Here is a 114,218-nt window from a genome sequence, read left to right as displayed (position 1 = left end):
TTGATCAATGACGGGCAGGATGGTCCTGGAGATCAGGTTCCAGTCGTCGTTCAGGCTGAAAGGCAGCACGGGTTGGATATTGGTCAGGCTGCGTTTGCCCTCGCCATTGGGGCCCAGTTTCTGGTCCCAGTTATATTGCACCGGCAAGCTGTACATGGCCGCAACCGGGTTCAGTGCCTTCTTGGCAAGCTCTGCCGAATCCTCTGCTTGGCCTTGGCCGGTATGCACTAACAAGGCAAGTGCGTAAAGCGGGTAGCCATTCTTTTTCAACACTGTATCCCCCGTCAGCTGAAAGCCAAGCCGCTATGACCGGCTCAGGCACTCGGCTAACCGCTGTGGTTCGGCATGTCGGGCTGCTTTGGCGGCAGCGGACCAATGAACATGCGCTTAAGGCGCTCGCGGCCAATAACGCGCGCCAGTTCAGCGATGACGCAATACATGAATATCAAGGTGATCAACAGGATCTGAACCGCCCAGAAGCGAGGCCAGTTAATGGATGACCACAACAGCGCGTTGGCATCCATCACGCCAGCCGCCTCTTTCCAATACTCGTACAGACGCTCCAGGTAATGGACGATCAGCGCGACCAAGGCATACATGCAGGTCTTCCAGGCGACGTTCCAGATCAGCGGCTTGTCGGGAAAGCGATTGATGAAAGGCAGCATATCCGCCACCAGCACAGACTTGCCCAATATCAGCGCGGCGATCAGCACCGACGCTGAAACAGGCAGCTCCACCCCTGACCCTTTGATCATCAGCGCACGAATTAGCGCAACGATGTGCAGGATCACGAAAAAAAACACGGTGGGAGGAAGCACTTTCAGGAATTCATGTTTGAGCTTGAGCATGACCGTTTTCATCGGGGCATCCTTGAAACTTCGAGTCCGTGCATCAAATGCCGATGCCCCTGCCGCAGCCACGGCAGGGGAACATTCGGGCTACTTTTTCAGGGCCTTGAATGAACTGACCATGTCCTTGGCCCAGCCATCGAGCACTGCACGTGCGTCCGTGGCCTGCATGACCTGCGAGGAGTTCTCCAATTCAGTACCTGCTCCTTTGCGTACCACCTGGGCCACTACCTCGTTGGAGTTTCCGTCAATGAATGCGGCCTCGGTGGCCACGCTGGTGTCTTGATCGCGGATCCCCGTCGCCGTGCTGATGCCGGCGGCCACCAACGCGATCGGGATAACTTCATACGGGCGCAGCCCCTTGGTTTTAGCGCTTACCCCCGTGATCGCCGGGCGCACCACCAGCACACCTGGCCCAGGGCTCGTCGCCAGCGGCAGCACGGTGGAAAACTGGTTTTTCAGCGCCTGATCGTAATATTGGGTTATGCCTTGCAAGGTTTGCTGCGGAATTTTCGCAGTGGGTTGCGGTTTGGGGTAAAACTGGCTGGGTTCGACATAGACACTGGTGAATTGGTTTGCATTGGTGCCGGGCTTGATCCAACGCATAACCTCCGCGCCCGAAGGTGATTTGTCCTCCTTGAGCTTGCTGTAATCCTTCAGAAATCCGGAGTATTCATCAGGCTCCACGTATTTGCTCGCACAGCCATGCAGTAACAGCGAGGTAAGACAAACGGTTGCAATAAGCGACCTACTTTTCATGCAACTTCTCCTTCCACGTTGAAGCGGTTTCCCCAGGACGAAAACCATCAGAATCGCCACGTTGCACCGCCGCCGATGATGTGCAAGGCGGCGTTATCGAAACTCCCTGACAACGTATCGCCGGAGCGCGCCTTGGTCTGCTCCACGTCCATATCGCCGAGCCAGACCAGCGTATAGGCCAGGTACAGGTCCAACCCTTCTTCTACCTGATAGTTCACCCCGGTCGCCAATCGCCACGTCTCGCCCATCGGGTTGTCCACCGTACGGTCCTTGTCATCGACAGCCGAGCTGTCATACCCCAACCCAACGCTCCAACGCAGCTGACGGGTCGCCTGGTACTGCGCGCCGACCGAGGCGTGCCAGGTATCCTTGTACTGGCGATCGACCGTGCGGCTAACCCCGGCGGCGTTGGCATCCACCTCTACGCCGATATCACCGAACTCGCTCCAGTCCTGCCAACCCAGGCTACCAAGCAGCGTCCACTGATCGTCCAGCTGGTGGGCCACGCTGAATGTCGCGGTCTGCGGCACGTTCATGTCCAACTCCAGCGTGTCCACCGCCAAGCGGCTGAGGGCAGCGTTGATCAGGGGGTTGTTGATGTCGCTGACATGCGGGCTGTCCTCGAACTCCAGCTTCACCTTGCTGGTGTAGGCCAGGCCAATACGCGTGCGGGGGTCGAGCTGGTAGAGCAGGCCCAGGTTCACACCAATGCCGAAGTCGGTGTCCTTGTATTCAAGCTGACCGTCGGGGCGCTCGACCAGCCCCAGCAGGCTGTTGTTGATGGCTATCTCGGTGCGGTAATAGCCCAGCATCATGCGGGGGCCGATGCCCACCGTGAGGTCATCGCTGAACTTGTAAGCAAAGGTGGGTTGGAACGACACGCCGATCACGGCCGCTTCCTGGGTAAAGTAGCGCCCGGCCCAGTCATCGTCGTAGTCCAGTGCCAGGCCAAAGTTACCGTACATGCCGAATCCGATGGCCGAGCGCTCATCGAGCTGGTGGCTGATGAACAAGCTGGCGCCCGGCAAGTATTGCAGGGCATTGCCGCCTTCGTTGCCGCCGAACTGGTTGTTGCTGTCGCGTGAGTAACGCAAGTCGCCGAGGATGACCTGTGCGTTGGCGCTGATCTGCGTGCCGGGCAGCAGCGCAATGCCTGCAGGGTTGCTCATCAACACGCTGGGATCGGTGGCGAGCGCCGCCGAGCCAGCGTTGGCCAAGCCGTTACTTTCCTGGCCGGCCTCATAGATGAAAATACCTCCGGCTGACACGTTGCTGGTGTGCAACGCCAACAGGATGATCGCCGGGGGCATCCACCATTTGGCGTCTGTACGATTCGAAGTGGTCATCGTTCCTTGCTCCACACTTTAAAAAGAGCAGGACACCGATTGCGCGGTGCCCTGCTTAACGCAGTCTGCGTCAAGGGAGCATTCAAGGCGTAACGATTGAGAACCAGAAGCCCGTGTCACTCATACCTTTTACGAAGACATTCATTTCCAGCTCCTTTTGACCAATGCCTGTATCGACTCGGGATAGTCTCCATGACGACTAGAGACAGAGTAGACCGGGGTTGAGTAATTTGCTTTTCAGCGGCGTCGATCTCTGCAGAAGCCATCACCATGGGCGTCCGACCTGGGTCCAGGCTGTGTGAAACAAAAGTAAGGAGGTCGACTAGTGAAAGAAGCTGGGTCAGCCTGTAAATTCAGCAGATTATGTGCAGATCTAACTCAGTCGGGCACCGGGCGCTGCCTGTGCTATCTGAGCCGCAGCAGTGGCCCGATAGCCGTATTCGTGCGCAAAAAACGGTTGGAATCATGTCCTGATCGCTTCAATCAGCCCAGCGACGCCGAAGATGCTCATCATCCGTTTGACATTGGAGGGAAGCACGTGAAGGCTTATCTCGGTGCTTACTCTCGGTAGGGTTTTGATCAGGAAGTGTGGGCTTCCCATCCACTATTTGAGCGTTCCGAAGGGATGCTCCACCGTCTGCCGGCGAACCTTCATCTTTCCTGGATCATGCTCCAGTCGGAACCGCACCGCGTCGACTACCGCTTCATACTCCCTGCTCTTTAACCGCCATTTTTTACCCGTGGTACACTGCTCCGTATGGAGCAATTTTGGCAGCCAGAGAATCAGTAGGAGTGCAGCAACATGCCGTCTTCCACCGAAGAGGCGGGTCAGTAGCCGATCCGCAGCCATCGGTATTTATCCGATGCAGCGCTGTAGATGAAGTCTTGCTTGCCGAACCGGCCTTCCGCTTTGCTGCTTGATGTCAGCGGCTTCGGTACAAAAGTGGTGATCCCTGCCTGCTCGCAAGCAAGGACTTCTAGAACTTTGTAATAGCCTCAATCGGCTACCACTTAAAGCGAATCAGCACCGACTTCTTCGCGTGCCTGGTTCGCCATATTGCTCCACTGCGTTCGGTCACTTCCAACATTTGGTGTCCTAATGGGCAACGATCAGATGGTGTTTGTCATCGACTGCCGTTTGTACGTTATAGCCAACTGTGCCACTACCTCGGCAGCTCATAGCCATTGAGCCCGCATCAGGATCGGTGAGAGAGATTTGCTGATCTGGGCTGGCGTTAAGCTGCGCTTCAATGTCCTTGAGCTTCGTCATCTGCTGTTTCAGCTTTTCGATTTTATCTTTCAACCGCTCCGTCTTGGCTTCGGCCACTGCCGGCCTACCCGATCCGCCGAACCATCACCGCAAGATAACGGTCAATGCTCTGCTCAACCTGCTGCATGCGCGCCTTGATCTTGCCCTAAGTAAAGTTACGGTCGCGGTAATCTACGGCTTTGAATTTGCTACCGTCGATGGCGTCCATTGGAAGAAAAAATTGAGGTTGCGGCAAAGCACTACGAACTGTCGACAGACGCTGCAAATGGCTTTACCGTTGTCTCGGCGAAAGTCGGCAATCGTTTTGAAGTCAGGCGCCAATCGCCCCGTTAGCCACATCAACTCGATATTACGCTTCGCCTCACGCTCAAGCCGCCGGCTGGACTGAATCCGATTGAGGTAGCCATAGATGTATATTTTTGCAGCGCTGCTGAATGGTAAGCCGGACTGCCTGTTGCCGTAAGATCAACACCCTCGAACCTAGATGACATTTTCAGCTCCTTATGAGCAGGTAGAAAAAATACACAGACGTTTTAACCCTTTATGAAAAATAGCTCTTAAAAATCCTAAAGCGTCGCTTCACTTTTAAAAAAAAGATAATAATTCTGTCCGATAATTCGCAGAGGCATCCAACATATAGTTTGTCTTAGACGTCCACATCGACATCGCACTCATCCATTCTTGACCCTCGCTCTCTTGGGTCACCAAGTCCCCAGCAGCATCACTCACTAACTGCAAAGCGTTGTTATCGGAGACGTCTTCTAAGACCTTGCCAACTAGATCATCCGCAAGACTAATAACGGCCAGGTCCTCTGGCAAATCGTCTGAAATGCGCTTGGAATATTCAAACAGTGCAGGCTCAGCCATTACATACAGCCAAGCTTGGTCATCACTTGAGCCCATACGACGAAGAATCCGCCCCAAAACCTGGCGATAGTGTAGCTCCGTCCGAATTCGACTGAGATAACAGCAAACTTGAAGACGAGGTATATCGGTCCCTTCGCTCACCATGCCTACGGCGACAATCCAAACCCCATGCCCTTGTCGAAACTTATTGATAGTTTGCTGGGCGTATCCAGTTTTAGTAGTTACGATACAACAGCTTTCCCCCATGCTTGAAAGTACTGCCGCAATTTCTTTAGCATGCTCAACATTCGAAGCTACAACTAGCCCTCCAGCCTGAGGGCAGCGCTCCCTAATAGAGCTAAGCCTCTCGATAGCTAACCCAAGAATATATCTCACCACCTGTGGGTCACGTAAAACGTCTTCAAAGCAGAAAGGAGAGCTCTCCAGTAGTTGAGCAATGCCGTTATAATGGGTGGTGTCCCCATGCTCACCACCACCTCTCGTAACCTTAAATATATGGTTATCTACTAAAGTTATCCTTGGTGCCCTACAGACCCTATCGATAACCGCTTGACTTAGACTGTAATGGTAATCTCGCGTTATCCTGCCTTCATCTGATGAATAGCGCGCTAACGCTATAGCCCTCTCATCAGAGCGCCAAGGCGTACCAGAAAGGGCCAGGGTCATTCTAGCATTATTTCTTATCTTTGAAACAATTGTATTGCCCCAACTATTTCCCGTCGCGCTATCAAAACCGGCACAGTGGTGAATCTCATCAAAGACTGCCAAGACCCTATACTGGTTGAACAAGCTCCAGAAGCTCTCGCCTTTGTATTCCATGCCTTGATATGTCGTGACATCGCCAACAGCACCAACATATCCATCCATACGCCTATTGATTACTTCGGTGAACGTTTTCCGGATTCCTTCAACTACCTGACAGGACGGAGCAAAGCAAAGCACAAGGTCAATCTCATCTAAATCGATTAACCTTCGAGCCAGCTCTGCAGCCATTATCGTTTTTCCGGCACCAGGAGTAGCTTGGCAGAAGAAATGCCGATAGTACTTATAGTGATTGATTGCTTTATCAATACATGCAACCTGCCAGCTCCGTAACTCAGCGCTCATCCGATCCCCAATTTTTTCAAAGTTTTTTCCATAGCTCGAAGATGACCAAGTAGACGAGAGCTTCGATCTCTTGCCTCAATATAGTCATTTTCCAGCTTAGGCTGGAGATGAGGCATATCGTCGAGCAACTGTTTATAACGCTCAGCCTCCCCCATTGAAGTTAGGAAGTCCAAGCGTGCCTCTTTTACCATTCCCTGTAAATTCTGGGTTGTTCGAGCGTCCGGTACATCGTCCCGACAAGTCTTAGACATGTCGTTATTTAGCTGGTTAGTAGCTGCAGTACTAAGGTAACCCTCTTCGACTAAGAGAAGGCTCACCGATGAAGGGAGATTTGCAAGGTGGTAGACTTGGTCACGACCTTTCTTCTCTGGATCACGAGTGATCCAGCCTACTCGCTGTAGACGAATCAGCTGCCTGAAGATGTAGCGGCGCAAGTCCGAAGCCAATTCCCTTGGGACGGCATAAGCACTAGCGTATGCATCCCGCAGGCTACGAGGGGTGAACCGCTCAAACTCGGCTTTTTGCAGAAGCTCGTGGATGCGCCTGTCAAGAGAGAAGGAAGGCGATTTCATACGGGCACCTGGCTAGCCTTACTACGACAATTGCGGATTATAATCCGTCGCAGAGCATGCCGCAAACGCTGATAGTCCGCCTCATGTACACCGAGGCGGATATGCAGACACTGGCAAGGGCTCTGGGACGGAATGTCCGGGAGCAGAGACTTTTGGCAGGAATTTCTCAGGATGCTTTAGCCTTTGCGTGCCAGATGGATCGAAGCTACATCGGTCGGATTGAGAGAGGTGAGGTGAATCTAACCATCGAGAAGCTTTATCGGATTGCTCATCAGCTAAATTGCCCTCCTCAGCAGCTTTTGCCGTCACTCATCCCCAGCAGCTAAGCTCCACCTGGAGCAGCCCATCAAGCGCATCATCTGCCACCTTCGCTTCGGCCTGGAGTTTTTTCATCTGCCGCGCTCGCGGCTTTACCCGTTGTACATTGCGCAGGACTGGCAGCCCGAGAACCAATAAACATGCATCAGCATCCCGTCTTTCCATGTTGAGTAACGCTTGGTCAGTAATTGCCCACAAGGCATCGATACTCATCCAATGTCGAGACGTACAGGAAATCCTGCTTGCCAAATCGATCTTCGGCTTTGCTGCTAGAGGTCAGTAGCTTCAGTACGAAGGGTGAGATTTCAGCTTGCTCACATGCAACGATTTCCGTGCCTGTGTAATAGCCCCGGTCGGCAACGACAGTCAGCGATTCAGCACCGATTTGGTCACGTGCTAGCTTGGCCATGTTGCTCAACTGGCCGCGATCATGACCGCCCTTCGTCACCTCATGCGCAATGCGATCTTTTCGAGTGGAAGCTGAACGATTATCCTCCCCTAGGCGGTGTCGCACCGAAAGCAATGCTGAGATTCGCACCAGACAAGGTGCTAGCCGCGACAGAGAAAAAAACCAAGGCGAGGCCATGCAGAAAAATGACCCAAACACAAACTCTGCACCAGGGTTCAGCACGGTCAAAAACCTCACGCACTTGATATATATGCAGTTATTGAATGCACTTCGCCACGGGCCTAGGCAACATTCGAAGCCTCCAATTCGTGAAGCAACTGCAAAATGAGGCCTCAAGGAATCTAAGATGAGCAGCCAGCTAGCAGCTCGGAGTCTCCCCAACCAACTGCCTGTTTTCTGTAATTGCTACTCAACAGTGTTAAGAGCGGTTGACGCTCTGTACGACGTACGAGGTTATCTGTTGGCGGAACTGGTGGTGCTGTGCCTGAAAAATCGAGCAAAAGTCCCGCTTTTCCGACGTGCCTACTACGAGCGCAATGTCCAAGAAGAAGCCATAAGGTACCTGGAACACTTTACGGCGCATCTGCTATTCGGTCCGAAGGGACGGTTCTCGCCACAAGAATACTGCTGGAGCCAACATTTAATGCTCGAAATACAGAGGCTTATTCGGAATGAAAATCACTACCCAGATAGCGACTGAAGTCGTAACCGACATACGCTGCGACGTCTGCGATGCCTCCACTCGACTGGAAAGCGAAAATCTACAATATGGGACGCTGCAGGCCCAGTGGAGCTACGGCGCGCTGCACGATGGCGAACGCTATGAGGTGCACCTCTGCGAAATGTGCTTCTTCGCGACCATCGCCTACCTCAAGCAAGAGCGGCGCACGGCCAATATGTTTGAGGAGGACCCGCGACAGCTGCAGAAAGATTTCGGGCTGGCTGCTCGAGATGATTTTTTCCTTGATGGCCGCTGACTCGCTCCCAAACTCAAATGGAGGCTCAGGGGCGAGTATCTGTCTACCTGCTTACTGATAAACCCCCAAAACAACCCGATCCAAATAGCTCACAACCAACCGGTATCCCCATAAATTTCCGAGCATCTCTAGCGGAATTTCGCCTGAGAGTTGACTACAAGGCTTTTCAAGCCAATTTTCTGCCAATCGTTGCGTGCCGAAGGTAGAAGTGGCGCGCTCAAGCGCCAGTGCGTATTGGAGGGCGACCGCACTCTGATATTCATTTAGGAGCACAACTCCTTTTTGCGCCTCCATACGGCGAAGCGTACGAATCGATTTCCCCATAATTCGCGTCAAGATCTGCCTCGAAGAATAAAGCGTAGACATTTCGAGCATCGCTTTCAGAGAACCTAATGCAAATCCTTTTTTTATGAGCAATACAAGTTCCAGCTGACTAAGCTCCTCAGTCTTAACGCCAGCCAGTACTACACTGAGCTGCCTACTAAGCATTTGTTTTAGCCTCCATTTAACTCGACAGCCATATATAGCCCCTCATGGCTCATAGGGAGCGAGCCACCGTTGCAGTTGCTCAAGCTTCCGAACGATCACGATCAATGGACGGAAGGGGAGCAGTAATCACCTCTTCAGTTAAGCCATTCTTGTATGCATTATATTGGAGCAGAGTCAAATACTCCAATAATAACGAATTTCTGCGCTGCAAATCTTTGACCTGGCTTTCGAGATTGTGGATACGCTGCGCCGCAAAAGCTAAGCTGGAGGGGGTTCTTAATTTGGGTCCTGCGACTTTTAGCTCAGCTTTCTTCGATGTGAATGCGCTTACTATCTCAGGATGATGATTAAGGGACTGCCTGGTTGGACGCTTGCCCACCAAACATTTAACTTCGTCACAAAGTTCGTCCCAAGTGAGACGAGCACGCTTCCAACCATGCAGCACATTTACAATTGCGGCCACATCAGAGGCCTTCAGGTGCTTCGCCATGGTTCAAGCCCTCAATACCCTCAGAGTCTAATCGATTAATCACCCGACTAAGCTGAGTAAAATCATTTCCTTTCAACCGAATGACCGCTCCATCCACCAATTTGGGATTACTCATAAGAGACACCAGTTCTTTCAACCTATCAATGGTCATTTCAGTATGCACAATCCAACGATCAGCACCATAATCATCCGGCTCTTGCTCATCTTTAGTTTTCTCTAGGACCAACTCTAACTGATCGAGCCGCCTTAAAATTCGCTCATAGTTCGAGGCAAGCCCCTTGATACAAACATGCTCAGTACAATTTATGCAATCTCTAAATTTACGACACGGCTCGATAGAAAAACTATGTGAGCAGAAACCATATTCGGTGACATGCATTGCTGCCATGGCTCTCAATGGAAAGTCGCTTTCATCTACCGGTACATATTGAGGCCTAACCTCCGCCTGTGGAAAAGCAGCACTTACAAGCCCCAGCTGCCGCACTCGTTCAATGACTTCTTCATCTGTAGTATGATCATAGTCCCTATTTGATTTGACGTTCAAGCGACCCGACCAGCGAGCCAGGTCAAAATCGCTAAGCCCGCCACGGATTGCCAACGTATTGAGTAGATGCCTGACAGCATGGCTTGACATCTTAAGCTTTTCGCCTTGGGCACCTTTATAACCATGTCGTTCAAAGATACTAGTGCCGTGGCGCTGAAAACTCCTCCCCCCCAAATCATCAGCTAACGTCTTCAACGCCGGCCGCGCCAAAACCACAGGGTTTGTCCACACTCTTGACGACAACTGATATTTAAGTAAAGTACAGATGCACTGACTAAACTTGACACCCTTAGCCTCATCAAACCACGGGAAGTTAATGTCATCTTGCTGCACAGTCCCCCATAGGTCATCCAACGTGTATGCTTCATTGGCACTCGAATACCCTCTAATGGTGAGAAATCCATTTGCTTGTTTGTTGCAATCTGAGACCATACCAAGTGCTTGCGCGGCCTGCACATTACTGAGCCAAAGATTACTCATCACTTTCGGACACGCGGAATGACGATAAAAACCTTGTGGTTGCCCCTCAAGATATTCCGCCAGTTTACGACCGGGCTCGCTTAGTTTCACCAATCGAGAAAAAGCCTCTTTAGCCAATGGAACCATTGAGGATGGTATCCATTTGATCATTGGCCCAGCCCCTTTACTTGCGTAAAACCTAAAACCATACTGCATATTGCCGCTGAGGTCCGCTTCTTCTACCTCTGCGTCTACAGTTAAGGCCAATATCTCGTTACCTCTAGATGGCGCACACAATAATAATGCCACTAGCGAAGTAGTAAAAATATCTCTAGGACTTGAAAGGTTGCTGCTAAAAATCTCACCTAACGCATTAAGTGCCTCTTTACGCGGCATTTTGCTCTCACGAGCACGATCCCCCTTTCGCCCCGTGGCCCTCATGTTTTTAGCCGAGGCACCATTGGGCGACTGCCAAGTTTTTAGGTCAATCGCCACAAAAAAATTATCAGTTAGAAAACTTGCTAACGTTGCCAATAATCTCGATGCGTTATAGGCGCTTTCTTTAGAAAAATTCGCCTTCAGCAACAAGGCTGCTTCATCCAAGACTGCTAAGGAAACCTTAGATACATCACCTGTTCCTGTGAGTGTACACAGCGCCGCCTCGACAGCTCGGAACATAATACCCAACTGGGAGAATGTAGGTCCTCTCCGTTCCAAAAACATGAACACCAAGTATGCTTTGGCAAAAGGCAAAAAACCCTCATCTAGTAGCTCCCCTTCTTGCAAATCAGGGCCTTTTGAGGAGTTTAATTTTTTCAAACGAATCCCAGGCCACGACCAGGATTCCCAATCGTCTACAACATGCTGGGCGTGAAGTTTCATTTTCTCAACGAATCGGTCTAAGTTTGCTCGACAATCACCTCTGGCAAGCTCAACCCCATACGCCTCGCTAAGCATTATTGGCCTCCACAAATAGCGGTGTGTATTGATATGAAATTTATCGAGCTAATGCTCCCGCGCATCTGATTTGCTTAATATTTATTTAAGGTCCGAACCAATGACCAGATCTTCATGATCTTTTGCATTCGCCTGCCTTGCTTTGCAGAGCTCGATCACTTCTGCCACGGCCAGCATGCATCGGTCAAGAGATGTAGCAATAGCTGCGTCCCCTGTTGCCTCCAGAATCCTGGTTCTTTCTGACAGTAAATAGTCATACACAGTTTGATGAGGACCATTTAGCCATGGCTGAAAATGTGCACATGTGTAACACGGCACTGGTACGCTTGCAGTACAATAACCATAATACCCACAAGTCCCCGAAGGTTTACCATCGTGCGTACGTATCGTCGCCGATTGATCATCACCTCTTAGCGCATTGCTTTTAGAATTAACTAAGACTCCCGCGAACGCTTTCGCGTATGACGCCAACATTGGGTCGAGTGCCGCACTAATCTTCGCCCCATATTCCGGTACATTCTCAGTGTAAACGGTGACACTCTGCACATCATTGTGATCGAGCAACTCCGCTATGATTAATGGTCCGTAACCTTCCCTGGCTGCCCGCGTAGCAACGGTATAACGAAACCTCCTAGGGCAGACAGTAAGAGGCTTGCCCGTTCGCTCCGACTGCACATTCAAGACGGCAACAGCATTCTTAACACGGGTTGTCATCGACGCCCCTCTTAGGTGCAAAACATCACTAAAAACAGCTTCGCGCAGCGTGTTAATATTCACTCCATCTTTTAAATTCACCCAATTAGGGAAGAGAGGAAAATTCTCTGAAAGCTCTTCAGGAACTGACTCTGAACACAGCGATTTTATTTTTTCAATAACGTGCTGCTTCTGCCTATTTAAAATATTCCACACGTCAGCAGGTATTGAACGGCGTTTACGATTTTTTCGAAACTCTTGTCCTCTCTGTTTTGCACGGGGCATCATCACGACATACACTGGCTCCCCGTTCTTGTCTATTTCTACAATCAAATCCAGACAACGCAGGTCTGTTATCTGAATGGGCCGACTACCTAGTGCTAAGGTGATCAGCGTTAGCGCAAAGGATTCCAGCTTCACCGCTCCAGACTCATAACCCTGGATGAGAACTTCGTATAACCCAGAGAGCTCGATATCACTAAACGGTCCTTTAATTGGGTCGCGCCGCCTTACCGCATCCCCTTTAGGATTACCCACGGACTTCATAGCTTTAAAATACCCAACAACGTCCTCCGAAACAAAACCGACACCTAGCTTCTTCCAACGAACAAACAAAGCCTTCAAGAAAGTCAAGTACCAAATACGCCCACTCAAAGCGGCACGGTAATCAATTAACAGGTCAACCGTAATCTCCTGACCTGCGGCAAATTCAACCAGATGAAAAAATCTCTCAAATATGTTCGTCGTATATGCCGGAGAATTATCTCTAGCATAATAGGACATCACGACCTTAAAAGAAGACAAAACATCATCACTCACAAGCCCGACAAACTTAGAGAAATCAACTCTGCAATTTCGATTCAATTGCCAGATCGTGGAATCAAGGTTAAATATGCAACCACTTTTGGTTATATAATGGTTGCTCTCAAACGAATCAGCCCTAGGTTTCATTTTTCCTCCGGACTTTATCGCGAAGCTTTTCCTGAAGCTCAATCCCAACCTGGTTGGCTTTCTTAGAAACAAACCGCTCGTTATAGTGTTTCGCACTACCGGAGCCCTTCCTCCACCCCATCAATTTGGAGCGAATGCTTTCTTGCTCTGCCTCGGATGGCGGTTTTGGCAAGGCATCCATATACTCCGAAAAATCCTGATTCCAGGTATGCCGTAGTCGATGCCCGTGGACTTGAGCTAGAGCCAAGGAGGACTGTTGTAACGTTCGCCAAACTTTCTGATACCCAGCGATAGACAAAGGCTGCCCCTGAGACGGCCCCGATTTATGGGTTATGAACAAGTAGGGACATTTGCGAGAATTCGGTATTTTTCGACGCTCACCAATGATGTATTTATGAAGGTCAGCGCCTAATCTGCTACTCATGGGCAAAGTACGAGCTAGAGTCTTGACTAACGGTTGACGAGATCGCGGATCATCGACCTGATCAGGACGCCGTGCAATTCGAACAAAATTTTCTCCGAAGTCCAAGTCATCTAAACGAATCCCTAACAGCTCACCCGCCCTTATCCCTAGCTCGCTCATCACGCGGATAATCAAATAGTTCCGGAACTGGACCTCTGGTTCAAATATATTCACGGGACTCTCAGGGGCAATTGCCGCATCGAGCGCTTGGACTTGAAATGATGACAAAGCCTTTTCTTTCTGCCCCGCTCGACCACTGATTCTAGGTCGTCGCGCACGGATATGCGACACCATGTCGGCCGCTGCTTCGGGGGATGGATTAGCGTAATCAAAATAACGCCCAATCAACCAATCACAATACTTAGCGATCGTTGATAATCGAGCATAGAGAGTCATTCGATCAACATCACACGCGCGCTTGGACTTAATAAGTCCATAATGCTTTATCGCACAAAAGTCGCGAAGCGCATCCAGTTCGTGCACAAGAAGAAAACGCTTTGACTTATAGCGATCATGCAAGTCTATCTGCCGCACCATCAGGAAACAGAAAAATAAACGCAGATGGGAGGCAGCCGAAAGTAAGGTAGCGTATGCCTTATCGGCGTTCCTGATTTGGGAAGTCAAAAAAAGATTGGTGTTGAAGTCCGGGAGATTCGATTCATCGTCCAGCAGCACGACGTATCTTTCTCCAGAGGTCATCATAAAACGCTGAGCGGTTAGCATGATCGGCGTCCCATTCTTTACTTTTCATTCAAGGTACACCATAGATGAAAGTAGTGATGGGAAACCGACCAAAGGTAGAAGAGGAATTACTCTATATCTATTAGGCTGTTAGATAATAAATTTTACATTTATGTCTCAGGTATGTTCTAGAAATCGTAACGCGCGCCAACCATCATGCTGCGCGACGGCCCGTAGAAGTTGAACGTGGACGTCGACCCCACCCGCGACAGGTAGTCCCGGTCGAACAGATTGTTGACGTTGAAGGTGGCCGTCAGCTTCGAGGTAACCGGGTACGACAGCATCGCGTCAACCGTGGCATAGCCGGGTGCATCGATACGCACGCCACCGTTCTCGGAATAGAAGCTGCTCATCGCGGATACACCGCCGCCAATGGCCAGGCCGGTCAGCGGGCCTTGGCTGATGGTGTACTTGCTCCACAGCGAAGCCTGGTTGCGCGGCATGATGAAGAAGGTGGTTTCGGCGTCACCCTTGAGGGTTTCGGTTTCCATCCAGGTGTAGCCGGCCAGCAACTCCCAGTTTGGCGTCAGCTTGCCGCTCACTTCCACTTCCGCGCCTTTGACGCGGGTCTTGCCGGAGGCAATCGAGAAATTGGTGTCTACACCATCCTCGTCATATTCGGTGGTGGCGCGGTTCTTGTCGGTCAGGCGGAATACCGAGAAACGGGTATTCAGGTCGCCGCCAAAGTAGCTGCTCTTGAGGCCGAATTCGTACTGCTCGCCTTCACGCGGCTTCAGCACCCGGCCGTTGCTGTCGGTGTCGGACTGCGGCTTGAACACCTGCGAGTAGCTGGCGTACAGCGCATGGTTCTCGGTCAGGTCGTAGACCAGGCCGCCATACGGCGTGAAGTGGCCGTCCACGCGCTTGCTGTCGTTGGTGCTGGCACCGCTGCTCAGGGTGGTGGTGTAGAAATCACCGCGGTACCAGCTGAAGCGGCCACCGGCGATCAGCGCCAGGCGCTCGATCGGGCGGAAGGTGACCTTGGAATACAAGCCATACTCCTCTTCCTGCATGCCGGTCTCGGTGCTGTAGTTGGGCGACGGTTTGGCGAACTGCTTGGGCGAGTAGGTGTTGACGTTGATGGCGCCCAGGTTGGTGGTGCCGTTGAGGTACTCGGTGTCGTAGTTCTTGTAGTCGGTGCCGACCACAAACTCGCTGACCTGGCCAAGGGTTTCGAACGGCTGGCTGTAGCTGGCGTCCAGCGAGTAGGTGTCCTGGGTGAAGTCGCGCGCGCTGGCGCGCTCGGAGTTGGCACCGGTGGTGGCATTGGTGGCGGTGAAGGCGTAGAGGTAATTGGTGTCGCGGTGTGAACCACGCGCCGCGATACGGCCATAGCCGCCGTTGTCGAAGCGGTGGGTCAGCTCGGCGACCAGGTCGGTGGTCTTGCCGTCGAAGTAGTTCCAGTCCGCCCCCAGGAAACGGGAACGGCTGAAGTCGGGCACATCACCGGACAACGTTGCCGGGTAGCCATTGTGCGGTGTGATGTTCTTCACTTCGTGCATCAGGCCGAACGACAGCGTGGTGGCGTCGTCCAGGTCGACGTCCAGCGCGCCGTAGTAGCTGTTACTGGTGTTGGCGTTGTAATCGACTTCGCCATTGGTGTCGTCACGGGACGCGACGAAACGCCCGCGCACGCGGCCGGCGTCATCCAGCGGCCCGCTCAGGTCGATTTCTTCGTGGTTGGTGTCCCAGGTGCCATAGCTGCCTTCGACGTGGCCCTGGAACTCGGCAGTCGGGCGCTTGCGCACCATGTTGACGATGCCACCCAGTTCACTGGTGCTGCTGAACAGCCCGGCCGGGCCGCGCATGATTTCGACACGGTCGAACGCCGCCAGCGACGGTACGGTACCGAAGATGCTGGCCATCGGCGCCGGCAGGCCGTCAATGTTGAATTCGCTGTACTCGTAGCCACGGGCGTAGATCGACGACCGGCCGCTGTCGTTGGTCAGGGTGCGCAGGCCGGCGGTGTACTTGGCCAGGTCATCCAGGTGTACGAACTGGCGGTCTTTGACGTAGTCCTGGGTGTATACGGTGATCGACTGGGGGATGTCCTTCAGCGCTGCTGGCGTCTTGGTGCCCACGGTCGCGGCATCGACGCTGTAGCCACCGGTGGCTTCCGAGGGCAGCATGTCGTACAGCCGGTTGCCTTCGATGGTCAATGCCGGCAGGTCGAGCGAGGTGTCCTCGGCTGCCGCCTGGGTCGCTACCGTTTCGGCCAGTGCCGACACCGAAAACGGCGCCAGCAACCCCAGCACCAGCCAGCCCCGAGCCCGTCGCGAGCTCCCCACACCTTTGAAACCGTTCATGACACACCCTTCGCCCAAATGATAGTAATTCGCAAACGAAACAAGTTGCTTTTTGCGAACGATACCGGAGGGAAAACGGGGGCGCAGCAGGATTAACCTTCTTAACACACCCAGGCGTTGCCCTCCCTTGCTGGCAATGGGATGATTCGTAACTGATACAGGTTCTCATTCAAGGCTCCCCGTGCCCACCTCACTTCTCCTCGCCGAAGACGACGCAAGCCTGCGTCAGGACCTGGAACGCCATTTCCTCAAACGCGGTTTCCGGGTACACGCCTGCGCCACGGGTACCCAGGCCTTGGACGCCATTCGGCAAACACCGTTCGAACTGGTGTTGCTGGACATCATGCTGCCGGGTATCGATGGCCTCAGCCTGCTCGACGAATTGCGCCGGCAGCAGGCGGTGCCGGTCATGCTGATGTCGGCGCTGGGCGCCGAGCAGGACCGCATCAGTGGCTTTACCCGTGGTGCCGACGACTACCTGCCCAAGCCCTTCAGCTTGGCGGAGCTGGACGCACGGGTCGATGCCTTGCTGCGGCGCGTGGCATTTGATCGCGGCACGGCGCTGCGTGCCGACGTCGGCGAAGTGATGCTGGACCACGACCGCCAGGACGTTATCCACAACGGCAATGCCGCTGGCCTCACCGCATCCGAATTCCGCTTGCTGGTGACGCTGCGGGCGCATCCCGGCGAAGCCTTGAGCAAACCCTTCCTGTACCAGACCGTGCTGCACCGGGCCTATACCCGCCTGGACCGGGGCCTGGACGTGCACGTGTGCAACCTGCGCCGCAAACTGGCCGACATCAGTGCCCAGCACCTGCAGATCCAGGCCGTGCGCGGGCAGGGGTATATCCTGGTCGACACGGAACAGCCCTGATGCGTCGCCACCCGTTGCTGTGGAAACTGGCCGTACTGCAGGTCAGCTTCTGCCTGTTGCTGATCTGGCTGATATGGACCTGGGGCCTGTCGGTGGAGCGCAGCACCTATTTTCTGTCCCCGGCCGACCAGGATTACCTGGCGCGCTATGCGCAACAAGCTGAAGACGCCTGGAACCAGGGCGGTGCGGTAGGCGCCGAGGCCTGGCGCAGGCAACTGGAACAGGCCGAGGACACCTGGGTGGCGGTGATCGGCCCACACCTGCAAAGCCTCGGCACCACGCCGCTGAGCGCCGAGGAGGCCAGCCACCTGACCTTCATGCGCAAACTGGACTGGCCCATGAGCCGGCGCCTGCAGGATGAGCTGCCCTACGTGAGCATCGAATTCCCGCAGCACCCCGAGCGCGGCCGCCTGGTGCTGCAACTGCCCGAACGCCTGCTGCCCACCGGCCTGACGCCATGGACCCATGTGATCACCCACGGCGTTGCACCTGCACTGCTCGCCCTGCTACTGGGCCTGGCGTTGTACCGGCATTTAGTCGTACCACTGAACCGCCTGCGCGACCGCGCCGACGCCCTGCGTGCCGATGACCTCGACAGCCCCGCCCTGCCCCTGCTGGCACGCCGTGACGAGCTGGGTGAACTGGCACAAGCCTTCGAGCACATGGCCGGGCGCCTGCGCCAGAGCCTGGAGCAACAGCGCCTGCTGCTGCGCACGCTGTCTCACGAACTGCGCACACCCCTGGCACGGTTGCGAATCGCCCATGACAGCGACTTGCCGCCGCTGCAGTTGCGCGAGCGCCTGGACCGCGAAGTCGCCGACATGCAGAAGCTGCTGGAAGACACGCTGGACCTGGCCTGGATGGACACCGAACAACCCAGCTTGCCGACCGAGCCGATACTGATGGTTTCCGTATGGGAGGCACTGTGCCAGGACGCCTGCTTCGAAAGTGGCTGGGACCGTGCACGCCTGCCGTGTTCACTCGGCACCGATTGCCTGGTACAGGCCCATCTGGACAGCCTGGCCCAGGCCCTGGAAAACCTGATGCGCAATGCCATTCGCCACTCGCCGGCCGAGGGCCGGGTCAGCCTGGAGGGCTGGCGTGAAGGCGACTGCTGGCACCTGCGCCTGAGCGACCAGGGCCCCGGCGTACCTGACGCCGACCTTGAACGCATCTTCAAGCCTTACCAGCGCCTGACCGACAGCGGCGCGGGCTTCGGCCTGGGCCTGGCCATCGCCCGCCGCGCCATCGAGCTGCAAGGCGGCCGCTTGTGGGCCAGCAATGGCCGCCCTGGGCTGTGCCTGCACCTGACCTTGCCGATGGCCAGGGACTGTTTAGAAAGTTAATGCGCTTTACGCTCAATCAGGACTGATTATCATCTGGGCGTTCCAGCCTTGCGTTCCTCGCAAAGCCCTGACGAGACGCCTGATGAGCAAGATGACCCTGACGCTGGCTTTGGCACTGGCCCTTGCAGCCCCCGTTGCCCTGGCACAGCCCGAGCGCAACCAGAAGATGGACACCTCGCTGCTGCAGCGTCAGGACCTGGCCTACCGCTTCACCCAGCTCGACCTGGACTCGGCGGATGGCCAGCGTCATTACCGTTTGTGGGTCGGTAAGCCGAACCGCCCGGCGCCAGCATCGGGGTACCCGGTACTGTGGATGCTCGACGGCAATGCTGCGCTCGGCGCGCTGAACAGCCAGCAACTGGCCAAACTGGCCGCCGGCCAGGCGCCCTTGCTGGTGGCCGTGGGGTACCAGACCGGGCAGCGTATCGAGCGGGCGGGGCGGACTTATGACTATACCCCGGCGTTGCCTGGGCAGGCCGAGCAGCGTGACCCGCTGACCGGCCTGCCCAGTGGTGGCGTGGATGCATTTCTGGATCTGCTGACCGAGCGCATGCGGCCGATGGTGGCCGGGCTGGCCCCCATCGACCTGCAGCGACAGACGCTGTGGGGCCACTCCTACGGCGGGCTGGCCGTGCTGCATGCGCTGTTCACCCGGCCCGGGGCGTTCAGTGACTATGCGGCGGCCAGCCCTTCGCTGTGGTGGCATGACGGGGCAATCGTGCAGGAGGCACAGGGCCTTGAACAACGGTTGGGCAGCAACCCTGTGCGGCTGCTGCTGATGCGCGGTAGCGAGGAACCTGCCAACCCCAGGGCGCAGTTAAAGGGCGATGTCGAGAAGCCTGCACGAGAACTGGCGGCAGACCTGGCCATGGTACAAGGCCTTCAGGTGCGTTTCGAAAGGTTCGAAGGGCTGGGCCATGGGGAAATGCTGGGGGCCTCTTTGCAGACGGTGGTCGAGCAGCTGGCCAGATAACCGCCTATCCGGCTCCGGCCTGCTGAGCCCTCGTAGCATCAAGGATAGGTGTACTTGAGCAGGTACTGGCTCAGGTCGCGGAAGGCATCCCTGGAAATCCGCGGTACCAGGTCGGTGCTACGGCCAAGGGTCTTGCAGCAGGCCATGACCATCTGTTGGCGCACCGGCTCATCAAGCATGCCGGCATGCACAACCTGGAAGAATTGCAGGTAGGTGCCAGAGTCGTTGCCTTCAGGGCTGCGCCGGATTTCAACCAGTGTGTCGTGGTAAGGCGCCCGGAAAAAGGGCTGGCCATCGTAGTCCGCCTGGGGAGTCAACACACCAGGGGCATCACAGATGCTGTGGCACAGCACCTTGCTCTGCTGATCCGTTTCGAAGCCACGCTCATAAAGCGTGACCTGCGAACCAGGGGCCTGCGTACAGGCGTGTTCGAAAGCGTTCAGGATCTTTTTGGCATTCGCCTGTGAGGCCTGGATCTGCGACAACGCCACGAATCGCTCGATTTCGCCCTTGGCAACGCTCTTCACACCGCGGTCGAGGGTCGCCCAATGGCTGAATTCCACCTTGCAGGCGATCATGTGAATCTCGAAGCGGTAACCCGCCTCTACGGCTGCAGGCGGGAAACCGGCGAATGCTTCGTCGTCCAGTGCCGTTTCCATGATGATGTTGTAGCGGTTGGCGAAAGCGTACCCAAAAACCTTGCCGCTCAATGCCCTGATGAAGGCTTCGGTGTGCTCGTACACGTGCAGCACACCGTGCTCGCTCATTTCGGCGTAGTGCGGGTGCAGCTTGCGAAATTCGGGCAAGTACAGTCGCACATGGTTCGGGTAGCGCTCGCTGGGTAGCAACTGCTTCTCCAGCAAGTAGGTCTTGCCCGACCCTTGGGCACCGGCAACGATCAGCATGTTCGGGGTGGGGTCACTTCCAGGCCCATCAGCTTCGCGCGCTTTGTCGAACAATGCGTGGTCGAGCTGGGCGAAGGCACTATCGACGTCGCTGTCAGTGAACGGGTAAAGCGTGGCCATATCTGCAATCCTCTGGTGTTTGCCCCAAGTGGGCTGCGCAACACTCTAGGAACTACCCCGGCGCACTGTGTGGTAGCCAGTTATGGCACTTCTCGCTACCCCTTCACACACACAACCTGGCGCAGGGTATGAACCACCTCTACAAGCGCCTGCTGGGCACGCATCACCGCGTCGATGTCTTTGTACGCCATCGGGATCTCGTCGACGACGTCCTTGTCCTTGCGGCACTCCACATGCGCCGTGGCACGCCGTTGGTCCTCGACGGTAAAGCGGCTTTTGGCCTTGGTCCGGCTCATCACCCGGCCTGCGCCATGGCTGCAGGAACAGAACGACTCCTCGTTGCCCAGCCCACGCACGATGAAGCTCCTGGCCCCCATCGAGCCCGGGATGATGCCCAGTTCCCCCTTCTGTGCCGACACCGCCCCTTTGCGCGTCACCAGCACTTCGCGGCCAAAATGCTGCTCACGCTGCACGTAGTTGTGGTGGCAGTTCACCGCTTCCAGGCTGGCCTCGAACGGTTTGCCCAGCGCCTTGCGAGCAGCGCCGACCACGGCCAGCATCATCAGCTCGCGGTTCTGCCGGGCGTACTCCTGCGCCCACTCCACCGCTTCGACATAGTCGGCGAAATGGCGGCTGCCTTCTTCGAAGTACGCCAGGTCCTTGTCTGGCAGGTTGGCGAGGTGCTGGCGCATGTCGGCCTGGGCCAGCTCGATGAACAGGTTGCCGATGGCATTGCCCACACCGCGCGAGCCGCTGTGCAGCATGAACCAGACGCGGTCGGCTTCATCCAGGCACACTTCGATGAAGTGGTTGCCACCGCCCAGTGTGCCCAGGTGGTGGCGGTTATTGGTCTTTTCCAGCCGCGGGTATTTGTCGGTAATGGCCTTGAACCGCCCGGCCAGCTGGCCCCAGGCCTTGTCCGCCTTGGCCGGTACATCGGCCCAGGCGCCCTGGTCACGTTTGCCGAAGCTCTTGCCATGCGGCACCGCCTGCTCGATGGCACTGCGCAAGCCATGCAGGTTGTCTGGCAGGTCACGCGCGTGCAGCGAGGTGCGCGCGGCGATCATGCCGCAGCCGATGTCCACGCCAACCGCAGCGGGGATGATCGCGCCGACCGTAGGGATCACGCTGCCGATGGTCGAGCCCTTGCCCAGGTGCACGTCGGGCATCACCGCCAGGTGCTTGAAGATGAACGGCATCCTGGCCGTGTTCAGCAGTTGTTGGCGGGCCTCGTCTTCGACCGGCACGCCATCGGTCCACAACTTGATCGGCTTGCCACCGGCGACCTGGAGAATATCCATGGGCTTGTTCCTCGAATGCATGACGGCATGATACCGCCAAAGGTCGTAGAGCCGTGGGTTGCCAGCGGGGTGGCAAGGTGCGGTATGCTTGGGCGGTCTTCAGGGCGGGGTGAAAGTCCCCACCGGCGGTAAATCGAAAGATGAGCCCGCGAGCGCCCCGGCCATGCCGGGGGTCAGCAGATCTGGTGCAACTCCAGAGCCGACGGTCATAGTCCGGATGAAAGAAGGCGTCAGGCAGGGGCCATCCGGGCGCCCCTGCGCGCGCATTTTGTTCGCCCCGAGACGTTCATCGATCATTCACGAGGAGCGTTTCATGTCCACCCGTAACCATCCGCAATTCCCCGCTGTTTCCGCCGCCATCGCCGCCTTCCAGGCCGGGCGCCCTGTGCTGCTGCTTGACGATGACGACCGCGAGGACGAAGCGGACATCATTGCCGCTGCCGAAAACATTACGCTGCAGACCATGGCCATGATGATCCGCGACTGCAGCGGCATCGTCTGCCTGTGCCTGGACGAAGCCACCGTCGACGCACTGCAACTGGCGCCAATGGTGCAGAACAACCAGGCCCGCCACGGCACCGGCTTCACGGTCACCATCGAGGCTGCAGAAGGCATCACCACCGGGGTTTCTGCCCAGGACCGCATCACCACCATTGGCGCGGCACTGCGCTCCAGCGCCGAACAGCGTCATATCGTCAGCCCGGGGCATGTGTTCCCGCTGCGCGCCCGCAATGGCGGGGTGCTGACCCGCCGTGGGCACACCGAAGGCTCGGTGGACCTGGCGCGCCTGGCCGGCCTGCGCCCCGCGGCAGTGCTGTGCGAGCTGATGAACCCCGATGGCAGCATGGCGCGTGGCGAGCAGGTGGCGGTTTATGCGCGGCAGTACAACTTGCCGGTGCTGACCATCGAGGAGCTGGCGCGGTACCGCGAGGCGATGCTGGAACGGGAAGCAGAGCCGGCCTGATCCTCCGGACAGGGCCGCTTTGCGGCCCTTTTGAGAGCGGCCTGTATGAGCCGGGCAGCTGTCGGAAGTTTGCTCCCCCCGCCCCGCTCTGCTAGTGTCGCGCCGTTCTGAATGCCACCGAGAAAGTCGCCATGGCCCGCAAAAAAGCCTCCCTCGATTTCGAGCAATCCCTCGCAGACCTGCAAGCACTGGTCGAGCGCCTGGAGAACGGCGAGTTGTCGCTGGAAGAATCGCTGGCCGCCTTCGAGCAAGGCATCGCCCTGACCCGTGATTGCCAGGGTGCCCTGGCCCAGGCCGAACAGAAGGTGCAAATCCTCCTGGAACGCGACGGCGAACTGGCCGCGCAGCCCTTCGACGCGGAGCCGGAAGCATGATTGGCACTTACCAGGCCAGCTGCCAGGCTCGGGTCGACGCTGCCCTCGAACCGCTGTTCGTTGCCCCGTCCAAAGAGCTGGAACGCCTTTACGCCGCCATGCGCTACAGCGTGATGAACGGCGGCAAGCGCGTACGCCCGCTGCTGGCCTACGCGGCCTGCGAAGCCTTGGGCGCCCCGGCCGAACAGGCCAACGGCGCGGCCTGCGCGGTCGAACTGATCCACGCCTACTCGCTGGTGCATGACGACCTGCCAGCCATGGACGACGACGACCTGCGTCGTGGCCAACCCACTACCCACAAAGCATTTGACGAAGCCTGCGCCATCCTCGCTGGCGACGGTTTGCAGAGCCTGGCATTCAGTGCCCTGCTCGACCCAGGCCTGAGCCCGCAGGCCGACGGCATTCGCCTGGCCATGGTCCAGGCCTTGGCCAAGGCTGCCGGCCCGGCAGGCATGGTCGGCGGCCAGGCCATCGACCTCGGTTCGGTAGGCCTGAAGCTGGACCAGCAGGCACTGGAGTTCATGCACCGGCACAAGACCGGCGCACTGATTGAAGCCAGCGTACGCCTCGGCGCCCTGGCCAGCGCCCGTGCCGAACAGGCGCAGCTGGATGCCCTGCAGGTTTATGCGCAGGCCATCGGCCTGGCATTCCAGGTGCAGGACGACATCCTCGACGTGGAGAGCGACACCGCCACCCTGGGCAAACGCCAGGGTGCCGACATAGCTCGTGACAAACCGACCTACCCGGCCCTGCTGGGCCTGGAAGCGGCCAAGGCCTATGCAATCGAACTGCGCGACCAGGCGCTGATCGCACTGCAAGGCTTCGGTGAAACGGCCGAGCCACTGCGGGCCCTGGCGCGCTACATCGTCGAACGCCGTAACTGATTGATCGGGGCCGCTGCGCGCCCCATCGCCGGCAAGCCAGCTCCCACAGGTACCTCAGCGGCCTGTGATCTGTGAAGATCCTGTGGGAGCTGGCTTGCCGGCGATGGGCTGCAAAGCAGCCCCGTGCGACACCCGTCTGAATGGGCAGTATTTCCTACAATGGGGTAAACTGCCGCGTCTTCACACACCTATAACGACTCGCCTGATGCCCACGACGTTTCAAGAGATCCCCCGCGAACGCCCGGTCACGCCGTTGCTCGACCGCGCTGACACGCCTGCCGGCCTGCGCCGGCTGGCCGAAGCCGACCTGGAGACCCTGGCCGACGAACTGCGCCAGGAACTGCTCTACACCGTGGGACAGACCGGTGGGCATTTTGGCGCCGGTCTGGGCGTGATCGAGCTGACCATCGCCCTGCACTACGTGTTCGACACCCCGGACGACCGGCTGGTGTGGGACGTGGGCCACCAGGCCTACCCGCACAAGATCCTCACCGGGCGCCGTAACCGCATGCTCAGCCTGCGCCAGAAGGACGGCATCGCCGCTTTCCCGCGCCGCAGCGAGAGCGAGTACGACACCTTTGGCGTCGGCCACTCCAGCACCTCGATCAGCGCCGCACTGGGCATGGCCATTGCCGCCCGTCTGCAGAACAGCGCACGCAAATCGATTGCGGTGATCGGGGACGGCGCGCTGACTGCCGGCATGGCCTTCGAGGCGTTGAACCACGCCCAGGAAGTCAACGCCGACATGCTGGTGATCCTCAACGACAACGACATGTCGATTTCGCGCAATGTCGGCGGCCTGTCCAACTACCTGGCCAAGATCCTCTCCAGCCGCACCTACGCGAGCATGCGCGAAGGCAGCAAGAAAGTGCTGTCGCGCCTGCCAGGCGCCTGGGAAATCGCCCGCCGCACCGAGGAATACGCCAAAGGCATGCTGGTGCCGGGCACGCTGTTCGAAGAACTGGGCTGGAACTACATCGGCCCCATCGACGGCCACGACCTGCCGACCATGATCGCCACCCTGCGCAACATGCGTGACCTGAAGGGCCCGCAGTTCCTGCACGTGGTGACCAAGAAGGGCAAGGGCTTCGCCCCGGCCGAGGTCGACCCGATCGGCTATCACGCCATCACCAAGCTGGAGCCGGCCGACAAGCCTGCCGCGCCAAAGAAAGTCAGCGGCCCGAAATACTCTGCCGTGTTCGGCCAGTGGCTGTGCGACATGGCCGCCGCCGACAACCGCCTGGTGGGCATTACCCCGGCGATGAAGGAAGGCTCCGACCTGGTCGACTTCAGCGAGCGCTACCCGGAACGCTACTTCGACGTGGCGATCGCCGAGCAGCACGCCGTTACCTTGGCGGCCGGCATGGCCTGCGAGGGCAGCAAGCCGGTGGTGGCGATCTACTCCACGTTCCTGCAGCGTGCCTACGACCAGCTGATCCACGACGTGGCCGTACAGAACCTCGATGTGCTGTTTGCCATCGACCGCGCCGGCCTCGTTGGCGAAGACGGCCCGACCCATGCGGGCAGTTATGACCTGTCGTACCTGCGCTGCATCCCGGGCATGCTGGTGATGACCCCGAGCGACGAGAACGAGCTGCGCAAGATGCTCAGCACCGGCCACCTGTACAACGGCCCGGCAGCCGTGCGCTACCCGCGTGGCACCGGCCCGAATGCGCCGATCAGCGGCGACCTGGAGCCACTGGAAATCGGCAAGGGCGTGGTTCGCCGCCAAGGCGAGAACGTCGCCCTGCTGGTGTTTGGCGTGCAACTGGCCGAGGCCATGCAGGTGGCCGAGCAGATCAACGCCACAGTGGTTGACATGCGCTTCGTCAAACCGCTGGACGAGGCCCTGGTGCTGGAACTGGCTGGCAGCCATGCGCTGCTGGTGACCATTGAAGAGAACGCCATCATGGGTGGCGCGGGTGCTGCGGTGGGTGAGTTCCTGGCCAGCCAGGCAGTGCTCAAGCCGCTGCTGCACCTGGGCTTGCCCGACATCTACGTCGAGCATGCCAAGCCTGCACAGATGCTGGCTGAGTGCGGGCTGGATGCGGCCGGGATCGAAGCTTCGGTGAAGGCCCGCATGGCCATGCTCGGCTTGTAATCCCCGGGGCCGCTCTGCGGCCCATCGCGACACAAGGCCGCTCCCACATTGACCGCACCGCTCCCCAGGCTTGGGCAATACCTGTGGGAGCTGGCTTGCCGGCGATGGGGCCCTGACAGGCCGCACAACACAATCGCCCCAAGACTCGCCCACCTGTAGGAGCGGCCCTGTGTCGCGATCGAGGGCGCAGCCCTCGCAAAATGGTACTGCCCATGAAAGCCCCAAGCTTTGCTACATTGCTCTGCCTCCCCCTCCCCCTGCTGGCCGCCGAGCGCGACGACGCCCTCAAGCTCCCCGACGTGCTGATCAGCGCCAGCCGCCAGGTCGAGTCGCGCACCGCCACCAGTGCTGCAAACACCGTCTTCACCCGCACTGACATCGACCGCCTGCAACCCACCAGCGTCACCGACCTGCTCAGCCGCGTGCCCGGCGTGCAAGTGGCGCCTACCGGTGGCCGTGGCAGTCTGCCCGGCATCTTCATTCGCGGCACCAAGGCCGCACAAAGCCTGGTACTGGTGGATGGTGTGCGCATTGCCAACGCCACCTCCGGCGACAGCGGCCTGCAGTTTCTCGACGTTGACCAGATCGAGCGGGTGGAAGTGCTGCGCGGCTCGCGCTCAGCGGTGTACGGCAGCGATGCCATTGGTGGGGTAATCCAGATCTTCACCCGGCGTAGCAACGGCCCCGGCCTGCAGCCGCGCCTGCGAATGGCCGCCGGCAGCAACCAGACGTTCCAACGCAGCCTGGGGCTTTCAGGCGGGGATGGCGCAACCCGCTTCAACCTCGGCGCCAGCCTGGATGAAACGGCCGGCATCGACTCGACCGGGCCGTCCTTCGCCAGCGATGGCGACCACGACGCTTACCGCAACAAGGCATTCAACCTGAGCCTGAGCCACACCTTCGGTGAGCGCTTCGAGGCCGGGCTGAACCTGCTCGACAGCCGTGGCCGCAGTGAGTACGACGAGCCGCGCGGTGCAAGCCCTCAAGTGCCGTATTCGAATTTCGCTGTCAGCAGCATAGGCAGCTACTTGGATGCTCAGGTCAGCGAGCAGTGGAATACAAGGCTCGAACTGGCGCATAGCGAAAACCGCGACGACAGCCGAGACAAGCTCAGGCATTCAAGCGCCCCGTTCAACACCTATCGCGACCAGGCAACCTGGCAAAACAATTTGGTCATGGATGAACGCAACAACCTGCTGCTGGGTGCGGATTGGTACGAAGACCGTGTGCACGCCAGCACCGACTTCACCGAAGACAGCCGCTGGAACCGCGCCGTCTTCGTCCAGCACCGCTACCAGGGCGAACGGTTTTCCACCGAAGTGGGTGTGCGCCATGACCGTAACCAGCAGTTCGGCGGCCAGACCACCTGGAGCGGCAGCTTGGCCGTACCGTTGAACGCACAGAATGATGTGCTGCTGTCCTACAGCGAAGGCTTTCGGGCGCCAACCTTCAACGACCTGTACTACCCCCAGTTCAGCAACCCGGACCTGGACCCCGAGCACTCCAGAAGCTACGAGCTGCAATGGCGCAGCCAGCTGACTGCGGACAGCCGCCTGGAAGCCTCGCTGTACCGCACCGACCTGCGCGATGCGATCGTGTTCGGCCAGGGCTCGATACCCCGCAACGTTGCCTCGGCCCGTATCAACGGCTTCGAAATGGCCTTGGCGCAACAATGGGGCGCCTGGCACAGCCAACTGGGCCTGGCACTGATCGATCCTCGTGACCGTGACAGCGGCCACACCCTCGCCCGCCGTGCACGCCGCACGCTGAGCCTGGACCTGGACCGTGAACTCGGGCGTTTCACCGTGGGCGCAGGCTGGCAAGCGGTCAGCGGCAGCTATGACGATGAGGCCAACCGCAACCGCATCGGCGGCTATGGCCTGCTCGGTTTGCGCGGTAGTTGGGCAGCCACTGACGAACTGAAACTGGAAGCGAAGCTGGATAACCTGCTGGACCACACTCACAGCCGTGCCCTGTACAGCTACGAGGGTGCCTACTATCCCTACCGCGAAGAAGGCCGCACGCTGTTGTTCAGCGTTACCTGGACGCCGGCGCTTTAGCCGCGAGCAACGCGCACAAGCGTGCGGTGGCTTCGATCATCTGCCCGCTGGGCCGCTCCAGACCTTTGTCGGGCACCACCAGCAAGCGGCCATCGGCAACCGCACGCAATTGCGGCCAGGCCTTCCAGCTCGCCAGTTGCGCTGGATCGCCAGCCAGGATGACCTGTGGGTTGCGCAGCAGCACAGTCTCCACATTCACCTGCGGTGCCGGCTGGTTGAGGTCGGCGAACACATTGCGCGCCCCGCACACTGCCAAGGCATCGCTCACCACCTGCCGGCCACCCAGGGTGTACAACGGCTGGTCCCATACCTGGTAGAACACCTGCAATGGCTCGTCACGCCGGTACTGCTCACGTAACTGCTGCAGCCGCTCTCGCAGGGCCTGGGCGTACTGATGGCCTTGTTCGGCACGGCCGATACGCTCGGCGATGGCTTCGATCTGCGCGATCAACTGGTCGATATCATGGGCTTCCGCACTGAAGGTGGCGATGCCCAGGCGCTTGAGCTGGTCGCGCTGGGCGGGTGGCACGCTGCCCGGCCAGAGCAACAACAGCTCGGGGCGCAGGCTGAGCAGGCGCTCCATGTTCAGTTGCCCTTGGCGCCCAACCGACGGCAGGTCGCGCAGCGCTGCTGGCCGCTCGCCACCGTCGAGCACCCCCACCAGCAGGTCGTCGGCCCGCAGTTCGAGCATGATTTCAGTCATCGAGGGCGCCAGGCTGACCACCCGCAGGGGGTCAGCGGCCAGCACGGTGCAGGCGAACAGCGCCAGCAGGCCTGGCAGCAGGCGCATCAGCCGAGCTGGCGTGGAATGCGATAGAGGTACAGCACCACCACGGTAGACAGTGCCAGCAGGATTTGCGGCACCGCCTCAAGGCCGACCAGCACCGACAGCGCGGCGACCCAGGCCGGGAAGCAGGCGTACAACATGGCCATGCGCCGTACCCGGGCCAGTTCGATCCAGGCAGCGGGCTCTTCGCCCGTGCCGAGCACCTTGGAGGTGGCGATCAGTGCGCGCTTGTAGGCGCCGAAGCGCGGCAGGCTGAGGAACATGGTCGCCGCGCCGGCGATGAACAGTGGCATGGCCAGCACCGGGATCAGCGCGTCACCACCACCAAAGGCCCAGGCCATGACCGGCAGCGGCACCAGGCCCATCGCCAGATACTGCCACCAGGCCAGTGCCAGGCGCCGCTTGACCTCGGCACGGGTCACGCCTGGGGCACCTCGCCCTGGTGTTCATTGCCCAGCATGTGGCCGAGTTTGCCGGCCTTGGTCGCCAGGTAGTAACGGTTGTGCGGGTTGTGGCCGGTGTGCAGCGGCACACGTTCGGCAACCACGATGTTCATGTCGGTCAGCGCTTTGACCTTGCGCGGGTTATTGGTCATCAGTCGCAGGGCTTTCACACCCAAGTGCTCCAGCATCGGCAAGCAGATGGCGTAGTCGCGCTGGTCGGCGGCAAAGCCCAGGCGTTCATTGGCTTCGACGGTATCGGCGCCACCATCCTGCAGCTCGTAGGCGCGGATCTTGTTCAACAGGCCGATGCCACGGCCTTCCTGACGCAGGTACAGCAGTACCCCGCGGCCTTCACGGGCGATGGCCTGCAGCGCGGCTTCCAACTGCGAACCGCAGTCGCAGCGCTGGCTGAACAAGGCATCGCCGGTCAGGCACTCGGAGTGCAGGCGCCCCAGCACCGGCTGGCCGTCCGCAATGTCACCGAGGCTGAGCACTACGTGCTCGCGGCCAGTGGCTTCGTCGAGGAAGCCATGCATGGTGAAGGTCGCGAATGGCGTCGGGAGTTTAGAGGCGGCAACAAAGACGACGGGCACGTTGTGCTCCTGGAATAAGTTGGAAATTTCTCGTGGGCCGATTGTATCAGCCGGTTGCAGGCTGTGGGCGGGCTGAATACCGCGGGTTAAGATCGAAAAGTTCGATGCTTAGGTTAACCAGGCTCGGCCCTATCGCCGGCAAGCCGGCTCCCACAGGTACTGCACAGGATTCGAAGCTGTGGTGATCCTGTGGGAGCTGGCTTGCCGGCGATGGGGTGCAAAGCGCCCCTGCTTCAATGCGGTTTGCTGTCTGCAGTGAACGGGTACGGCTGTTTCCAGTGCTCGAAAATCGGCTTCAGCTCGCCGCTGCGCACCAGTTCGTCCATGCGCTTGTCGAACAGGTCACACAGCGCCTTGGCCTGGCCGTTGCGGGCAAACGCCAGGTACAGCGGCAGCTCGGCCACATGGGTACGACTGAAGCGCTCGGGCTGGGATGACTGGCTCAGGACATAATCGACTTCGGTCTGTGCATCGATGTAGAAGTCCACCCGGTCATGCTCGAGCATCGGCAGAATGCCTTCGCGACGCTGAATTTCACGGTATTCATGCACATCTGGCAGGTAGCTGCCGTAGTCGTAGCCGCGCACCCAGGCCAGGCGATACTTGCCCACATTCTGCGCAGTAGGCGCAGGTTTGCTGGCCAGCCCCAGGGCGTAGATGTGGTCCATGTCGAAGTGCCAGCGCGGGTACAGGTTGTCGGCGTTCTCTTGCTTGTACGAGCCCACCCAGGCATCGGCTTCGCCACGTTTGACCAGCCCGACTGCACGGCTGTAGGGCGCGCTCTGCGGCACCACCTTGACCCCTGCCGGCTCGAACACCTTGCGCAGCACGTCCCAGGCCACCCCGGTACCGTCAGCGTTGGTGTAATCGAGCCACTCCTCACTGACCAGGTGGATCTGCTTCGGCACGCCTTCAGCAGCCGCCACCCATGGGGCAACGCTCAGCAGCACTGCCAACAGCAACGTCCTTATGGCCATTCACGCGCTCCCTGTTCAGGCAACCGCCCACACCAGAACCTGCATGCCCAGCCAGGCAAACACGCCGGCCAGGATATCGTCGAGCATGATGCCGACGCCCCCGTGCACATGGCGGTCGATCCAGCGGATGGGCCATGGCTTGAGGATGTCGAAGAAGCGGAACATCAGGAACCCTGCCAGCAGCCACTGCCAGCCTTCTGGCACCAGCCAGAGGGTGATCCACATGCCGACGATCTCATCCCAGACAATGCCTTCATGGTCGTGTACGCGCAAGTCATTGGCGACTTTGCCGCACAACCAGAAGCCAAACAGCATGCTCACGCCCAGCAATAGCCAGTAGCCCCAGTCAGGCAACATCTGCCACAACGGGATGAACGGTATGGCCACCAGCGAGCCCCAGGTACCCGGGGCCTTGGGCAAGGTGCCAGAACCAAAGCCAAACGCGATGAAGTGCCACGGGTTGCGCCAGACCGAAGGCGGAACGAACTCCGCAGGCACCTGATTGGGGTGATCGGTCACGGTGTCTCCCTAAAGTGTTGATAGCCCCGCTGAACGGGGGTGATGTCCCGGCCCTGCACGTCGCGCAAGGTCACGCCCTGCCCTTCGAGCACACGGCCAATGGTATGCACCTCGACGAGGCCGAGGCCAGCCAGAGGCGCCAGCGCCTCTGGCGGCAGCGTGAAGGCCAGCACGTAGTCGTCGCCACCGGTAAGGGCTGCCTGCACTGCCGCTTGGCGGCCGAGAAACGCCTCTACAGCAGGAGACACCGGCACCTGGGCCAGGTTCACCTCCAGTGCTACGCCGGACGCCTTGGCGATATGCCCGCAATCTGCGAGCAGGCCGTCGGAAATGTCCAGCGCCGCCGAGGCCCGGCCACGCAGCAGCGTGCCGAGGGTGAGCTGCGGCATTGGCGACCAGTAATGGGCCAGCAGCGGCTCGGCCTGCTCGGCAGGTGCCTCGCGCTCTCCCAGCACCAGCGGCAGCGCGCCGGCCGCCTTGCCCAGCACACCACCGACGCACAGCAGGTCGCCTGGGCGCGCACCGCTACGGCGCAACGCCTGGCCTGCCGGCACGCGGCCAAACACGGTGACGGTGATGCTCAGCGGGCCCCGGGTGGTGTCACCCCCGATCAGGCTCATGCGGCAACGGTGGGCCATGCGGCTGAGGCCGTCGGCATACGCCGCCAGCCAGTCAGGGCCAACGTCCGGCAGGGTCAGGGCGAGGGTGAAGCCGATCGCAGTCGCGCCCATGGCGGCCAGGTCACTGGCGGCCACGGCCAACGAACGCTGGCCAAGCAGCAGCGGATCGCAGACAGCGGGAAAATGCACCCCGGCGACCAGGGTGTCGGTCGACACCGCCAGTTGCTCACCGGGGGGAAGGGCTAGCAGGGCGCAGTCGTCGCCGATACCCAGGGCCACGCCCTCGCCGCCCTGCGCACAAGGCGCGGCGGCGAAGTAATGGTTGATCAGCTCGAACTCACCCATGGCTCTACAGCGCCAGAATCAGCGCTTGTTCGCCTTGACTTCGGCTTCACGCAGCGACGGTGCCAGCTTGTCCAGCACGCCGTTGACGAACTTGTGGCCGTCGGTGGCACCGAAGACCTTGGCCAGCTCGACACCTTCGTTGATCACCACGCGGTACGGTACGTCGACGCGCTTGATGAACTCCCAGGTGGACAGACGCAGCACGGCCAACTCGACCGGGTCGAGCTCTTCCAGCGTCATGGTCATGCAAGGCACCAGCGCCTTGTCGATTTCGCCCTTGATTGCCGGAACCCCATGCAGGATTTCACGGAAATAGGCACCGTCGACGTCGGTGAAATCGTTATCCACCCGGAACTGCGCTTCGATCTCGTTCAGCGAATGCTGCGCCATGTGCCACTGGTACAGTGCCTGGGTCGCGAGCTTGCGGGCTTCGCGGCGCTTGGCGCTTTTCGAGGGCTTGCCGGCATCCGCAGGTTTTGGATCGCGCGGGTTGAAACGATCGCTTTCGTCGCTAATCACTTGGCCTCCAACTGCGCCAGCAGGCTGACCATTTCCAGTGCGGACAGGGCAGCTTCAGCACCTTTGTTGCCGGCTTTGGTGCCGGAACGCTCGATGGCTTGTTCGATGGAGTCGACGGTCAGTACGCCGAAGGCCACCGGAACACCGAACTCCATGGACACCTGGGCCAGGCCCTTGGTGCATTCGCCCGCCACGTATTCGAAGTGCGGGGTACCACCACGGATCACGGCGCCCAGGGCGATGATCGCGTCGTAGGCGCCTTGCTGGGCGACCTTCTGTGCTACCAACGGGATTTCAAATGCGCCCGGGGCACGGATGATGGTGATGTCGCTTTCGCTGACACCGTGGCGTACCAGGGCATCAACGGCACCGCTTACCAGGCTTTCAACGACGAAGCTGTTGAAGCGGCCAACCACCAAAGCATAGCGACCTTTGGGGGCGATGAAGGTACCTTCGATGGTCTTCAGGGTCATTCCGATATTCTCATCTTCAAGAGCGAGGCCGCATACAAGCGGCCTCGACAGGGGTCTGGACTCGAGCAGAGGGCGTCAATGCCGCCTCAAGTCACTCGGAGGGCACGTATTCTACAACTTCCAGATCGAATCCGGATATCGCGTTGAACTTCATCGGCGAACTCATCAGGCGCATCTTGCGCACACCAAGGTCGCGCAGGATCTGCGAACCGGCACCCACGGTGCTGTAGGTGGTCGGTGCCTTGGCCGGTGCATCGCCTGCGCTTTCGCGGATGTGCGCCAGCAGCACGTCGCCATCCAGCGGGTGGCCCAGCAGCAGTACCACGCCGCTGCCGGCTTCGGCCACGGCGGCCATGGCAGCACGCAGGCTCCAGCGGCCTGGCTGCTTGACCAGCAGCAGGTCGCGCAGCGGGTCCATGTTGTGCACACGCACCAGGGTCGGCTCTTCGGCGCAGATCTTGCCCAGGGTCAGGGCCAGGTGCACGTCGCCTTCCACCGCGTCGCGGTAGGTGACCAGGTTGAACTCGCCCAGCTCGCTTTCCACGGGCTGCTCGGAAACACGCTGCACGGTGCGCTCGTGAATCATGCGGTAGTGGATCAGGTCGGCAATGGTGCCGATCTTCAGGCCGTGCTCGGCGGCGAACACTTCCAGCTCGGCGCGGCGCGACATGGTGCCGTCGTCGTTCATCACTTCGCAGATCACGCCGCTTGGCTCGAAACCGGCCATACGCGCCAGGTCGCAGGCAGCTTCGGTGTGGCCGGCGCGGGCCAGGGTACCGCCGGGCTGGGCCATCAGCGGGAAGATGTGGCCAGGGCTGACGATGTCTTCGGCCTTGGCGTCCTTGGCGGCAGCGGCCTGCACCGTGCGTGCACGGTCGGCGGCGGAGATGCCGGTGGTGACGCCTTCGGCGGCTTCGATCGACACGGTGAACTTGGTGCCGAAGCCCGAGCCGTTGCGCGGCGCCATCAGCGGCAGTTTAAGCGTTTCGCAACGCTCGCGGGTCATCGGCATGCAGATCAGGCCACGGGCGTGCTTGGCCATGAAGTTGATGTGCTCGGGCAGGCAGCATTCGGCTGCCATGATGATGTCGCCTTCGTTCTCGCGGTCTTCGTCATCCATGAGGATGACCATTTTGCCCTGGCGGATGTCTTCGACCAGTTCTTCGATGCTGTTGAGCGCCACGCGGCACCCCCTTCTCAATCAGGATTTCAAGAAGCCGTTGGCGGCCAGGAAGCTTTCGGTAATGCCACTGCCCTTGCTCGGTTCGGCAGCCTTGTCACCCAGCAGCAAGCGCTCCAGATAACGGGCCAGCAGGTCGACCTCAAGGTTTACCCGACGCCCTGCGCGGTAGTCGGCCATGATGGTTTCGGACAGGGTGTGCGGGACAATGGTCAGCTCGAACTCGGCGCCATTGACCTCATTGACCGTCAGGCTGGTGCCGTCGACGGTGATCGAACCCTTGTGGGCGATGTACTTGGCCAGCTCCTTGGGTGCACGCACACGGAACTGGATGGCGCGGGCGTTATCGCTGCGCGAGATGATTTCGCCGACGCCGTCGACATGGCCGCTGACCAGGTGCCCACCCAGGCGGGTGGTGGGGGTCAGGGCTTTCTCCAGGTTGACCTTGCTGCCGCTCTTGAGGTCGATGAACGCGGTGCGCTTGAGGGTTTCGACGCTGACGTCGGCCCAGAAGCCATTGCCCGGCAGTTCGACAGCGGTCAGGCATACCCCATTGACGGCGATGCTGTCGCCCAGCTTGACGTCACCCAGGTCGAGCTTGCCGGTTTCGACGTAGACGCGCACGTCACCACCCTTGGGGGTGAGGCTGCGGATGGTGCCGATGGATTCGATGATGCCGGTAAACATGGGGTCTTCCTCAAAAACGGTTTGCACGGGGCAAGCCCGGCATTATACGCCGGGTGCCGGCAGGGGGATGGCTGTGACCCGCCAGTCATCGCCCACTGCCCGCATTTCGGTAATTTTCAATCGCGGCGCTTCGCTCATCCTGTCCAGCGGCCAGTCCAGCAACGGGCGGGCCTGGGAGCCGAGGAAGGTGCCGGCAACGAACAGCTGATATTCGTCGACCAGGCCTTGGCGGGCAAAGGCACCGACCAGGCCGGCACCGGCTTCCAGCAGGATTTCGTTGACACCGCGAGCGGCCAGGGCCTGCAGCAGCGCCGGCAGGTCGACCTGACCATTGTCACCTGGCAGGCTCAACAATTCGTGGCCGGCAGCGGCATAGCGCGGGTCATCTGCGACAGCGGTCACCACCAGTGCCGGGCCAGCCTGGAAGAACGGCGCATCCAGTGGCAGGCGCAGGCGGCCATCGACCAGTACGCGCAGCGGCGTTCGGCTGAGAGCCAGGGCTGTGGTTTCGGCATCCAGGCCCAGCTCGGCGCCACGCACGGTCATGCGGGCGTTGTCGGCCAGCACGCTGGCAGCGCTGGTCAGCACCACGCTGGAGCGGGCGCGCAGGCGCTGTACCGCCGAACGGGCAGCCGGGCCGGTAATCCACTGGCTTTCGCCACTGGCCATGGCGGTGCGGCCGTCCAGGCTCATGGCCAACTTGGCGCGCACGAACGGCAGGCCAGTTTCCATGCGCTTGAGAAAGCCCGGGTTGAGTGCGCGGGCCTCGGCTTCGAGCACGCCACTGGCCACCTCGATACCGGCCTCGGCGAGGCGCCGCAGGCCTTGCCCCGCCACTTGCGGGTTAGGGTCCTGCATGGCTGCCACAACCCGCGCCACACCAGCCTTGACCAGCGCCTCGGCACACGGCGGCGTGCGCCCATGGTGGCTGCACGGTTCAAGGGTAACGTAGGCACAAGCGCCACGGGCACGCTCACCGGCCTGGCGCAGGGCATGCACTTCGGCATGCGGCTCGCCGGCGCGCACGTGCCAACCTTCGCCGACCACTTCGCCATCACGCACGATCACGCAGCCTACGCGCGGGTTGGGGTGGGTGGTATACAGACCCTTGCGCGCCAGCTCCAGCGCGCGGGCCATGTAGTGGGCGTCAAGGATGGCGGCTTGGCTGGGCATGTTCACTCTTTAGCCGGCTCACGGGCCAGGCGGTCGATTTCTTCGCGGAACTCGTCCAGGTCCTGGAAGCGCCGGTACACCGAGGCAAAGCGGATATAAGCCACCTCGTCGAGCTTGCGCAGCTCGGCCATGACCATTTCACCCACCACCAGCGATTTGACTTCGCGCTCGCCAGTGGCACGCAGGCGGCTCTTGATGTGGGCCAGCGCCGCTTCCAGGCGCTCGACGCTGACCGGGCGCTTTTCCAGGGCCCGTTGCATGCCGGCGCGCAGCTTGTCTTCGTCGAAAGGCTGGCGCGTGCCGTCCTGCTTGATCAGCCGGGGCAGCACCAGTTCGGCGGTTTCGAAGGTGGTGAAGCGCTCGCCACAGGCCACGCATTCGCGGCGGCGGCGCACCTGCTCGCCCTCGGCAACGAGGCGAGAGTCGATGACCTTGGTGTCGTTGGCACCGCAAAAGGGACAGTGCATGGTGGCAGGCAACAAAAAAAGGGAGGGCCATGGTAGCGCATTGCACTGGCAAGACAAGCCAAAGGGGTTAACATCCATGGGAAATCTGCCCGTTAAGGACTCCCCCATGCACTACCGAGCGCTCGTCGTGCTGTGCTGCGCCGCCCTGCTCGCCGCTTGCGGCAGCGACAGGCCGAAGACCGATACACCCCCGGCGCCCACACCAACCCGCTCGGCCAAACCGGCCGAAGTATTGGGCCCGTTGCCGGCCTACCAGCGTGAACTGAGCGGCACCTTGCTGGAAATCCCGGCCGGTGCCGACGTGGAACTGGCCTTGCTGGTCATCGACGAACGCGACCGCCCGCAACGCCTGCTGGCCAGCAGCAACCTGACCGGCACCGGGCAAGCGTTGCCCTACCACCTTCGCTTCAACCCCGAGGCCTTCCCGGCCGGCGCGAGGGTCGAGCTACGTGGCCGCGCCAGCCGTTCCGGCCAGTTGATCATGCACCTGCCGCCGGTACGTATCAGCCAGGCCCAGACCCAGGCCACCGGCCCGCTGCGTTTCGAGAAGGCACCTTAAGTGGCGCCACTGGCCCTGCAACAGGCCCTCGGCGGCCTGATCGGCGAAGCGCGCCTGATCGTCAGCGAGCTGCCCGGCTGTGACCTGAAGCTGTGGTTGATCGACGACCAGAACATGGACCGTGCCTTCAGCAGCGACGAAACCCGGCGCATTCTTGAAGAGCCGCCCTACTGGAGCTTTTGCTGGGCCAGTGGCCTGGCCATGGCCCGCTACCTGGCCGAACGCCCGGAATGGGTGGCCGGCAAGCGCGTGCTGGACTTTGGCGCCGGCTCCGGTATCGCCGGCATTGCCGCCGCGCGCGCCGGGGCACTGGAAGTGGTGGCCTGCGACCTCGACCCGCTGGCCCTCCATGCCTGCCGCGCCAATGCCGCGCTGAACGGGGTAGCGCTCAGTTACAGCAGCGACTTCTTTGCCGAGGACGACCGCTTCGACCTGATCCTGGTTGCCGATGTGCTGTATGACCGCGCCAACCTGCCGCTGCTGGATGCCTTCCTCAGCCGCGGCCGCCAGGCGCTGGTGGCCGACTCGCGGGTACGCGACTTCAGCCACCCGCTGTACCAGCAGTTGGGCGTGCTCGAAGCACTGACCCTGCCGGACCTGGCCGAGCCACACGAATTCCGCAGGGTCAGCCTGTACCACGCCAGCCGCGACGCCTTATAGTGGTGCCATTGATGAGTTAGCGAGAGTCGCGATGACCCAAGACACGCCTTACATTTTCGACGCTACCGATGCCACCTTTCAGCAACTGGTGATCGAGAACTCTTTCCACAAGCCGGTGCTGGTGGACTTCTGGGCCGAGTGGTGTGCGCCGTGCAAGGCACTGATGCCGTTGCTGGCCAAGATCACCGAGGGTTACCAGGGCGAGTTGCTGCTGGCCAAGATCAACTGCGACGTGGAGCAACAGGTGGTTGCCCAGTTCGGTATCCGCAGCCTGCCGACCGTTGTGCTGTTCAAGGACGGCCAGCCGGTGGACGGTTTTGCCGGGGCTCAGCCGGAATCGGCGATTCGCGCCATGCTCGAGCCACACGTGCAGATGCCCGCCGCCCCCACCGCTTCGCCACTGGAGCAGGCCAAGGCGCTGTTTGCCGAAAGCCGCTTTGCCGAAGCCGAAGCGCTGTTGCAGGCGCTGCTGGGTGAAGACAACAGCAATGCCGAGGCGCTGATCCTGTACGCCCGCTGCCTGGCCGAGCGCGGTGAACTGGGCGAGGCCCAGGTGGTGCTGGATGCGGTCAAGACCGACGAGCACAAAGCTGCGCTGGCCGGTGCCAAGGCCCAGCTGACCTTCCTGCGCCAGGCGGCCAGCCTGCCGGAAGTGGCCGACCTGAAAAGCCGTCTGGCGCAGAACCCGCAGGATGACGAAGCAGCTTACCAACTGAGCATCCAGCAACTGGCGCGTCAGCAGTATGAAGCGGCGCTGGATGGGCTGTTGAAGTTGTTCCAGCGTAACCGTGGCTACGAGAATGGGCTGCCGCAGAAGGCGTTGCTGCAGGTGTTCGAGTTGCTGGGTGGTGATCACCCGCTGGTTGGCGTTTATCGTCGCAAGCTGTCGGCGGCGATGTTCTAAACTGCACCGTAGCCGAACAGCGAGGGCAGATAGCACATCCGCTACCTGCCCATCACCTTTTGACGTCAACCACCATTGCGCATGGCCACGAACTCAGCGGCAGTCAGCAATGGCATGGGAATGATGATTACCGCGAACAGCAAATAATCTGGGTCCCGGTGGATCGCCTGCACAACACTGAACCTGTTCATGGTGCCAGGCGAAAAAATGCCATCTGACACTTTCCCATCCCCTGCCAGCACTTTCCACTCGACAAGCTCCGGCGGTACCACTGTTTCTCCGCCTCCCCACGGCTTATAAAGTAACGTGAGCTGCAGTTGTCCGCCGACCGTGTCGAGTTTGAAGTAATGGGTAGGCCTGGCATTGAGTACGACCATGGTCGAGAAATACGGAAGTAGCGCAAAGCCCGAGAGAATCCGGACAATATCGACGGGGTTTCTTGTCATTGAACTGAGCAGGGCAGCCTCCTGGCCGGTCAACGGGTTTTCGCCATAAATCACTCCCCCCTCGTCTTGCGGGATGTAATCACAGGAGCGGCCGTTAGGCACTAACTGCCCAACAGCAGGCGACGTGAATTCCCAGATCGGCGCGGCAGGGTTGACGGTATTCAGCACCAATCGCTGGCCGGCGCTGCCTGCAGATACGATTCGGACCAAGGGATCTATATGCGACGAATAAACGGAAGCGTCTGGCAGTGGTGTCTCAAGACCCGTGGAGGGTTCAACCAGCGTGGCTTTGGCGACCGGATCGCCCCAATCGAAATCGGTGTATGCCACACGCCCTAGCGGGAAGAGTATCTGTGCCAATTCTTCGAAGTCTCGGCCATAAAAGCCTTCGGCAGGGATATCTGTCGATCTTACATAGCAATACCCTAATGCATCTTCTGCTGTTGCCGGCCCCTGCTCACACTCATCTTCCATGCTCGCAGGTATTATGCCGTCGCCATCGCCGGCATTGGCAATATACATGACATGCGAAAGCTGGCCTGGAACGCGGCGCAGATAGAAACGTATATCCTGCATCAACCACTTGCCATAAGTAACATCCGCAGTCTTGGGCAGCACGACGATTTTTTCACCCGCAGGAAGTTTGTCGAAGCGGATCTTGAATGGCAGGCCTGCGTCCGTGTCACGCTCTGGGAATCCTAGAAATCCGACTGAGAAGTCGGAGCCTGCCGACAGCGTAAAAATTGTGTCATCGTTGTATTGGTATGTACCAACGCACTGATCCAGCCTGAAGGTCTGAAACAGTGCCCGGCGCTCATTCCGGCTGCCGGCAACTAGTTCAACGATATCGGCGTACTGGGCACCATGCTCTCTGTGAAACTCGTAACTGGTGTACGACACAAAACGCCTTGCCACAGTGATCGTTTCACCGTCCCCGGTTGGAAACTCCGGCAGCGGACTGCCCAATACACAACGCGTCGTCAGCCAGCCGGTAGGGCGTTGATGGACAAAATCCACAGCGTCGGTGTGGGCAGTGTCAAGCCGCCCCTCGTAATAATGCAGACAGAAGGCGTTCAGTTTTTCAGCGTCAAAAACAAAGTGTGTGCGCCAACCACGCAGGTCGTACTGCTGTGCCGCTGGGGCGTTCTGGGTGTGCATGGCAGGCCTTCCTCTATGGAGATCTACACATTCGACACCTTGGAACACTCAATGAAAACTGGCAGAAACATCAGGTGATCGCAGCCCGCATTTGCTCAATACTACCCGTTTGCATTCTCCTGCCAACAGTAGAGCGGAGCATCTTCACCTGCCAGCACGCGGACCTGTGCACAGTGCCGCAAACGCACCAGCAGCCTCTTGCCTGCTGCCGGACTCCCAGCCAGCCCCGTCAGGCTCTCCAGCAACTCTGGCCCTGATAGCCGCCCGGCTTGGCGCAACATTTCGAGCGCTGCCGCCCACTGTCCATCATCCTGGCGCGGGGCCGGCACCACCGCAGCACTCACGGTGCCACCCGGTGGCGGTGCTTGCCCCTCGATTTGCCGCCCCAACTGCGCCCACTCCGCCGGTTCCAGCTCGATGGTCAGGTCCACCGGCCAGTCACCAATCTGTCCACGAATCCTCACGATGCGTTCCTTGAGCCCATGTCAATGTACCCATGCTACCCCAAGATGAAACCTGCGCCACGTGGGCTGGCGATACCCAGAAAAGTTGTTATAACATAACCCAATCTTCCAGCCCGCCCCGGAGTCGTCCATGCGTCGCCTGCTGCTCGCCCTGCCCTTCGCCTTGCTGCCACTGGCCGTGGCCCATGCCCACGATGACCATGATCATGACCACGGCACGCTCGGCGCCCACGAGCACGGCGTGGCCAAGCTCAACGTCGTGCTTGATGACAACACCCTGGAGCTGGAGCTGGACAGCCCGGCAATGAACCTGGTGGGCTTCGAGCATGCCGCCAGCAGCGATGCAGACAAAGCCAAGGTCGCCGCCGTGCGCCAGCAACTCGAACAACCCCTCAAGCTGTTCGGCCTTTCTGCAGCAGCGAACTGCAAGGAAGAACAGCAGGAGCTGGAAAGCCCGCTGTTCGGTGATGCCCTGAAAGCCGACGACGAGGGTGACGAACACGCGCATGGCCACCAGCACAGCGACATCGGTGCCCATTACCAGCTCACCTGCGCCAACCCCGACAAACTGGCACAGGTGGACCTGGCGCCATTGTTCAAGGCCTTCCCGGCCACCCAGAAAATCAACGTGCAACTGATCGGCCCCAACGGCCAGAAAGGCGTGGAAACCACGCCGGCCAAGGCAGCGGTCGCCTTCTGAATGAGCCAGCCGTTGATCGAACTGCATGACCTGGTGTTCGGCTGGCCAGGTCAGCCGCCGTTGCTGGATATTCCGGCATTCCACCTGGACGCGGGTGAAGCCCTGTTCCTCAAGGGCCCCAGCGGCAGTGGCAAGACCACCTTGCTGGGCCTGCTCGGCGGGGTGAACGTGCCGGCCCAGGGCCGCATCCAGTTGCTTGGCCAGGACCTCGGCAAATTGGGCCAGGGCGCCCGCGACCGCTTTCGGGTCGATCACACCGGTTACATCTTCCAGCAGTTCAACCTGCTACCGTTTCTCTCTGTACGTGAAAACGTCGAGCTGCCCTGCCGCTTCTCGCACAGCCGCAAGGCCCGCGCCGAGCAGCGCCATGGCAGTGTCGACCAGGCGGCCGGCACGCTGCTGGCCCACCTGGGCCTGGGCGACCCCGCCCTGCTCGCCCGCCGCGCCGACAGCCTGTCGATCGGCCAGCAACAGCGGGTCGCCGCCGCACGCGCCCTGATCGGCCAGCCAGAACTGGTGATTGCCGACGAACCGACCTCGGCGCTGGATGCCGACACACGCGAAGCGTTCATCCGCCTGCTGTTCGATGAATGCCGCGCAGCCGGTGCCAGCCTGCTGTTCGTCAGCCACGACCAGAGCCTGGCACCACTGTTCGACCGTCACCTTTCCCTGGCCGACCTCAACCGCGCCGCCAAGCCCCGGGAGGCCTGATGTACCTGCTCCGCCTTGCCCTGGCCAGCCTGGCCAACCGCCGCTTCACCGCCTTTCTCACCGCCTTCGCCATCGCCCTGTCAGTGTGCCTGCTGCTGGCGGTGGAACGTGTTCGCACAGAAGCGCGCGCCAGCTTCGCCAGCACCATCAGCGGCACCGACCTGATCGTCGGCGCCCGCTCCGGTTCGGTGAACCTGCTGCTGTATTCGGTGTTCCGCATTGGCAACGCTACCAACAACATCCGCTGGGACAGCTTCGAGCACTATGCACAGGACCCGCGCGTGAAGTGGGCGATCCCGATCTCGCTGGGGGACTCGCACCGCGGCTACCGAGTGATGGGCACCACGACGGATTACTTCAGCCATTACCAGTACGGCCGCCGCCAGCATCTGGAAATGAGCCAAGGGCGTGAGTTTGCCAGCGACCCGTTCGAGGTGGTGCTCGGCGCCGAAGTGGCCGAGGCGCTGCACTACAAACTGGGTGACAAGCTGGTGCTTGCCCACGGCGTGGCAGCCATCAGCCTGGTCAAGCATGACGACAAGCCGTTCACCGTGGTCGGTGTGCTCAAGCGCACCGGCACACCGGTCGACCGCACCCTGCATATCGGCCTGGGCGGTATGGAGGCCATCCATATCGACTGGCACAACGGCGTACCGGCCCGAGGCGCCGGGCGCATCAGCGCCGAGCAGGCACGCACGATGGACCTGCAACCTGCCGCCATTACCGCGTTCATGCTGGGCCTGAACAACAAGATCGCGACCTTCAGCCTGCAGCGCGAGATCAACGAGTACCGCAGCGAGCCGTTGCTGGCAATCCTGCCAGGCGTGGCCCTGCAAGAGCTGTGGAGCCTGATGGGCACGGCGGAACAAGCGTTGTTCGTGGTGTCGCTGTTCGTGGTGTTGACCGGCTTGATCGGCATGCTGACGGCGATTCTCACCAGCCTCAACGAGCGCCGCCGGGAGATGGCGATCTTGCGTTCGGTCGGGGCCAGGCCGTGGCATATCGCGGGGCTGCTAATACTGGAGGCGCTGTCACTGGCGGCGGTCGGGATCGTGGCCGGGCTTGGCTTGCTGTATGCGGGGATTGCCCTGGCGCAGGGGTACGTGCAGGCCAACTATGGCTTGTATCTGCCACTGGCCCTGCCGAGTGCTCATGAATGGACCTTGCTGGCTATCATCCTGGGGGCGGCATTGCTGATGGGCAGCGTGCCGGCGTGGCGGGCCTATCGGCAGTCGCTGGCCGATGGCCTGTCCATACACCTCTGAGTGCGCGTAATGATCAGACACCTCACTGCCTGCTTCGCGGGCATGCCCGCTCCCACAGGGAGCCCGGCAGGCTTCGAACCTTGTGCAGGACCTTTGGGAGCGGGCATGCCCGCGAAGAGGCCGGCAATGCGCATGCTGCTGGCCCTGCTGTTGCTGGTAGCAATGCCGCTATGGGCCGCCGAACCCAAGGAGCTGGACTGGCCGGCCCTGATCCCCGAAGGCGCCCCGGTCATCCCGCCACAACTGGCGCCGCTGCATGACATGTCACAGCTCAGCAACGCCCTGTCTGCCGAGTCCGCGCCAGCCGCGCGCCAGCAAGCCCCCGATGCCCCAGTGGTCAAGGGCCTCGACGGCCAGCAGGTCAAGCTTCCGGGCTACATCGTGCCGCTGGAGGTAAGCGAAGAAGGCCGCACCACCGAGTTCCTGCTGGTCCCTTACTACGGTGCGTGCATCCACGTGCCACCCCCGCCGTCGAACCAGATCGTGCATATTTTCAGCGAGATGGGCGTGCGCGTCGAAGACCTCTACCAGCCGTACTGGATCGAGGGAAAGATGCAAGTTAGAGCCTCCAGCAGCGAACTGGCCGACGCCGGCTACCAGATGGAAGCCGAGAAAATATACGTTTATGAGCTGAGATGAGAACTGTTTCGAATTCGTGAAGACGCTTCTTTGAGCTGGGTCAAACTTTCTGTTTAAACAGCTCCGTACCATTGGACTACTCGATTAATAACGTCCTTTGGGAGCTTCCATGAACAAGTCCTTGCTCGGCGCCTCGCTTGTGGCCCTTGCGCTCGCCGCCCCTGCCGCCCACGCCTACCAGGCGGGGGACATGATCCTGCGCGCAGGCGCCATCACCACCGCCCCGAACGAAAGCAGCGGCGACCTGAAGTTCGACGGCAACAAGGTGTCGGGCACCAAGGCGACCCTGGACAGCGACACCCAGCTGGGCCTGACCTTTGCCTACATGCTCACCGACCACATTGGCCTGGAACTGCTGGCAGCCACCCCGTTCAAGCACACCGTCGGCGTTAAAGGCCTGGGCGGCGGGCTGGACGGCAAGCTGGCAGACATCAAGCAACTGCCACCGACCCTGTCGCTGCAGTACTACCCGATGGAGCCGAATTCGCGCTTCCAGCCGTACGCCGGTGTGGGTATCAACTACACCCTGTTCTTCGACGAAGACCTGAGCAGCGCACGCAAGCAACAAGGCTTCAGCAACCTCAAGCTGCAGGATTCGGTCGGTATTGCCGGCCAACTGGGCATGGACTACATGCTGACCGAAAACTTGCTGGTCAACGCCTCGGTCTGGTACGTCGACATCGACACCAAAGCCAGTGTCAACGGCCCGACCGCGCTGGGCTACAGCAAGACCAAGGTCGACGTCGATGTCGACCCGTGGGTGTACATGGTCGGCCTTGGCTACAAGTTCTGACCTGAACACTGCAGGGCGGCTTCGGCCGCCCTCGCGCGTTGCAGCCATAGCCAGTAGCCCAGCGCTGCCGCACTGAAGGCCATGCCAAGCCCACACACGGCAGCCCACCCCCAACGGGCATGCACCCAACTCGCAAGCACCGCCCCCAGCCCGCTGCCAAGCGAATAGCAGCACATGTAGGCGCCGATCAATCGGCTGGCCATCGCGCCACGCCCTGCCAGCAACAGGCTCTGGTTGGTGACATGCACCGCCTGCACGGCAAAGTCCAGCATCAGCACACCTAGCACAAAGGCCATCAGCGACAGCCCGACAAAAGCTGTGGGCAACCACGACAGCGTCAGCAGCGCCAGCGCCAGCCCGGTGGTGCGCTCTCCCTGCCCTTGGTCGGCCAAGCGACCGGCGCGCGCAGCCGCCAAAGTACCCGCAACACCTGCCAGGCCGAACAGGCCAATCTCGGTATGGCTCAACGCCAATGGCGCCGCGCTGAGGGGCATGACCATGGCACTCCACAGCACGCTGAACGCAGCGAAGATCAATACGCCAAACACGCCGCGCTGGCGCAGCAGCCTGTCCTCCCGATACAAACGGAACTGGGACACGATCAACGCCCGGTAGCCAGGCCGGTGTACGAGCGGCTGCCCACCGGGCAGGCTGCGCCACAGCACCAGGGCCAGCAGCGTCAGCAGCCCTGCGGCAACCAGATACACACTGCGCCAACCGGCCAAGTCAGCAAGCCCACCTGCCACCAGGCGCGCCAATAGAATCCCCAGCACCACGCCACTGGTGACGGTGCCCACGGCCTGCCCCTGCTCACCGGGTGAAGCCAGGCTGGCCGCATGCGCCACCATTATCTGCACCATGACGGCCATCAGCCCGGTGATGGCCAAGGCCAGCAGCAACATCGCCCAGTTGGGCGCCATGCCGACGCCGACCAGCGCCAGGGCAGAAAACAGCAACTGGCCCAGCAACAGGCGCTTGCGGTCGATCAGGTCCCCCAGTGGCACGATCAGTAGCAGCCCCAGGGCATAACCTGCCTGGGTCACGCCGACTACCCAGCCAATTTGCTGCTGCACCACTCCCAGGTCGGCGGCCATCGATTCAAGTAAAGGTTGGGCGAAGTACACCGTCGCCACCGCCATGGCGCTGGTGATGGCAAGCAGCAGGGTTAGCCCGCGTGTCAGCGCAGATGTCATCGGTCAGGCCTCGTCAATTTGGTTTCGATTTGAAACCACCCCTGGCTATTTAGCAAATGTGGTTTTAATCTGCAACCAGACAATCAGAAAAGGCCCACCCCATGCTCGATGAAAACAATGCCCAATGCCCGGTGGCCCGAGCCCTGGAGGTATTGGGTGATCGCTGGGCACTGATGATCCTGCGCGATGCCTTCGATGGCCTGCGGCGGTTCAGTGAGTTTCAGAAGAACCTGGGGCTGGCGAAGAACATCCTCGCCTCACGGCTCAAGCTGCTGGTGGAAAGCGGGCTGCTGATGACACAGCCGGCATCGGATGGCAGTGCCTACAAGGAATATGTGCTGACCGAAAAAGGGCTGTCGGTGTTTCCGGTGGTGGTTGGCTTGAGGCAGTGGGGGGAGCTATACCTGTTTGAAGCGGGGGAAGCGCGTTCTGAATTGGTGGAGGGTGTTACGGGGCGGGCGCTTGAGACTTTGCAGGTGCGGGCTTTGGATGGGCGAGTACTCGGGGCCGAGGATTGCCTGCGCAGGGTTGTGCGGCATGGGTGATTTTTGGGGCTGCTGCGCAGCCCATCGCGACACAAGGCCGCTCCCACAGTGACAGTAAGTCCATTGGCTTTACGCGGTCGTTGTAGGAGCGGCCTTGTGCCGCGAAAGGGCCGCAAAGCGGCCCCAGCGCTATCAGCTTTTACCCAGTAACCGCGCGAGACCTTCAACCATCGGCGTCGCCTGCGGAAACTCGAACCGCGCCAGCAACCGCTGGTTGTCCGCCCGCGAATGGCGAATATCACCCGAACGCGCCGCCACATGGCTGATCGCCGGCAAGCTGCCCACCACCTTCTCCAGCGCCACCAGCAACTGGTTCAGCGAGGTGGCCTGGTTGAGGCCGATGTTCACCGCCCCCTCCTCGACCTGCGGCTGCTCCAGTGCCTGCACCATCACCTGCACCAGGTCGCCCACGTAGAGGAAATCGCGGGTCTGCTCGCCATCGCCGAAGATGGTGATCGGCAAGCCCTGCACTGCGCGCTCGCAGAAGATGCTGATTACCCCGGAATACGGCGAGGACGGGTCCTGGCGTGGCCCGAAGATATTGAAGAAGCGGAACACCACCGGCTCCAGGCCATGCTGACGGCGGTAGAAGTCCAGGTACTGCTCACTGGCCAGCTTGTCCACGGCGTAGGGCGTCAGCGGCGCCTTGGGCGTGTCCTCGGCAATCGATTCACCCTCGCCATTGTTGCCGTACACCGCCGCACTGGAGGCGAACAGCACCCGGCGCAGACCATGCACGCGCATGGCTTCGCACACATTGAGGGTGCCAATGAAGTTGCTTTGGTGGGTACGCACCGGGTCTTCGACCGAGGCCTGCACCGAGGCCACCGCCGCCAGATGCACCACGGCACTGCAGCCTGCCGCAGCCTGCGTGACCAGCCCGGCGTCGGCCACATCGCCTTCAATCAGCTCTAGCCGTGGGTGGTCAACCTGCAGGTTGCTGCGCCGGCCGGTGGAGAAGTCGTCGAGAATGCGTACGGCGTAGCCTTTGTCCAACAACGCATCGCACAGGTGGGAGCCAATGAAGCCGGCACCGCCGGTGATCAGGATGGGGGCGTCAGCCATGGCGGTAGAACCGGTCCAGTAGAGGCGGCAGGCCGGCGCGCCAGGCGCGCGGCTTGATGCCGAAGGTATGAAGGATTTTCTTGCAGGCCAGTACAGCGTTCTGCGGCTCTTCGCTGGCATCCGGCCGTGCCGCATGGGCCTGCGGTGTCGGCGCCTGCACCGCCAGTTGGCGGTATTGGCCTGCTTCGGTAAGGATAGCCTGGCCCAGCGCCAGCGGCGTGGTCGCCTCGTTGCCGGCGTAATGGTAAGTGCCCCAGAGCGGCGCACTGCAATCGAGCTGCTTGAGCACCGACAGAATCACCCGTGCGGCATCGTCGACCGGTGTCGGGTTACCACGCCGGTCATCGGCCAGTAGCAGCTCTTGCGGCTGCTCTGCACGGGTCAGGAAGCGGCCCAGCGAGCCGTCGATGCTCTCGTCGAGCAACCAGCCGAAGCGCAGCAGCACATGCTGCGGGCAGGTTGCGCGCACACTCTGTTCGATGCGCCACAAAGCCTGGCCACGCAGGCCAAGCGGTACTGGCTCGTCCTTTTCGCTGTAGGCGGTGGCCCGCGAACCATCGAAGACCCGGTAGCTGGATGGCTGCACCAGGGTGATCTGGTGGTGCTGGCACAGCTCTGCCAGTCGCTCCACTGCCCGCTCCTGTTGAGCCAGGCGTTGCTCGCTGACCGACTCGGCCTGGAACCAGTCGAAGTAATAGGCCAGGTTGACCAGGGCGTCGGGGCGGTGATCGTCGAGCAACTGAGTGAGGTTGGCCGGCGTCCAGCCGTTCTCGGGCGGGCGCGGCGCCAGGAAAGCAATGTCCTCCTCGGCCCCAAGACGAATCAGCGCTTGCCCGAGGGCATTGCCACCACCCAACAGCATTAGGCGCATACGCATAGAGTCAGCAGATCCGAGAGGTTGATGAAGGAAAGGGGCCATTTTGCGGTTTCCGGGCGGGGAAGTCCAACGTCGAGCCTCGCCAAGGCCTCAGGGGAGTCGTGGATCTGGAGTTTCACTGCACGACACAGCCGACAGAGAAAAATCCTACGACGCATCAGGAAAGAGCTGACTTCCCCGCAGAGGCGTAACTGCATTGAATAGTTGACTCTCTTGCTTGCCTGGCGGGGAGCCTCCTCACAACAAGTACAAGGAACGTTCAATGCCCCATCCCGAAGCCGCATACCTGGATTTCCGCCCGGACCAAAGTCGGGCCATAGCCCTTGCAAGTCAAACCATTGCGGACTTGGGCGGACCGGAAGCCAAGGGTGCAGCATTTGAAGCTCGTGCCTTCGCCGATCAGCTCGAAAAAGGCTTGGATGAAAAACAACGTTCGCTGCTGCAGCGCTTCGACGAAGGCAACGTGTCAACCTTGATGTTCAGGCAAATGCGTTGTGCCGACGAGCCGATACCTGAACACCTACCCGAAATCTGCGACCTGGCGCAAAGCCCTCGCTGCCTATACCTCGCTTCACGAAATCAACTGCTGCTGGAACTCGCGCGTCATCGCAGTTTCGCTTTTGATATCGACAATGAAGGCAAACAGGTCCGCCTGGTTGGTAACTTCAAGGGAGGTGGCCGTATCCCACGCCCCAACGAAGCCCCCTGCCTGACAGTGGAAACCAGCTCACATGCCGGCTTGTACTTGGGACCGCACACTGAAGCCCCGTACAACTGCTCAACAATCGCCAGAAACGGTCACTCCCCGGCCCCCTCCGCGCTTATCCTCACTGCCCGCTGGAATCCCGCCAATGAGCCTACGCATGTGTTCCCGCTCCGGGAAATCATCGAATGCTTGAGCAGCCTGGATACACTTGCGCTGACTTCAAGGTCTTTCGACTTTACGCGCAGTGACTGTTTCGCTAAAGGCAAGGGCAATGCGGGTAAAGAAGTTTCAATACTTCAGTTCGAGCCCAATGGTGGTTTCTCAATTCGTTACAACAGTTACCGCTTCCGCCTGAGTGATCGTGCTTGCAGCGCCGCCGCGCGTGCTTTCACTACATTTCAAAAAAAGCTCGATAACGCACAACCGCTGGCGTTCGTCCTCCAGCCTGATAGCGCATTGTTGGTCAACAACAGCCGAGCCTTGCACGGTCGCGACAGGGTCCAGGACAACCGGCGCCTGCTCATCCGTCAATTCGGATACTCCCCCTTAGCAGAACCGCTGGTTCTCGTTGAAGACCCCCTTCTGGTTCGTGGTTAATCACTGAGAAAAACGATGATCGAATTCGATTTGACGCTTGTTCTGATACTCGCGCTCGTTGCACTCATGGCCGGCTTTTTCGATGCGATCGCCGGAGGCGGAGGCTTGATCACGCTCCCGGTGCTATTTATCGCCGGTATAGAGCCCTTGGCAGCAATTGCCACGAATAAAGTCCAAGCCGCTTCGGCTACCGTTTCGGCTACATGCGCTTTCGCCCGAAAAGGCATGATCGACTGGAGGCGAGGCAGCCCAATGGCGGTGATGTCGTTTATTGGAGGGGCCTTGGGGGCCTTGTCCATAACCTACGTGCCCAAAAGCTTTTTGCAGGCATGTGTCCCACCCTTGCTGATCCTGATAGCAATCTACTTTGCCTTTAGTCCAAAGCCGAATGAGCAAACGCGTAAGGCGAAGTTATCGAGTAGCCTGTTCTGCGTAACGGTTGCGCCAATCATTGGGTTTTATGATGGTATCTTCGGCCCTGGCGTCGGCTCGTTCTTCATGCTGGCCTGCGTAGTGCTACTAGGCCAACAGCTGATACAAGCCGTGTGCACCAGCAAGCTTTTGAACGCAGCCTGCAACCTGGGCGCGTTGTCAGTATTTTTACTCAGCGGAGCGATCATCTGGCCGCTGGCGCTGGCAATGGCGATTGCCGCCTTTCTGGGCGCACAATTAGGTGCGCGCTGCGCAGTTCGTTTCGGCTCTCGCCTCATAAAGCCGCTGCTGGTCAGTGTCTGCATCATCATGGCATTCAAACTACTGCTCGACACGGGCAATCCACTCGGCGAGTGGCTCGATCAGTTTTTCTAGAGGGCGCCATGCACTTGCAAAAGGGATCTTCTCAGCGTCTGAAATGGCAATTTGACGAACCCGCCCCGGGCAAAGAACTGTTTATCAACGAAGCGTTTGGGAACTACCAGCAACAGGCCCGGTTGCTGGTACCTGATACCGAGCGCGCAGCGCCGGCATTGGTGCTGGGTGGCGCGCGCTCGGACTTTACCCGGCTCAACCCACTGCTCTATCGCTTGCAAGCCGCTGGCATCGGGTCGCTCACCGGCAATCTTTCTGGTCACAGCCTCGCCAGCGAGCCAGGCGCAGTGGCACCGTCACTGGCTACCAACCTCAAAGAGGCACAGCGGTTTCATACGCATATCGCACCTCGATGCCGAACACTGATCGGCCACAGCCTGGGCGCGGCAATCACGCTGAAACTTGCAGCACGGTTGCCGCAAGTGGACAGGATCGTGTTGATCTGCCCAGCGGTTTATCCAGATGATGCCCTCCGGGCGCCGTTTGGCCCGGCATTCACCACAGCCATCAGCAAACCCTACGGCTTTCTGGACAGCGACAGCTACGCCTTCCTCAAGCAGTTCCAAGGCAGAGTGCTGATGGTGATTGGCGAGTATGACGGGCTCAACTCACAACGATTCGGCAAAGGCCCAGGGACCAGTGCAGGTAGCCTGTGGCTGGCCGGTGCCGAGCGCTACAGCCCGATTCCTGAAGAAGTTACCCAGGCCCTGATGCAATCAGTTCCAGCAGCGCGTTTGCAATGCCTGTTTCTTACCGACTGCGACCATGGCATCGCTTCCCACTTACGCAGTACGCCAGCGATTGCGGATCAGGTTGCCAGCGCCGTGGCGGGATTCATCCTCGAAGACGCCTGACTTGTTGAGCACTACTCGATCTCGAACAAACTGTTGCGCAACGGCCCCACACTCAACCGCTCACGCACATCATCATCTATACGTGGGTCATCCGGCCGGTACAGTTTTACCTGGCGATAGGCATTGATGCGATTGATCTCCTCGCCCAGGTACTCCCACACCACGCGGGTGCAGGCCGGGTTGCGACGGTCGCCGCTGGAAACCCCGGCCTTGAGGCCGTTCAGGCGGGTGATGCGGCTTTTGAAGCTGGGGATGAGAATGGTCTGGCTCATTTCGTTGAAGGTGAGCGACTCGTAGTCGATGAGGAACACCCGGTCCTGCAGCTGAAACGCCGCGCCCAGGTAGCGGCAGCGCACCTCGGCATGCTGGTCAGTGGCACTGGAACGCTCCTGGCGCTCCTGGCGCTCGAACAGGAAACGGCCGCGCTCTTCCCACAGGTGCACCAGCGACACCAGGATCGTGCCCGGCACCGACATGCAGTTGGAATACTCGAAGTAATAACCGCAATAACGCGACAGGTTGCCCGCATGATCATGCAGCGGGCGGAACAGTTCGCTGATCGGGTCGCTGGGCTGCTCGGCCAAGGTGGACACCCGTGCGCCGATCAGCCGGGCGAACTGCTCGGCCGGCAGGTTCAGTTCGTAATCCTCGACCCCGAAGAAATCGCCAATGCGCTTGAGGTTGAAAGCCGTCGGACGGCTTTGACCGCTCAGGTACTTGTTGAACTGCGCGCGGTTGATAGAGAGCTGCCGGCAAACTTCGGAGATAGAGCGGTAGTGGCTGCAGGCCAGTTTGAGGTTGGTGGCGAAATGATCGCTCATGTGCGGAACCCAGGTGACGCGAATGACGCCATTGTAGCATCAACTAGCATCAAGTCAGAGCAACCCGCGAAATTGTAACGACTCTTGTCATGGCCAACCATTCGCCCCAACGAATAGCGGTGCGCCTGCCGTCCGCTGGTCATTCCACACGAAGAATAAGAATCGAGGTCATTTTCCAATGCTCGAAGTACTCAACGATTTCCTTTCGGGGAAACTCCTCATCGTGCTGATCGTAGGGCTGGGTAGCTACTTCACTATCCGTTCGCGTTTCGTTCAGTTCCGCCATTTCGGCCACATGTTCACCGTTTTCAAGGAATCGCTGCGTGGCCAGGCAGGCCAGCTGAGCTCCTTCCAGGCCCTGATGTTGAGCCTGGCCGGCCGCGTTGGCGCCGGTAACATTGCCGGTGTCGGTATCGCCGTGACCCTGGGTGGCCCGGGCGCCGTGTTCTGGATGTGGGTCACCGCACTGGTGGGCATGTCCAGCAGCTTCTTCGAATGCACCCTGGCCCAGGTCTACAAGCGCGCCGACGGCGACGGCCTGTACCGTGGCGGCCCGGCCTACTACATCCAGCATGGCCTGAAGCGCAAAAGCATGGCCATCGTGTTCTCGATCCTGCTGCTGGTCACCTACGGCTTCGCCTTCATCGGCCTGCAGTCGTACACCGTGACCCACTCGCTGCAGAACGCCTTTGACTTTGCCCCAAGCCAGACCGGTATCGTCCTGGCAGTGCTGCTGGCCATCACCTTCATCGGCGGCATCAAGCGCATCGCCGCCGTGTCGGACCTGCTGGTACCGATCAAGACCTTGGCCTACATCGGCGTGACCCTATACGTGATCGGCACCCAGATCGAACACGTGCCGGCCATGCTGGAAACCATCTTCAAGAGCGCCTTCGGCCTCGACCCGGCGTTTGGCGGCCTGCTGGGCAGCGCCATCGTCATGGGTGTGAAGCGTGGTGTGTTCGCCAACGAAGCCGGCCTGGGCAGTGCGCCGAACGTCGCCGCCGTGGCTGCCGTGAAACACCCGGGCGCCCAGGGCGTGGTCCAGGCCTTCAGTGTGTTCCTCGACACCTTCGTGATTTGCACCTGCACCGCGCTGCTGATCCTGCTGTCGGGCTTCTACACCCCGGGCTTCGAGGGTGACGGCATTGTCCTGACCCAGAACTCGCTGGCCGCCGTGGTCGGTGACTGGGGCCGTGTGTTCGTCAGCGTGGCGCTGTCGCTGTTCGTGTTCACCTGCATCCTCTACAACTACTACCTGGGCGAGAACAGCCTGCAGTTCCTCACCCGCAACCGCGTGGTGCTGATGGTGTTCCGTGGCCTGGTGCTGGCACTGGTGGTGTGGGGCTCGATGCAAGACCTGTCGACCGTGTTCGCCTTCGCCGACATCACCATGACCTGCCTGGCCTTCGTCAACCTGGTGGCCCTGGCCCTGCTGTTCAAGGTCGGCCTGCGCGTGATGCGCGACTACGACGACCAGCGCAAAGCCGGCATCGGCCAGCCTGTGTTCGACTCGAGCAAGTTCACCGACCTGGACCTGGACCGCAATGCCTGGCCTGCCAATCCACAGGTGGAAACAGCCGCTGACAAAGCAGCCGTCCAGGCTCAGCCGCAGCGCTGATATCCTCTCCTGCCCAGCCGCCCCTTCCGCGGGCGGCTTTTCTTTCTCGGCTCACCGCTACGGATGTTTTCCATGCGTGCAGTAAAGAATCTTCTCGTTCTCTATACCGGTGGCACCATCGGCATGCTCGAAACACCGGAAGGCCTGGCGCCAGCCGGTGGCTTCGAAGCGCGGATGCGTGAGCACTTTGCCAAGATGGCCGATGCCCCCCAGGTGCACTGGTCGCTTCAGGAGCTGAACCCGCTGCTCGACAGCGCCAACATGCAACAGCACAACTGGCTGGCGATGCGCGATGCCATCGTCGAAGCGGTGGATGTGGCAGGCCATGATGGCGTGCTGGTGTTGCATGGCACCGACAGCATGGCTTACAGCGCCGCGGCGTTGTCGTTTTTGCTGCTGGGCCTGCCAGTCCCGGTGCTGCTGACCGGCTCGATGCTGCCGGCAGGTGCCGCAGACAGCGATGCCTGGGCCAACCTGTGCGGTGCGCTGCGCCAGTTCGAACAAGGGCTGGAGAATGGCGTGCAGCTGTACTTCCACGATCAGCTGCTGCATGGCTGCCGGGCGTCGAAGCTTCGCAGCGAGGCGTTCGATGCCTTTGCTGCGTTGCCGCGCCATCGCGACGGCGAGCGGGCCGGGGCGATTCCCGCCGAGCTTGGCTACAAGCACCCGCGCCAGCCGGTCAACCTGGCGATAGTGCCGGTGTTCCCCGGGCTGCAGGCCGGGCACTTGCAGGCCTTGATCGACAGTGGTGTGCAGGGTTTGCTGCTGGAGTGCTACGGCAGCGGTACCGGGCCGTCGGATGACCAGGCGCTGCTGAATGTGCTGCGGGCGGCGCGCCAGCGTGGCGTGATGTTGGCAGCGATCAGCCAGTGCCCTGAGGGTTCGGTGGTGTTCGATACCTATGCGGCGGGTAACCGCTTGCGTGGGGCCGGGCTGGTCAGTGGCGGTGGCATGACCCGTGAGGCGGCGCTGGGCAAGATGGTTGCGCTGCTGGGGGCGGGGTTGGATGTGGATACTGCAGAACAGTGGTTTGCCCTGGATCTGTGTGGGGAGCGGGCTTAGGCTTCACCCTTCAGGGCCTCTTCGCGGGTGAACACGCTCCCACAGGTCCCGTGCAAGTCCCAAACGCTGTGAAGCGCCCCGTAGAGCCCCGACAGGCGAATGAAAATGGCGGAAGGCAGCGGGAGTCGAACCTGCCCGGGAACGGCTGCCGTCCCCAACCGGGTTTGAAGCCCGGCCGCGCCACCGGGCGCGATTGCCTTCCTTGAACTCAGTGCCTGGCCTGTTGCTGGGCCAGGGCGCTGTCGGCGCGGATGTGACGCTGGTCGGCCACCCTCCGGGTCAGGCCGATGCGGTCGAAATATTCCAGAATCTGCACACTGCGCTTGCGACCGATGCCCAACATATCGCGAAACGCGGCCACCTGCACTATCGGCGTTTCGCTGGCCTGCCCCCGCAACAGCTCTGCCATGCGCTGTAGCGTCGCCTCTGGGTAGAACAGGTCACGCACCACCTGGTGCACCACACCAAGCCTAGCCAGCTTGCGCAGCAGCAGGCGCACGTCGGCTTCGGCGCAATTCTCCTCAGTTGCCAGCGTCCTGACCCAGGGCGGATCGTATTGTCCCGCCAGCAACTTCGGCTGCAAGCGCGCCCACAACGCACTGTCGGCTTCGCTCAACTGCACCTTGTGATCGGGCAAATGCAGCCAAGGCCCGCTGCTGGCGATGGCGCCGTCATCGAGCAGTTCATCCAGCAGGCTGACGAATGCCGGGCGCTCCAGCGGCAAGGCCGCAAAGCGACGCAGGCGGTCACGGTCCGGGCCCAGTTGGTCAGGCTCTTGCTCATGAAAACGCGCCAAGTGCTCCAGCACCTGTTGCTTCAGCGCCTGCCACTGGGCGTTGGCGAACAGCAGCTGCCCCTGCCGCGTGGCCACCACCAATACCCCTTCTGGCAACTGCCAGGTTGCGCGCAGGCGATTGAACTGCCGCTCAAGCCGCTGGGGATCGATGCCACCGGGAGCGCTGGCTAGCAGCGCAGGCAGGGCCTGTTCCAGGTCGTCGGCATCCCGCAGCACCTGCAGCTGGCGCAGGCGCTCATCGCTGCGGCGCTGCCGGCTTGGCGCGAACGGGTCGAGTACTTTGCCGCCCCCCAAGGTGCGCTGGGCTCGCTGGTCACGCAGCACCAGGCGATCGCCGTGCACGGCCTGCAACGGCGCATTGAGCAGTAACTGGGCGAACATACGCTGCCCCGCTGCCAAGGACTCACCTTCGAGCAAGGCCACGCGGGCCGTTACATCCTGGGTGCCGAGGTGCACGTGTACAGCGCTGAAATGTTCAAACGTACGGGGCTCGCCCGGCAGCAGGTTCAACTCGATATCGACGCGTACGCTGGGCGCGTGCAGCCACTCGGGCACCAGCCAGTCGCCCCGATGCACCTGCTCCATCGCCAGCCGTTCGGCCGTGATGTTCAACGCCACTCGCTGGCCTGCCTCGGCCACCAGCGCGGCCTGGTTCTGCGCATGCAGACCACGCACCCGCACCGGTTTGCCGGCCTTGCCCAGCAACAAGGTGTCGCCGGCACTGACCCGCCCGGCCAGCGCCGTGCCCGTGACCACCACGCCGGCACCGGTAACCGCGAAAGCGCGGTCGACGGCCAGGCGAAAACCGCCACCAGCGCTGCGCTTGCGCACCGCTGCTTCGGCCTCCAGCAAGGCCTGACGCAACGCGTCTATGCCTTCCCCGTTGATGCTGGAGACGGGAAACTGCCGCGCACCGGCATACGGCCCGGGCGCCAGCAGTTCGCTGACTTGCGCCCGCACTTCGGCCAGGCGCGCCGGCTCGACCCGGTCACATTTGCTGATCGCCACCAAGGCCTGAGGAATGCCCAACAGCTCGATGATCGCCAGGTGCTCGCGGGTCTGCGGCATGACCCCGTCGTCGGCAGCCACCACCAACAACACCAGGTCGATACCGTGGGCACCGGCCAGCATGTTGTGGATAAAGCGCTCGTGGCCCGGCACGTCGATGAAGCCAGTCAGCGGTGCGCCCTCGGCCAACGCCGCGTAGCGATACCCCAGATCGATGGTCATGCCGCGGGCACGCTCCTCCTGGCGCTGGTCGCCGGCCTGCCCGGTCAACGCCTGCAGCAGTGCGGTCTTGCCGTGGTCGATATGGCCGGCGGTACCGACGATCACTGCACCGGCCCCAGTTGCAGGGCGGGCAACTGCGCCAGCCACTGGAGCTCGTCATCCAGTTGGCGCAGGTCCAGCCACAGGGCGTCGTCATCGATACGGCCAAGCACCGGCACCGGCAGTTCACGCAGTGCCCGTTCCAGCACATGCAGGCTGCGGCCTCGCAACTTCTTCGACACCTGCGGGCGCAGGCACAGGGCTGCACTGGGCAAGCGCGCCACCGGCTGGCTGCCACTGCCGATCATGCCCAGCGCGGGCTCCACGCTGACAGCCCACTGCTCACCGAGGTGAGCCTTTAGCCCAGGGGCCAGGCGCTCGGCCTGGGCCTGTATCTCGGCCTGGCTGCGGGTCAGCAGACGCAGGCTGGGCAGGCGCTCGGCCAGACGGTCGGGGTTACGGTACAGCGCCAGCACCGCTTCGAGTGCAGCGAGGGTGATCTTGTCGACGCGCAGCGCACGCTTTAGCGGGTTTTTCTTGATCCTGGCAATCAAGTCCTTGCGACCGACGATGATCCCGGCTTGCGGCCCGCCCAGCAGTTTGTCGCCACTGAAGGTGACGATATCGGCGCCGTCAGCCAGTGCCTGACGCACCGTCGGCTCGGCGGGCAAGCCCCAACGGGTAAGGTCTAGCAGGCTGCCGCTGCCGAGGTCTTCGAGCAGCGGCAGCTCATGTTGGTGGGCGATGCGCGCCAGCTCGGCCGTGGGCACCTGGGTGGTGAAGCCCTGGATGCTGTAGTTGCTGCAATGCACGCGCATCAGCAGGCCGGTACGTGGGCCGATGGCAGCTTCGTAGTCGCGGGCGTGGGTGCGGTTGGTGGTGCCGATCTCGTGCAGCTTCACACCGGCACGGGCCATGATGTCGGGGATACGAAAGGCACCGCCGATTTCGATCAGCTCGCCGCGGGAGATGATGCCCTCCTTGCGCGCGCCCAGGCTGTTGAGCGCCAGCAGCACAGCGGCGGCATTGTTGTTGACTACGGTGACGGCTTCGGCGCCGGTCAACTCGCGGATCAAACCTTCGATCAAATCGTCACGGTCGCCGCGCTTACCGGTAGCCAGGTCGAATTCCAGATTGAGGGGATAGCGGGCGGCGGTTTGCATGGCCTCGATGGCTTCTTCGGGCAACAGTGCACGACCGAGGTTGGTGTGCAGTACGGTGCCGGTAAGGTTGAGCACGCGGCGGACCTGGCTGCGCTGCTGAACGGCCAGGCGTTCGCCGGTGCGGCCCAAGAGGATTTCGGGGGCCAGTTCGGCGGGGGTGAGTTCACCGTTGCGGGCGGGGGCGCGCAGGTCGTCGAGCAGCTGGCGCAGGGTGGACAGGACCGCGTCGCGGCCGTGGCGGTCGATCAGTGCGAGGCCGGCCGGGTGGCGCAGGAGGGTGTCGATGGAAGGCAGGCGTAGGGTGTGGCTGGCGAGGCTTGAAGACATGCGGTACTACCTTGGCTGATCCGGTGTCTGTACTGGCCTCTTCGCGGGTGAACCCGCTCCCACAGGGTCCGCGGAGCGGGTTTACCCGCGAAGAAGGCAACTCGGTGTCCAGTGTAGACACTCAACCACTACCCGGCGCGAGCATCAGGTTGGGCGCCAGGCGATGGAAGCCCTCCTCGTCCAGGCGCATATCCAGCACCAGGCTGGCCAGGTCGTCGGCCAGCGGCTCGGCCGCCGCGTCGTTTTCCAGATAATTCTGCTTCAGGTACGTACTGCACCCCGGGCAGCACTCCGCTCGCAGCGGTGCCTTGCCCGGCGCATGGCGGTCATCTTCCAGGCTGGTGTAGCGCAAGTCCTTGCTCGACTCGCAGTACACACACTTGACCCGCACCACATGCCATTCACAGGCACACAGCGAACAGGCCAGATAGCGCAAGCCATTGTGCTTGCCGCGGTTACGCACCACCCCGGCCATTGCCGGCGAACCGCACGCCGGACACTGGGCCAGGCTACCGGCGGGTTTGAGCTCCGGCGCCGGCAGCGCCAGCAACCAACTGGACCAGGCCGCCTGCAACGCAGCGCCCAAAAACGGCACCAATGCCGCAGGCACCGCGTCGTACTGGCCCGCCAGCAAGGCGATGCCCCAGCCCTTGCGCTGATGGTCATCACTGCTGCGCAGCACCTGCAATGCTTCACCCAACGGGCCGCCTGTAGCGCCGCTGCAGTGCTCCAGCAAGGCCTGCAACCAGACAAGCCAAGGCCCTTCACGCACCAGGCTGTCGGCCGCCAGCGGCGGCAAGCCATGACTTATGCACAGGCGTTGACGCTCCTCGGCCACCGGCATACCACCGGGCGGGTTACCCAGAAGCTGCTGCTGGATGCGGCACAACTGCGCGATCAGCCGCAGATAGTCGCCAAGGGCATTGCCATCGGCCAGTTGCTCAAGGCGCGCAGCGCGCAGTTCGAACAGATTGGCGGGGGGCAGATGCAGGAACGGCGGCGCTACCGCCGATGCCTCGATCTGCCCAGGTTCAAGTATCGTGCTCAAGCGCTCATCCTTCTTTTCGTCCGTGATTGCCCGGCGTCTTGTCGCCGGTCACTTCGCGGTACCACAACGCATGGTGCTTGCGCGCCCAGGCACGGCTGACCCAGCCATGCAGCATGGCGCCGATCGAACCCTTGATCCAGATGCCGGCGTAGATGTGCACGATGATGCTGAGGATCAGCACGAAGCCCGCCAGTGCGTGGGCAAGCGATGCCAGGCGAATCGAGCCTATATCAAAGAAGTGACTGAAATAGGCCCGCCAGATCACCACGCCGCTGATCAACAACACCAGCATGCACAACAATAGCGTCCAGAACAGCAGCTTCTGCCCGGCGTTGTATTTACCAATGGGGGGCACGCCGTCTTCGCGGTTGACCATCACCCGATCAATGCGACGCAACCACAGGCGGTCGTTGGCGGTGATGAAGTTGGCGCGCCAGAAGCGGAACACCAGGCCGAGGAAAAACACGAACATCGCCACACCCATGAACGGGTGCAGGATGCGCGTCCACGGCCCACCGCCGAACAGATGGCTTAACCAGAACAGCGCCGGGTGAAACAGCGCCAGCCCGGAAAGCCCGGCCATGAAGAACAGGATGGCGACAATCCAGTGGTTGGTCCGCTCGTTGGCGTTGTAGCGCAGGATGGGTTTGTTGTCGTTCATGGCCGCTGCTCCCCTTGCCCACCGGGCTGCTTCGGATCGTAGACATGCACCGCCGGGTCTACCTGGTGCACGCTGTCATCGGGCGGCGCTGGGTGCTCGTCCTCCTCTACCCGCTGCGGGCCTACCCGCACGTAGTGGAAGAACCCGGCCAATACCGCCGCGCCCATGGCCAGCAGCGCCAGCGGTTTGGTGAAGCCCTTCCACAGCCCCACAAGCGGGCTGATCACCGGCTGGTCCGGCAGGCCGGCGTACAGCCTCGGCGTGTCGGCATGGTGCAGCACGTACATCACGTGGGTGCCACCGACGCCATCCGGGTCGTACAGCCCGGCCTTGTCGTAGCCCCGCGACTTCAGGTCGACGATGCGCTCGGCGGCGTGCACCTTCATCTCGTCCTTGCTGCCGAACACGATCGCCCCGGTCGGGCAGGTTTTCACGCAGGCCGGCTCCAGGCCCACGCTCACGCGGTCGGAACACAGCGTGCACTTGTACGCCTTGTGGTCCTTCTGCGAGATGCGCGGGATGTTGAACGGGCAGCCGGTAATGCAGTAACCGCAACCGATGCAGTGGTCCTGGTTGAAGTCGACGATGCCGTTGGCGTGCTTGATGATCGCCCCCGGGCTCGGGCAGGCCTTCAGGCAACCTGGGTCGGCGCAGTGCATGCAACCATCCTTGCGGATCAGCCACTCCAGGTTGCCGTCGTCGCGCTCGTGCTCGGTGAAGCGCATCAGTGTCCAGGTCTCGGCAGTGAGGTCCTGGGGGTTGTCGTAGGTGCCGTGGTTGTGGCCGACCTCGTCACGCAGTTCGTTCCACTCCGAACACGCCACCTGGCAGGCCTTGCAGCCGATGCACTTGGTGGTATCGATCAGCTTGGCGACTTCCTGCTGCTGGCGTACCGAAGGCGGTACGGTGGTGGTGGCCGAGCGGGCGATGATGTCTTGGCTGGCCATCAGAGTTTCTCCACTTTGACGAGGAACGACTTGGACTCTGGCGTCTGCGTGTTGCCGTCACCCAGGAATGGCACCAGCGTGTTGGTCAGGTAGCCATGCCGCGTTGCACCGGTGAAGCCCCAGTGCAATGGGATGCCGATCTGGTGCACGGTCTGGTTGTTGACCTGCAGCGGGCGAATCCGCTTGGTCACCACTGCCACCGCATCGATATGCCCGCGCTTGCTCGACACTCGCACCCGGTCGCCGGCCTTGATGCCTTTCTCATTGGCGAGTACCTCGCCGATCTCGACGAACTGCTCCGGCTGGGCAATGGCGTTGAGCCGGCAATGCTTGCTCCAGAAGTGGAAGTGCTCGGTGAGCCGGTAGGTGGTCGCCGCATAGGGGAACTCGTCGTGGGTGCCGAGGGTGTCCCACACCGAGTCGAAGATGCGCCCGGCCGGGTTGCTGACCACCTTCTTGTTCTGCGGGTGCAGCGGGTTGATGCCAATCGGCGTTTCGAATGGCTCGTAATGCTCGGGGAACGGGCCTTCGGCCATCTTGTCGATGGCGAAGAAGCGCGCCACGCCTTCAGGGTTCATGATGAACGGGTTCATACCCGCTTCCGGTGGCGAGTCGACCTTGAAGTCCGGCACGTCGGTGCCGGTCCAGGCCTTGCCGTTCCACCACACCAGGCGCTTTTTCTCCGGGTCCCACGGCTTGCCTTGCGGGTCGCTGGAGGCACGGTTGTAGAGGATGCGGCGGTTGGCCGGCCAGGCCCAGGCCCAGTTCTGCACCTGATGCATGCCGTAGGGGTCGCTGTTGTCACGACGGGCCATCTGGTTGCCCTGCTCGGTCCAGCTGCCGGCGAAGATCCAGCAGCCGGACGCGGTGCTGCCATCGTCCTTCAACTGCCCGAAGCCCGACAGCTGCTGGCCGGCTTTGAGCGTGGCGCCGGTGGCGTCGGTAAGGTCGGTGACTGCCCAGCCGTTCATCTCCTTGGCCAGCTCCTCCGGGGATGGCTCTTCAGGAATCCTGTACGGCCAGCTGATGTTCATGATCGCGTCAGGGTAGGCGCCGCCCTCGGCCTGGTAGCGTTGGCGCATGCGCAGGAACAGCTCGCTCATGATCTGCACGTCGGTACGGGTCTCACCCGGGCCGTCGGCCCCCTTCCAGTGCCATTGCAGCCAGCGGCTGCTGTTGACCAGCGAGCCATCCTCCTCGGCGAAGCAGGTGGTGGGCAGGCGGATCACTTCGGTCTGGATACTGGCCGTATCGACATCGTTGAATGGCCCGGCGTTGCGCCAGAACTCCGAGGTTTCGGTAGCCAGCGGGTCCATGATCACCAGCCACTTGAGCTTGCCCAATGCCGCAGTCACGCGGTTCTTGTCCGGCAGCGCAGCGATCGGGTTGAAGCCTTGGCACACGTAGCCGTTGACCTTGCCTTGGCTCATCATCTCGAACATGCGCAACACGTCATAGGCAGGCACGTCGAGCTTGGGCAGCCAGTCATAACCCCAGTTGTTTTCTGCCGTGGCGTTGGCGCCGTACCACGCCTTCATCAGGCTGACGTGGAACTTGCCGTAGTTCTGCCAGTACGACAGTTGCCCCGGGCGCAGCGGTTTGGATGCGCGCTTGTCGATGTAGGTGGCGTAGTCCTGCTCGGCATCCCCAGCCAGGGTCAGGTAACCCGGCAGCGAGTTCGACAGCAGGCCGAGGTCGGTCAGGCCCTGGATGTTGGAATGCCCGCGCAGTGCGTTGACCCCGCCACCTGGCATGCCGACGTTGCCCAGCAGCAGCTGGACCATGGCCGCGCTGCGGATGATCTGCGCACCGATGGAGTGTTGCGTCCAGCCCAGTGCATAGAGAATCGTCATGGTCTTGCCCGGTACCGAGCAGGTGGCGATCTCTTCCCAGACCTTCATCATGGCGTCCTGTGGCATGCCACAGATCATGCTCGCCAGCTCAGGGGTGTAGCGGCTGTAATGCTGCTTCATCAGCTGGAACACGCAACGCGGGTGCTGCAGGGTCGGGTCGACCTTGGCAAAACCGTCCTCGCCCAGCTCGTAACCCCAACCGGATTTGTCGGCGTACACGCGCTTGGCCTCGTCGTAGCCGCTGAACAGCCCGTCCTCGAAGCCATAGCTCTCTTTGACGATGAACGACACGTCGGTGTAGTTGCGCACGTATTCGTGCTGGATCTTGTCGGTGCTCAGCAGGTAATTGATCAGCCCGCCCATGAAGGCGATGTCGGTACCGGTGCGGATCGGCGCGTAGTAGTCCGCCACCGAAGCGGTACGGGTAAAGCGTGGGTCGACCACAATCAGCCGCGCCTTGTTGTGCGCCTTGGCCTCGGTCACCCATTTGAAGCCGCACGGATGCGCTTCTGCTGCGTTGCCACCCATCACCAGGACCAGATTCGCGTTGGCGATATCGGACCAGTGGTTGGTCATGGCGCCACGGCCGTACGTCGGGGCAAGACTTGCCACCGTCGGGCCATGTCAGACACGTGCCTGGTTATCGAACCCCAGCATGCCTGTTGCGCGGACGACCTTGTGGGTCAGGTAGCCAGCCTCGCTGGAGGCGGCGGAGGCAGCAAGAAAACCGGTGGTAAGCCAGCGGTTGACGGTTTGCCCCTGGGCGTTCTTCTCGATGAAGTTGGCGTCGCGGTCCTGCTTCATCAGGTCGGCGACGCGGTCGAGCGCCTCGTCCCAGCTGACCCGCACCCACTCCTTGCTACCCGGCTTGCGTACCTCGGGGTACTGCAGGCGGCTTGGGCTGTGGATAAAGTCCAGCAGGCCGGCGCCTTTCGGGCATAGGGTGCCGCGGTTGACCGGGTGGTCGGCGTCACCTTCGATATGGATGATGCTCTGTTTGACGTTCTTGCCCGCATCGCCCTGGCTGTACAGGATCAGGCCACAGCCGACCGAGCAGTAGGGGCAGGTGTTACGGGCTTCTTTGGTGTGCGCCAGCTTGAAGTGACGCACCTGCTCGGCGAAGGCCGGCGTCGGGGCCATGCCCAACGCCGCCAGGCTCGAGCCTCCAAGGCCAACTGCGGCGACCTTGAAGAATTGCCGACGGTTGAGGTCCATCGTGCACTCCTGATCAGTTTTCGGGCGCTCGGGGCGTTGCCGGCACCTCGGGTCATCACGGTGGCGGCAAAGTCATGCCGCCAACCGTTAAGACTAGTCAAGAATGCCGAAAGTGCGATTGATCCCGGTCAGCACAGCGGTAGATTGCGCGCCACGTTCAAGGCCGCACTGCTCTGCGCCACCGGCATGATTTCGAGCGTGTTGATGTTTACGTGTGGCGGCTGTTCGGCGATCCAGGCAACCGTGGCGGCAATGTCCTCGGGCAGGATTGCCTGCACATCACGGTACAACGCATCCACCGCATTCAGGTCGCCGTTCAGGCGTACCACCGAGAAATCGGTCCCGGAACACAGCCCAGGTTCGATGTTGCTGACCCGCACGCGGGTGCCTGCCAGATCGGCGCGCAGGTTCAGGCTGAACTGACGCACGAATGCCTTGCTTGCGCCATAAACATTACCGCCCGGGTAGGGGTAAGTGCCGGCAATCGAACCCATGTTGATGATCATGCCACTGTCGGCTTCGACCATCTGTGGCAACACCGCGTGGGTGACCATGGCCAGGCCGGTGATGTTTGTGTCGATCATGCGCTGCCAGTTCTCGGCGCTGCAGGCCGGAGCCCGCTCGATACCCAGCGCCAGACCTGCGTTGTTGACCAGCACATTGATGCTCGACGCAGCTTCGTTGATCTGCGCAACTGCTGCGCTGATCGACTGCCCATCAGTCACATCCAGCGCCAGTGGAATGAAGTTGTCGCCAAGCTCATGCTCCAGTGCCTGCAGCTTGTCCAGGCGGCGGGCGCCACCGATCACACGGTAGCCCTTGGCAACCAAGGTGCGGCATATGGCTCGGCCAAAGCCTGAGGAGGCGCCAGTCACGAATGCAGTTTTCATCAGGTTTGTCTCCCAGAGGTATTGTCAGACCAGGTACTTCACGCCCAGGCTGGTGAACAGGCACAGCATGGAGAACACCAACACCTTGCGTACCACGTCGTTCCCTTTGCGCAGTGCCAGTGCACTGCCCATGTGATTGCCGAGGATGTTGCACGCCACCAGCGGCAACGCCAGCAGATAGACAACCTTGCCGGCCATGATGAATGCGACCAGCGCACCGATGTTGGAGGCGAAGTTGAAGGTCTTGGAGTTGGCCGAGCTGGAAACCAGGTCCATGCGCAGCAGGTAGTGAAAAGCGATGATGAACATGCTGCCGGTACCTGGGCCGAAGAAGCCGTCGTAAAAGCCGATGGCCAGACAGGTCAACGGCACGACGGTGTAGAGCATCCGCGCCGACAGCACTCGCTCCTCTATCGGGCGGTCCTTGGGAGTGAGGAAAATCAGAATGCCGAAAGGGATCAATGCCAGGATGATCTTGCCCACGGTTTCCTGAGAGATCGAGACAATCAGGTGCGCTCCCAGATAGGCGCCGAGCAGTGAGAAAGGTACGCCAACCAGTGCCACCTGCCAGACCATCTTGCTGTTGGCCAGGAAGTTGCGGATGGCAGCCAGCGTACCCAGCGTACTTACCAGTTTCTCCTGCCCCAGCGCTACCTGAGGCGGCATGCCCACCAGCAAAAACCCTGGCACCAAAAACAACCCGCCGCCCCCGGCAATGCTGTCCACAAAGCCCGCGACAAAGGCAATGGCGCCCAGCAGCAGGATCGCCAGCAGCCAGTGTTCCGCCCAGTAAGCGCCTAACAGTTCCATAGCAGTAATTCCGTCGAAAAATGAAGAGAGATCAGGAGAGCACTTCGTAAAGGTGATCGGCCCGGGCAAAGCGCACCCGGTTCAGGTCGTTGACCGCGAACACCCGTAGCAGCCAACGGTCAGCACCGTCGTTCTGCGGCTCGAAACCATCGCGGGCATGCAGCACGCGCTGGTTCTTGAAGATCATGAAATCGCCTGGCAGCAGCAGGTGAGGCTCATCGAAACGCCGGGTTTCCAACAGAACGCGCAGGGTGGCCAAGGCCTGCTCGGCTCGCAGGTTCAGCCCGTGGGTGTTCTCGCTGTCGAAGCGGCACAGCCACTCGCCTGAATGGCCGCGCACCAGCACTGGCAACTCAGCGGTGCAACGGCGGTTACCGGTGAACGAATCAGGGCGGCGGATTTCGAACTGCGCTTCGCACAGTTCACGCACGGTGGCCAAGGGCAGCGACGCGATCACTGCGTCAAGGTTGACCAAGGTGGTACTGATACGCGGATCACAGCGCATGCCGAAGAACGACAGGTATTCCGGGCAGCAGGAAACACTACCCAGCGGCTCGGAGGACAATGGCAGGTCGGGATTGTCGACGTGATAGGAGAAGCGCAGCCGCGAGCCATGCGAACTCTTTTGGCTGGATGATGTACGGGCCGGGATTACATGGCGAAACAGACGCCCGTCATTTTCACCCTCGTAGACAACCGGGTTGATGCCCATCAGGTTCTGCATGGTCAGGCTGACCAGACAGGCAATCGGCGTGCTGCGCGGGCTGAGCACACCAGAGTAAGGGGTCGGAGGCACATCGCGATCGCGTGGGCAATTACGCACAATCATGCTGGTCAGTTGCGGATCCTCAACGAAACCCCGGATTTGCTGGCACAGTGCTTTACCCAGGACCTCTTGAGCCTGCTCCTTGAGTTGCGGGTAAAGCTCTTTGCTGGTTTCGAAATCGAGCGGCGTATTGCTCAGCAAGGTTTGCCAGGCGCTGGAGACAACCCAGGGCAGGCGGATTTCGAGTGAGGTCTGAGGCTCGGCTGCTTGTTGCAGGTGTGCGCTTTCCATTTCAGGTGCTATTCCATTGGCCATTCGGTGTCTTGCTATGCCGGGCAGACGCGGCAGTTTTTGAAACCGTTCACACTTGGGCTATACGAGCGCGAGGTGCCACTCCAGGCACCACCACATTGCATCGACTCAATCATTGTAATTACAAAAATAAGCTCGATTCAATTGTTTTAATTGGCCGATTGCCATCATCATTGAATCGACTTAATCAACTTATTGATTTCAAAAGATTTCTTTGAGCAGCGCTTTTAACGCGTGATCACGCGCGTGCGCACCGTGCCAAAGCGAGCCCGCAGTGATACGCGCCGATTCGCATCAATAGAGTTAATCCACACATCGGAAACGCGATTACCCCGATAAGAGCTTTCGTGCTAGGCTTCCGCGCTCTTGCAGATTCTGGTGCCATTTCCATGTGGGTTCCTCACTACAGCGACCTGGCGCAGCCGGTCTACCTGATGATTGCCGATGCTCTTGAACAGGACATTGGCAACGGCCGTCTGGCGCCAGGCGACCGCCTGCCAACACTCAAGGATCTCGCCGAGTCATTGCAGGTGACGCCTGGCACTATCGGACGCGCCTATGACGAAGCCGCCAAACGGGGTTTGGTGGTTGGCGAGGTTGGCCGGGGTACTTTCGTCCTGCAGCAACGGCCGGCGCCTGCGCCTGCCCCCACCGCACCTTTGCGGCCCGCAGCGCTCAAGCATGAAAGCGGCCAGATTGACCTTTCGATCATCAAGCCCAACGATGCGCACATGGCCGACTGGCTGCGCAGAGCAATTACCGAGCTGGCGTCATCCCCCGACCTTGACCAAGTGCTCGACTACGTTACTGACGGTGGCCATGCGACGCACAAGCAGGCTGGCGCTACCTGGATTCAGCGCTGGCTGCCCGACGCTCGCGCGCAACAGGTGGTGCTGACCTCCGGCGCTCAACATGGGCTGCTGGTGGCCATCAGCAGCTTGTCGAAAGGCGATGATGTGATCCTCTGCGAGTCGCTCTGCTACCCCGGCATCATTTCCCTTGCCCACAGCATGGGCCGCCGTTTGCGCGGGGTAGCCATGGACGAGCACGGTCTGATTCCCGAGTCCTTGCGGGCCGCCTGCCAGGAGCACCGCCCGTCGCTGCTGGTGTGTGTGACCACTCACCAGAACCCGACCAACTCGGTAATGCCGCACGCGCGTCGCGAGGCTATCGCGCAGATTGCCCGCGAGTTCGACCTGTTCATCGTGGATGACGATATCTACGGTTTCCTCGAACCGGCGCCTGACTACAAACCCTTGGCCGCCTATGCACCTGAGCGCTCGGTGTACCTGACCAGCCTGTCCAAGAGCGTGCTGCCGGCCCTGCGTATCGGCTACCTCTACGCGCCGCCACAAACGCTGTCACGGTTGTCGTCCATGGTGCGCAGCAGCGTCTGGATGCCCTCCCCGCTGATGGCTCAGTTGGCCAGCAACCTGATCAACAGCGGTACGGCCGATCAGCTGGTGCGGGAGCAGCAGGAAGAAGCCGCCGCACGGCAGCTTATGGCACAGGAAATCCTTGGCAGGTACAAGATTCGCAGCCAGCCCAACAGTTTCCATATTTGGCTGGAACTCCCTGAACCATGGACCAGCGATGAATTCGCCAACCTGGCGCGCAACAATGGCGTCACCGTGGTCAGCGGCAGCCAGTTTCTGCCTGAGCGCACACCCACCAGCTGTGGCGTGCGTATCGCCCTGATGACGCCAAGCCGCGCCGAACTCAGCTTTGCCTTGACCAAGCTCGCCAGCTTGCTGGATTCATCCGAACCACGGCTTTTCTACTAGCAATGAGCGAGGCCGACGGATGCTCTCGAATCCGCTGACACGCCGGCGGCATTGGCTTCAGTGGCGCAACGCCGAGTCCTCAACATGCAGCTTGCCCCGGCGGCGGGGCGCGGCGCCCGCTCAGTATCGGAGTGGGCGCGCATAAAAAAACCCAGGGTAATGCCCTGGGTTTTCGATGTAGCGGACGCGTGACCGCTCGAATCAGAACGGAATATCGTCATCGAAGCTGTCGAAGTCAGCGGCCGGCTGCGGTGCAGGCTGCTGGGGCGCTGGGCGCTGAGGGGCCTGTTGCGGACGCTGGGCCTGCTGGCGAGGCGGTGCCTGGTTGTACTGTTGCTGCTGGCCGCCACCCTGGTTGTAGTTGCCGCCACCCTGGTTGTACGGGTCGCCGCCTTGCTGCTGGCCTTGCGGACGGCCGCCAAGCAGCTGCATGGTGCCGTTGATGTCGACGATGATCTCGGTGGTGTAGCGCTTGATACCGTCTTTTTCCCACTCGCGGGTCTGCAGCTTGCCTTCGATGTAGCACTGCGAACCCTTGCGCAGGTACTCGCCGGCAATTTCGGCAACCTTGCCGAACAGCGACACACGGTGCCACTCGGTACGCTCGACCTTCTGGCCCGACTGTTTGTCGGTCCACTGCTCGCTGGTGGCCAGGCTCAGGTTGGTCACGGCGTTACCGTTGGGCAGGTAGCGGACTTCGGGATCCTGGCCACAGGTGCCGACCAGAATGACTTTGTTAACCCCACGGGCCATAACGTTCTCCTAGGCTTCGCACGCCGAAGAGGCCGGGTTAACCAGGCGCTCGAGGGTCGTACGGTCCAAAATTTTCGTATCCAGTTTGATATAGATGGCGGCTTCTTCAGCCACCACAACGGCGTCGGTCACACCCGGCACGGCCATCAGGCGCTCGGTCAGGCCGGCTTCCCGGACTGCCTCTGGCGTCAGCGGCATGCGCAGGCTGGTCACATAGGGCGGCTCGTTCATGCGAAGCGCGACGACCAGCCAGATGGCGCACAGTACCGCACAACCGAGGAACACCATGTTCAGCCCGCCGTGCTGGAACAACCAGCCACCGAGGATTCCTCCCAAGGCAGCGCCAAGGAACTGGCTGGTGGAATAAACCCCCATTGCCGTCCCCTTGCCACCGGCAGGCGACACCTTGCTGACCAGCGAAGGCAGCGAAGCCTCCAGCAGGTTGAATGCGGTAAAGAATACCACGGTGCCAATCACCAGTCCGCGCAAACCGTCAGCCCACTCCCAGAAGTATATCTCTGTCAGCAGCAGGACACTGACCGCACCGGCCAACACACGTTTCATCTTGCGCTTCTTTTCGCCGTAGATGATGAACGGGACCATTGCAAAAAATGAGATGAACAACGCGGTCAGGTACACCCACCAGTGTTGCTCTTTGGGCAGGCCCCCGCGCTCGACGAAGGCCAGTGGCAATGCGACGAAGCTGGCCATGAGAATGGCGTGCAGCACAAAAATGCCCACATCCAGGCGCAGAAGGTCCGGATGGCGCAGGGTCGGGCCGATGGCCTGGCGCGCTACACCCGACTCGCGGTGCTGCAGGATGCTGTGCGAGTTGGGCACGACAAACGCGACCAAGAGGATGCCGACCAGGGCAAGACCCGCCGTGGCCAGGAACAATCCTGACAAACCAAAGGCACTTGTCAGCAATGGGCCGACGACCATGGCGACCGCGAACGACAGGCCGATGCTCATGCCGATCATGGCCATGGCCTTGGTCCGGTGTTGCTCGCGAGTGAGGTCGGACAGCAGCGCCATGACTGCGGCAGAAATCGCCCCCGCGCCCTGCAGGATACGCCCGGCGATCACCCCCCAGATGGAATCGGCCTGGGCCGCCAGCACGCTGCCCAAGGCAAAGATCACCAGCCCCAGGTAAATCACCGGCCGACGGCCGATGCGGTCGGAAATCATGCCGAACGGGATCTGCAATACCGCCTGGGTCAGGCCATAGGCACCGATGGCCAGGCCGATCAGCGCTGGCGTGGCGCCGGCCAGGTCCATGCCGTAGGTGGCCAGCACCGGCAAGACCATGAACATGCCCAGCATACGAAAGGCAAAGACCAGGGCAAGGCCGCCAGCGGCGCGGGTTTCGCCGCCACTCATGCGCTCGTTGTGGGTGTCGTGCATGGATTAACCTCGTGTGAACCGGCGGCGATTCTATCAGTCCGACAGCTTGACGGCATCTACGCGACGCTTTGCCGCGTCATACTGGCGCGCCGTATACTTCCTTGTTTATGCCCGCCAAGCGAGGCCGCAGTGGACAAGATCCTGATTCGTGGGGCACGTACCCACAACCTGAAGAACATCGACCTGACCCTGCCCCGGGACAAGCTGATCGTGATCACCGGCCTGTCCGGTTCCGGCAAGTCGTCCCTGGCGTTCGATACCTTGTACGCCGAAGGCCAGCGCCGCTACGTGGAGTCGCTGTCGGCCTACGCCCGGCAGTTCCTGTCGATGATGGAAAAGCCCGACGTCGACACCATCGAAGGCCTGTCGCCGGCCATTTCCATCGAGCAGAAATCGACCTCGCACAACCCACGCTCCACGGTTGGCACCATCACCGAAATCTACGACTACCTGCGCCTGCTGTATGCCCGCGTCGGCACCCCTCGTTGCCCGGACCACGATATCCCGCTGGAGGCGCAAACGATCAGCCAGATGGTCGACCTGGTGCTGGAGCGCCCGGAAGGCAGCAAGCTGATGCTGCTGGCACCGGTGGTGCGCGAGCGCAAGGGTGAGCACCTGGCGGTGTTCGACGAGCTGCGCGCACAGGGCTTCGTCCGCGCACGGGTAAACGGCAAGCTTTACGAGCTTGATGAACTGCCGAAGCTGGACAAGCAGAAGAAGCACAGCATCGATGTGGTAGTGGACCGCTTCAAGGTCCGCGCCGACCTGCAGCAGCGCCTGGCCGAATCGTTCGAGACCGCACTCAAGCTGGCTGACGGCATCGCCCTGGTAGCGCCAATGGACGACGAAGAAGGCGAAGAGATGATTTTCTCCGCCCGCTTCGCCTGCCCGGTCTGCGGCCATGCCATCAGCGAGCTGGAACCGAAGCTCTTCTCCTTCAACAACCCGGCTGGCGCCTGCCCGACCTGTGATGGCCTGGGGGTCAAACAGTTCTTCGACACCAAGCGCCTGGTCAATGCCGAACTCACCTTGGCCGAAGGCGCGATCCGTGGCTGGGACCGGCGCAACGTGTACTATTTCCAGATGCTTGGCTCGCTGGCCGCGCATTACGGCTTCAGCCTGGAAGAACCGTTCGGCGAGCTGTCGGCCGAGCACCAGAAGGTCATCCTGCAAGGCAGTGGCAAGCAGACTGTCGACTTCAAGTACCTCAACGACCGTGGCGACATCGTCAAGCGCTCGCACCCGTTCGAAGGCATCGTGCCAAACCTTGAGCGCCGCTACCGCGAGACCGAATCGGCCACTGTGCGTGAAGAGCTGGCGAAGTTCCTCGGCACCCAGCCCTGCCCGGATTGCCGCGGCACCCGCCTGCGCCGCGAGGCGCGGCATGTATGGGTTGGCGAAAAGACCCTGCCGGCGGTGACCAACCTGCCGATCGGTGAAGCCAGCAACTATTTCGGCGAGCTGACCCTCACCGGCCGCCGCGGCGAGATTGCCTCAAAAATTCTCAAGGAAATTTGCGAACGCTTGCAGTTCCTGGTCAACGTCGGCCTCGACTACCTCACCCTCGACCGCAGCGCCGATACCCTGTCCGGTGGCGAAGCGCAGCGTATCCGCCTGGCCAGCCAGATCGGCGCCGGCCTGGTCGGGGTGATGTACATCCTCGATGAACCGTCCATCGGCCTTCATCAACGCGACAACGACCGCCTGCTGGCCACCCTCAACCACCTGCGCGACCTGGGTAACACGGTGATTGTGGTGGAGCATGACGAGGACGCCATTCGCCTGGCCGACTACGTGGTCGACATTGGCCCGGGTGCCGGGGTGCACGGCGGCCAGATCGTCGCCGAGGGCACGCCGCAGGAGGTCATGGACCACCCTGACTCGCTGACCGGCAAGTACCTGTCCGGGCGCAAGAAGATTGTCGTGCCAGCCAAGCGCACACCGCGCAACAAGAAGCTGCAGCTAAAGCTCAAAGGCGCGCGCGGCAACAACCTGCAGAACGTCGACCTGGAAGTCCCGATCGGGCTGCTGACCTGTGTAACCGGGGTATCCGGCTCGGGCAAGTCGACGCTGATCAACAACACCCTGTTCCCGCTGGCAGCCACTGCCCTCAATGGTGCAAGCACCCTGGAGGCGGCCCCGCACAGCAGCATGGACGGCTTGCAGCACCTGGACAAGGTGGTGGATATCGACCAGAGCCCGATCGGCCGCACCCCGCGCTCGAACCCGGCGACCTACACCGGCATCTTCACGCCGATCCGCGAGCTGTTCTCCGGCGTGCCGGAATCGCGCTCACGCGGCTACGGCCCTGGGCGCTTCTCGTTCAACGTCAAGGGCGGCCGCTGCGAGGCTTGCCAGGGGGACGGCCTGATCAAGGTGGAGATGCACTTCCTGCCAGACATCTACGTGCCGTGCGACGTGTGCAAGAGCAAGCGCTACAACCGCGAAACCCTGGAGATCAAGTACAAGGGCAAGAACATCCACGAGGTGCTGGAAATGACCATCGAGGATGCCCGCGAGTTCTTCGACGCGGTACCGGCGCTGGCGCGCAAGCTGCAAACGCTGATGGATGTGGGGCTTTCGTACATCAAGCTGGGGCAGTCGGCGACCACACTGTCTGGCGGTGAAGCGCAGCGGGTAAAGCTGTCACGCGAGCTATCCAAGCGCGATACCGGCAAGACCCTGTACATCCTCGATGAACCGACCACAGGCCTGCACTTTGCTGATATCCAGCAGCTGCTGGACGTCCTTCATCGCCTGCGCGACCACGGCAACACCGTGGTGGTGATCGAGCACAACCTGGATGTGATCAAGACCGCCGACTGGTTGGTAGACCTGGGGCCGGAGGGTGGCTCCAAAGGTGGCCAGATCATTGCCTGCGGTACACCTGAAGAGCTGAGCGGGATGAAACAATCGTATACCGGGCATTACCTGAAACCGCTGCTGGAGCGGGATCGGGCCTGAGTGTTGCGACTGCAATGAAAAAGCCCCTGGTACCGTTGGTGCCAGGGGCTTTTTTGAGTTGTGGATAACTTACATCTGCGACTGCAGGTAGTTTTCCAGGCCAATGGCCTTGATCAACCCTTGCTGCTTCTCCAGCCAGTAGGTGTGATCTTCTTCGGTATCCGCCAATTGCGCACGGAGGATGTCACGGCTCACGTAGTCCTTGTGCAGCTCACACAGCTCGATGCCTTTGCACAGGGCGCCACGCACTTTGTACTCGAGCTTGAGGTCAGCCTCGATCATCTCCGGCACGGTGCTGCCGACCTCAAGGTCGTCCGCACGCATGTCGGGGGTGCCTTCGAGCATGAGGATGCGACGCATCAGGGCATCGGCGTGCTGCGTCTCTTCTTCCATCTCGTGGTTGATGCGTTCGTAGAGCTTGGACAGGCCCCAGTCTTCGTACATGCGCGAATGAATGAAGTACTGGTCGCGTGCCGCCAGTTCGCCCTTCAGCAGCGTGACGAGGTAGTTGATTACATCTGGGTGGCCTTGCATCGCCCTGGTTCTCCATGTGAAAACGTCTATGCCACATAGTGTGAACCAGCTTTTGCCTGCGGTCACTGAAAAACCCGCAATCAGAAGCAAAAAATCGGTTAAACAGTAGTGATATTCATTGAAAAACCGCCCAAATGAGGGCGGTTCTGCTTATCACTTAGAGTCAGGCCAGGTTGATGCCCAACGCCTTGGCAATCCCTTCGCCATAGGCCGGGTCAGCCTTGAAGAAGTACTGCAACTGGCGCTGGATCACGTCTTCGCTGACACCTGCCATGGTGCCGGCAATGTTGCTGATCAGCAGTGCCTTCTGCTCATCGCTCATCAGGCGGAACAACGCGCCGGCGTGACTGAAGTAGTCGGTGTCCTCACGGTGATCGTAACGGTCTGCCGAACCGTTCAGGGCCAGCGCGGGTTCAGCATGGCGTGGCGACTGCTTCGGTGCCTCAGCGTAGCTGTTGGGCTCGTAGTTCGGTGCACTGCCGTAACTGCCAGTGGCCATGGAGCCGTCGCGCTGGTAGCTGTTGACTGCGCAGCGTGGGGCATTCACCGGCAAGTGCTGGTGGTTGGTGCCCACACGGTAGCGGTGTGCGTCTGCGTAAGCGAATACACGGCCCTGCAGCATGCGGTCCGGCGACAGGCCAACCCCTGGCACCATGTTGCTCGGCCCGAACGCAGCCTGCTCGACTTCGGCGAAGTAGTTGAGCGGATTACGGTTGAGCTCCAGCACGCCCACCTCTATCAACGGATAATCCTTCTGCGACCAGGTCTTGGTGACGTCGAAGGGGTTCTCGTCGCGGCTGGCTGCCTCGGCTTCGCTCATGACCTGAATGCATACGGTCCAACGCGGGTAGTCGCCACGTTCAATGGCTTCGAACAGGTCGCGCTGGGCGTAGTCCGGGTCAGTACCCGCCAGGCGTGCAGCATCTGCCGGCGCGAGGTTCTTGATACCTTGCTGGGTCTTGAAATGCCATTTGACCCAGGTACGCTCGCCCTTGGCGTTGATCAAGCTGTACGTGTGGCTGCCGAAGCCGTGCATATGGCGATAGCCGTCCGGAATACCACGGTCCGAGAACAGGATCGTGACCTGGTGCAGCGCCTCGGGCGAGTGCGACCAGAAATCCCACATCATCTGGGCGTTCTTCAGGTTGGATTGCGGATGGCGCTTCTGGGTGTGGATAAAGTCCGGAAACTTCAGCGGGTCGCGAATGAAGAACACTGGCGTGTTGTTACCCACGATGTCCCAGTTGCCTTCCTCGGTGTAGAACTTGACGGCAAAGCCACGAGGATCTCGCTCGGTATCTGCAGAGCCACGTTCACCGCCAACAGTGGAGAACCGCAGGAAGGTATCTGTTTGCTTGCCGATCTGCTCAAACAGCTTTGCGCTGGTGTAGTGGGTTATATCGCGGTTGACGGTAAAGGTGCCATAGGCGCCCGAGCCTTTGGCGTGTACGCGGCGCTCAGGAATGTTCTCGCGGTTGAAATGTGCGAGCTTCTCGATCAGGTGGAAGTCGTCGAGCAACAGCGGGCCACGCGGGCCGGCGGAACGGGAGTTCTGGTTGTCGGCTACTGGTGCACCGCTGGCGGTGGTAAGAATCTTGCTCATGGGCTCTCCTTATCGGTCTTCAAGCGCCGGCTAATCGGCTTGGAGAGAGTATTGACGAGCAAGGTCACAGGGACAAATTCATTACATGACTTGTATCAATAGAAATTAACAATACAGGCAGACACAAAAAACCGGGCACTAGGCCCGGTTTTTTGTAGCAGACAGAACGTCTTACTCAGCAGCTTCTACAGCACCGCCGACCGGACGATCAACCAGCTCGACGTACGCCATAGGCGCGTTGTCGCCAGCGCGGAAACCGCACTTCAGGATGCGCAGGTAGCCGCCCTGACGGGTGGCGTAGCGCTTGCCCAGGTCGTTGAACAGTTTGCCAACAGCGGACTTCGAACGGGTACGGTCGAAGGCCAGACGACGGTTAGCAACGCTGTCTTCCTTGGCCAAGGTGATCAGCGGCTCGGCAACGCGGCGCAGTTCCTTGGCTTTCGGCAGGGTGGTTTTGATCAGCTCGTGCTCGATCAGCGACACTGCCATGTTCTGGAACATAGCCTTGCGGTGAGAGCTGGTACGGCTCAGGTGACGTCCACTTTTACGATGACGCATGATTCATTCCTTACCAAACACTACGTTCGGTGATTACGACGATCAGGCGGTCGCCTTGTCGTCTTTCTTAAGACTTGCAGGCGGCCAGTTGTCGAGGCGCATGCCGAGAGACAGACCACGAGAGGCCAGGACGTCCTTGATTTCAGTCAGGGACTTCTTGCCCAGGTTAGGAGTCTTCAACAGCTCTACTTCGGTACGCTGAATCAGGTCGCCGATGTAGTAGATGTTCTCCGCCTTGAGGCAGTTGGCCGAACGTACAGTCAGTTCCAGGTCGTCAACCGGACGCAGCAGGATCGGATCGATCTCGTCTTCCTGCTCGACTACGACGGGCTCACTGTCACCTTTGAGGTCGACGAACGCGGCCAACTGCTGTTGCAGGATGGTCGCAGCGCGGCGGATAACCTCTTCAGGATCCAGGGTACCGTTGGTTTCCAGATCAATGACCAGCTTGTCCAAGTTGGTACGCTGTTCAACACGGGCGTTTTCGACCACATAGGCGATACGACGCACCGGGCTGAACGAAGCGTCCAACTGCAGACGGCCAATGCTACGGCTTTCGTCTTCGTCGGTTTGACGGGAGTCAGCCGGCTCGTAACCGCGACCACGAGCTACAGTGAGCTTCATGTTCAGGGCGCCGTTCGACGCCAGGTTCGCGATTACGTGATCGGGGTTGACGATCTCGACATCGTGATCCAGCTGAATATCGGCAGCGGTAACCACCCCCGAACCCTTTTTCGACAAGGTCAGCGTAACTTCGTCACGACCGTGCAGTTTGATAGCCAGGCCTTTCAGGTTCAACAGGATTTCAATTACGTCTTCCTGTACACCTTCGATCGCGGAGTACTCGTGGAGTACGCCATCGATCTCGGCCTCGACTACTGCACAGCCAGGCATGGAGGACAACAGGATGCGGCGCAGCGCGTTGCCCAGGGTATGGCCGAAACCACGCTCGAGAGGCTCGAGCGTAATCTTGGCGCGGGTCGGACTGACTACCTGCACATCAATGTGGCGGGGAGTCAGGAACTCATTTACCGAAATCTGCATGGATGCACCTATTTTCTAGCCCTTACTTGGAGTAGAGCTCGACAATCAGGTTTTCGTTGATGTCGGCAGACAGGTCGCTGCGAGCAGGAACGTTCTTGAAAACGCCCGACTTTTTAGCAGCATCCACGTCAACCCACTCAACGCGGCCACGCTGGGCGCACAGTTCAAGGGCTTGAACAATGCGCAGCTGGGCCAGCGACTTCTCGCGGACCGCGACCACGTCACCCGGACGAACTTGGTAGGATGGAATGTTTACAGTCTTACCGTTGACGCTGATCGCTTTGTGCGAAACCAGCTGACGGGATTCGGAACGAGTCGAACCGAAGCCCATACGGTAGACGACGTTATCCAGACGGCACTCGAGCAGTTGCAGCAGGTTCTCACCGGTTGCGCCTTTTTTCGAGGCTGCAGCTTGGTAGTAACCGCGGAACTGACGCTCCAGAACACCGTAGATACGACGGACTTTTTGTTTCTCGCGCAGCTGGGTACCGTAGTCGGACTGACGGCCACGGCGCTGGCCGTGGATACCTGGGGCTGCTTCGATGTTGCACTTCGATTCCAGAGCGCGAACGCCGCTCTTCAGGAACAGATCGGTGCCTTCACGACGAGACAGTTTGCATTTTGGACCAATGTAACGTGCCATTCTTCTGTCTCCTGATTACACGCGACGCTTCTTCGGCGGACGGCACCCGTTATGCGGGATTGGCGTCACGTCGGTGATGCTGGCGATCTTGTAGCCGCAGCTGTTCAGTGCACGAACGGCGGATTCACGACCCGGACCTGGACCCTTGACGTTGACGTCGAGGTTCTTCAGGCCGTATTCCAGCGCAGCTTGACCAGCACGTTCAGCAGCAATCTGGGCTGCGAACGGAGTGGATTTGCGCGAACCACGGAAACCCGAACCACCGGAGGTCGCCCAGGACAAAGCATTGCCCTGACGGTCGGTGATGGTCACGATGGTGTTGTTGAAAGAAGCGTGGATGTGGGCGATGCCATCAACCACTGTCTTTTTGACTTTCTTACGAGGACGAGCAGCAGGTTTTGCCATGTCTATATTCCTGGGCGGTTACTTGCGGATCGGCTTACGCGGGCCCTTACGGGTGCGTGCGTTGGTCTTGGTGCGCTGACCGCGAACCGGCAGACCTTTACGATGACGCAGGCCGCGGTAGCAACCCAGGTCCATCAAGCGCTTGATCTTCATGTTGATGTCACGACGCAGGTCACCTTCGGTGGTGAACTTCGCAACTTCGCCACGCAGGGTTTCGATTTGCTCGTCGCTCAGATCCTTGATCTTAGCGGCTGGGTTTACACCAGCGTCTGCACAAATCTTCTGTGCAGTTGTGCGACCGACACCATAGATGTAGGTCAGCGAGATAACAGTATGCTTGTTATCTGGAATGTTGACGCCTGCAATACGGGCCATTCAGTGGGACTCCAATTGACAGCTACCTACGCCCCGGAAGCCAAGAAATAGGGCGCGAGATAATATCGCTGTAGAAACGAATAATCAACCCAGCAGCACACTAGCTGCTGGGTTTGAAGCGCAGATCACACTCAGCCTTGGCGCTGTTTGTGACGCGGTTCCGCGCTGCAGATCACTCGAACGACGCCTTCGCGACGGATGATCTTGCAGTTACGGCACAGCTTTTTCACCGATGCACGAACTTTCATTACCGACTCCTCGAACCTTAGGGGCGTATCAGCGCAGCAAACCGCTGCCGCCGTAGCCTTTCAGGTTGGCTTTCTTCATCAGGGATTCGTACTGGTGCGAAACGAGGTGCGATTGTACTTGGGACATGAAGTCCATCACAACCACTACCACAATCAGCAACGAGGTCCCGCCAAGGTAGAACGGCACATTTGCTGCCACCACCAGGAACTGGGGCAGAAGGCAGACGGCCATCATGTAAAGAGCACCGAACATGGTCAAACGAGTCAGAACGCCATCAATGTAGCGCGCAGACTGCTCACCAGGACGGATACCCGGAATAAAGGCACCGGACTTCTTCAGGTTTTCCGCTACGTCTTTCGGATTGAACATCAACGCTGTGTAGAAGAAGCAGAAGAAAATGATCCCTGCACTAAACAGCAAAATGTTCAACGGCTGACCAGGAGCGATCGACTGCGAGATGTCCTGCAGCCAGCCCATACCTTCGGACTGACCGAACCAGGCACCCAGCGAAGCCGGGAACAGCAAAATGCTGCTCGCGAAAATGGCCGGGATAACCCCTGCCATGTTCACTTTCAGCGGCAAGTGGCTGGTCTGCGCAGCAAAGACCTTACGGCCCTGCTGACGCTTGGCGTAGTGAACGGCGATACGACGCTGACCACGCTCAATGAACACCACAAAACCGATAATCGCTACTGCCAGCAAACCGATTGCGACCAGGGCGAAAATGTTGATATCGCCTGTGCGTGCAGACTCGAAAGACTGCCCGATTGCTCTCGGAAGACCGGCAACGATACCTGCGAAGATCAACATCGAGATACCGTTGCCCACACCGCGCTCGGTGATCTGCTCGCCCAGCCACATCATGAACATCGCGCCTGCCACGAAAGTGGAGACGGCAACGACATGGAAGCCCAGGCCCGCAGAAAACGCCACGCCCTGGTTGGCCAGGCCAATGGACATGCCAATGGCTTGAACCAGTGCCAGGATAACGGTGCCGTAGCGGGTGTACTGGCTGATCTTGCGACGGCCAGCTTCACCTTCCTTCTTCAACTGCTCCAGTTGCGGGCTGACCGCCGTCATCAGCTGCATGATGATCGATGCCGAAATGTACGGCATGATCCCCAGTGCAAAGATGCTCATGCGCTCAAGCGCGCCACCGGAAAACATGTTGAACAAGCTAAGAATGGTCCCCTCATTCTGCCGAAACAGATCCGCCAGACGGTCCGGATTGATGCCAGGAACCGGGATATGCGCACCTATCCGATAGACGATGATCGCCATGAACAGAAAGCGCAGACGAGCCCAGAGTTCCGACATCCCGCCCTTACCGAGCGAAGAGAGAGCACCTTGCTTAGCCATTTATTCCTCGAATTTGCCGCCAGCTGCTTCGATAGCCGCACGCGCACCCTTGGTGGCTGCGATGCCCTTGATGGTGACTGCGCGAGTAACTTCGCCAGACAGCATGATTTTCACACGCTGAATGTGCTGGTTGATCACGTTGGCATCCTTCAAGGATTGCACGGAGATCACGTCGCCTTCCACTTTGGCCAGCTCGGACAGACGCACTTCTGCGCGGTCCATGGCTTTCAGGGAAACGAAGCCGAATTTCGGCAGACGACGGTGCAGCGGCTGTTGACCGCCTTCGAAGCCCGGAGCGATCGAACCACCCGAACGGGAGGTCTGACCTTTGTGGCCACGGCCGCCGGTCTTACCCAGACCGCTACCGATACCACGACCCGGACGATGCTTCTCGCGACGGGAACCCGGCGCTGGACTCAGATCATTGAGTTTCATCGATTAACCCTCGACGCGCAGCATGTAGTAAGCCTTGTTGATCATCCCGCGATTCTCGGGAGTATCCAGGACTTCTACAGTGTGACCGATGCGACGCAGACCCAGGCCCTTAACACACAGTTTGTGGTTAGGCAGACGGCCCGAGACGCTCTTGATCAGCGTTACTTTTACGGTTGCCATGATCAGAAGATCTCCTCGACGCTCTTGCCGCGCTTGGCAGCAATGGATTCAGGAGATTGCATGGCTTTCAGACCCTTGAAAGTGGCGTAAACCACGTTCACTGGGTTGGTCGAACCGTAGCACTTGGCCAGAACGTTCTGAACACCAGCAACTTCCAGGACAGCACGCATTGCGCCACCAGCGATGATACCGGTACCTTCCGAGGCAGGCTGCATGTAAACCTTCGAGGCGCCGTGGGCAGCCTTGGTGGCGTACTGCAGGGTGGTGCCCTTCAGGTCTACCTGGATCATGTTGCGGCGAGCAGCTTCCATGGCTTTCTGAATCGCAGCAGGTACTTCGCGCGATTTGCCACGGCCGAAGCCGACACGACCTTTACCATCACCAACCACGGTCAACGCGGTGAAGGTGAAGATACGGCCGCCTTTTACGGTCTTGGCAACGCGGTTAACCTGAACCAGCTTCTCGATGTAGCCTTCGTCGCGCTTTTGATCGTTATTTGCCATAACTTAGAACTCCAGCCCGCCTTCACGAGCAGCATCAGCCAGCGCTTTGACGCGGCCATGGTACTTGAAGCCGGAACGGTCAAAGGCAACTTGAGATACACCGGCGGCTTTCGCACGCTCAGCTACCAGCTTGCCAACCTTAGTGGCCGCGTCGATGTTGCCAGTGGCGCCATCACGCAGGTCTTTGTCCAAGGTCGAGGCGCTTGCCAGAACCTTGCTGCCGTCGGCCGAAATGACCTGGGCGTAGATGTGCTGCGAGGAGCGGAACACGCACAGGCGCACGACTTCGAGTTCGTGCATCTTGAGACGTGCTTTGCGAGCGCGACGCAGTCGAATAACTTTTTTGTCGGTCATTTACTAGGCCCTACTTCTTCTTGGCTTCTTTACGACGGACTACTTCGTCCGCGTAACGCACACCTTTGCCTTTGTAAGGCTCTGGCGGACGGAAGTCGCGGATTTCAGCGGCCACCTGACCTACCAGCTGCTTGTCGATACCCTTGATCAGGATGTCGGTCTGGCTAGGCGTTTCAGCGGTGATACCGGCTGGCAGTTCGTAGTCCACTGGGTGAGAGAAGCCCAGGGCCAGGTTCAGGACGGTGCCTTTAGCCTGTGCCTTGTAACCAACACCGACCAGCTGGAGCTTACGCTCGAAGCCTTGGCTTACGCCCTGGACCATGTTGTTAACCAGAGCGCGGGTGGTACCGGCCATGGCACGAGCTTGCTGGTCACCATTGCGAGCGACGAAACGCAGCTCACCAGACTCTTCGGTAACTTCAACAGACGAGTGAACGTTCAGTTCGAGAGTGCCCTTGGCACCCTTCACCGAAAGCTGCTGACCTGCGAATTTGACTTCGACACCGGACGGCAGCTTAACGGGGTTCTTAGCGACGCGAGACATGTCTATCCCCCCTTAGAACACTGTGCACAGAACTTCGCCGCCGACACCGGCAGCGCGCGCAGCGCGATCAGTCATCACACCTTTGTTGGTGGAGACAATAGACACGCCCAGACCGCCACGTACTTTCGGCAGATCGGTGACGGCCTTGTACTGGCGCAGGCCTGGACGGCTGGAGCGCTTCAGTTCCTCGATGACCGGACGGCCTTCGAAGTACTTCAGTTCGATCGACAGGGAAGGCTTGGCTTCACCAGTTACCTGGTAGCCAGCGATGTAACCTTCGTCCTTCAGAACTTTGGCAACCGCGACCTTCAGGGTAGAAGAAGGCATGCTTACGACGGACTTTTCAGCCATCTGGGCATTACGGATGCGAGTTAGCATGTCCGCTAACGGGTCCTGCATACTCATGGGCTAGATGCTCCTGATACAAGAATTATTAGCCTTGCGGCTATGACAACCACCTGAGCGGATTCGGTAAAAAACCCAGGCTCGGGTGAGCCGGTCATTCTAGACACAAGGCAGAAACGAAACAAGCCCCATATAGGGGCTTGTTTCTTGGCGAGGTCACCGGCGGTCGGAAGATTGCTCCCCTTCCACCGGGATCACACCGACAGCGATTACCAGGAGGCCTTGACCAGACCTGGTACGTCGCCGCGCATTGCAGCTTGACGCAGCATGTTACGGCCCAGGCCGAACTTACGGTATACACCGTGAGGACGACCGGTCAGGCGGCAACGGTTGCGCAGGCGCGAGGCGCTAGCGTCACGTGGCTGCTTCTGCAGAGCGACAACGGCAGCGAAACGCTCTTCTGGAGAGGCATTAACGTTGACGATGGTCGCTTTCAGCTCAGCACGCTTCTTAGCGAACTTGGCTACCGTCAGCTGACGCTTCAGCTCACGGTTTTTCATGCTCTTCTTGGCCATTTTCCTACTCCAATCAGTTGCGGAACGGGAACTTGAAAGCACGCAGCAGAGCGCGGCCTTCGTCGTCCGAACGAGCAGTGGTGGTCAGGGTGATGTCCAAACCGCGCAGAGCATCGATCTTGTCGTAATCGATTTCCGGGAAGATGATCTGCTCTTTCACGCCCATGCTGTAGTTGCCACGGCCATCGAAGGACTTGGCATTCAGGCCGCGGAAGTCGCGAACCCGAGGCAGGGAGATCGCCAGCAGGCGGTCCAGGAATTCGTACATCTTGTCGCTACGCAGGGTCACCTTGACACCGATCGGCCACCCTTCGCGGACTTTGAAGCCAGCGATGGATTTGCGAGCGAAAGTCACGACCGGCTTTTGACCGGTGATCTTTTCCAGGTCAGCTACTGCGTGCTCGATGACTTTCTTGTCGCCGATCGCTTCGCCCAGACCCATGTTCAGGGTGATTTTGGTAACGCGCGGAACTTCCATCACGTTCGACAGCTTAAGTTCTTCCTTAAGCTTAGGAGCGATTTCGTTCCGGTAAATCTCTTTCAGTCGTGCCATGGTCTTCTACCTAGCAGTGTTCAAGCATCAACCGCTTTTTGGGTCGACTTGAAGACACGAATTTTCTTACCGTCTTCTACTTTGAAACCAACGCGGTCAGCCTTGTTGGTTTCGCCGTTGAAGATGGCAACGTTGGAAGCGTGCAGAGGCGCTTCTTTCTCGACGATACCGCCCTGAACGCCCGCCATCGGGTTAGGCTTGGTATGACGCTTGACCAGGTTCACACCACCGATGACCAGACGGTCATCAGCGAGAACCTTCAGCACCTTACCGCGCTTACCTTTGTCTTTGCCGGCGATCACGATGATCTCGTCGTCACGACGAATCTTTTGCATGTCGGATCTCCTTACAGCACTTCAGGGGCGAGCGAGACGATCTTCATGAACTTCTCAGTACGAAGTTCACGGGTCACTGGCCCGAAGATGCGAGTGCCGATCGGCTCTTGCTTGTTGTTCAGCAGAACAGCAGCGTTGCCGTCGAAACGAATGATGGAACCGTCAGCGCGACGAACACCGTGACGGGTGCGCACGACAACAGCGGTCATCACTTGGCCTTTTTTGACCTTACCGCGCGGAATTGCTTCCTTGACAGTAACCTTGATGATGTCACCGATGCCGGCGTAACGACGGTGCGAGCCGCCGAGCACCTTGATGCACATGACGCGACGAGCGCCGCTGTTATCGGCCACATCGAGCATGGATTGAGTCTGAATCATAAAATTTCTCCGACCCCTAGCCCTTAGACTTCAACAGCGCGTTCGAGGACTTCAACCAGTGCCCAGGACTTGGTCTTGGCCAGCGGACGGGTTTCGGTAATCGAAACCTTGTCGCCGATCTTGCACTGGTTGGTTTCGTCGTGCGCGTGCAGCTTAGTCGAACGCTTAACGTATTTACCGTAGATCGGGTGCTTTACGCGACGCTCGATCAGAACGGTGATGGTCTTGTCCATTTTGTCGCTGACGACACGGCCAGTCAGCGTACGGACGGTTTTTTCAGCTTCAGCCATGATCACTTACCTGCCTGCTGGTTGAGCACAGTTTTCACGCGAGCGATGTCACGCTTAACTTGCGAGAGCAGGTGCGACTGCCCCAACTGGCCAGTTGCTTTCTGCATACGCAGATTGAACTGGTCACGCAGCAAGCCGAGCAGTTGCTCGTTCAGCTGCTGTGCCGATTTTTCACGAAGTTCATTCGCTTTCATCACATCACCGTCCGCTTAACAAAGGAGGTGGCGAGAGGCAGCTTTGCAGCAGCCAGGGCGAAAGCTTCGCGCGCCAGCTCTTCAGAAACACCCTCGATCTCGTACAGGACTTTGCCTGGCTGGATCTGGGCAACCCAGTATTCCACGGAGCCCTTACCTTTACCCATACGAACCTCGAGAGGCTTCTTGGAGATCGGCTTGTCCGGGAACACACGGATCCAGATCTTGCCGCCACGTTTAACGTGACGGGTCAGCGCACGACGTGCGGACTCGATCTGGCGAGCGGTGAGGCGACCGCGAGCAACAGCTTTCAGGGCGAATTCGCCGAAGCTGACTTTGCTACCGCGCAGTGCCAGACCACGGTTGTGGCCGGTCATCTGCTTGCGGAATTTTGTACGCTTTGGTTGCAACATTTGGCGTACCCCTTACTTAGCAGCTTTTTTACGAGGCGCTGGTGCTTGTGGTTTCAGTTCTTCTTGGCGACCACCAATAACTTCGCCTTTGAAGATCCAAACCTTCACACCGATCACACCGTAAGTGGTGTGAGCTTCGTAGGTGTTGTAGTCGATATCGGCACGCAGGGTGTGCAGAGGCACACGACCTTCGCGATACCACTCGGTACGAGCAATCTCGGCACCGCCGAGACGACCGCTCACCTGGATCTTGATGCCCTTGGCACCAATACGCATGGCGTTCTGTACGGCGCGCTTCATGGCGCGACGGAACATTACGCGGCGTTCCAGCTGCTGAGCTACGCTCTGCGCAACCAGCATAGCGTCGAGTTCCGGCTTGCGGATCTCTTCGATGTTGATGTGCACAGGCACACCCATCTGCTTGGTCAGGTCCTGACGCAGCTTCTCAACATCTTCACCTTTCTTGCCGATAACGATACCGGGACGAGCAGTGTGGATGGTGATGCGTGCAGTTTGAGCCGGACGATGAATATCGATACGGCTTACGGACGCGCTTTTTAGTTTGTCTTGGAGGTACTCACGCGTTTTCAGATCCTTCAAGAGGTAATCTGCGTAAGTAGCACCGTCTGCGTACCAGACGGAGGTGTGCTCCTTGACGATTCCCAGGCGAATGCCAGTGGGATGTACTTTCTGACCCATCTGATCGACTCCGTTACTTGTCCGCAACCTTGACAGTGATATGGCAAGACCGCTTGACGATGCGATCAGCACGGCCTTTGGCACGTGGCATGATACGCTTCAGCGAACGCCCTTCGTTGACGAAGACGGTGGAGACCTTCAGGTCATCAACGTCTGCGCCTTCGTTGTGTTCGGCGTTGGCTACGGCCGACTCGAGGACTTTCTTCATGATTTCAGCGGCTTTTTTGCTGCTGAAGGCCAACAGGTTGAGCGCTTCGCCCACCTTCTTCCCGCGGATCTGGTCGGCGACCAAGCGGGCTTTCTGGGCGGAGATGCGAGCGCCCGACAACTTAGCGGCTACTTCCATTTCCTTACCCCTTAACGCTTGGCTTTCTTGTCAGCCACGTGCCCGCGATAGGTGCGGGTACCGGCGAACTCGCCCAGTTTGTGGCCGACCATGTCTTCGTTCACGAGAACTGGAACATGCTGGCGACCGTTGTGAACCGCGATGGTCAGACCGACCATTTGTGGCAGGATCATCGAGCGACGCGACCAGGTTTTAACTGGCTTGCGATCGTTCTTCTCCACCGCCACTTCGACCTTCTTCAACAGGTGAAGATCGATAAAAGGACCTTTTTTCAGAGAACGTGGCACTGTCGTATCCCTCTAGTTACTTGCGACGACGGACGATCATGTTGTCGGTACGCTTATTACCACGGGTTTTAGCACCCTTGGTTGGGAAGCCCCATGGCGATACCGGATGACGACCACCGGAGGTACGACCTTCACCACCACCATGTGGGTGGTCAACCGGGTTCATGGCAACGCCACGAACGGTTGGGCGAACGCCGCGCCAGCGTTTGGCACCTGCTTTACCCAGCGAACGCAGGCTGTGCTCGGAGTTCGAGACTTCGCCCAGGGTCGCACGGCACTCAGCCAGCACTTTACGCATTTCACCGGAACGCAGACGCAGAGTCACGTATACGCCGTCACGAGCGATCAGCTGAGCCGAAGCACCAGCGGAACGAGCGATCTGAGCACCTTTACCCGGCTTCAGTTCGACGCCGTGAATGGTGCTACCTACTGGGATGTTGCGCAGCTGCAGGGAGTTACCGGCCTTGATTGGGGCCAGGGCACCTGCGATCAGCTGGTCGCCAGCGCTCACGCCTTTAGGGGCGATGATGTAGCGACGCTCACCGTCTGCGTAGCACAGCAGGGCGATGTGAGCAGTACGGTTTGGATCGTATTCGATACGCTCGACAGTGGCTGGGATGCCATCTTTGTCGTTGCGACGGAAGTCGACCAGACGGTAATGCTGCTTATGACCACCACCAACGTGACGAGTGGTAATACGGCCATTGTTGTTACGACCACCAGACTTCGATTTCTTCTCGAGCAGCGGTGCGTGAGGAGCGCCTTTGTGCAGCTCCTTGTTGACCACCTTGACCACGAAACGGCGGCCAGGGGAAGTCGGTTTGCATTTAACGATTGCCATGATGCACCCCTTCCTTACTCAGCACTGCTGCTGAAATCGAGATCTTGGCCTGGCTGAAGGGAGACGATCGCCTTCTTCCAGTCATTGCGCTTGCCCAGACCACGTGCGGTACGCTTGGTTTTACCCAGAACGTTAACAGTCGACACGTTTTCAACTTTTACGTTGAACAGGCCTTCGACAGCTTTCTTGATTTCCAGCTTGGTTGCATCGGTAGCAACCTTGAATACGAACTGGCCTTTTTTCTCAGCCAGAACGGTAGCCTTCTCGGAAACGTGCGGGCCAAGGAGGACTTTAAATACGCGTTCCTGGTTCATCCCAGCAGCTCCTCGAATTTCTTCACGGCCGAGACAGTGATCAACACTTTCTCGTATGCGATCAGACTGACCGGGTCGGAACCCTGTACGTCACGTACATCGACGTGCGGCAGGTTGCGAGCAGCCAGGTACAGGTTCTGATCAACAGCGTCGGAGACGATCAGTACGTCGCTCAGACCCATGCCGTTCAGCTTGTTCAGCAGATCTTTGGTTTTCGGTGCTTCAACAGCGAAGTCCTGAACCACGACCAGACGGTCGCTACGCACCAGCTCAGCGAGGATGGAGCGCAGAGCTGCGCGGTACATCTTCTTGTTGAGCTTCTGCGAGTGATCTTGAGGGCGAGCTGCGAAGGTTACACCACCGCCACGCCAGATCGGACCACGAGTGGTACCAGCACGAGCACGGCCAGTACCCTTCTGACGCCATGGGCGCTTACCGCCACCAGCCACGTCGGAACGGGTCTTTTGCTGCTTGGTGCCCTGACGGCCGCCGGCCATGTAGGCCACGACTGCTTGGTGAACCAGCGTCTCGTTGAATTCGCCACCGAAAGTCAGTTCGGAAACTTCGATCGCCTGAGCGTCATTTACATTGAGTTGCATGTCAGTTTCCCCTTAACCGCGAGCCTTGACAGCTGGACGTACAACCACGTCGCCGCCAGTAGCGCCAGGAACGGCACCCTTGACGAGCAGCAGGTTGCGTTCAGCGTCTACGCGAACTACTTCCAGGGACTGAACAGTCACGCGCTCGGCGCCCATGTGACCGGACATTTTCTTGCCCTTGAACACACGACCAGGAGTCTGGCACTGGCCGATGGAACCAGGCACACGGTGCGACACGGAGTTACCGTGGGTGTTGTCCTGACCACGGAAGTTCCAGCGCTTGATGGTACCGGCGAAGCCTTTACCTTTGGACTGACCAGTAACGTCTACCAGCTGGCCTGCAGTGAAGAGTTCAGCTTTGATCAGATCGCCAGCCTGGAAATCGCCTTCTTCAAGACGGAACTCCCAAACACCGCGACCAGCGGCAACGTTAGCCTTGGCGAAGTGGCCTGCCTGAGCGGCAGTCACACGCGAAGCACGACGCTCGCCGACAGTGACTTGCACTGCACGGTAGCCATCGGTTTCCTCAGTTTTGAACTGGGTGACGCGATTCGGTTCGATCTCAATGACCGTGACCGGAATGGAGACACCTTCTTCGGTGAAAATGCGGGTCATACCGCATTTGCGACCGATTACACCAATAGTCATGTTGTAAACCTCATGAGTGTACGGGGCTTTCACCCGCTATGGCCGCCCATTTCAGAGCGTTACACGACTAGACCGAAGTCTTAGCCGAGGCTGATCTGAACTTCCACACCTGCCGCCAGATCAAGCTTCATCAGCGCGTCAACGGTTTTATCCGTTGGCTGGACGATGTCCAGAACACGCTTATGAGTGCGAATCTCGTACTGGTCACGCGCGTCTTTGTTGACGTGCGGGGAGACCAGAACGGTGAAACGCTCTTTGCGGGTAGGCAGTGGAATCGGACCACGCACTTGTGCACCAGTACGTTTCGCGGTTTCCACGATTTCCTGGGTGGATTGGTCGATCAGGCGATGGTCGAAAGCCTTCAACCTGATACGGATTTGCTGATTTTGCATTGGATTTCAGACTCCAGGCTGTTCCCAACGGACGCACTACGCCCGCTAAAAGGAGGCGTGATTCTATAGACGCCCCAATTTAGTGTCAACCCAATAAAAAAAGCCCCCGCTGAGCGGAGGCCTTTTTCAATCGGTCGAGTGATTACTCGATGATTTTGGCTACGACGCCGGCGCCGACGGTACGACCGCCTTCACGGATAGCGAAGCGCAGACCGTCTTCCATTGCGATGGTCTTGATCAGGGTAACAGTCATCTGAATGTTGTCACCTGGCATTACCATTTCAACGCCTTCCGGCAGTTCGCAGTTACCGGTCACGTCAGTGGTACGGAAGTAGAACTGAGGACGGTAGCCTTTGAAGAACGGAGTGTGACGACCGCCTTCTTCCTTCGACAGGACGTAGACTTCTGCGGTGAACTTGGTGTGCGGCTTGACCGAACCTGGCTTGACCAGAACCTGGCCACGCTCAACGTCGTCACGCTTGGTACCACGCAGCAGAACGCCGCAGTTCTCGCCAGCACGACCTTCGTCCAGCAGCTTGCGGAACATCTCAACACCGGTGCAGGTGGTGGTGGTGGTGTCACGCAGACCAACGATTTCCAGCGGATCCTGAACGCGGACGATACCACGCTCGATACGGCCGGTAACAACAGTACCACGACCCGAGATCGAGAATACGTCTTCGATTGGCATCAGGAATGGCTTGTCGATAGCGCGCTCTGGCTCTGGGATGTAGCTGTCCAGAGTTTCAACCAGACGCTTGACAGCGGTGGTGCCCATTTCGTTGTCGTCTTTGCCTTCCAGCGCCATACGAGCCGAACCGATGATGATCGGAGTGTCGTCGCCTGGGAAGTCATAGGTGGACAGCAGGTCGCGAACTTCCATCTCGACCAGTTCCAGCAGCTCAGCGTCGTCTACCAGGTCAGCCTTGTTCAGGAAGACCACGATGTACGGAACGCCAACCTGACGGGACAGCAGGATGTGCTCACGGGTTTGTGGCATCGGACCATCGGCGGCCGAGCAAACCAGGATCGCGCCGTCCATCTGGGCAGCACCGGTGATCATGTTCTTCACGTAGTCAGCGTGACCTGGGCAGTCAACGTGAGCGTAGTGACGAATGTTCGAGTTGTACTCGACGTGAGCGGTGTTGATGGTGATACCGCGCGCTTTTTCTTCCGGAGCCGAGTCGATCTTGTCGAACTCAACGACTGCCGAACCGAAAACTTCGGAGCAGACGCGAGTCAGAGCTGCGGTCAGAGTGGTCTTACCGTGGTCAACGTGGCCGATAGTGCCGACGTTAACGTGGGGAAGGGAACGATCAAATTTTTCTTTAGCCACGACAGTGAACCTCTTGCCTAAAGGGGATTAGCCTTGTTTTTTAACGAGTGCTTCGACGATGTTCGACGGAGCTTCGGCGTATTTGGAGAATTCCATGGAGTAGCTTGCGCGACCCTGAGACATGGAACGAACGTCGGTTGCGTAACCGAACATCTCTCCGAGCGGTACTTCAGCGCGGACGACACGGCCAGAGACCGACTCATCCATACCCTGGACCAGACCACGACGACGGTTCAGGTCACCCATCACGTCACCCAGGTAGTCTTCCGGGGTTACAACTTCAACCTTCATGATCGGCTCGAGAACCACGCCACCGCCCTTCTGGGCCAGTTGCTTGGTCGCCATCGAAGCGGCGATTTTGAACGCCATTTCGTTGGAGTCGACGTCGTGATACGAACCATCGAATACCGCGGCCTTCAGGCCGATCAGAGGATAGCCGGCAACAACGCCGTTCTTCATCTGCTCTTCGATACCCTTCTGGATCGGGGCGATGAATTCCTTAGGAATCACACCACCAACGACTTCGTTGGAGAACACCAGACCTTCGGTGATGTTGCCTTTTTCGTCCTGATCCGGCTCCGAGAAACGGATCCAGCAGTGACCGAACTGACCACGACCGCCCGACTGACGAACGAACTTGCCTTCGATCTCGACGTTGGACTTGGTGATCTTCTCGCGGTACGAAACCTGCGGCTTGCCGATGTTGGCTTCGACGTTGAACTCGCGCTTCATGCGGTCAACGAGGATGTCCAGGTGCAGCTCACCCATGCCCGAGATGATGGTCTGACCAGTCTCTTCGTCGGTCTTGACGCGGAACGACGGGTCTTCCTGGGCCAGCTTGCCCAGTGCAATACCCATCTTCTCCTGGTCAGCCTTGGTTTTCGGCTCTACGGAGAGCGAAATGACCGGCTCAGGGAAGTCCATACGCTCAAGGATGATTGGCTTGTCGGCGTTGCACAGGGTTTCGCCCGTGGTCACGTCTTTCATGCCGATCAGTGCAGCGATGTCGCCAGCGCGCACTTCCTTGATCTCTTCACGCTGGTTGGCGTGCATCTGCACCATACGACCAACGCGCTCTTTCTTGCCCTTGACCGAGTTGATGACGGAGTCACCGGAGGTCAGAACGCCCGAGTAGACGCGAACGAAGGTCAGAGTACCCACGAACGGGTCAGTCGCGATCTTGAACGCCAGAGCCGAGAACGGCTCGTCGTCGTCAGCGTGACGCACGTCTTTACGAACAGCCGGATCTTCTTTGTCCAGCTCCTTGTCGTCCGGGTTGATACCCTGGATTGCAGGGATCTCGGTCGGAGCAGGCAGGTAGTCGATGACGGCGTCGAGAACCAGGGGAACACCCTTGTTCTTGAACGACGAACCGCAGACAGCCGGTACGATCTCGCTGGCCAGGGTGCGCGCGCGCAGACCGGCTTTGATCTCTTCGACGGTCAGCTCTTCGCCTTCCAGGTACTTGTTCATCAGCTCTTCGCTGGACTCGGCAGCCGCTTCAACCATGTTGGAGCGCCACTCTTGAGCCAGCTCCAGCATATCGGCAGGAATTTCTTCCTCACGATAAGTGGTGCCTTTGTCGTCGTCGTTCCAGTAGATAGCCTTCATCTTGATCAGGTCGACCTGACCCTGGAAGTTATCTTCCGAACCGATGGCCAGCTGAACAGGAACCGGGGTGTGACCCAGACGGTTCTTGATCTGACCTACGACGCGCAGGAAGTTTGCACCGGCACGGTCCATCTTGTTCACGTAGACAACACGTGGAACGCCGTACTTGTTGGCCTGACGCCATACGGTTTCGGACTGAGGCTCGACGCCGGAGGTACCGCAGAACACAACGACCGCGCCGTCGAGTACGCGCAGCGAACGCTCTACTTCAATGGTGAAGTCAACGTGGCCGGGGGTATCGATAACGTTTACACGGTAGTTGTCATACTGACCAACAGAACCTTTCCAGAAGGTGGTAACGGCAGCGGAGGTAATGGTGATACCCCGCTCCTGCTCCTGCACCATCCAGTCGGTGGTCGCGGCGCCATCATGCACCTCGCCCATCTTGTGGCTCAGGCCTGTGTAGAACAGGATCCGCTCGGTAGTGGTGGTCTTGCCCGCGTCAACGTGGGCACAGATACCAATGTTACGGTAGCGGTTAATTGCTGTAGTACGAGCCATAAAGCCCTCGCAGAATGATTGATGCCTGAATTAGAAGCGGTAGTGCGAGAACGCTTTGTTGGCTTCAGCCATACGGTGAACGTCTTCACGCTTCTTGACTGCAGCACCTTTGCCTTCAGCGGCATCCAGCAGCTCGCCAGCCAGGCGCAGAGCCATCGACTTCTCGCCACGCTTGCGGGCGTAGTCTACGAGCCAGCGCATTGCCAGAGCATTACGACGGGATGGACGAACTTCAACCGGAACCTGGTAAGTGGCACCGCCGACACGACGGGACTTTACTTCGACCAGCGGAGCGATGGCGTCGAGAGCTTTCTCGAAGATTTCCAGGGGGTCGCTGTTCTTGCGCTCTTTGACCTTGTCCAGTGCACCGTAAACGATGCGCTCGGCCACGGCCTTCTTGCCGCTTTCCATCACGTGGTTCATGAACTTGGCGAGGATTTGGGATCCGTATTTAGGATCGTCCAGAATCTCACGTTTTGCTGCTACACGACGTCTTGGCATGATAAGCCCTCAAACGGTCTTCAGGTTAGCCCGGGACGTGGGTCTACGACCCCTGCCCGACCTTACTCTTATCGACTCAAAAAAATGGATGTGTGCAAACGGCCGATTACTTCGGACGCTTGGTACCGTACTTCGAACGACCCTGGTTACGGCCTTTAACGCCCGAAGTATCCAGAGAGCCGCGAACGGTGTGGTAACGAACACCTGGCAAGTCTTTTACACGGCCGCCACGGATCAGGACGACGCTGTGCTCTTGCAGGTTGTGGCCTTCACCGCCGATGTACGAGGAAACCTCGAAACCGTTGGTCAGACGCACACGGCATACTTTACGCAGTGCCGAGTTAGGTTTTTTCGGCGTGGTGGTGTACACACGGGTGCACACGCCACGACGTTGCGGGCAGTTCTGCAGCGCAGGAACGTCGGATTTCTCGACCGAACGCTTACGCGGCTGACGTACCAGCTGGTTGATAGTTGCCATCTACTAGCTCCACTGATTGTCTTGCGACTCTATTGTCTTGCAAGAAAGCCAAAAATTGGCGAGACGGAGCCTCACCAAATTTAAGGGTACAAAAGTCTACGGAGGATCTTGCACCCAGTCAAGACAAGGCCCCGGCCCTCCTCGCCCGATCATCGGCAACAATTCATGTCACCGATGGCCGAGCGAGGCTTGCCGGGGCCCTGCCCTGTACTTAGTTACCGCTGGAGTTCAGCGCTTCGGTCAGTGCGGCTTCCACCTCACTGGCGCTTACACGCAGCGGTTTGTCGGCTTCACGGCGACGCTTGCGCTCGCTGTGGTAGGCCAGACCAGTACCCGCCGGGATCAGACGACCCACGACGACGTTCTCTTTCAGGCCGCGCAGGTAGTCGCGCTTGCCGGTTACCGCCGCTTCGGTCAGTACGCGGGTAGTTTCCTGGAAGGAAGCCGCGGAAATGAACGACTCGGTCGACAGCGACGCCTTGGTGATACCCAGCAGCACGCGAGTGAACTTCGAGATGAACTTGTCTTCGCCGGCGAGACGCTCGTTCTCGACCAGTACGTGAGTCAGTTCCATCTGGTCGCCCTTGATGAAGCTGGAATCGCCCGACTCCGAGATCTCGACCTTGCGCAGCATCTGACGCAGGATGGTCTCGATGTGCTTGTCGTTGATCTTAACGCCTTGCAGACGGTAAACGTCCTGGATCTCGTTGACGATGTACTTCGCCAGCGCGCTCACACCCAGCAGACGCAGGATGTCGTGCGGATCGCTCGGGCCGTCGGAGATAACCTCGCCGCGGTTTACCTGTTCGCCTTCGAAGACGTTCAGGTGGCGCCACTTCGGAATCAGCTCTTCGTACGGATCGCTACCGTCGGTCGGAGTGATGACCAGACGACGCTTGCCCTTGGTCTCTTTACCGAACGCGATGGTACCGCTGACTTCAGCCAGAATCGAGGCTTCTTTCGGACGACGCGCTTCGAACAAGTCAGCTACGCGTGGCAGACCACCGGTGATGTCACGGGTCTTCGACGTTTCTTGCGGGATACGCGCAATAACGTCACCAACACCGATCTGGGCACCGTCAGCAACACCCACCAAGGCGTTGGCCGGCAGGAAGTACTGCGCCGGTACGTCGGTACCCGGCAGGTACAGGTCCTTGCCATTGGCGTCGACCATCTTGATTGCCGGACGGATTTCCTTGCCTGCGGCAGGGCGATCCTTGACGTCCAGTACTTCAATGTTGGTCAGGCCGGTCAGTTCGTCTGTCTGACGCTTGATGGTGATGTTTTCTTCCATGCCCACGAAGGTCACGGTACCTTTCAGCTCGGTAACGATCGGGTGGGTGTGCGGGTCCCACTTGGCGACGATGGCGCCAGCTTCGACCTTTTCACCTTCCTTGACCGAAATCACCGCACCGTAAGGCAGCTTGTAACGCTCACGCTCACGACCGAATTCGTCGGCAATGGCCAGCTCACCGGAACGCGAAACAGCAACCAGGTTGCCATCGGCGCGCACGACATGCTTCAGGTTGTGCAGACGTACCATACCGCCGTTCTTCACCTGGACGCTGTCGGCAGCCGAAGTACGGCTTGCAGCACCACCGATGTGGAACGTACGCATGGTCAGCTGGGTACCTGGCTCACCGATCGACTGTGCAGCGATAACGCCGACAGCTTCACCGATGTTCACCTGGTGACCACGCGCCAGGTCACGACCGTAGCACTTGGCGCAGATACCGAAGCGGGTTTCGCAGTTGATCGGCGAACGCACGATAACTTCGTCGATGCTGTTCAGCTCGATGAACTCGACCCACTGTTCGTCTACCAGGGTACCGGCAGGAACGATGACGTCCTCGGTGCCTGGCTTGAACACGTCACGGGCGATGACACGGCCCAGTACACGCTCACCCAACGGCTCTACAACGTCACCGCCTTCAATGTGCGGAGTCATCAGCAAGCCCTGGTCGGTACCGCAGTCGATCTCGGTCACAACCAGGTCTTGCGCAACGTCTACCAGACGACGGGTCAGGTAACCGGAGTTCGCAGTCTTCAAGGCGGTATCCGCCAGACCTTTACGAGCACCGTGAGTCGAGATGAAGTACTGAAGTACGCTCAGACCTTCACGGAAGTTCGCGGTGATCGGCGTCTCGATGATCGAGCCGTCCGGCTTGGCCATCAGGCCACGCATACCGGCCAGCTGACGGATCTGGGCAGCGGAACCCCGCGCACCGGAGTCAGCCATCATGTACATCGAGTTGAAGGACTCTTGCTCGACTTCTTTGCCTTCGCGGTCGATGACTTTCTCTTTCGAGAGGTTGGCCATCATCGCCTTGGACACTTCGTCGTTCGCCTTCGACCACAAGTCGATGACCTTGTTGTACTTCTCGCCCTGGGTTACCAGGCCGGAGGCGTACTGGCTCTCGATTTCCTTCACTTCATCGGTAGCGCTGTTGATGATGCGCGCTTTCTCATCCGGGATGACAAAGTCGTTCACACCAATGGACACGCCAGAGATGGTGGAGTACGCGAAACCGGTGTACATCAGCTGGTCGGCGAAGATAACGGTCTCTTTCAGACCAACCACGCGGTAGCACTGGTTGATCAGCTTGGAGATCGCCTTTTTCTTCATCGGCTGGTTGACGACATCGTACGGCAGGCCCGCCGGCACAACCTGGAACAGCAGCGCACGGCCGACGGTGGTGTCGACGATACGGGTGTTCTTGGTCGAGCTGCCATCACGGTCATTCACGGTCTCGTTGATACGGACCTTGATTTTCGCGTGCAGGGCAGCTTCGCCGGCGCGGAATACGCGGTCGACTTCCTGCAGGTCGGCGAATACGCGACCCTCGCCCTTGGCGTTGATGGCTTCACGGGTCATGTAGTACAGACCCAGTACAACGTCCTGCGACGGAACGATGATTGGCTCACCGTTGGCTGGCGACAGAATGTTGTTGGTCGACATCATCAGCGCACGCGCTTCGAGCTGAGCTTCCAGGGTCAGCGGCACGTGAACGGCCATCTGGTCACCGTCGAAGTCGGCGTTGTACGCGGCACAGACCAGCGGGTGAAGCTGGATGGCCTTACCTTCGATGAGCACAGGCTCGAACGCCTGGATACCCAGACGGTGAAGGGTCGGTGCACGGTTGAGCAGTACGGGGTGTTCGCGAATCACTTCAGCGAGAACGTCCCACACCTCTGGCAGCTCGCGCTCGACCATCTTCTTGGCAGCTTTGATGGTGGTCGCCAGACCACGCATTTCCAGCTTGCCGAAAATGAACGGCTTGAACAGCTCGAGGGCCATCTTCTTCGGCAGACCGCACTGGTGCAGACGCAGGGTCGGGCCTACGGTAATTACCGAACGACCAGAGTAGTCAACACGCTTACCGAGCAAGTTCTGACGGAAGCGACCTTGCTTACCTTTGATCATGTCGGCCAGGGACTTCAGCGGACGCTTGTTCGAGCCGGTGATGGCGCGACCGCGACGGCCGTTGTCCAGCAGGGCGTCGACCGCTTCCTGCAGCATGCGCTTTTCGTTGCGCACGATGATGTCCGGCGCGGACAGATCGAGCAGGCGCTTCAGACGGTTGTTACGGTTGATCACCCGACGATACAGGTCGTTCAGGTCGGAGGTCGCGAAGCGGCCGCCATCCAGCGGTACCAGCGGACGCAGGTCCGGCGGCAGTACTGGCAGTACGGTCAGGACCATCCACTCAGGCAGGTTGCCCGAGCCCTGGAAAGCTTCCATCAGCTTCAGGCGCTTGGACAGCTTCTTGATTTTGGTTTCCGAGTTGGTCTGCGGAATCTCTTCACGCAAGCGACCGATCTCGTGCTCCAGGTCGATAGCGTGCAGCAGCTCGCGGACAGCCTCGGCACCCATGCGGGCGTCGAAGTCGTCACCGAACTCTTCCAGCGCTTCGAAGTACTGCTCGTCGTTCAGCAGCTGACCCTTTTCAAGGGTGGTCATGCCCGGGTCGATAACGACGTAGCTCTCGAAGTAGAGAACCCGCTCGATATCACGCAGGGTCATGTCCATCAGCAGGCCGATACGGGACGGCAGCGACTTCAGGAACCAGATGTGGGCAACCGGCGAGGCCAGTTCGATGTGCGCCATGCGCTCACGACGAACCTTGGCCAGGGCAACTTCAACGCCGCACTTCTCGCAGATTACGCCGCGGTGCTTGAGGCGCTTGTACTTGCCGCACAGGCACTCGTAGTCCTTGACTGGGCCAAAGATCTTGGCGCAGAACAGGCCGTCACGCTCAGGTTTGAACGTACGGTAGTTGATGGTTTCCGGCTTCTTAACTTCACCGAACGACCACGAACGGATCATCTCAGGTGACGCCAGCCCGATACGGATGGCGTCGAACTCTTCGACTTGACCCTGGTTTTTCAGCAAATTCAGTAGGTCTTTCAAGGCCTTTCCTCCTGGCGGAGCAGGGAGCGGGCAATACCTGCCCCACTCCCCTTCGCGTCACGTGTTATTCGGTTTCCAGATCGATATCGATACCGAGCGAACGGATCTCTTTGATCAACACGTTGAAGGACTCGGGCATGCCCGGCTCCATACGGTGATCGCCATCCACGATGTTCTTGTACATCTTGGTACGGCCGTTCACGTCGTCCGACTTCACTGTGAGCATTTCTTGCAGGGTGTATGCCGCGCCGTATGCTTCCAGCGCCCACACTTCCATCTCCCCGAAACGCTGACCACCGAACTGCGCCTTACCACCCAGCGGCTGCTGGGTAACCAGGCTGTAGGAACCAGTGGAACGCGCGTGCATCTTGTCGTCCACCAAGTGGTTCAGCTTGAGCATGTACATGTAACCAACGGTCACTGGACGCTCGAACTTGTTGCCGGTACGGCCATCGAACAGCACCATCTGGCCGCTCTCTGGCAGATCGGCCAGCTTCAGCATGGCCTTGATCTCGCTTTCCTTGGCACCATCGAAGACCGGGGTAGCCATTGGCACGCCTTTCTTCAGGTTGTGGGCCAGGGCCAGGATCTCTTCGTCGGTGAACTCGGCGAGGTTTTCCTGACGACCACCGATCTCGTTGTAGACCTCGGTCAGGAATACGCGCAGCTCAGCGGCTTTGCGTTGCTCTTCGATCATGCGGTCGATCTTCTCGCCCAGGCCCTTGGCCGCGAGGCCCAGGTGGGTTTCAAGGATCTGACCAACGTTCATACGCGAAGGTACGCCCAGCGGGTTCAGTACGACGTCGACCGGAGTACCGTTGGCATCGTGCGGCATGTCTTCAACCGGCATGATTACCGAGACAACACCCTTGTTACCGTGACGACCAGCCATCTTGTCACCCGGCTGGATGCGACGGCGGATTGCCAGGTAGACCTTGACGATCTTCAGTACGCCAGGTGCCAGGTCATCGCCCTGCTGCAGCTTGCGCTTCTTGTCTTCAAACTTGTCGTCCAGCAGACGGCGACGGTCGACGATGTACTGCTGAGCCTTTTCCAGCTGCTCATTCAGTGCATCTTCAGCCATGCGCAGTTTGAACCACTGGCCGTGCTCCAGACCGTCCAGCACTTCGTCGGTGACCACGGTGCCTTTCTTCAGGCCCGCGCCACCGTCGACCACCTGGCCGTTCAGAGCAGAACGCAGACGTTCGAAGGTTGCGCCTTCGACGATGCGGAACTCTTCGTTGAGGTCCTTGCGGATCTCGTCCAGCTGCATCTTCTCGATGGCCAGGGCGCGGCTGTCGCGCTCGACGCCATCACGGGTGAAGACCTGCACGTCAATGACGGTACCCTTGGTGCCGGTTGGCACGCGCAGGGAGGTGTCTTTAACGTCACTGGCCTTCTCACCGAAGATGGCACGCAGCAGTTTTTCTTCCGGAGTCAGCTGGGTTTCGCCTTTTGGCGTGACCTTGCCAACCAGGATGTCGCCAGCGCCGACTTCAGCACCCACGTAAACGATACCGGCTTCGTCCAGTTTGTTCAGTGCAGCTTCACCCACGTTCGGGATGTCCGCAGTGATTTCCTCTGGGCCAAGCTTGGTGTCGCGCGCCACACAGGTCAGTTCCTGAATGTGGATGGTGGTGAAGCGATCTTCCTGAACCACACGCTCGGACAGACAGATGGAGTCTTCGAAGTTGAAGCCGTTCCATGCCATGAACGCGATGCGCATGTTCTGACCCAGCGCCAGTTCACCCATGTCGGTGGACGGGCCGTCGGCCATGATGTCGCTACGCTGAACCTTGTCACCCTTGCTCACCAGCGGACGCTGGTTGATGCAGGTGTTCTGGTTCGAACGGGTGTACTTGGTCAGGTTGTAGATATCTACACCTGCTTCGCCGGTTTCCACTTCGTCGTCATTAACGCGAACAACGATACGGCTGGCGTCGACCGAGTCGATCACGCCACCACGGCGAGCAACCACGCAGACACCGGAGTCACGGGCAACGTTGCGCTCCATGCCGGTACCTACCAGCGGCTTGTCGGCACGCAGTGTCGGTACAGCCTGACGCTGCATGTTCGAACCCATCAACGCACGGTTGGCGTCGTCGTGCTCGAGGAACGGAATCAGCGACGCAGCAACAGAAACAACCTGCTTCGGCGAAACGTCCATCAGGGTGACGTCTTCCGGCGCCTTGACGGTGAATTCGTTCAGGTGACGAACAGCTACCAGCTCATCGATCAGTTGCTTCTTGTCGTTCATCGCGGCCGAAGCCTGGGCGATGACGTGGTCCGCTTCTTCGATTGCCGACAGGAACACGATGTCGTCGCTGACAACGCCTTCCTTCACCACGCGGTACGGGCTTTCCAGGAAGCCGTACTGGTTGGTGCGGGCATAGGCTGCCAGGGAGTTGATCAGACCGATGTTCGGACCTTCAGGGGTCTCGATCGGGCACACACGGCCGTAGTGGGTCGGGTGTACGTCACGGACTTCGAAGCCAGCACGCTCACGGGTCAGACCGCCCGGGCCGAGTGCAGAGACGCGGCGCTTGTGGGTGATCTCGGAGAGCGGGTTGTTCTGGTCCATGAACTGGGACAGCTGGCTGGAACCGAAGAACTCTTTCACCGCCGCCGCAACCGGCTTGGCGTTGATCAGGTCTTGCGGCATCAAGCCTTCGCTTTCCGCCATCGACAGACGTTCCTTGACCGCGCGCTCTACACGCACCAGGCCAACGCGGAACTGGTTTTCGGCCATCTCGCCGACGCAACGAACGCGACGGTTACCCAAGTGGTCGATGTCGTCGACGATGCCTTTGCCGTTACGGATATCGACCAGGGTCTTCAGGACCTCGACGATGTCTTCCTTGCTCAGCACGCCCGAACCTTCGATCTCGGTACGACCGATACGACGGTTGAACTTCATGCGGCCAACTGCGGACAGGTCGTAACGCTCGGCGCTGAAGAACAGGTTGTTGAACAGGGTCTCGGCAGCATCCTTGGTCGGCGGCTCGCCTGGACGCATCATGCGATAGATCTCGACCAGAGCTTCCAGCTGGTTGCTGGTGGTGTCGATCTTCAGGGTGTCGGAGATGAACGGACCGCAATCGATGTCGTTGGTGTACAGGGTCTCGATACGGACGACCTGTGCCTTGGCGACTTTGATCAGCAGATCGGTGGTCAGCTCGGTATTGCACTCGGCCAGGATCTCGCCAGTGGCCGGGTGCACGATGGCCTTGGCAGTGGTGCGACCCAGGACGTATTCCATTGGAACGTCCAGCTGCTTGACGCCGGCCTTCTCGAGCTGATTGATGTGGCGCGCAGTAATACGGCGGCCCTGCTCAACGATGACTTTGCCGGTTTCGTCATGGATGTCCATGACTGCAACTTCACCACGCAGACGCTGCGGTACCAGTTCCAGGCTGAGTTTTTCGCCGGAAATGTGGAACACGTTGGTGGTGTAGAAGGTGTTGAGCACTTCTTCAGTGCTGTAACCCAGGGCGCGCAGCAGCACCGACGCCGGCAGTTTGCGGCGACGGTCGATACGCACGAACACGCAGTCTTTCGGGTCGAACTCGAAGTCCAGCCACGAACCGCGGTAAGGGATGATGCGAGCGGAGTACAGCAGCTTGCCGGAGCTGTGAGTCTTGCCACGGTCGTGGTCGAAGAACACACCAGGCGAACGGTGCAGCTGGGAAACGATCACACGCTCGGTACCGTTGATAACGAAGGTACCGTTCTCAGTCATCAGGGGGATTTCACCCATGTAGACTTCTTGCTCTTTGATGTCCTTGATCGCTTTGTTCGACGATTCCTTGTCGAAGATGATCAGGCGCACCTTGACCCGCAGTGGGACCGCGAAGGTCACGCCACGCAGGACACATTCCTTAACATCGAAGGCAGGCTCGCCCAGGCGATAGCCTACGTACTCCAGGGCAGCATTGCCGGAGTAGCTGATGATCGGGAATACCGATTTGAAGGCCGCGTGCAGGCCGACGTCGCGGAACTGATCCTTGGATGCTCCCGCTTGCAGGAATTCGCGATACGAATCCAGCTGGATGGCCAGGAGGTAAGGCACATCCATGACGTCCGGCAACTTGCTAAAGTCCTTGCGGATACGTTTTTTCTCAGTGTATGAGTAAGCCATCAGCGTTCCCCAGCTTGGTCACCTGCTTGTTTGGCTTCTCCCGGCGGGAGCAGCCAGAAAATCGTGCAAACCCCTTGGTTTGCGCCACCCACGTGGGTGTCTTGCAGCTTGTTATCGGGGCCGGCTTGACCGACCGCCAATAACGGAAAAAGGCCGGTGGCATAAGCCACCAGCCATCAGCCTTGTGCTCAACGCTCAGGCTGGCATCGCAAAGTCGAGATTACTTCAGCTCGACTTTAGCGCCTGCTTCTTCCAGCTTCTTCTTAGCGTCTTCAGCGGCTTCTTTCGAAACGCCTTCAGCTACAACCTGAGGAGCGCCATCGACTTTCTCTTTGGCTTCTTTCAGGCCCAGACCGGTCAGCTCGCGAACGGCTTTAATCACGTTCACTTTCTTCTCGCCGGCTTCAACCAGAACAACGTTGAACTCGGTCTGCTCTTCAACAACAGCGGCAGCAGCAGCTGGGCCAGCAGCGGCAACAGCAGCGGTCACGCCGAAGGTTTCTTCCATTGCTTTGATCAGCTCAACAACTTCCAGAACGGTTTTCTGGCCGATTGCTTCGATGATTTGCTCGTTAGTCAGGGACATGACTTAAATCCTGTATTGGGGTGAAGGCCTACGCAGCCATCAAATTAAACAAATGATTTTGAAAGAGTTCGCGTGCCTTAGGCAGCGGTAGCTTCTTTCTGGTCGCGAATGGCTGCCAGAGTACGAGCCAGCTTGCTGGTGGCGCCTTGAATAACGCTCATCAGTCGTGCAATAGCTTCGTCGCGGGTCGGCAGGGTAGCCAACACGTCGATCTGGTTCGCTGCAATGAAATTGCCGTCAAACGCAGCTGCCTTGATCTCGAACTTGTCCTGACCCTTGGCGAACTCTTTGAACAGACGAGCAGCAGCGCCCGGGTGTTCGTTGGAGAAAGCAATCAGGGTCGGGCCTTTGAACGCGTCGCTGAGGATCGAAAATTCGGTGCCTTCAACAGCGCGCTTGAGCAGGGTGTTACGTACGACACGTACGTAAACGCCAGCCTCGCGGGCCTCTTTACGGAGTCCGGTCATTGCGCCTACAGTCACACCACGGGCATCAGCCACAACAGCGGACAGAGCGACTTTGGCAGCCTCGTTGACTTCAGCGACGATGGCCTTCTTGTCTTCGAGTTTAATTGCCACGGGTTTACTCCTGGTTTTTACCGTTTCATCTGGCCGAAGCCGGATGTCGTTTTGGTGTCTGATTCGGTAACGAATCGGGAGCACCATCTGCGTGGGCTGGTGTTTTAAGGCTTGCGCCACCTACGGTCTTGGATAGCCCCCGCCAGGCAGGGACCCCAATTTTTGCTGGCGGCGCGACGAGTCGCACCGCCATGTTCTTACACGTTCAGCGAGCTCTGATCGATGACCAGACCTGGGCCCATGGTGGTGCTCAGGGTAACGCGCTTGACGTAAATACCTTTCGAGGAAGCTGGCTTGATACGCTTCAGATCAGCGATCAGGGCTTCAACGTTTTCCTTCAGCTTGCCAGCTTCAAAGCCGACCTTGCCAACGGAGGTGTGGATGATACCGTTTTTGTCGGTGCGGTAGCGAACCTGACCAGCCTTGGCGTTTTTCACGGCAGTGGCTACGTCTGGGCTAACGGTACCAACTTTCGGGTTAGGCATCAGGCCGCGAGGACCCAGAACCTGACCCAGCTGACCTACAACGCGCATGGCATCAGGCGATGCGATGACTACGTCATAGTTCAGGTCGCCGGCTTTCATTTCGGCAGCCAGATCGTCCATACCTACGCGGTCAGCGCCGGCAGCCAGAGCGGCTTCAGCAGCTGGACCCTGGGTGAAGACGGCAACGCGAACGGTCTTGCCAGTGCCGTGTGGCAGCACAGTAGCGCTACGAACGACCTGGTCGGATTTACGCGGGTCAACACCGAGGTTAACGGCGATGTCGTAGGACTCGACGAACTTGGCAGCAGGCAGCGAGGCCAGCAGAGTTGCCGCTTCTTCGAAGTTGTAGGACTTGCCTGCTTCGATTTTCTCGGCGATTGCCTTTTGGCGTTTGGTCAGCTTAGCCATTACACACCCTCCACGTTCAGGCCCATGCTGCGGGCAGAGCCAGCGATGGTGCGTACAGCAGCGTCCAGGTCAGCAGCGGTCAGATCAGCCTGTTTTGCCTTGGCGATGTCTTCCAGCTGAGCGCGGGTAACGGTACCGACTTTAACGGTGTTCGGACGAGCCGAACCACTGGTCAGGCCAGCAGCTTTCTTCAGCAGAACCGAGGCAGGGGTGCTCTTGGTCTCGAAGGTGAAGCTACGGTCGCTGTAGACAGTGATGATCACAGGAGTCGGCAGGCCGGCTTCTTGACCCTGAGTACGGGCGTTGAAGGCCTTGCAGAATTCCATGATGTTCACACCGTGTTGACCCAGTGCTGGACCAACGGGTGGGCTTGGGTTGGCCTGGCCGGCCTTAACTTGCAGCTTGATGTAAGCCTGAATCTTCTTAGCCATGAGCTACTCCAAAATCGGGTACGAACGCCTGATGGCTCCCCGGATGACTTGCGTTTTATCCCAGTGACGACAAAACCCCGCAACACACAGGGCTGCGGGGTTTGGGATGCTTCGTCCGCCTAGACCTTTTCGACCTGGCTGAACTCGAGCTCCACCGGAGTAGAGCGACCGAAAATGAGCACCGCCACCTGGAGGCGACTCTTTTCGTAGTTAACTTCTTCGACACTACCATTGAAGTCAGCGAACGGACCGTCAATGACACGAACCACTTCACCTGGCTCGAACAGCGTCTTGGGCTTCGGCTTGTCGCTGCCGTCGGCAACGCGACGCAGGATAGCCTCAGCTTCTTTGTCGGTGATCGGTGCAGGCTTATCTGCGGTACCACCAATAAAGCCCATCACGCGAGGGGTATCCTTGACCAAGTGCCAAGTCCCTTCGTTCATCTCCATCTGGACCAGTACATAGCCAGGGAAGAATTTACGCTCACTCTTGCGCTTCTGGCCGTTGCGCATTTCGACGACTTCTTCGGTCGGAACCAAGATCTCGCCGAAACCGTCTTCCATGCCAGCCAGCTTGACGCGCTCGATCAGGGAGCGCATTACATGCTTCTCGTAACCCGAGTAAGCATGCACAACATACCAACGCTTAGCCACGGGACACCTTTAGCCAACGATCAGGGAGACCGCCCAGCCGAGCAGGGAATCAAGACCCCACAGCAGCAGTGCCATAACCAGCACGACAGCCACGACAATCAGCGTGGTCTGGGTGGTTTCCTGGCGGGTCGGCCACACGACTTTACGGATTTCGGTACGAGCTTCCTTCGCCAGCGCAAAGAACGACTTGCCCTTCGCAGTCTGCAGAGCTACAAAGCCCGCGACAGCAGCCAGGACGAGAAGTGCGAGGACGCGATACAGGATCGGAGACGCGGAGTAATATTGATTACCCACAACAGCTACAACCACCAAAGCAACTACAGCCAGCCACTTGAATAGATCAAAACGCGATTCTTGGGCTTCAGTTTTGGGAGTCATCGAGGAGGATCCTGTAAGAAGAAAGCCATCACACCGAAGTGAAATGGCAGGTCAGGAGGGAATCGAACCCCCAACCTACGGTTTTGGAGACCGTCGCTCTGCCAATTGAGCTACTGACCTGTAACGCTGTATCAGGCCGGCCATTATACCGGCCTGATCAAGTAAATCAACTACTTATTCAATAATTTTTGCTACGACGCCGGCGCCGACGGTACGACCGCCTTCACGGATAGCGAAGCGCAGACCGTCTTCCATTGCGATGGTCTTGATCAGGGTAACAGTCATCTGAATGTTGTCACCTGGCATTACCATTTCAACGCCTTCCGGCAGTTCGCAGTTACCGGTCACGTCAGTGGTACGGAAGTAGAACTGAGGACGGTAGCCTTTGAAGAACGGAGTGTGACGACCGCCTTCTTCCTTCGACAGGACGTAGACTTCTGCGGTGAACTTGGTGTGCGGCTTGACCGAACCTGGCTTGACCAGAACCTGGCCACGCTCAACGTCGTCACGCTTGGTACCACGCAGCAGAACGCCGCAGTTCTCGCCAGCACGACCTTCGTCCAGCAGCTTGCGGAACATCTCAACACCGGTGCAGGTGGTGGTGGTGGTGTCACGCAGACCAACGATTTCCAGCGGATCCTGAACGCGGACGATACCACGCTCGATACGGCCGGTAACAACAGTACCACGACCCGAGATCGAGAATACGTCTTCGATTGGCATCAGGAATGGCTTGTCGATAGCGCGCTCTGGCTCTGGGATGTAGCTGTCCAGAGTTTCAACCAGACGCTTGACAGCGGTGGTGCCCATTTCGTTGTCGTCTTTGCCTTCCAGCGCCATACGAGCCGAACCGATGATGATCGGAGTGTCGTCGCCTGGGAAGTCATAGGTGGACAGCAGGTCGCGAACTTCCATCTCGACCAGTTCCAGCAGCTCAGCGTCGTCTACCAGGTCAGCCTTGTTCAGGAAGACCACGATGTACGGAACGCCAACCTGACGGGACAGCAGGATGTGCTCACGGGTTTGTGGCATCGGACCATCGGCGGCCGAGCAAACCAGGATAGCGCCGTCCATCTGGGCAGCACCGGTGATCATGTTCTTCACGTAGTCAGCGTGACCTGGGCAGTCAACGTGAGCGTAGTGACGAATGTTCGAGTTGTACTCGACGTGAGCGGTGTTGATGGTGATACCGCGCGCTTTTTCTTCCGGAGCCGAGTCGATCTTGTCGAACTCAACGACTGCCGAACCGAAAACTTCGGAGCAGACGCGAGTCAGAGCTGCGGTCAGAGTGGTCTTACCGTGGTCAACGTGGCCGATAGTGCCGACGTTAACGTGGGGAAGGGAACGATCAAACTTTTCCTTAGCCATCGATACAATCCTCCGCAGAAGAAATAGTCTTGCGCTGATAAAACAAAGGCAGATATTTTCATATCTGCCTTGTTTATATGGAGCTCTTGAGCGGACTTGAACCGCTGACCTCACCCTTACCAAGGGTGTGCTCTACCAACTGAGCTACAAGAGCGAAACACTTTGTGCAAAATCCGGCAAACTTGGAGCGGGTAGCGGGAATCGAACCCGCATCATCAGCTTGGAAGGCTGAGGTTCTACCACTAAACTATACCCGCGGAGCTTGCGGCTCTCGCTAAAACTGGTGGAGGGAGAAGGATTCGAACCTTCGAAGCTCTCGCAACGGATTTACAGTCCGTCCCCTTTGACCGCTCGGGAATCCCTCCAGATGTGGCCGGCATTCTATGTGTCTGCCGTCCTAGTGTCAAGCGTTTTTTCAAATTTTTTCAATCAAATCTGAAACTTAGCTGCTTTGACACCGCTTCCAGTTCTACCACCTGAGTGGTGTTCCCTGTGAAGCGGGCGCCATTCTATCAAGCTATTCACCAGTTGCAATACCCTGGCAGAAAATAATTTTATGTTTTAAGTCTTTGAAATCATTGGAAAGAGCCGAAAGGACCGTTTGGTCCAGTAAACGCTCGCTTTCCGGGGCAACCTTGAGCCAGCGACCATCGGCTCCAGGCAGCTGCCCCACCACCGGCAAGGTGGCAATATCCAGGCTCAGCAAGCGCTGACGCAGTGCATCCAGCTGCTCCTGCCCTGCCACACCCCCCACTACCAGGCATTCCTCACGGCGCCTGGGCGGTGCCGACACACCCGTTTCACGCAACAGACGGATTTCCTGCTGATTCCCCTTGTACAGAGACAGCGGGGCGACTTCCTTGACCTTCAGCGGTGCTTCCTGCTGATGCCACACGTAATAGAAGACGTTGAGCACCAGTAACAACAGAAACAACCAACGCATAGGCACCTCAATCCAATGGGCAGGCCATGGCCAGGCCAACGAAAACCAGGTCAGGGACGACACGCGCCTGCGGCACGGCCTCTCTTACCAGCGGCGCATCACCCCCAGTGAGGAACACCGCGAATTCTTCACCCCACAGCGAACGCGCCTGCTCAAGCTGGGTACGCGCAAAGCCCTGGAGCATCAACACGCAACCACGCTCGACCGCTTCGACTGTAGAGCGGCCTGGCGACAGGCTGGTCAATGCGCGCTCGGCAGAGGCATCGTCATAGCGAATGCGCCGGGTATGGGTACGCAACTGACTGCGCATCAGCGGCATGCCTGGACAGATGTAGCCACCCAGGTGCTCGCCGTCTGCAGCCACAAAGTCTGCTTTGGCGGCGGTACCCAGGTCGATCACCAGGCATGCGCCCTTGGCCAGGTGAAATGCACCCAGCGCAGCGAGCCAACGATCCATGCCCAACCGCTGGTAGTCGTCATAACCGTTGCGCACACCGGCCATGCTCCGTGCCGGAAGCGCAACATGCGCCTGCACGGCAAATGCCTGGGCAATCAACGCACAAAGCGCATCGGTTTCTTCCTCGCTGCGCACACTGACAATGCGGCAACCTGTCAGACGCACCGAAGCCAGCGCAGCCACTTCGGCCAGCAGCGCTTGATCTGAATCGACGATCCCGCCACCTTCAATCACTGCATCAGCGGTATGAATCACGCGCCACTTGATGAAGCTGTTACCGCAATCGAGCTCAAGAATCATCACGCAACCTCAAACTGAGCTCACCACCACTGAAGCTCTTTTCAACTCCGTCCACCTCAAGGCGCAAGCCGCCCTGCCCGTCGACGCCAAGAACCACGCCATCGATGCGCGTATTACCGGCAACCAGTGAAACATTGCGCCCCTGCCAAAGGTGCGCCTGCTCCCACTCCTCCTGGAATGCGGCAAACCCGTAGCGACGATGGCGTGCCAATTCGTGCTGCATTTGCTGATTGAGCGAAGCCACCAAGTGGTTACGGTCTATAGCCGCGCCCACCTCACGCCGCATCGAGGTCCACTCCTGGTCGACCTGGTCATTGACCTGCATGTTCACATTGATACCGATACCCAGTACCACATGACAGACATCGGCCGGGTCACCCACCAACTCCAGGAGAATGCCAGTGATCTTCTGCCCGCGAACCAACACGTCATTGGGCCATTTGAGCCCTACATCTTTTACCCCGAACGCCTGCAGCGTGCGCATTACTGCAACGCCTACCACCAGGCTCAAGCCTTCGAGCTGGCGCATGCCCCCATCCACACGCAAGACAAGGCTGTAATAGAGGTTTTCGGCAAATGGGCTGACCCATTGGCGGCCACGTCGGCCGCGGCCGGCGCTTTGCCGCTCGGCCAGGACGAGAAATGGCGCTACTTGCCCTTGATTGGCAAGCCTCAAGCCTTCGGCATTGGTCGAGTCGATGATTTCGTGAATGAAAACCGGCCACTGCTCGCCTTCGGCAAACCTGGCGATTGCCTGCGCTTCGAGCAAAGCCAGCGGTGCCGCTAGCTGATAGCCGCGCCCACGAACCTTGTGAATGGTGAGGTTCAGCTCGCTCTCCAGGTGCTGCAGCTGCTTCCAAACGGCGCTGCGACTCACCCCGAGGGCTGCCCCCAGAGCTTCTCCGGAATGGAACCGGCCATCCTTGAGGAGATTCAACAACTTCAGCATGCCAGTCTCGACTTGGAATAAGGCACGCATGATAGCCATGGGCTGTTGGCTTGCATAGGAAAAGGGCCCGCATACCTGGCGTTGCACCCTGCTCTGTAGGAGCAGCCTTGTGCTGCGAAGAGGCCATTGCAGCCGAAGATAATCTTTAGCCTTACCGGCCTCTTCGCAGCACAAGGCTGCTCCTACAGGGGGGCGGGCAGGACCGGGGATATTTGCGCCGCAAAGACAAAACCCCTACCTGCATGCGCAGATAGGGGTTTTGCGAAATGAATCTTGACGATGACCTACTCTCACATGGGGAAACCCCACACTACCATCGGCGATGCATCGTTTCACTACTGAGTTCGGGATGGGATCAGGTGGTTCCAATGCTCTATGGTCGTCAAGAAATTCTGTAGCCAGAATGTCCAGATGGACAGCCCAGCGAATTCGGATATGCGATATTTGTGGTTTGTTGCGAACTTTCGGTTCGTGTCATCTTCACCACCGCAATCTGCGCTAGCAAATTGCTTGGGTGTTATATGGTCAAGCCTCACGGGCAATTAGTATTGGTTAGCTCAACGCCTCACAGCGCTTACACACCCAACCTATCAACGTCGTAGTCTTCGACGGCCCTTCAGGGGATTCAAGATCCCAGTGAGATCTCATCTTGAGGCAAGTTTCCCGCTTAGATGCTTTCAGCGGTTATCTCTTCCGAACATAGCTACCCGGCAATGCCACTGGCGTGACAACCGGAACACCAGAGGTTCGTCCACTCCGGTCCTCTCGTACTAGGAGCAGCCCCTCTCAAATCTCAAACGTCCACGGCAGATAGGGACCGAACTGTCTCACGACGTTCTAAACCCAGCTCGCGTACCACTTTAAATGGCGAACAGCCATACCCTTGGGACCGGCTTCAGCCCCAGGATGTGATGAGCCGACATCGAGGTGCCAAACACCGCCGTCGATATGAACTCTTGGGCGGTATCAGCCTGTTATCCCCGGAGTACCTTTTATCCGTTGAGCGATGGCCCTTCCATACAGAACCACCGGATCACTAAGACCTACTTTCGTACCTGCTCGACGTGTGTGTCTCGCAGTCAAGCGCGCTTTTGCCTTTATACTCTACGACCGATTTCCGACCGGTCTGAGCGCACCTTCGTACTCCTCCGTTACTCTTTGGGAGGAGACCGCCCCAGTCAAACTACCCACCATACACTGTCCTCGATCCGGATAACGGACCTGAGTTAGAACCTCAAAGTTGCCAGGGTGGTATTTCAAGGATGGCTCCATGAGAACTGGCGTCCCCACTTCAAAGCCTCCCACCTATCCTACACAAGCAAATTCAAAGTCCAGTGCAAAGCTATAGTAAAGGTTCACGGGGTCTTTCCGTCTAGCCGCGGATACACTGCATCTTCACAGCGATTTCAATTTCACTGAGTCTCGGGTGGAGACAGCGCCGCCATCGTTACGCCATTCGTGCAGGTCGGAACTTACCCGACAAGGAATTTCGCTACCTTAGGACCGTTATAGTTACGGCCGCCGTTTACCGGGGCTTCGATCAAGAGCTTCGCTTGCGCTAACCCCATCAATTAACCTTCCGGCACCGGGCAGGCGTCACACCCTATACGTCCACTTTCGTGTTTGCAGAGTGCTGTGTTTTTAATAAACAGTCGCAGCGGCCTGGTATCTTCGACCGGCATGGGCTTACGGAGCAAGTCCTTGACCCTCGCCGGCGCACCTTCTCCCGAAGTTACGGTGCCATTTTGCCTAGTTCCTTCACCCGAGTTCTCTCAAGCGCCTTGGTATTCTCTACCTAACCACCTGTGTCGGTTTGGGGTACGGTTCCCAGTTATCTGAAGCTTAGGAGCTTTTCTTGGAAGCATGGTATCAACCACTTCGTCGCCTAATGGCAACTCGTCATCAGCTCTCGGCCTTGAAATCCCGGATTTGCCTAAGATTCCAGCCTACCACCTTAAACCTGGACAACCAACGCCAGGCTGGCCTAACCTTCTCCGTCCCTCCATCGCAATAACTGGAAGTACAGGAATATTAACCTGTTTTCCATCGACTACGCTTTTCAGCCTCGCCTTAGGGACCGACTAACCCTGCGTCGATTAACGTTGCGCAGGAAACCTTGGTCTTTCGGCGTGCGAGTTTTTCACTCGCATTGTCGTTACTCATGTCAGCATTCGCACTTCTGATACCTCCAGCAAGCTTCTCAACTCACCTTCACAGGCTTACAGAACGCTCCTCTACCGCATCACCAAAAGGTGATACCCGTAGCTTCGGTGCATGGTTTGAGCCCCGTTACATCTTCCGCGCAGGCCGACTCGACTAGTGAGCTATTACGCTTTCTTTAAAGGGTGGCTGCTTCTAAGCCAACCTCCTAGCTGTCTAAGCCTTCCCACATCGTTTCCCACTTAACCATGACTTTGGGACCTTAGCTGACGGTCTGGGTTGTTTCCCTTTTCACGACGGACGTTAGCACCCGCCGTGTGTCTCCCATGCTCGGCACTTGTAGGTATTCGGAGTTTGCATCGGTTTGGTAAGTCGGGATGACCCCCTAGCCGAAACAGTGCTCTACCCCCTACAGTGATACATGAGGCGCTACCTAAATAGCTTTCGAGGAGAACCAGCTATCTCCGAGCTTGATTAGCCTTTCACTCCGATCCACAGGTCATCCGCTAACTTTTCAACGGTAGTCGGTTCGGTCCTCCAGTCAGTGTTACCTAACCTTCAACCTGCCCATGGATAGATCGCCCGGTTTCGGGTCTATACCCAGCGACTAAACGCCCTATTAAGACTCGCTTTCGCTACGCCTCCCCTATTCGGTTAAGCTCGCCACTGAATATAAGTCGCTGACCCATTATACAAAAGGTACGCAGTCACCTAACAAGTAGGCTCCCACTGCTTGTACGCATACGGTTTCAGGATCTATTTCACTCCCCTCTCCGGGGTTCTTTTCGCCTTTCCCTCACGGTACTAGTTCACTATCGGTCAGTCAGTA

The 114,218-nt window shown here is 59.4% G+C and carries 115 protein-coding genes, 5 tRNA genes, 2 rRNA genes, 2 pseudogenes and 1 riboswitch (2 of these 125 cut by a window edge); of the genes and pseudogenes, 26 read left to right on the top strand and 98 right to left on the bottom strand.

Annotated features, from left to right (window positions below; translation table 11 throughout):
- The 7 genes and pseudogenes from PP4_RS03000 to PP4_RS02970 all read right to left on the bottom strand — a co-directional run.
- Positions 1–234, bottom strand: partial view of a transporter gene (locus PP4_RS03000; RefSeq protein WP_231859023.1) — the start only. Its footprint begins 534 nt before the window's first position; only the first 234 of its 768 coding nucleotides appear in the window; it begins with the start codon at positions 232–234; the stop codon falls past the left edge of the window.
- 92 nt (positions 235–326) lie between these two features.
- Positions 327–860, bottom strand: a complete 534-nt coding sequence (locus tag PP4_RS02995) for a hypothetical protein (RefSeq protein WP_016497810.1) — start codon at positions 858–860, stop codon at positions 327–329.
- 78 nt (positions 861–938) lie between these two features.
- On the bottom strand, positions 939–1,607 hold the full coding sequence (locus PP4_RS02990) for a DUF3313 domain-containing protein (RefSeq protein ID WP_016497809.1): 669 nt from the start codon (positions 1,605–1,607) through the stop codon (positions 939–941).
- Positions 1,608–1,654: 47 nt separating this feature from the next.
- Complete coding sequence (locus tag PP4_RS02985; protein ID WP_231859022.1) at positions 1,655–2,917, bottom strand: OmpP1/FadL family transporter; 1,263 nt, start codon at positions 2,915–2,917, stop codon at positions 1,655–1,657.
- 499 nt (positions 2,918–3,416) lie between these two features.
- Positions 3,417–4,702, bottom strand: a pseudogene (locus PP4_RS27565) (IS1182 family transposase); the annotation flags it as partial.
- A gap of 106 nt (positions 4,703–4,808) precedes the next feature.
- Positions 4,809–6,197, bottom strand: a complete 1,389-nt coding sequence (locus tag PP4_RS02975; protein ID WP_041167533.1) for a DEAD/DEAH box helicase — start codon at positions 6,195–6,197, stop codon at positions 4,809–4,811.
- Entirely contained in the window at positions 6,194–6,769 is a 576-nt protein-coding gene (locus PP4_RS02970) for a hypothetical protein (protein ID WP_016497805.1), read from the bottom strand. Before PP4_RS02970 ends, PP4_RS02975 begins: the two co-directional genes overlap by 4 nt.
- A 101-nt stretch (positions 6,770–6,870) precedes the next feature.
- Here PP4_RS02970 and PP4_RS02965 point away from each other — a divergent pair, with 101 nt between their 5' ends.
- Complete coding sequence (locus PP4_RS02965) at positions 6,871–7,095, top strand: helix-turn-helix domain-containing protein (protein ID WP_041167955.1); 225 nt, start codon at positions 6,871–6,873, stop codon at positions 7,093–7,095.
- Between the two features lie 93 nt (positions 7,096–7,188).
- Here the strand turns inward: PP4_RS02965 and PP4_RS28515 are convergent.
- Positions 7,189–7,547 (bottom strand): annotated as a pseudogene (locus PP4_RS28515) (IS5/IS1182 family transposase); the annotation flags it as partial.
- Between the two features lie 620 nt (positions 7,548–8,167).
- On the opposite strand from PP4_RS28515, the gene PP4_RS02955 reads away from it, so the two are divergent.
- Positions 8,168–8,473, top strand: a complete 306-nt coding sequence (locus PP4_RS02955) for a hypothetical protein (protein WP_016497802.1) — start codon at positions 8,168–8,170, stop codon at positions 8,471–8,473.
- Between the two features lie 51 nt (positions 8,474–8,524).
- On the opposite strand, the gene PP4_RS02950 is transcribed toward PP4_RS02955, so the two are convergent.
- The 6 genes from PP4_RS02950 to PP4_RS02935 form a co-directional block, all read right to left on the bottom strand.
- On the bottom strand, positions 8,525–8,962 hold the full coding sequence (locus PP4_RS02950) for an antitoxin Xre/MbcA/ParS toxin-binding domain-containing protein (RefSeq protein WP_016497801.1): 438 nt from the start codon (positions 8,960–8,962) through the stop codon (positions 8,525–8,527).
- A 79-nt stretch (positions 8,963–9,041) separates the two neighbouring features.
- Positions 9,042–9,452: a hypothetical protein gene (locus PP4_RS27710; RefSeq protein WP_016497800.1), complete on the bottom strand. Its 411-nt coding sequence runs from the start codon at positions 9,450–9,452 to the stop codon at positions 9,042–9,044.
- Positions 9,427–11,412, bottom strand: coding sequence for a hypothetical protein (locus PP4_RS28510; RefSeq protein WP_016497799.1), 1,986 nt, complete (start codon positions 11,410–11,412; stop codon positions 9,427–9,429). Before PP4_RS28510 ends, PP4_RS27710 begins: the two co-directional genes overlap by 26 nt.
- 81 nt (positions 11,413–11,493) lie before the next feature.
- Positions 11,494–13,056, bottom strand: coding sequence for a site-specific integrase (locus tag PP4_RS28505; protein WP_115283649.1), 1,563 nt, complete (start codon positions 13,054–13,056; stop codon positions 11,494–11,496).
- Positions 13,046–14,242 (bottom strand): tyrosine-type recombinase/integrase, encoded by a 1,197-nt coding sequence (locus PP4_RS02940; RefSeq protein WP_041167528.1) that lies wholly within the window; start codon positions 14,240–14,242, stop codon positions 13,046–13,048. The genes PP4_RS28505 and PP4_RS02940 overlap by 11 nt, the downstream gene beginning before the upstream one ends.
- Before the next feature lie 146 nt (positions 14,243–14,388).
- Entirely contained in the window at positions 14,389–16,566 is a 2,178-nt protein-coding gene (locus tag PP4_RS02935; protein WP_016497796.1) for a TonB-dependent siderophore receptor, read from the bottom strand.
- A gap of 181 nt (positions 16,567–16,747) precedes the next feature.
- Here PP4_RS02935 and PP4_RS02930 point away from each other — a divergent pair, with 181 nt between their 5' ends.
- From PP4_RS02930 to PP4_RS02920, 3 genes are all read left to right on the top strand, one after another.
- On the top strand, positions 16,748–17,440 hold the full coding sequence (locus PP4_RS02930; RefSeq protein ID WP_016497795.1) for a response regulator transcription factor: 693 nt from the start codon (positions 16,748–16,750) through the stop codon (positions 17,438–17,440).
- Positions 17,440–18,786: a HAMP domain-containing sensor histidine kinase gene (locus PP4_RS02925; RefSeq protein ID WP_016497794.1), complete on the top strand. Its 1,347-nt coding sequence runs from the start codon at positions 17,440–17,442 to the stop codon at positions 18,784–18,786. Before PP4_RS02930 ends, PP4_RS02925 begins: the two co-directional genes overlap by 1 nt.
- 82 nt (positions 18,787–18,868) lie before the next feature.
- Positions 18,869–19,759 carry an alpha/beta hydrolase gene (locus PP4_RS02920; RefSeq protein ID WP_016497793.1) on the top strand — a complete coding sequence of 297 codons (891 nt, stop codon included), beginning with the start codon at positions 18,869–18,871 and terminating at the stop codon, positions 19,757–19,759.
- Between the two features lie 38 nt (positions 19,760–19,797).
- On the opposite strand, the gene PP4_RS02915 is transcribed toward PP4_RS02920, so the two are convergent.
- Together PP4_RS02915 and PP4_RS02910 are read right to left on the bottom strand one after the other, a co-directional pair.
- Positions 19,798–20,784, bottom strand: a complete 987-nt coding sequence (locus tag PP4_RS02915; protein WP_016497792.1) for a zeta toxin family protein — start codon at positions 20,782–20,784, stop codon at positions 19,798–19,800.
- 95 nt (positions 20,785–20,879) lie between these two features.
- Positions 20,880–22,106: an RtcB family protein gene (locus PP4_RS02910; RefSeq protein WP_370453618.1), complete on the bottom strand. Its 1,227-nt coding sequence runs from the start codon at positions 22,104–22,106 to the stop codon at positions 20,880–20,882.
- 70 nt (positions 22,107–22,176) lie between these two features.
- A riboswitch (FMN riboswitch) is annotated at positions 22,177–22,318 on the top strand.
- 80 nt (positions 22,319–22,398) lie between these two features.
- Between PP4_RS02910 and ribB the strand changes: the two genes are divergently transcribed.
- From ribB to PP4_RS02885, 5 genes are all read left to right on the top strand, one after another.
- On the top strand, positions 22,399–23,049 hold the full coding sequence (gene ribB, locus PP4_RS02905; protein ID WP_016497790.1) for a 3,4-dihydroxy-2-butanone-4-phosphate synthase: 651 nt from the start codon (positions 22,399–22,401) through the stop codon (positions 23,047–23,049).
- Between the two features lie 131 nt (positions 23,050–23,180).
- Complete coding sequence (locus tag PP4_RS02900) at positions 23,181–23,423, top strand: exodeoxyribonuclease VII small subunit (protein WP_003255380.1); 243 nt, start codon at positions 23,181–23,183, stop codon at positions 23,421–23,423.
- Entirely contained in the window at positions 23,420–24,307 is an 888-nt protein-coding gene (ispA, locus tag PP4_RS02895) for a (2E,6E)-farnesyl diphosphate synthase (protein ID WP_016497789.1), read from the top strand. Before PP4_RS02900 ends, ispA begins: the two co-directional genes overlap by 4 nt.
- Before the next feature lie 205 nt (positions 24,308–24,512).
- On the top strand, positions 24,513–26,408 hold the full coding sequence (gene dxs, locus PP4_RS02890) for a 1-deoxy-D-xylulose-5-phosphate synthase (protein ID WP_016497788.1): 1,896 nt from the start codon (positions 24,513–24,515) through the stop codon (positions 26,406–26,408).
- Positions 26,409–26,620: 212 nt separating this feature from the next.
- Positions 26,621–28,468, top strand: a complete 1,848-nt coding sequence (locus tag PP4_RS02885) for a TonB-dependent receptor domain-containing protein (RefSeq protein WP_016497787.1) — start codon at positions 26,621–26,623, stop codon at positions 28,466–28,468.
- Here PP4_RS02885 and PP4_RS02880 read toward each other — a convergent pair.
- The 12 genes from PP4_RS02880 to nrdR all read right to left on the bottom strand — a co-directional run bounded on the left by PP4_RS02880 (position 28,446) and on the right by nrdR (position 37,251).
- On the bottom strand, positions 28,446–29,258 hold the full coding sequence (locus tag PP4_RS02880; RefSeq protein ID WP_016497786.1) for a cobalamin-binding protein: 813 nt from the start codon (positions 29,256–29,258) through the stop codon (positions 28,446–28,448). The genes PP4_RS02885 and PP4_RS02880 overlap by 23 nt on opposite strands.
- Positions 29,258–29,677, bottom strand: coding sequence for a hypothetical protein (locus tag PP4_RS02875; RefSeq protein WP_016497785.1), 420 nt, complete (start codon positions 29,675–29,677; stop codon positions 29,258–29,260). The genes PP4_RS02880 and PP4_RS02875 overlap by 1 nt, the downstream gene beginning before the upstream one ends.
- Positions 29,674–30,291: a GTP cyclohydrolase II gene (gene ribA, locus PP4_RS02870; protein WP_016484701.1), complete on the bottom strand. Its 618-nt coding sequence runs from the start codon at positions 30,289–30,291 to the stop codon at positions 29,674–29,676. Before ribA ends, PP4_RS02875 begins: the two co-directional genes overlap by 4 nt.
- 233 nt (positions 30,292–30,524) lie before the next feature.
- On the bottom strand, positions 30,525–31,268 hold the full coding sequence (locus PP4_RS02865; protein ID WP_016497784.1) for a substrate-binding periplasmic protein: 744 nt from the start codon (positions 31,266–31,268) through the stop codon (positions 30,525–30,527).
- 15 nt (positions 31,269–31,283) lie between these two features.
- The gene (locus tag PP4_RS02860) at positions 31,284–31,787 is read right to left on the bottom strand and encodes a phosphatidylglycerophosphatase A family protein (protein ID WP_003255391.1); all 504 of its coding nucleotides are present in this window, start codon (positions 31,785–31,787) and stop codon (positions 31,284–31,286) included.
- Entirely contained in the window at positions 31,784–32,752 is a 969-nt protein-coding gene (gene thiL / locus PP4_RS02855) for a thiamine-phosphate kinase (RefSeq protein ID WP_016497783.1), read from the bottom strand. The genes PP4_RS02860 and thiL overlap by 4 nt, the downstream gene beginning before the upstream one ends.
- Before the next feature lie 18 nt (positions 32,753–32,770).
- Positions 32,771–33,271 (bottom strand): transcription antitermination factor NusB, encoded by a 501-nt coding sequence (nusB, locus tag PP4_RS02850; protein WP_016497782.1) that lies wholly within the window; start codon positions 33,269–33,271, stop codon positions 32,771–32,773.
- On the bottom strand, positions 33,268–33,744 hold the full coding sequence (gene ribH / locus PP4_RS02845; protein WP_003255395.1) for a 6,7-dimethyl-8-ribityllumazine synthase: 477 nt from the start codon (positions 33,742–33,744) through the stop codon (positions 33,268–33,270). The genes nusB and ribH overlap by 4 nt, the downstream gene beginning before the upstream one ends.
- 91 nt (positions 33,745–33,835) lie before the next feature.
- Positions 33,836–34,927 (bottom strand): bifunctional 3,4-dihydroxy-2-butanone-4-phosphate synthase/GTP cyclohydrolase II, encoded by a 1,092-nt coding sequence (ribBA, locus tag PP4_RS02840; RefSeq protein WP_016497781.1) that lies wholly within the window; start codon positions 34,925–34,927, stop codon positions 33,836–33,838.
- 18 nt (positions 34,928–34,945) lie between these two features.
- Positions 34,946–35,611, bottom strand: coding sequence for a riboflavin synthase (locus tag PP4_RS02835; protein ID WP_016497780.1), 666 nt, complete (start codon positions 35,609–35,611; stop codon positions 34,946–34,948).
- A 42-nt stretch (positions 35,612–35,653) separates the two neighbouring features.
- The gene (gene ribD / locus PP4_RS02830; protein ID WP_016497779.1) at positions 35,654–36,784 is read right to left on the bottom strand and encodes a bifunctional diaminohydroxyphosphoribosylaminopyrimidine deaminase/5-amino-6-(5-phosphoribosylamino)uracil reductase RibD; all 1,131 of its coding nucleotides are present in this window, start codon (positions 36,782–36,784) and stop codon (positions 35,654–35,656) included.
- A 2-nt stretch (positions 36,785–36,786) separates the two neighbouring features.
- Entirely contained in the window at positions 36,787–37,251 is a 465-nt protein-coding gene (gene nrdR / locus PP4_RS02825; RefSeq protein ID WP_009685710.1) for a transcriptional regulator NrdR, read from the bottom strand.
- A 106-nt stretch (positions 37,252–37,357) separates the two neighbouring features.
- On the opposite strand from nrdR, the gene PP4_RS02820 reads away from it, so the two are divergent.
- Genes PP4_RS02820 through trxA form a run of 3 tightly spaced genes read left to right on the top strand, consistent with a single transcriptional unit; the run spans position 37,358 to position 39,374 of the window.
- The gene (locus PP4_RS02820; RefSeq protein WP_016497778.1) at positions 37,358–37,810 is read left to right on the top strand and encodes a YbaY family lipoprotein; all 453 of its coding nucleotides are present in this window, start codon (positions 37,358–37,360) and stop codon (positions 37,808–37,810) included.
- Complete coding sequence (locus PP4_RS02815; protein WP_016497777.1) at positions 37,811–38,470, top strand: class I SAM-dependent methyltransferase; 660 nt, start codon at positions 37,811–37,813, stop codon at positions 38,468–38,470.
- 31 nt (positions 38,471–38,501) lie between these two features.
- Positions 38,502–39,374: a thioredoxin gene (gene trxA, locus PP4_RS02810; RefSeq protein ID WP_016497776.1), complete on the top strand. Its 873-nt coding sequence runs from the start codon at positions 38,502–38,504 to the stop codon at positions 39,372–39,374.
- Between the two features lie 65 nt (positions 39,375–39,439).
- On the opposite strand, the gene PP4_RS02805 is transcribed toward trxA, so the two are convergent.
- Both PP4_RS02805 and PP4_RS02800 read right to left on the bottom strand, forming a co-directional pair.
- A complete protein-coding gene (locus PP4_RS02805; RefSeq protein WP_016497775.1) occupies positions 39,440–40,978 on the bottom strand; it encodes a hypothetical protein in 1,539 nt (512 codons plus the stop codon).
- 101 nt (positions 40,979–41,079) lie between these two features.
- A complete protein-coding gene (locus PP4_RS02800; protein WP_016497774.1) occupies positions 41,080–41,442 on the bottom strand; it encodes a hypothetical protein in 363 nt (120 codons plus the stop codon).
- Between the two features lie 130 nt (positions 41,443–41,572).
- Between PP4_RS02800 and PP4_RS02795 the strand changes: the two genes are divergently transcribed.
- The 5 genes from PP4_RS02795 (at position 41,573) to PP4_RS02775 (ending at position 45,550) form a co-directional block, all read left to right on the top strand.
- Entirely contained in the window at positions 41,573–42,142 is a 570-nt protein-coding gene (locus PP4_RS02795) for a DUF2796 domain-containing protein (protein WP_016497773.1), read from the top strand.
- Entirely contained in the window at positions 42,143–42,853 is a 711-nt protein-coding gene (locus tag PP4_RS02790; RefSeq protein ID WP_016497772.1) for an ABC transporter ATP-binding protein, read from the top strand.
- Entirely contained in the window at positions 42,853–44,118 is a 1,266-nt protein-coding gene (locus PP4_RS02785; protein WP_016497771.1) for an ABC transporter permease, read from the top strand. Before PP4_RS02790 ends, PP4_RS02785 begins: the two co-directional genes overlap by 1 nt.
- Before the next feature lie 126 nt (positions 44,119–44,244).
- Entirely contained in the window at positions 44,245–44,757 is a 513-nt protein-coding gene (locus PP4_RS02780; RefSeq protein WP_016497770.1) for a DUF3299 domain-containing protein, read from the top strand.
- A 109-nt stretch (positions 44,758–44,866) separates the two neighbouring features.
- Positions 44,867–45,550, top strand: a complete 684-nt coding sequence (locus PP4_RS02775; protein ID WP_016497769.1) for an OmpW/AlkL family protein — start codon at positions 44,867–44,869, stop codon at positions 45,548–45,550.
- Here PP4_RS02775 and PP4_RS02770 read toward each other — a convergent pair.
- Positions 45,538–46,743 carry an MFS transporter gene (locus tag PP4_RS02770; RefSeq protein WP_016497768.1) on the bottom strand — a complete coding sequence of 402 codons (1,206 nt, stop codon included), beginning with the start codon at positions 46,741–46,743 and terminating at the stop codon, positions 45,538–45,540. The genes PP4_RS02775 and PP4_RS02770 overlap by 13 nt on opposite strands.
- A 101-nt stretch (positions 46,744–46,844) precedes the next feature.
- On the opposite strand from PP4_RS02770, the gene PP4_RS02765 reads away from it, so the two are divergent.
- Entirely contained in the window at positions 46,845–47,288 is a 444-nt protein-coding gene (locus tag PP4_RS02765) for a winged helix-turn-helix transcriptional regulator (RefSeq protein WP_016497767.1), read from the top strand.
- Between the two features lie 132 nt (positions 47,289–47,420).
- Here the strand turns inward: PP4_RS02765 and PP4_RS02760 are convergent, their stop codons facing one another.
- Positions 47,421–48,353 (bottom strand): NAD-dependent epimerase/dehydratase family protein, encoded by a 933-nt coding sequence (locus PP4_RS02760; RefSeq protein ID WP_016497766.1) that lies wholly within the window; start codon positions 48,351–48,353, stop codon positions 47,421–47,423.
- Entirely contained in the window at positions 48,346–49,230 is an 885-nt protein-coding gene (locus PP4_RS02755) for a sugar nucleotide-binding protein (RefSeq protein ID WP_016497765.1), read from the bottom strand. The genes PP4_RS02760 and PP4_RS02755 overlap by 8 nt, the downstream gene beginning before the upstream one ends.
- A 262-nt stretch (positions 49,231–49,492) precedes the next feature.
- Between PP4_RS02755 and PP4_RS02750 the strand changes: the two genes are divergently transcribed.
- The 3 genes from PP4_RS02750 to PP4_RS02740 are packed head-to-tail and all read left to right on the top strand — an operon-like array spanning position 49,493 to position 52,194.
- On the top strand, positions 49,493–50,533 hold the full coding sequence (locus PP4_RS02750) for a Fe(II)-2OG oxygenase family protein (protein ID WP_016497764.1): 1,041 nt from the start codon (positions 49,493–49,495) through the stop codon (positions 50,531–50,533).
- A 15-nt stretch (positions 50,534–50,548) separates the two neighbouring features.
- Positions 50,549–51,340 carry a TSUP family transporter gene (locus tag PP4_RS02745; RefSeq protein WP_016497763.1) on the top strand — a complete coding sequence of 264 codons (792 nt, stop codon included), beginning with the start codon at positions 50,549–50,551 and terminating at the stop codon, positions 51,338–51,340.
- Between the two features lie 8 nt (positions 51,341–51,348).
- Positions 51,349–52,194 (top strand): alpha/beta hydrolase, encoded by an 846-nt coding sequence (locus PP4_RS02740; protein WP_016497762.1) that lies wholly within the window; start codon positions 51,349–51,351, stop codon positions 52,192–52,194.
- A gap of 11 nt (positions 52,195–52,205) precedes the next feature.
- Here the strand turns inward: PP4_RS02740 and PP4_RS02735 are convergent, their stop codons facing one another.
- Positions 52,206–53,015 carry a helix-turn-helix domain-containing protein gene (locus PP4_RS02735; RefSeq protein WP_016497761.1) on the bottom strand — a complete coding sequence of 270 codons (810 nt, stop codon included), beginning with the start codon at positions 53,013–53,015 and terminating at the stop codon, positions 52,206–52,208.
- Positions 53,016–53,193: 178 nt separating this feature from the next.
- Between PP4_RS02735 and PP4_RS02730 the strand changes: the two genes are divergently transcribed.
- Positions 53,194–54,636, top strand: a complete 1,443-nt coding sequence (locus PP4_RS02730; protein ID WP_016497760.1) for an alanine/glycine:cation symporter family protein — start codon at positions 53,194–53,196, stop codon at positions 54,634–54,636.
- 72 nt (positions 54,637–54,708) lie between these two features.
- On the top strand, positions 54,709–55,698 hold the full coding sequence (locus PP4_RS02725; RefSeq protein WP_016497759.1) for an asparaginase: 990 nt from the start codon (positions 54,709–54,711) through the stop codon (positions 55,696–55,698).
- Between the two features lie 106 nt (positions 55,699–55,804).
- Here the strand turns inward: PP4_RS02725 and PP4_RS02720 are convergent.
- The 10 genes from PP4_RS02720 to PP4_RS02670 all read right to left on the bottom strand — a co-directional run bounded on the left by PP4_RS02720 (position 55,805) and on the right by PP4_RS02670 (position 67,734).
- Positions 55,805–55,900 (bottom strand) — tRNA-Sec (locus PP4_RS02720).
- Positions 55,901–55,906: 6 nt separating this feature from the next.
- Positions 55,907–57,829 carry a selenocysteine-specific translation elongation factor gene (gene selB / locus PP4_RS02715; RefSeq protein WP_016497758.1) on the bottom strand — a complete coding sequence of 641 codons (1,923 nt, stop codon included), beginning with the start codon at positions 57,827–57,829 and terminating at the stop codon, positions 55,907–55,909.
- On the bottom strand, positions 57,826–59,253 hold the full coding sequence (gene selA, locus PP4_RS02710) for an L-seryl-tRNA(Sec) selenium transferase (RefSeq protein ID WP_016497757.1): 1,428 nt from the start codon (positions 59,251–59,253) through the stop codon (positions 57,826–57,828). Before selA ends, selB begins: the two co-directional genes overlap by 4 nt.
- Before the next feature lie 121 nt (positions 59,254–59,374).
- On the bottom strand, positions 59,375–60,301 hold the full coding sequence (gene fdhE / locus PP4_RS02705) for a formate dehydrogenase accessory protein FdhE (protein ID WP_016497756.1): 927 nt from the start codon (positions 60,299–60,301) through the stop codon (positions 59,375–59,377).
- Between the two features lie 4 nt (positions 60,302–60,305).
- Positions 60,306–60,962, bottom strand: coding sequence for a formate dehydrogenase subunit gamma (locus PP4_RS02700; RefSeq protein WP_016497755.1), 657 nt, complete (start codon positions 60,960–60,962; stop codon positions 60,306–60,308).
- Positions 60,959–61,909 carry a formate dehydrogenase subunit beta gene (fdxH, locus tag PP4_RS02695; RefSeq protein ID WP_016497754.1) on the bottom strand — a complete coding sequence of 317 codons (951 nt, stop codon included), beginning with the start codon at positions 61,907–61,909 and terminating at the stop codon, positions 60,959–60,961. The genes PP4_RS02700 and fdxH overlap by 4 nt, the downstream gene beginning before the upstream one ends.
- A complete protein-coding gene (fdnG, locus tag PP4_RS02690; protein ID WP_016497753.1) occupies positions 61,909–64,977 on the bottom strand; it encodes a formate dehydrogenase-N subunit alpha in 3,069 nt (1,022 codons plus the stop codon). Before fdnG ends, fdxH begins: the two co-directional genes overlap by 1 nt.
- A gap of 128 nt (positions 64,978–65,105) precedes the next feature.
- A complete protein-coding gene (locus PP4_RS02680; RefSeq protein ID WP_016497752.1) occupies positions 65,106–65,867 on the bottom strand; it encodes an SDR family NAD(P)-dependent oxidoreductase in 762 nt (253 codons plus the stop codon).
- Between the two features lie 24 nt (positions 65,868–65,891).
- Positions 65,892–66,677 (bottom strand): sulfite exporter TauE/SafE family protein, encoded by a 786-nt coding sequence (locus tag PP4_RS02675; RefSeq protein WP_016484669.1) that lies wholly within the window; start codon positions 66,675–66,677, stop codon positions 65,892–65,894.
- 31 nt (positions 66,678–66,708) lie between these two features.
- Positions 66,709–67,734 (bottom strand): TauD/TfdA family dioxygenase, encoded by a 1,026-nt coding sequence (locus PP4_RS02670; RefSeq protein WP_016497751.1) that lies wholly within the window; start codon positions 67,732–67,734, stop codon positions 66,709–66,711.
- A gap of 410 nt (positions 67,735–68,144) precedes the next feature.
- Between PP4_RS02670 and PP4_RS02665 the strand changes: the two genes are divergently transcribed.
- Complete coding sequence (locus PP4_RS02665) at positions 68,145–69,539, top strand: aminotransferase-like domain-containing protein (protein WP_041167519.1); 1,395 nt, start codon at positions 68,145–68,147, stop codon at positions 69,537–69,539.
- 201 nt (positions 69,540–69,740) lie between these two features.
- On the opposite strand, the gene PP4_RS02660 is transcribed toward PP4_RS02665, so the two are convergent.
- Together PP4_RS02660 and PP4_RS02655 are read right to left on the bottom strand one after the other, a co-directional pair.
- Positions 69,741–70,292 carry a single-stranded DNA-binding protein gene (locus PP4_RS02660; protein WP_016497749.1) on the bottom strand — a complete coding sequence of 184 codons (552 nt, stop codon included), beginning with the start codon at positions 70,290–70,292 and terminating at the stop codon, positions 69,741–69,743.
- A gap of 9 nt (positions 70,293–70,301) precedes the next feature.
- Positions 70,302–71,696: an MFS transporter gene (locus tag PP4_RS02655; protein WP_016497748.1), complete on the bottom strand. Its 1,395-nt coding sequence runs from the start codon at positions 71,694–71,696 to the stop codon at positions 70,302–70,304.
- 129 nt (positions 71,697–71,825) lie between these two features.
- Here PP4_RS02655 and uvrA point away from each other — a divergent pair, with 129 nt between their 5' ends.
- Positions 71,826–74,660: an excinuclease ABC subunit UvrA gene (uvrA, locus tag PP4_RS02650; protein ID WP_016497747.1), complete on the top strand. Its 2,835-nt coding sequence runs from the start codon at positions 71,826–71,828 to the stop codon at positions 74,658–74,660.
- Positions 74,661–74,729: 69 nt separating this feature from the next.
- Here uvrA and bfr read toward each other — a convergent pair whose 3' ends face one another.
- From bfr to PP4_RS02390, 52 genes are all read right to left on the bottom strand, one after another.
- Complete coding sequence (gene bfr, locus PP4_RS02645; RefSeq protein WP_003255449.1) at positions 74,730–75,194, bottom strand: bacterioferritin; 465 nt, start codon at positions 75,192–75,194, stop codon at positions 74,730–74,732.
- Positions 75,195–75,357: 163 nt separating this feature from the next.
- Positions 75,358–76,797 (bottom strand): catalase, encoded by a 1,440-nt coding sequence (locus PP4_RS02640; protein WP_016497746.1) that lies wholly within the window; start codon positions 76,795–76,797, stop codon positions 75,358–75,360.
- 171 nt (positions 76,798–76,968) lie between these two features.
- On the bottom strand, positions 76,969–77,355 hold the full coding sequence (gene rplQ / locus PP4_RS02635) for a 50S ribosomal protein L17 (protein ID WP_003255451.1): 387 nt from the start codon (positions 77,353–77,355) through the stop codon (positions 76,969–76,971).
- Between the two features lie 42 nt (positions 77,356–77,397).
- A complete protein-coding gene (locus PP4_RS02630) occupies positions 77,398–78,399 on the bottom strand; it encodes a DNA-directed RNA polymerase subunit alpha (protein WP_016497745.1) in 1,002 nt (333 codons plus the stop codon).
- 22 nt (positions 78,400–78,421) lie between these two features.
- Positions 78,422–79,042 (bottom strand): 30S ribosomal protein S4, encoded by a 621-nt coding sequence (gene rpsD / locus PP4_RS02625; protein WP_012270238.1) that lies wholly within the window; start codon positions 79,040–79,042, stop codon positions 78,422–78,424.
- Positions 79,043–79,057: 15 nt separating this feature from the next.
- On the bottom strand, positions 79,058–79,447 hold the full coding sequence (rpsK, locus tag PP4_RS02620; RefSeq protein ID WP_003255454.1) for a 30S ribosomal protein S11: 390 nt from the start codon (positions 79,445–79,447) through the stop codon (positions 79,058–79,060).
- 18 nt (positions 79,448–79,465) lie between these two features.
- Positions 79,466–79,822: a 30S ribosomal protein S13 gene (gene rpsM, locus PP4_RS02615; RefSeq protein WP_003255457.1), complete on the bottom strand. Its 357-nt coding sequence runs from the start codon at positions 79,820–79,822 to the stop codon at positions 79,466–79,468.
- A 131-nt stretch (positions 79,823–79,953) separates the two neighbouring features.
- Entirely contained in the window at positions 79,954–80,070 is a 117-nt protein-coding gene (gene rpmJ, locus PP4_RS02610; protein ID WP_002555468.1) for a 50S ribosomal protein L36, read from the bottom strand.
- A gap of 28 nt (positions 80,071–80,098) precedes the next feature.
- Complete coding sequence (secY, locus tag PP4_RS02605) at positions 80,099–81,430, bottom strand: preprotein translocase subunit SecY (protein ID WP_003255459.1); 1,332 nt, start codon at positions 81,428–81,430, stop codon at positions 80,099–80,101.
- A complete protein-coding gene (gene rplO, locus PP4_RS02600; RefSeq protein WP_003255461.1) occupies positions 81,431–81,865 on the bottom strand; it encodes a 50S ribosomal protein L15 in 435 nt (144 codons plus the stop codon).
- Positions 81,866–81,868: 3 nt separating this feature from the next.
- Positions 81,869–82,045 (bottom strand): 50S ribosomal protein L30, encoded by a 177-nt coding sequence (gene rpmD, locus PP4_RS02595; RefSeq protein WP_016497744.1) that lies wholly within the window; start codon positions 82,043–82,045, stop codon positions 81,869–81,871.
- 2 nt (positions 82,046–82,047) lie between these two features.
- A complete protein-coding gene (gene rpsE / locus PP4_RS02590; protein WP_003255465.1) occupies positions 82,048–82,548 on the bottom strand; it encodes a 30S ribosomal protein S5 in 501 nt (166 codons plus the stop codon).
- 3 nt (positions 82,549–82,551) lie between these two features.
- Entirely contained in the window at positions 82,552–82,902 is a 351-nt protein-coding gene (gene rplR / locus PP4_RS02585) for a 50S ribosomal protein L18 (protein WP_003255467.1), read from the bottom strand.
- Positions 82,903–82,912: 10 nt separating this feature from the next.
- Positions 82,913–83,446 carry a 50S ribosomal protein L6 gene (gene rplF / locus PP4_RS02580; RefSeq protein ID WP_003255469.1) on the bottom strand — a complete coding sequence of 178 codons (534 nt, stop codon included), beginning with the start codon at positions 83,444–83,446 and terminating at the stop codon, positions 82,913–82,915.
- 12 nt (positions 83,447–83,458) lie between these two features.
- A complete protein-coding gene (rpsH, locus tag PP4_RS02575) occupies positions 83,459–83,851 on the bottom strand; it encodes a 30S ribosomal protein S8 (protein WP_003255471.1) in 393 nt (130 codons plus the stop codon).
- Between the two features lie 209 nt (positions 83,852–84,060).
- On the bottom strand, positions 84,061–84,366 hold the full coding sequence (gene rpsN, locus PP4_RS02570; protein ID WP_009681970.1) for a 30S ribosomal protein S14: 306 nt from the start codon (positions 84,364–84,366) through the stop codon (positions 84,061–84,063).
- Positions 84,367–84,379: 13 nt separating this feature from the next.
- Complete coding sequence (gene rplE / locus PP4_RS02565; protein WP_003255474.1) at positions 84,380–84,919, bottom strand: 50S ribosomal protein L5; 540 nt, start codon at positions 84,917–84,919, stop codon at positions 84,380–84,382.
- A 20-nt stretch (positions 84,920–84,939) separates the two neighbouring features.
- Positions 84,940–85,254, bottom strand: a complete 315-nt coding sequence (gene rplX / locus PP4_RS02560; RefSeq protein WP_003255476.1) for a 50S ribosomal protein L24 — start codon at positions 85,252–85,254, stop codon at positions 84,940–84,942.
- Between the two features lie 11 nt (positions 85,255–85,265).
- On the bottom strand, positions 85,266–85,634 hold the full coding sequence (gene rplN, locus PP4_RS02555; RefSeq protein WP_002555479.1) for a 50S ribosomal protein L14: 369 nt from the start codon (positions 85,632–85,634) through the stop codon (positions 85,266–85,268).
- Between the two features lie 23 nt (positions 85,635–85,657).
- Complete coding sequence (rpsQ, locus tag PP4_RS02550; RefSeq protein WP_023534981.1) at positions 85,658–85,924, bottom strand: 30S ribosomal protein S17; 267 nt, start codon at positions 85,922–85,924, stop codon at positions 85,658–85,660.
- Between the two features lie 2 nt (positions 85,925–85,926).
- Positions 85,927–86,118 (bottom strand): 50S ribosomal protein L29, encoded by a 192-nt coding sequence (rpmC, locus tag PP4_RS02545; protein ID WP_002555481.1) that lies wholly within the window; start codon positions 86,116–86,118, stop codon positions 85,927–85,929.
- A complete protein-coding gene (gene rplP, locus PP4_RS02540; protein WP_003255479.1) occupies positions 86,118–86,531 on the bottom strand; it encodes a 50S ribosomal protein L16 in 414 nt (137 codons plus the stop codon). The genes rpmC and rplP overlap by 1 nt, the downstream gene beginning before the upstream one ends.
- Before the next feature lie 12 nt (positions 86,532–86,543).
- Positions 86,544–87,230, bottom strand: a complete 687-nt coding sequence (rpsC, locus tag PP4_RS02535) for a 30S ribosomal protein S3 (protein ID WP_003255481.1) — start codon at positions 87,228–87,230, stop codon at positions 86,544–86,546.
- Positions 87,231–87,243: 13 nt separating this feature from the next.
- A complete protein-coding gene (rplV, locus tag PP4_RS02530; RefSeq protein ID WP_003103908.1) occupies positions 87,244–87,576 on the bottom strand; it encodes a 50S ribosomal protein L22 in 333 nt (110 codons plus the stop codon).
- 11 nt (positions 87,577–87,587) lie between these two features.
- On the bottom strand, positions 87,588–87,863 hold the full coding sequence (gene rpsS, locus PP4_RS02525; protein ID WP_003255482.1) for a 30S ribosomal protein S19: 276 nt from the start codon (positions 87,861–87,863) through the stop codon (positions 87,588–87,590).
- 16 nt (positions 87,864–87,879) lie between these two features.
- On the bottom strand, positions 87,880–88,704 hold the full coding sequence (gene rplB, locus PP4_RS02520; RefSeq protein ID WP_008089816.1) for a 50S ribosomal protein L2: 825 nt from the start codon (positions 88,702–88,704) through the stop codon (positions 87,880–87,882).
- 14 nt (positions 88,705–88,718) lie between these two features.
- Positions 88,719–89,018, bottom strand: a complete 300-nt coding sequence (gene rplW / locus PP4_RS02515; RefSeq protein ID WP_003255484.1) for a 50S ribosomal protein L23 — start codon at positions 89,016–89,018, stop codon at positions 88,719–88,721.
- Positions 89,015–89,617, bottom strand: coding sequence for a 50S ribosomal protein L4 (gene rplD, locus PP4_RS02510; RefSeq protein WP_003255485.1), 603 nt, complete (start codon positions 89,615–89,617; stop codon positions 89,015–89,017). Before rplD ends, rplW begins: the two co-directional genes overlap by 4 nt.
- Positions 89,618–89,629: 12 nt before the next feature.
- Complete coding sequence (gene rplC, locus PP4_RS02505; protein WP_003257089.1) at positions 89,630–90,265, bottom strand: 50S ribosomal protein L3; 636 nt, start codon at positions 90,263–90,265, stop codon at positions 89,630–89,632.
- Between the two features lie 80 nt (positions 90,266–90,345).
- On the bottom strand, positions 90,346–90,657 hold the full coding sequence (gene rpsJ / locus PP4_RS02500; RefSeq protein ID WP_003186070.1) for a 30S ribosomal protein S10: 312 nt from the start codon (positions 90,655–90,657) through the stop codon (positions 90,346–90,348).
- A gap of 142 nt (positions 90,658–90,799) precedes the next feature.
- Positions 90,800–91,993, bottom strand: a complete 1,194-nt coding sequence (gene tuf / locus PP4_RS02495) for an elongation factor Tu (protein WP_016497741.1) — start codon at positions 91,991–91,993, stop codon at positions 90,800–90,802.
- 27 nt (positions 91,994–92,020) lie between these two features.
- A complete protein-coding gene (gene fusA / locus PP4_RS02490) occupies positions 92,021–94,165 on the bottom strand; it encodes an elongation factor G (protein ID WP_016484652.1) in 2,145 nt (714 codons plus the stop codon).
- 30 nt (positions 94,166–94,195) lie between these two features.
- Positions 94,196–94,666 (bottom strand): 30S ribosomal protein S7, encoded by a 471-nt coding sequence (gene rpsG, locus PP4_RS02485; protein ID WP_008089143.1) that lies wholly within the window; start codon positions 94,664–94,666, stop codon positions 94,196–94,198.
- 106 nt (positions 94,667–94,772) lie between these two features.
- Positions 94,773–95,144, bottom strand: a complete 372-nt coding sequence (gene rpsL / locus PP4_RS02480; protein WP_003255492.1) for a 30S ribosomal protein S12 — start codon at positions 95,142–95,144, stop codon at positions 94,773–94,775.
- Between the two features lie 211 nt (positions 95,145–95,355).
- The gene (rpoC, locus tag PP4_RS02475; protein WP_016497743.1) at positions 95,356–99,555 is read right to left on the bottom strand and encodes a DNA-directed RNA polymerase subunit beta'; all 4,200 of its coding nucleotides are present in this window, start codon (positions 99,553–99,555) and stop codon (positions 95,356–95,358) included.
- A 64-nt stretch (positions 99,556–99,619) separates the two neighbouring features.
- Positions 99,620–103,693: a DNA-directed RNA polymerase subunit beta gene (rpoB, locus tag PP4_RS02470; protein ID WP_016484650.1), complete on the bottom strand. Its 4,074-nt coding sequence runs from the start codon at positions 103,691–103,693 to the stop codon at positions 99,620–99,622.
- Positions 103,694–103,913: 220 nt separating this feature from the next.
- Positions 103,914–104,279: a 50S ribosomal protein L7/L12 gene (gene rplL / locus PP4_RS02465; RefSeq protein ID WP_007957596.1), complete on the bottom strand. Its 366-nt coding sequence runs from the start codon at positions 104,277–104,279 to the stop codon at positions 103,914–103,916.
- 77 nt (positions 104,280–104,356) lie between these two features.
- Positions 104,357–104,857, bottom strand: a complete 501-nt coding sequence (gene rplJ / locus PP4_RS02460; protein WP_016497742.1) for a 50S ribosomal protein L10 — start codon at positions 104,855–104,857, stop codon at positions 104,357–104,359.
- Positions 104,858–105,054: 197 nt separating this feature from the next.
- Entirely contained in the window at positions 105,055–105,750 is a 696-nt protein-coding gene (gene rplA / locus PP4_RS02455; protein WP_012270232.1) for a 50S ribosomal protein L1, read from the bottom strand.
- On the bottom strand, positions 105,750–106,181 hold the full coding sequence (gene rplK / locus PP4_RS02450; protein WP_003255500.1) for a 50S ribosomal protein L11: 432 nt from the start codon (positions 106,179–106,181) through the stop codon (positions 105,750–105,752). The genes rplA and rplK overlap by 1 nt, the downstream gene beginning before the upstream one ends.
- Positions 106,182–106,300: 119 nt before the next feature.
- Positions 106,301–106,834, bottom strand: coding sequence for a transcription termination/antitermination protein NusG (nusG, locus tag PP4_RS02445; protein ID WP_003255501.1), 534 nt, complete (start codon positions 106,832–106,834; stop codon positions 106,301–106,303).
- A 9-nt stretch (positions 106,835–106,843) separates the two neighbouring features.
- Positions 106,844–107,212: a preprotein translocase subunit SecE gene (gene secE, locus PP4_RS02440; RefSeq protein ID WP_016484648.1), complete on the bottom strand. Its 369-nt coding sequence runs from the start codon at positions 107,210–107,212 to the stop codon at positions 106,844–106,846.
- A 44-nt stretch (positions 107,213–107,256) separates the two neighbouring features.
- Positions 107,257–107,332, bottom strand: a tRNA-Trp gene (locus tag PP4_RS02435).
- Between the two features lie 54 nt (positions 107,333–107,386).
- A complete protein-coding gene (gene tuf / locus PP4_RS02430; protein ID WP_016497741.1) occupies positions 107,387–108,580 on the bottom strand; it encodes an elongation factor Tu in 1,194 nt (397 codons plus the stop codon).
- Between the two features lie 78 nt (positions 108,581–108,658).
- Positions 108,659–108,734, bottom strand: a tRNA-Thr gene (locus tag PP4_RS02425).
- A 29-nt stretch (positions 108,735–108,763) separates the two neighbouring features.
- Positions 108,764–108,837: transfer RNA gene (locus PP4_RS02420), tRNA-Gly, on the bottom strand.
- Between the two features lie 24 nt (positions 108,838–108,861).
- Positions 108,862–108,945 (bottom strand) — tRNA-Tyr (locus PP4_RS02415).
- Between the two features lie 152 nt (positions 108,946–109,097).
- Complete coding sequence (locus PP4_RS02410; RefSeq protein ID WP_016497740.1) at positions 109,098–109,523, bottom strand: hypothetical protein; 426 nt, start codon at positions 109,521–109,523, stop codon at positions 109,098–109,100.
- Between the two features lie 7 nt (positions 109,524–109,530).
- Positions 109,531–110,280, bottom strand: a complete 750-nt coding sequence (locus PP4_RS02405; RefSeq protein ID WP_016497739.1) for a pantothenate kinase — start codon at positions 110,278–110,280, stop codon at positions 109,531–109,533.
- Complete coding sequence (birA, locus tag PP4_RS02400) at positions 110,270–111,229, bottom strand: bifunctional biotin--[acetyl-CoA-carboxylase] ligase/biotin operon repressor BirA (RefSeq protein WP_016497738.1); 960 nt, start codon at positions 111,227–111,229, stop codon at positions 110,270–110,272. The genes PP4_RS02405 and birA overlap by 11 nt, the downstream gene beginning before the upstream one ends.
- Before the next feature lie 271 nt (positions 111,230–111,500).
- Positions 111,501–111,616: ribosomal RNA gene (gene rrf, locus PP4_RS02395) — 5S ribosomal RNA — on the bottom strand.
- 134 nt (positions 111,617–111,750) lie between these two features.
- A 23S ribosomal RNA gene (locus PP4_RS02390) occupies positions 111,751–114,218 on the bottom strand; it runs 424 nt beyond the window's last position.

The organism is Pseudomonas putida NBRC 14164 (genome assembly GCF_000412675.1).
GTDB lineage: Bacteria > Pseudomonadota > Gammaproteobacteria > Pseudomonadales > Pseudomonadaceae > Aquipseudomonas > Aquipseudomonas putida.
This window is presented reverse-complemented; position numbering and strand designations above follow the sequence as displayed.

Coding starts and splice junctions, on each gene's coding strand:
- PP4_RS02995 (WP_016497810.1), bottom strand. CDS start 860: ATGAAAACGGTCATGCTCAAGCTCAAACATGAATTCCTGAAAGTGCTT.
- PP4_RS02990 (WP_016497809.1), bottom strand. CDS start 1,607: ATGAAAAGTAGGTCGCTTATTGCAACCGTTTGTCTTACCTCGCTGTTA.
- PP4_RS02985 (WP_231859022.1), bottom strand. CDS start 2,917: ATGCCCCCGGCGATCATCCTGTTGGCGTTGCACACCAGCAACGTGTCA.
- PP4_RS02975 (WP_041167533.1), bottom strand. CDS start 6,197: ATGAGCGCTGAGTTACGGAGCTGGCAGGTTGCATGTATTGATAAAGCA.
- PP4_RS02970 (WP_016497805.1), bottom strand. CDS start 6,769: ATGAAATCGCCTTCCTTCTCTCTTGACAGGCGCATCCACGAGCTTCTG.
- PP4_RS02965 (WP_041167955.1), top strand. CDS start 6,871: ATGCAGACACTGGCAAGGGCTCTGGGACGGAATGTCCGGGAGCAGAGA.
- PP4_RS02955 (WP_016497802.1), top strand. CDS start 8,168: ATGAAAATCACTACCCAGATAGCGACTGAAGTCGTAACCGACATACGC.
- PP4_RS02950 (WP_016497801.1), bottom strand. CDS start 8,962: ATGCTTAGTAGGCAGCTCAGTGTAGTACTGGCTGGCGTTAAGACTGAG.
- PP4_RS27710 (WP_016497800.1), bottom strand. CDS start 9,452: ATGGCGAAGCACCTGAAGGCCTCTGATGTGGCCGCAATTGTAAATGTG.
- PP4_RS28510 (WP_016497799.1), bottom strand. CDS start 11,412: ATGCTTAGCGAGGCGTATGGGGTTGAGCTTGCCAGAGGTGATTGTCGA.
- PP4_RS28505 (WP_115283649.1), bottom strand. CDS start 13,056: ATGAAACCTAGGGCTGATTCGTTTGAGAGCAACCATTATATAACCAAA.
- PP4_RS02940 (WP_041167528.1), bottom strand. CDS start 14,242: ATGCTAACCGCTCAGCGTTTTATGATGACCTCTGGAGAAAGATACGTC.
- PP4_RS02935 (WP_016497796.1), bottom strand. CDS start 16,566: ATGAACGGTTTCAAAGGTGTGGGGAGCTCGCGACGGGCTCGGGGCTGG.
- PP4_RS02925 (WP_016497794.1), top strand. CDS start 17,440: ATGCGTCGCCACCCGTTGCTGTGGAAACTGGCCGTACTGCAGGTCAGC.
- PP4_RS02920 (WP_016497793.1), top strand. CDS start 18,869: ATGAGCAAGATGACCCTGACGCTGGCTTTGGCACTGGCCCTTGCAGCC.
- PP4_RS02915 (WP_016497792.1), bottom strand. CDS start 20,784: ATGGCCACGCTTTACCCGTTCACTGACAGCGACGTCGATAGTGCCTTC.
- PP4_RS02910 (WP_370453618.1), bottom strand. CDS start 22,106: ATGCATTCGAGGAACAAGCCCATGGATATTCTCCAGGTCGCCGGTGGC.
- ribB (WP_016497790.1), top strand. CDS start 22,399: ATGTCCACCCGTAACCATCCGCAATTCCCCGCTGTTTCCGCCGCCATC.
- PP4_RS02900 (WP_003255380.1), top strand. CDS start 23,181: ATGGCCCGCAAAAAAGCCTCCCTCGATTTCGAGCAATCCCTCGCAGAC.
- ispA (WP_016497789.1), top strand. CDS start 23,420: ATGATTGGCACTTACCAGGCCAGCTGCCAGGCTCGGGTCGACGCTGCC.
- dxs (WP_016497788.1), top strand. CDS start 24,513: ATGCCCACGACGTTTCAAGAGATCCCCCGCGAACGCCCGGTCACGCCG.
- PP4_RS02885 (WP_016497787.1), top strand. CDS start 26,621: ATGAAAGCCCCAAGCTTTGCTACATTGCTCTGCCTCCCCCTCCCCCTG.
- PP4_RS02880 (WP_016497786.1), bottom strand. CDS start 29,258: ATGCGCCTGCTGCCAGGCCTGCTGGCGCTGTTCGCCTGCACCGTGCTG.
- PP4_RS02865 (WP_016497784.1), bottom strand. CDS start 31,268: ATGGCCATAAGGACGTTGCTGTTGGCAGTGCTGCTGAGCGTTGCCCCA.
- thiL (WP_016497783.1), bottom strand. CDS start 32,752: ATGGGTGAGTTCGAGCTGATCAACCATTACTTCGCCGCCGCGCCTTGT.
- ribH (WP_003255395.1), bottom strand. CDS start 33,744: ATGACCCTGAAGACCATCGAAGGTACCTTCATCGCCCCCAAAGGTCGC.
- PP4_RS02835 (WP_016497780.1), bottom strand. CDS start 35,611: ATGTTTACCGGCATCATCGAATCCATCGGCACCATCCGCAGCCTCACC.
- ribD (WP_016497779.1), bottom strand. CDS start 36,784: ATGCCCAGCCAAGCCGCCATCCTTGACGCCCACTACATGGCCCGCGCG.
- nrdR (WP_009685710.1), bottom strand. CDS start 37,251: ATGCACTGTCCCTTTTGCGGTGCCAACGACACCAAGGTCATCGACTCT.
- PP4_RS02820 (WP_016497778.1), top strand. CDS start 37,358: ATGCACTACCGAGCGCTCGTCGTGCTGTGCTGCGCCGCCCTGCTCGCC.
- trxA (WP_016497776.1), top strand. CDS start 38,502: ATGACCCAAGACACGCCTTACATTTTCGACGCTACCGATGCCACCTTT.
- PP4_RS02805 (WP_016497775.1), bottom strand. CDS start 40,978: ATGCACACCCAGAACGCCCCAGCGGCACAGCAGTACGACCTGCGTGGT.
- PP4_RS02795 (WP_016497773.1), top strand. CDS start 41,573: ATGCGTCGCCTGCTGCTCGCCCTGCCCTTCGCCTTGCTGCCACTGGCC.
- PP4_RS02790 (WP_016497772.1), top strand. CDS start 42,143: ATGAGCCAGCCGTTGATCGAACTGCATGACCTGGTGTTCGGCTGGCCA.
- PP4_RS02785 (WP_016497771.1), top strand. CDS start 42,853: ATGTACCTGCTCCGCCTTGCCCTGGCCAGCCTGGCCAACCGCCGCTTC.
- PP4_RS02780 (WP_016497770.1), top strand. CDS start 44,245: ATGCGCATGCTGCTGGCCCTGCTGTTGCTGGTAGCAATGCCGCTATGG.
- PP4_RS02775 (WP_016497769.1), top strand. CDS start 44,867: ATGAACAAGTCCTTGCTCGGCGCCTCGCTTGTGGCCCTTGCGCTCGCC.
- PP4_RS02770 (WP_016497768.1), bottom strand. CDS start 46,743: ATGACATCTGCGCTGACACGCGGGCTAACCCTGCTGCTTGCCATCACC.
- PP4_RS02765 (WP_016497767.1), top strand. CDS start 46,845: ATGCTCGATGAAAACAATGCCCAATGCCCGGTGGCCCGAGCCCTGGAG.
- PP4_RS02760 (WP_016497766.1), bottom strand. CDS start 48,353: ATGGCTGACGCCCCCATCCTGATCACCGGCGGTGCCGGCTTCATTGGC.
- PP4_RS02755 (WP_016497765.1), bottom strand. CDS start 49,230: ATGCGTATGCGCCTAATGCTGTTGGGTGGTGGCAATGCCCTCGGGCAA.
- PP4_RS02750 (WP_016497764.1), top strand. CDS start 49,493: ATGCCCCATCCCGAAGCCGCATACCTGGATTTCCGCCCGGACCAAAGT.
- PP4_RS02745 (WP_016497763.1), top strand. CDS start 50,549: ATGATCGAATTCGATTTGACGCTTGTTCTGATACTCGCGCTCGTTGCA.
- PP4_RS02740 (WP_016497762.1), top strand. CDS start 51,349: ATGCACTTGCAAAAGGGATCTTCTCAGCGTCTGAAATGGCAATTTGAC.
- PP4_RS02735 (WP_016497761.1), bottom strand. CDS start 53,015: ATGAGCGATCATTTCGCCACCAACCTCAAACTGGCCTGCAGCCACTAC.
- PP4_RS02730 (WP_016497760.1), top strand. CDS start 53,194: ATGCTCGAAGTACTCAACGATTTCCTTTCGGGGAAACTCCTCATCGTG.
- PP4_RS02725 (WP_016497759.1), top strand. CDS start 54,709: ATGCGTGCAGTAAAGAATCTTCTCGTTCTCTATACCGGTGGCACCATC.
- selA (WP_016497757.1), bottom strand. CDS start 59,253: ATGTCTTCAAGCCTCGCCAGCCACACCCTACGCCTGCCTTCCATCGAC.
- PP4_RS02700 (WP_016497755.1), bottom strand. CDS start 60,962: ATGAACGACAACAAACCCATCCTGCGCTACAACGCCAACGAGCGGACC.
- fdxH (WP_016497754.1), bottom strand. CDS start 61,909: ATGGCCAGCCAAGACATCATCGCCCGCTCGGCCACCACCACCGTACCG.
- PP4_RS02680 (WP_016497752.1), bottom strand. CDS start 65,867: ATGAAAACTGCATTCGTGACTGGCGCCTCCTCAGGCTTTGGCCGAGCC.
- PP4_RS02675 (WP_016484669.1), bottom strand. CDS start 66,677: ATGGAACTGTTAGGCGCTTACTGGGCGGAACACTGGCTGCTGGCGATC.
- PP4_RS02670 (WP_016497751.1), bottom strand. CDS start 67,734: ATGGAAAGCGCACACCTGCAACAAGCAGCCGAGCCTCAGACCTCACTC.
- PP4_RS02665 (WP_041167519.1), top strand. CDS start 68,145: ATGTGGGTTCCTCACTACAGCGACCTGGCGCAGCCGGTCTACCTGATG.
- PP4_RS02660 (WP_016497749.1), bottom strand. CDS start 70,292: ATGGCCCGTGGGGTTAACAAAGTCATTCTGGTCGGCACCTGTGGCCAG.
- PP4_RS02655 (WP_016497748.1), bottom strand. CDS start 71,696: ATGCACGACACCCACAACGAGCGCATGAGTGGCGGCGAAACCCGCGCC.
- bfr (WP_003255449.1), bottom strand. CDS start 75,194: ATGCAAGGCCACCCAGATGTAATCAACTACCTCGTCACGCTGCTGAAG.
- PP4_RS02640 (WP_016497746.1), bottom strand. CDS start 76,797: ATGAGCAAGATTCTTACCACCGCCAGCGGTGCACCAGTAGCCGACAAC.
- rplQ (WP_003255451.1), bottom strand. CDS start 77,355: ATGCGTCATCGTAAAAGTGGACGTCACCTGAGCCGTACCAGCTCTCAC.
- PP4_RS02630 (WP_016497745.1), bottom strand. CDS start 78,399: ATGCAGATTTCGGTAAATGAGTTCCTGACTCCCCGCCACATTGATGTG.
- rpsD (WP_012270238.1), bottom strand. CDS start 79,042: ATGGCACGTTACATTGGTCCAAAATGCAAACTGTCTCGTCGTGAAGGC.
- rpsK (WP_003255454.1), bottom strand. CDS start 79,447: ATGGCAAAACCTGCTGCTCGTCCTCGTAAGAAAGTCAAAAAGACAGTG.
- rpsM (WP_003255457.1), bottom strand. CDS start 79,822: ATGGCCCGTATTGCAGGCGTCAACATTCCAGATAACAAGCATACTGTT.
- rpmJ (WP_002555468.1), bottom strand. CDS start 80,070: ATGAAAGTTCGTGCATCGGTGAAAAAGCTGTGCCGTAACTGCAAGATC.
- secY (WP_003255459.1), bottom strand. CDS start 81,430: ATGGCTAAGCAAGGTGCTCTCTCTTCGCTCGGTAAGGGCGGGATGTCG.
- rplO (WP_003255461.1), bottom strand. CDS start 81,865: ATGAAACTCAATGATCTGAGTCCAGCGCCGGGTTCCCGTCGCGAGAAG.
- rpmD (WP_016497744.1), bottom strand. CDS start 82,045: ATGGCAACCGTAAAAGTAACGCTGATCAAGAGCGTCTCGGGCCGTCTG.
- rpsE (WP_003255465.1), bottom strand. CDS start 82,548: ATGGCAAATAACGATCAAAAGCGCGACGAAGGCTACATCGAGAAGCTG.
- rplR (WP_003255467.1), bottom strand. CDS start 82,902: ATGACCGACAAAAAAGTTATTCGACTGCGTCGCGCTCGCAAAGCACGT.
- rplF (WP_003255469.1), bottom strand. CDS start 83,446: ATGTCTCGCGTCGCTAAGAACCCCGTTAAGCTGCCGTCCGGTGTCGAA.
- rpsH (WP_003255471.1), bottom strand. CDS start 83,851: ATGAGTATGCAGGACCCGTTAGCGGACATGCTAACTCGCATCCGTAAT.
- rpsN (WP_009681970.1), bottom strand. CDS start 84,366: ATGGCCAAGAAGAGCATGAAAAACCGTGAGCTGAAGCGTCAGCTGACG.
- rplE (WP_003255474.1), bottom strand. CDS start 84,919: ATGGCACGACTGAAAGAGATTTACCGGAACGAAATCGCTCCTAAGCTT.
- rplX (WP_003255476.1), bottom strand. CDS start 85,254: ATGCAAAAGATTCGTCGTGACGACGAGATCATCGTGATCGCCGGCAAA.
- rplN (WP_002555479.1), bottom strand. CDS start 85,634: ATGATTCAGACTCAATCCATGCTCGATGTGGCCGATAACAGCGGCGCT.
- rpsQ (WP_023534981.1), bottom strand. CDS start 85,924: ATGGCTGAAGCTGAAAAAACCGTCCGTACGCTGACTGGCCGTGTCGTC.
- rpmC (WP_002555481.1), bottom strand. CDS start 86,118: ATGAAAGCGAATGAACTTCGTGAAAAATCGGCACAGCAGCTGAACGAG.
- rplP (WP_003255479.1), bottom strand. CDS start 86,531: ATGTTGCAACCAAAGCGTACAAAATTCCGCAAGCAGATGACCGGCCAC.
- rpsC (WP_003255481.1), bottom strand. CDS start 87,230: ATGGGTCAGAAAGTACATCCCACTGGCATTCGCCTGGGAATCGTCAAG.
- rplV (WP_003103908.1), bottom strand. CDS start 87,576: ATGGAAGTAGCCGCTAAGTTGTCGGGCGCTCGCATCTCCGCCCAGAAA.
- rplB (WP_008089816.1), bottom strand. CDS start 88,704: ATGGCAATCGTTAAATGCAAACCGACTTCCCCTGGCCGCCGTTTCGTG.
- rplW (WP_003255484.1), bottom strand. CDS start 89,018: ATGAACCAGGAACGCGTATTTAAAGTCCTCCTTGGCCCGCACGTTTCC.
- rplD (WP_003255485.1), bottom strand. CDS start 89,617: ATGCAACTCAATGTAAATGACGCTCAGGCGATCGAAGTTTCCGAACTG.
- rplC (WP_003257089.1), bottom strand. CDS start 90,265: ATGACTATTGGTGTAATCGGTCGCAAATGCGGTATGACCCGCATTTTC.
- rpsJ (WP_003186070.1), bottom strand. CDS start 90,657: ATGCAAAATCAGCAAATCCGTATCAGGTTGAAGGCTTTCGACCATCGC.
- fusA (WP_016484652.1), bottom strand. CDS start 94,165: ATGGCTCGTACTACAGCAATTAACCGCTACCGTAACATTGGTATCTGT.
- rpsG (WP_008089143.1), bottom strand. CDS start 94,666: ATGCCAAGACGTCGTGTAGCAGCAAAACGTGAGATTCTGGACGATCCT.
- rpsL (WP_003255492.1), bottom strand. CDS start 95,144: ATGGCAACTATCAACCAGCTGGTACGTCAGCCGCGTAAGCGTTCGGTC.
- rpoB (WP_016484650.1), bottom strand. CDS start 103,693: ATGGCTTACTCATACACTGAGAAAAAACGTATCCGCAAGGACTTTAGC.
- rplL (WP_007957596.1), bottom strand. CDS start 104,279: ATGTCCCTGACTAACGAGCAAATCATCGAAGCAATCGGCCAGAAAACC.
- rplA (WP_012270232.1), bottom strand. CDS start 105,750: ATGGCTAAGCTGACCAAACGCCAAAAGGCAATCGCCGAGAAAATCGAA.
- rplK (WP_003255500.1), bottom strand. CDS start 106,181: ATGGCTAAGAAGATTCAGGCTTACATCAAGCTGCAAGTTAAGGCCGGC.
- secE (WP_016484648.1), bottom strand. CDS start 107,212: ATGACTCCCAAAACTGAAGCCCAAGAATCGCGTTTTGATCTATTCAAG.
- tuf (WP_016497741.1), bottom strand. CDS start 108,580: ATGGCTAAGGAAAAGTTTGATCGTTCCCTTCCCCACGTTAACGTCGGC.
- PP4_RS02410 (WP_016497740.1), bottom strand. CDS start 109,523: ATGCGTTGGTTGTTTCTGTTGTTACTGGTGCTCAACGTCTTCTATTAC.
- PP4_RS02405 (WP_016497739.1), bottom strand. CDS start 110,280: ATGATTCTTGAGCTCGATTGCGGTAACAGCTTCATCAAGTGGCGCGTG.
- birA (WP_016497738.1), bottom strand. CDS start 111,229: ATGCTGAAGTTGTTGAATCTCCTCAAGGATGGCCGGTTCCATTCCGGA.